Below are 82,821 nucleotides of genomic sequence, written 5' to 3'. Positions count from 1 at the left end.
AGGATCCACCTGTTCCCATCTCGAACACAGTAGTTAAGCTCATAAACGCCGAAAGTACTTGGCTGGAGACGGCCTGGGAGGATAGGAAGCCGCTGATTGCTTAAAGGCACACCTGAGGGTGTGTCTTTTTTTATGTATGGCTTTCTATCCTCCCAGGAGACCTGGTGAGTAGGGCAAGTTAAAGGGAAAAAGAATAAAACGATGACAGATTCACTGCATCACTTAGTTCATTATTTTTTAATTATATTATCAGTTAATTGATAATAAGTAATTAATGAAGGTCTAATTATAAATTTTAATAATTACTATTTATTACATATTCTATTCATGCATAGAATTATCACTTTTTTATATAGATCTCTATCTAGCCTAGTAAATACGTGGTTTATAGCTATCTTTCTGATATTTAATAATATACCAAAATGTACCAAAAATTACTCGTTTTGATTATATTTCATATCACTTTCACTATGTTTTCACGAACTATCTATATACTAGCTATAGTTGATTGAGATCAACTAAGGAAATGGAGGTCTACCACTAATAACTTTTACCTGTCCCTTTTACAAATAATACAAACAACACAAAACAATACAACACATAAAACAACACTTAAATACACAACAATACTCTCCCTGTGTATAAACAAAACAATACATATACAAAACTCTCTAATTATATATACCATCTCCCGTATATATAAAGGTAAAAGTTAGGTAGACAAAAGAGCCCTTGAAAGAGGGCTCTTTTCCTTTAATATTTCCTATTATTTTATTGATTAATAAGCCTATATTTCTTGACATAGTATGTAATATTTGTTAAACTAATCAAGTATTAAGCAAAGCTTGATGAACATAGGGGTATAGCTCAATTGGTAGAGTAGCGGTCTCCAAAACCGTTGGTTGTGGGTTCAAGTCCTACTGCCCCTGCCAAAATTTGGATTGCGGTCTTTGGACCGCATGTCCATAAAATTACTCGAAAAATATTAAAAAATGCTTGCGTAGCCGCAATCATTATGTTAATATAAGTGAGTACCTTGTACATGACTCAGTAGCTCAGCTGGATAGAGCGTTTGACTACGAATCAAAAGGCCAGGGGTTCGAATCCCTTCTGGGTCACCAAATTAAAGCATCACAGTAATGTGGTGCTTTTTTTTTGCTTTTTATATGTATATAAAGGACCCTACATATTTATGTAGGGTCCTTTTATGAGTTAATAATCTTTATTTAATAAACTAAGTTTTATTATTTCGCATGTGGCTGATCTGATTCAGCTACTACGTTAACGACAATTTCTTGATCTGCAGAAATAAGATTCATAATGATGGGGATTGGCTGTTCGATGGCTTCAGCTATAGCCTTAATTTGTCGCATTGCAACAGGATGAGGTGTTGTTCCATCGCTTTGAAATAATTCTTCCAATTGAGTGATTTCTGCTTGACTTAGATTCGATTTGTTTGCGAATTCTTCGATCGTCATATTATGTTGCTCGCGATAGCTTTTAATGATTTCACCGATATACATACTCGCCTCCACTTGAATTATATTAATACATTTTTATTTTATGTGAAAGTTCGATAAAACTCAAGTTAGATTGAAATGATACTTCATATTATTGATACATAATGGTTTTATATTATAAGATAAACATACAATGATACTGATATATATGGAAATGAAAAGAGGTTTGCTATGAAGACGAATAGAAAACAACTTTTAATTGTTTATATATGTTTAGCATTAGGGGCTTGGAGTGCTAGCGCTGGCATCAGTTTTAGTCAATCAAATAGAGATACGAATCAAACGCGTCGAGATAATACGATAATACAGCATAAGTCTGAAAAAACTGTTGACGATTCTGACCAAGGCAGTCCTGTTATTGCATCGTATTACAAAGATGGCAAAAAAAAGAAGAAAAAGAGTACTGCTGCTGATGAGACTAAGCTTTCAGAGAAACAAAAAGCAACTAAAGAATTGAATGAACATTCTTGGGTAGAAGAAGCGGGAAAACATCCCTTACCGTATGCGGTTGTGGAAGGGAACGCGGTCAGTGAAGAAGAGTTAGCCCACTGGTGGAAGGTTTTTAATGATCCCGTATTGGATCAATTAATTGATTTGACCCTCAAAAATAATCGGCAGTTAGAGGTAGCTCGCTCTCGAGTTAGACAAGGGCGGTTACAGTTGGGTATTGCTGAAGCACAGCGATTACCTTGGCTAGATGCTTCCGGTTCATGGTCGGCTAATAGAGGTCAGGGTGAGTGGGATTCAGACCGAGAAGCGATAAAGAATTTACCTATATCTGATAAGATGACGAGAAATGTAGAAACCGGTAAATTGGGAATTGATGCGCGATGGGAAATTGATATATTCGGAAGACAAAAAGCAAAATCACGTGCTGCATCGAATTTGTTACAAGCATCACAGGCGGATTTATATTCCACCTGGGTATCTTTGAGCGCGGAAACCGCATTACAGTATATGTCGTTAAGAACTTTACAGGAGCAATTGCGCATAACAGAAGATGATGTGAAGCGTCAACAGGAAGCGTTGGAACTGATTAAGATAAATTATCAGTCTGGTATTATTAATGAATTACCTGTGCAACAGGCTACATATGCATTATCTCAGACTCAAGCGGAGATTCCTTCATTAAAGAAAAATATAGCTTCCACAATGGCTGCTCTTTCTATATTGACGGGAACAGTTCCAGGCGAGATTGACGGGTTATTGATGGAAAATATTTCATTACCTACGGTGGATCCACACCTGTTTATCGGCATACCGGCGGAAGCTTTACGACAACGGCCTGATATTCAGGCGGCAGAACGACGTATTGCGGCGCAACAACAGAAAACCAAGGCTGCAAAGGCTGACCTTAAGCCTAGATTTTCACTAAATGGCAGTATAGGCTTGGAGTCGTTTTCATCGGGAGGTTTTATTTCGGCTATCGGTAAAATGATAGGAATAGGACCATCTATCACTATGCCTATTTTCAATGCCGGTGCTATTCGTAAGAATATAAAGGTACAAACAGAAAAGGAACAGGAATACTTGGCACTTTACGAAGAGATTGTTTTGAAAGCTGTAGGGGAGGTCCGAAATGCGGTAACGGATGCATCTCAGGATCATATTAAGTCTGAGGAATTGAAATCTGCTGTAGAATCTGCACAGCAAGCGGAATCTTTGGCCCAAACCAATTTTGACTCTGGTCTTAGCGATTACTTAAGTGTTCTTGATGCACGAAGAAATGTATTGTCTGCAAGGCGGCAATATATCATGAGTCGGGGGCAAGAGTTTGCTGATACCGTTCGTTTATTCAAATCCTTAGGCGGTGGTTGGGAAGCCATGGACATGGATCAGGAGGCAGAGGCGGACTCGCATGCTAAGATATAGTGTGAGAAACGGGGAATGATTATGAAAGAGAAACTTGATGTCCTTAAACGGTGGATGGCGAATAATAGAAAAAAGTGCGCAGGTATAATGATTGCCTTTCTAATAATTTTGGGTGGAGTAAGTTATTATGCTTATAATCAATACGAAGCGTACATGGCTTCTCATCACATCGTGTTGCAAGGCAATGTGAATCTGCGTGAAGTTAATGTTGCATTTCGGGGAAGTGACCGGATTGCCAGCCTTTTGGTGGATGAAGGTGCGGTGGTGAGCCAAGGGCAGATTTTGGGGTATTTACATTCTGATGAATTGAATCTTGCTGTACAGCAGGCTAAGGCTACCATTGCAGCACAGGAAGCTATAGTGGCTAAGTTGCAAGCTGGCAGTAGACCAGAAGAAATCGCTCAAGCATCGGCACGAGTTACATCTGCAGAAGCTGCGTTAGCTCAATCGAAACAGGAAGCAGAGAAGTTACAAAAATCCTATAATGCTTCAAATGGTAAGGCCGTTAGTCGACAGTCTTTAGATGATATACAGGCGAAGGTGAAAGTATCGGAAGCCAAATTAAACGAGGCTCAGCAAGCATACAATTTAGCTGTCGCAGGGCCAAGACAGGAAGATATAGCACAGGCCCAAGCCCAATTGGATGCGATGAAAAGCGAACTGGCCCGTCAGGAGTTCTTGTTGAACCAATCTGTATTAACGTCCCCGATAGACGGTGTTATAACGGCCCGATTATTACAGGTCGGTGATATGGCTTCACCGAATACACCTGTATTTAAATTGGCTGAGAATACTAAAAAATGGGTTCGTGTATATGTGAACGAACGGGATTTAGGAAAGATTTATAACGGTATGGATGCGAATGTGACAACGGATACATATAAGAACAAACCGATTCACGGAACAATCGGTTATATTTCTTCTGTAGCGGAATTTACCCCTAAATCGGTAGAAACGGAAGATGTGCGTACTACACTTGTGTATGAAGTGCGGGTATATGTGGATGACCCTGATAATCGCCTTCGTTTAGGAATGCCTGCCACTGTTTCCATTGATATATAGAGGTGTGCGGTGAATGATGTATATGCAATCGAAGCGTCACAATTATATAAAGAATTTTCCCTTGTCGGAGCTGATCCTATAATAGCATTGGACCATTTGGATTTTAAAATCCGGAAAGGCTGTTTAACTGCGTTGGTTGGTCCAGATGGGGCGGGAAAAACGACTTTGATTCGTTTGATAGCTGGTTTATTGGATGCCACGGCTGGTTCTTTAGAGGTCCTCGGAATGGATGTGAAAGCACATTCACAGGCAGTTCAAGATAGACTCAGTTATATGCCTCAGAAATTTGGGCTTTATGAGGAATTATCTGTCAGTGAAAACATGAATCTCTATGCAGATTTACACGGTATTCCTTTGCATGTGAGAACGAAGCGGTTTGAAAAATTACTGCATATGACGGGGCTAGCCAAATTTACTAAGCGTCAAGCCGGTAAATTGTCAGGCGGTATGAAGCAAAAGCTTAGCCTAGCTTGTACATTGGTGCGTTCTCCGGAGCTTTTATTGCTCGATGAGCCTACCGTAGGGGTCGATCCATTTTCAAGGCGGGAGTTATGGGAAATCTTAGAGTCGCTGGTATGTACAGATGGAATCAGCGTACTTGTTAGCACTGCATACTTAGATGAGGCGGAGCGTTGTAAAGATGTTTTCGTCCTCAATAAGGGGCACTTTTTAGCAACCGGGACACCGCATGAGTTGACTCAAATGTCTGAGAAACGATGCTTTCAGGTAAAGATTCCGAAGTCGTTGAGCATGCGAAATGTACAGGCCGCATTGATGGATGACAGGAAATGCGTGGCGGATGCAGTTCCGGAGGCCGGTGCCGTGAGGTATATAAAAACAAAAGAAATGCTTTCGATTCCATGGCTTAATGAGTACGGTATGGAGGAAGAACCAGTTCAGAGCCGTTTGGAAGATACCTTTATGATGCTGTTAAAAGAGGATGAAATTGCCTCAAAACAAGGGGCTAAGCCTTTAGATAGTATCGATATGGATTTGGATGAAAGTGCGATAGAGAAAGAACGAAAGCATTTGTTGTCCCCCAATGAAATGGTTGAGCGTCCAGTAGAAATTTCCGTATCTCATTTGGTGAGAACATTCGGTGATTTTATGGCGGTGGCTAATACATCATTTACGGTGCAGCGCGGAGAAGTATTCGGGTTACTCGGACCAAACGGAGCAGGGAAGACGACGACATTTCGTATGTTGTGTGGATTATTACCTGTAACGAGCGGTGATTTAAGCGTAGCTGACGTTGATGTCGTTAAATCTCGTACGGCAGCAAGAAGCAATTTCGGATATGTAGCGCAAAAGTTTTCTTTGTATGGCAATTTGTCCGTTATGGAAAATCTAGAATTTTTTGCTGGTGTGTACGGTTTGTACGGTCAAAAAAAGGATGATCGAATAGAAGCTGTTATCAAAGAGTTTCGTTTAAATGATGTGCGAGATATGATAGCCGGTGATTTGCCTGGTGGTTATAAACAGCGCTTGTCCATGGCGGCTGCCTTAATGCATGAGCCTAAAATTCTTTTCTTGGATGAGCCCACAAGTGGTATTGATCCTCTTACACGGCGTAATTTCTGGCGACAGATTACTTCTTTATCAAAGCGAGGAACAACGATTATTATTACGACTCATTTTATGGATGAATCGGAATATTGTGACCGTATTATGATTCAGGATGCAGGGAAACTCGTTGTACTGGGAACACCTGATGAAGTTAGACGGATTGCCGGCGATGAGAATTGTACTATGGATGAAGCGTTTATCTCCGTCATACTAAAAAAACGGGAACAGGAGGATGACGTATGAACGGATTTATAAGACGGTTTTCCTCATTGGTATACAAGGAGACCTTACAAGTATTGCGCGACCCTAGCACTATTTTGTTGGGTGTTGTGCTACCTATACTACTTATTATCCTCATCGGCTCAGGGGTTACTTTGGATGTTAAACACGTGCCGATAGCAGTGGTTATGGAACGGCAAGATTCTATGACCCAGAGTGTGTATGACTCCTTATACGGCTCTGAGTACTTTCAACCTATAGCGGTTCGCGATAGAAAAACGGCGGAACTATTGATGGAAAAACGAAAGGTAGATGCCATATTGGTGATTCCACAGGACTTTTCTGATCAAATTATGCGTGGACAAGGGAAAGTGCAGGGGATTTACTATGGTGTCGATACTTCGGTAGCGATGAGTATAGAAAGTTATGTAAACTCAGCTATTAACTTATGGGCCGTTAAGAATATTCCGTTTATGCTACGTGGTGGATATATAACAATGAACCCTCGCATGTGGTTTAATGAAGCAAATACAAGTACCTGGTTTTTGATTCCTGGGCTCATCATGATTATCATGACGATTGTATCCGTCTTTCTTACGGCGGTTGTTATGGCTAGAGAATGGGAACGTGGTACTTTTGAGGCTTTATTCGTTACACCAGTTAAGCCTATTGAAATTATTTTGGCTAAGGTAGTGCCTTATTATGTATTGGCCATGTTGGGGCTGTTGTTTTGCCTCGGTGTTTCGTATTTCTTTTATGAAGTACCTATGCGTGGTTCCTTATGGATCATCTGCATCGTGTCCACATTGTATTTGATTGTTTCCTTAAATATGGGACTACTTATATCTGCGTTTACGAAGAAACAGTTCTTAGCTTGTCAAATGGCGTTACTTACCAGTTTTTTACCGGCGTTGATATTGACGGGGTTTTTATTTGATCCACATTCACAACCTGTGGTGATTCAATATATTTCACGGCTTTTACCTCCTACATATTTTTTAGAATTACTGAAATCATTGTTCCTAGGTGGAAATAACTGGTATTTGATTATTAAAAATAGTGCCGTATTATCGGGTTTTGCTATTTGCTTTACAATATTGACAATTTATATTACGCGGAAGAAGGTGGAATAATGAATTGGCGCCTGTATTGGAATCAAATTGTCTCCATCATATGGAAAGAGCTATTAGCCACCTTCAAAGATCCGAAAACTCGTATAATCTTACTGTTACCGGTTCTTATTCAAGGATTCCTCTTCGGCTATGCCGCAACCTATAATCTCAATAAAGTTCCCTATGTATTGATTGATGAAAGTCATACGCAGACAGCGGCTGCCTTAGAATCAACTATTAATTCATCCGGTGTTTTTGAATTGTATCAATCTGCGAACTCTCCGGATATAATCACACCACTAATAGACTCCAACAAGGTTATTATGGCGGTTATCATACCTCAGGATTTTGAAGAAAAATTAAAGCATAAACAACCTGCATCTATTACTGTTATTGCAAATGGGACGAATACAATGACTTCAGGTCTTGCCGCAGCCTATATGGGGCAAATCATTTCTCAATTCAATCAGACTTGGTTAGGTGTTGAGCATAAGGGAATCACGATTGAATCTCGTACCTGGTACAATGAAAATCAGCAGTCTTCTTGGACTTTCTTGACAGGTCTCGTTATATTGATCAGTATGACACAAGTTATCATGTTGGGGGGCCTATCTGTGGCACGAGAACGAGAACAGGGAACCTTTGATCAATTATTGGTAACGCCCGTATCATCTATGCAAATTTTGGTTGCAAAATCTATACCACCTATGTTAATAGGACTGTTTCAAAGTACTGTATTGTTATTAATAGCCATGTTTTGGTTTAAAGTTCCATTTCGGGGCAATATATTTCTTGTGTATGCCGTGTTGTTTACGTTTATAAGTAGTAGCATTGGATTGGGATTATCTATTTCGGCTATTGCAAAAAATATGCAGCAAGTTCTCGTATATGTTTTTGTCTTTCTTTTTCCACTAGCCTTATTGTCCGGATTAATCACACCTGTACATAATATGCCGAAAATATTGCAATATCTTACATATGGAAATCCTATGCGGTTTTCTGTTGATGCAATGCGCAGGATTTATCTAGAAGGTGCAGGATTGACGGATATTTGGTTTAACTTTATTCCTATGATTATATTAACTATTGTTACTATGTCAATGGCGGGGTGGTTGTTTAGAAATCGTGTGGGATAAGTTTGTTTTCTAGCTAGTTGAATTATTAATTTCTGTTATAACAATACGGCAGAACTATATAGCTTTTTTTTATTAATAAATATGCTTTTGCCGTATTGACGAAATGAATTTAGACTGTTAGAATAAAAGCATAGAAAACATCATATTTGGGAATAGGTGCTGAAAAGCATAATAGAGAAGCTGGTTAAATGCCAGCACGGTCCCGCCACTGTATGGTCGAGCGAGTCTAAATTAAGTCACTGGGAAACTGGGAAGGCTAGATGAGCGATGAAGCCGAGTCAGGAGAACTGCCTATTCAACATTCACCATTTGACCTACGAGAGATAGGGAGGAGAAGTTAATAGCTCCTTTTTACGTACCCGTAAAAAGGATTTTTTAGTTCTATTGGATCTGAATTGTATTATATTTGATTTAGATTTTAGTTCTATACGACCTAAATGTCGTGCTATGGTCATGGTGGATTTACCTTCTTGGTATTACCAGCATGACGTATGTTATGACTGTTAATATATTTTATGGTAAATGTAGGGCATGCATTTATTCATCATCATCCTAAAAAAGAGGCTGACCCAGGGTTCTAGTAGTTCGGATTCTGGGTCAGTCTCTTTTTATTTTGCAAATATTAATTATCAGTAAGAACTTTTAGATTGAGACCTGTAGCGTTAAGGTTTAGATGAGGCGTTAAGTGTTAATATATATACAATTGTAGAGTTAAGAGTTTTTAGATTTAGAATTTGTTTTAGGTTTACGTAAATTGTAAGGTTTAGATAATTATTTTCCTTGGAATATATTTTTCGATGTATGAATTTTATGTCATTTATAAAAAAATGATTGACGATGAATTCCATACATGATATTATTATTTCAGTTGAAACGCGGGAGTGGCGGAATTGGCAGACGCACCAGACTTAGGATCTGGCGCCTTACGGCGTGGGGGTTCAAGTCCCTTCTCCCGCACCAACTTTATTGCACCTTTAGAGGTGTATTTTTTTTGCCTAAATTAAGTATTAACTTGGATATTTATATCGATAAACACATATATTTTGATAGGAAGATAGGTACAGATTTAACTACTACGTTATTATGTTATAATAAATGAGTTAGAACTATTTAAATAATACAATCATAGTAATACTATATGGTGCAGTATGGATAATACATTAACAAAACTGCTTTCACAGAACCCATCCTTTGTGGATGGGCTAAACGCATTTCAGCGAAAGGGGAAGTCAGTCATATATGGTCTTAGCGGATCTCAAAAGAGTTTCCTCTTAAGTCAATCTTTTTCTGCAGGTCTTACAAAACCTGTAGTCATCGTAGTCCATGATAAGGACCATAAGGAGATGTGGGAACGGGACTTAGCTTTTTTCATGCCTAATGTACCAGTCTTATCATTTCCTACAACAGATCATGTAGACTTTACGACTGTGGCTCGCAGTCTTGAAGACCAAGGTGCGCAGATGCGAGCATTAGCACTGTTGGCGTGGCAAGAGCCGGCAGTAGTCATTGCCAATGCTGAAGAGGTTACACAGTATGTTGTATCTCCTCATTACTTAAAGGGACAATCGTTGCATTTTGCTTTAAATGATGCAATTGAACGTGATGTAGCCCTTGAACAGCTCGTAACAATTGGATATGAACGCGTAGACCAGGTGGAACAACGTGGTCATTTTGCCGTGCGGGGGGATATCTTAGATATATATCCTGTTAATAGTGAGCATCCGATTCGCATTGAGTTTTTTGGTGATGAAATCGACACATTGCGTTTCTTCTCCGTTGAGAATCAACGCTCTATTGAGCAAATCGAATCCTATACGGTAACTCCTTTCTTTCTTGGTAAAAGTGATGCGGAAAGTACTTTATTATCTTATGTGAAAGAGGGCACTCTAATTTATGACGAGCCAGGTCGTATTCAAGAAGCATTAAAGAAATTCCTTAAGGAAGATCCTACACATCGGAAAAATCATTGTGATTGGAATGAACTACAACGCACTGTAGATTCTATGAATCAAGTGGCTTTCACATTTATGCAACAACGCTCTATCGGACTTGCAGGATTTAATCCTATTGGTATTCAAGGGAAGACGATGACGAGCTTTGAGCGTCAAATTCCCCTATTAACAGATGAAATAAAGCAATGGCATCGTTTAAATCACCAAGTAGTACTAGTATTAAATAATCAGCAACGACGAGAAGGTATTGAGCGTGCCCTTGAAGGGGAAAATATTGCATTTACTCATAGTGATACATGGATAGCAAAGCCGAACACTGTCGTTATTTTAAAAGGATTATTAACAGATGGTTTTGAATTGCCAAATAGTCATTTAGTAGTAGTCGTAGAAGGCAATATTTACGGACAACAAAAGCGCAAGCTTCGCACCAAACCTAAAAAGGGCCAAGAGATCAATTATTTCACGGATTTAACCCCTGGTGACTATGTTGTACATAGTATGCACGGTATCGGTAAGTATATTGGTCTTAAAACGATAGAAACGGAAGGCATCCATCGGGACTATATTGAAATCGCTTATGCTGGAATGGATAAATTGTTCTTACCTGCAAATAATTTAGATCAGTTACAAAAATACATCGGCAATGAAGGTGATGTGCCTCGTATTCATAAGATGGGTGGCCGTGACTGGGCTAAAGTTGTTACAAAGGCAAAAAAATCCATTGATGATTTGGCAGATAAGCTCGTTGAGATATATGCACAACGAGAAATCACAGAAGGCTTTGCATTCTTACCGGATCAACCATGGCAGCAAGAGTTTGAAGATGCGTTCCCCTATGAGGAGACGGAAGACCAGTTACAGGCTACAGCGGAAATTAAAGAATCTATGGAACGACCTGTTCCAATGGATCGCTTGCTCGCTGGTGATGTAGGCTTTGGTAAAACAGAAGTGGCTATGCGCGCCATTTTTAAGGCCGTTATGAGCGGTAAACAAGTAGCGGTACTTGTACCGACCACGGTATTAGCACAGCAACATTTCCAAACCTTTTTAAATCGATTTGCTCCATTCGGGGTTAAAGTAGATGTACTCAATCGATTCCGTACTACATCAGAGAAAAAGCAAGTTCTTAAAGGTGTAGAGGATGGTTCCATAGATGTCCTTATTGGGACCCATTCATTGCTCAACAAAAAGGTTGTCTTTAAGGATTTAGGGATGCTCGTAGTAGATGAGGAGCAACGCTTTGGGGTAGCACAAAAAGAAAAGTGGAAAGAGTGGGCTAGCAATATCGATGTACTCACCTTGAGTGCTACACCGATTCCGCGGACTTTACATATGTCCCTCGTTGGTGTTCGAGAAATGTCTGTTATCAATACTCCGCCAGAGGAGCGCTTGCCTGTTCAAACCTATGTGGTGGAATACGATATGAATCTCATCGCAGATGCTATCAAGCGAGAATTGGCGAGGGGCGGACAGGTTTACTTTGTATATAACCGTGTTGCATCCATTAATCATATGGGAGAACTATTAGAATCTGCATTGCCTGGCTTGCGTTATGCTGTTGCTCATGGACAGATGACAGGCCGTCAAATTGAGGAGATTATGACCGATTTCTATGAAGGTCATTATGATGTGCTCTTGTCCACGAGTATCATTGAAACCGGCTTAGATATTCCTAACGCCAATACTATCATCATTTATGATGCGGATCGTTTAGGTTTATCTCAGCTATACCAAATGCGAGGGCGTGTAGGCCGTTCTCGTAGACGTGCTTATGCATACTTTATGTATCGGCCAGATAAAATACTTTCAGAGGCAGCTGAAAAGCGTTTGAAAGCCATAGAGGAGTTCACTGAGCTCGGCGCAGGATTTAAGTTAGCCATGCGAGATTTAGAGATTCGCGGTGCCGGTAATCTATTAGGTTCACAGCAACATGGTAATATCGCATCTGTCGGCTTTGGCATGTACGTGAGTATGTTAGAAGAGGCGATTGCAAAGGCTCAAAATAAAGAAGTTGAGCGAGATGTATCCATTGATCCAGCTATCGACTTAGAGGTAGATGCGTTTATTGACGATGCGTATATCAAAGATAGTGCTCGTAAGATTTCTGTATACCAACGATTGTTACATATTAAATCTAAAGAGCAACTCGACGATATGACGGATGAGCTCATTGATCGCTTCGGTACACCAACCGATCCAGTAGACCGTTTGTTGCGCATTGCTCAAATTAAGGAGCAAGCACGTCTACTGGGCATTAAGAGTATCGTCCGTAGAGATAAGCAACTCACTATCCATTGGCATGACGATTCTAAAATGGCCGATTGGGATATGGGGGCTGTACCAGAAGATTTATGGAAAAAAATGAAGTTTATGGATACCAAACCAGCCACATTATATGTGAGCCTTAATGGTATGAAAGGTTCTATTTTGACCATTACGGAAGCGGTGATAAAGGCTCTTAGCCACAAGTCACCGACTAAGGAGGGCCTATGAATCGATTTTTAAAGGGTGCCATGATTTTGACCTTAGCCGGTATTATCGTGAAGGTCATCGGTGCGTTTAGTAAGGTTCTTATCGCACGAATCTTAGGTGGTGAAGGAATTGGCCTATATATGATGGCCTATCCAATCTATCAAATTATCGTTAGTATTTCTGCGGCAGGTATTCCTGTAGCCATATCTATTATGATTGCAGAGAAACTTGCTAATGATGATATGCGAGGCGTACAACAAGTATTTTCCGTATCTTTGAGGGTACTCGCTATATTAGGGCTGGTATTCAGTTTGGCCTTATATGGAAGTGCGCAATGGCTCGTAGATAATCAAATCATCAGCGATCCACGTGCTTTAATTGCTATTCAGCTATTATCTCCAGCCATTTTTGTAGTGACCATCCTGAGCTGTTTTAGAGGGTATTTCCAAGGTTTCCAATATATGGTGCCTACTGGTACGAGTCAAGTATTTGAACAGATTTTTCGTGTGTCATCTATGGTAGGTTTGGCATACTACTTCATTGATCGTGGACTCCATTTAGCGGCAGGTGGTGCGACCTTTGCTACATTCCCAGGCGTATTGGCGGGGTTACTTGTATTAATTTATTTTTACTACCGACAACGCAATATTCGAGAGAAGATGCTTTCACAACAGAATCCTAATGCTATTTGTGAAAGTAATGGCACCGTAGTTAAACGCTTGTTTAGCCTTGCTATACCTGTTTCTATGGCGAATATTATGCTTCCTATGGTATCACTCATTGATACATTTATCGTCCCAAAACGATTGATGGATATTGGATACTATCTCAATGAAGCAACCACACAATTTGGCTATTTAACGGGTATGGCAACATCGCTGATTGGGTTGCCAATTATTCTAACTACGTCCTTAGCCGCTAGTCTTGTACCAGCCGTATCTGAGGCACATACTCAAGGTGATGTACATCGCATCGTGAAACGGGCGGAAACGGCGATTAAAATTGCTAATATGTTTACGATTCCAGCCTGTATTGGTCTCTGTGTACTAGCTACGCCAATATCGCAATTAATATATGCAACACCCCACGCAGGGCCTGTTATTGCTGTTATTAGCTTGAGTATTGTGTTCCTCGGTTGGCAGCAGGTTACTGCAGGTGTTTTACAAGGGTTAGGAAGGACAGTAATTCCTATGGTGTCGATTTTTATCGGCTTATTAGTGAAGACATTCTTAGATTATGAGTTGACAGGCAGTGTTGAGTTGGGCATTAATGGTGCAGCTTGGGCGACGAATTTAAACTTTGCTATTGCAGCGCTTATTAACTATATTTTTGTAAAAAGATATGTAGGTTCGGTACTGAACACATTAGAGTTATTAAAAATAATAGTATCTGCCATGGCCATGGGCGGTGCTACACAAGTCATCTATGTGAGCACTGTTGATTTATTAGGCAATGGTGGCGCTGTGGCTGCAGCAATTGTAGTGGCTATTTTTGTATATGGTTTATCGTTATGGCTTACTAAAGCTGTCGTAAAAGATGATATTTACCATTTCCCAATCATAGGCAAGCGCTTACAAGCTCGACGCAATAGGGAGGAAGCAAAGCTATATGAAGAACAATATTGATATTCAACCTTTAGTCGATGTAGTGAAAACTTTGCGTGCACCAAATGGCTGTCCTTGGGATCAAAAGCAAACGCATGAATCTTTACGCCGCTATTTTATAGAAGAGACTTACGAGGTGGTAGATGCCATTGATAATAAAGATATGCCAAATCTTCGTGAAGAGTTAGGTGATGTATTATTGCAAGTTGTCTTTCACAGTCAATTGGCAGAGGAGGCTGGTCATTTTACACTTCAAGACGTAATTAATGATGTCGCTGAAAAAATGATTCGTCGTCATCCTCGTGTTTTTAGCCCAGGAAATGATGAAAAATCATACACTTGGGATGAATTAAAGGCACAAGAAAAGAAAAATATTCAAAATTCTGTATTGGATGGTGTATCGAAAAGTTTACCTGCTTTAATGGCGGCTTATAAGCTCCAAGAAAAGGCTGCAAAGCTAGGATTTGACTGGGATGAGCTTGATCCTGTTTGGGCTAAAGTTTCCGAAGAAATGGGGGAATTTAAGGAGGCTATTGACCAAAATAATAGAGAAAATATGGAAAAAGAAGCAGGAGATGTGCTTTTTTCCTTGATTAATCTATTCAGATGGTATAAAATAAGCGGTGAAAATGCACTAAATCGCACAAACACAAAGTTCCGACAGCGTTTTTTACATGTAGAAGCTTGTGTTAACCAAAGCGATCGCTCATGGGAAGACTTTTCATTAGCTGAGCTCGATGCTTTTTGGGAGGAGGCTAAAGTGCAGGAAAAGTAACCTAGAGGTTTATACACTTCTAAGGTATTGTAATTTTAAGGAGGTTCTGTCATGAACAAAACAGAATTAATCGCAAGTGTTGCACAAAAAACTGAATTAACTAAAAAAGATGCTGAAAAAGCAGTAAAAGCTGTATTTGACACAGTAGCTCAAGAATTAGCAGCTGGTGGCAAAGTACAAGTTATCGGCTTCGGTACTTTCGAAGTTCGTGAACGCGCAGCTCGTGAAGGCCGTAACCCACAAAACGGTAAAACTATCACAATTGCAGCTTCCAAATCTCCTGCATTCAAAGCTGGTAAAGGTTTGAAAGAACAAGTTAACGCTGCAAAAGCTAAAAAACGCAAAAAATAATCCATATTGGATGTGAAAGAGACCTTTCGAGGTCTCTTTTTTTTATCTATTTATGGTATAATGCACAGAGAAAGGGTGCATTATGAATAACGAAACATCAAGGAAGGTTCTCATCGTGTCCGCCTCAATCGGCACTGGACATATGCAAGCCGCAAGAGCCATAGAAGAATATTGGAAAGAAAAAGAGCCACAAGCATCAATTACTCATGTTGATTTTCTTGATACAGAAACTATGTCTGTAGAGCATTTAATTAAGGGTACCTATATAAAGATGATTGACGTATTCCCCATGCTCTATGATATGATTTATCGCGTATCGAAAGGGGAAAAACGAGGTACCATTTTGCAAACCGCATTGTCGTACCTACTTAAAAGCCGCATGCTTAAACTAGTACAACAAGAAGAGCCAGATGTAATGGTTTTTACACATCCATTTCCTTGTGGGGCGGCATCGATTTTAAAGCGTCAAGGTCATATAGATGTACCACTAGTAGCTATTATGACAGATTTTAGTAGTCATCAGTTTTGGCTCTATCCACAGATTGATGTTTATTATGTTGCAACAGAATCTATGGTACCTGAAATGGTGGCTTCAGGTATCGATGAATCTCGTATTCATGTATCTGGCATTCCAGTGCGTCGATCTTTTTTCCGTGATGCTATTGAAGAGTATACCTTAGAGGAACCTGTGAAAGTACTTGTTATGGGTGGTGGCTTGGGTTTAGGCTCTCTTGAGACGGCTTTAAAACATCTAGATGAAGTAAATGGTATTGGTGAAATTACCGTTGTAGCTGGACAAAATACGTCTCTTTATGAATCGTTAGTTATCCTTAGTGAATCTATGAAGACGAAGACCACCGTATATGGTTATACTACTAATATTTCTGAGCTCATGAAATCATCGTCTTTGCTCGTCACAAAACCTGGTGCATTGACCTGTATGGAGGCTGTTACAATCGGATTGCCAATGGTATTCTTTAATGCTATCCCAGGGCAGGAAGAGGCAAATGCAGAATTATTAGAGCAACGAGGTTGTGCCCGCTGGGCTCGTGATATTCACAACTTAGAAGATGTGGTAACTGCACTGTTAATTAATTCTCCGCGACTACAACAAATGTCTGAGCGTGCTCGCGAATGGCATGTGGATGGGGCTGCTGATATCGTAAATAGTCTCATTGAAATCTTAGATGCTAGTACACAAGATGAACTCGTAAAAGCTGAAGAGGCTCTTAGCTAATCAGCGTAAAAAAAGCGATGACCTAAAAGGCCATCGCTTTTTTCTATTGATACTGTTCAATATGTTCTTGTCGAAGTTTTTGTAAAGTAGCCAAAAAAGCATCTGTACTTTCGGCACCATCCAATAAATCTTTTAATTGGTAGGAGTCATCAAGGGTAACACTCCATTGGAAGGAGTCATTATCGTCGTATACGTTGAATACGATTGGTGTCTCTAAGTCCTCTAGCATATAGCCGTCATCATCGGACACAGTTGCATACGTGCCATCCTCTAAGAGCTCAGTAAATAATGTGTCATACCCATCAATGTCGATAAGTTCAAAGTTGATACTTTCATAAAAGTCTAAAACCATATCCGTCGCCATGTGGACCTCCTCATGAATATATATGTTACGTTTATTCTACTGAGGGCGCCTGTTACTGTCAATGGTAATGTGTAGTATAATAAATAACAGAATTACAAAATAGGAGCGGAATATGAACGTTATTAGTTTACAGAACATAGAGAAATCATATGGCACAAGGCTACTGTTTAAAGAGGTGAGTATGACTTTTACCACGGAAAAACGATTAGGTCTTGTGGGCATCAACGGAACGGGTAAGTCTACATTTTTAAAAATATTAGCAGGCCGAATGGAAGCTGATAAAGGCACCATTGAGCGTAATGGTAAGGCCAGCATCCATTACTTAGCGCAGACACCTGATTTTGATGCGGAATCTACTTTATTAGAAGCAGTTCTTGATGGAGATCATCCTCGCTTACAGATGGTAAAAGCCTTTGAACGTATTAGCCGTGAGTATCGCCAAATGCAAGAGTCTGGCAAAGACGATGCTAAAATATCTCGCAACTATATGAATGCATTGGAGCAAATGGATCAGCAAGATGGGTGGCAGGTAGAGCAAGAGGCGCGCATTATTTTATCTAAATTGGGCTTTCCTGATGTGGAGCAAAAGGTAGCTATGTTATCAGGAGGGCAAAAGCGTCGTCTTGCATTGGGGCAAGCATTGCTATATCCATGTGATCTTTTATTACTAGATGAGCCGACTAATCATTTGGATGAAGATAGTATTGATTGGCTAGAGTCGTATTTGAGTGCACGTCAAGGAGGATTATTAATCAGTACCCATGATAGATATTTCCTCGATTCCGTATGTAATGGTATTTTAGAGCTATCAAATCGTCATATGTATCAATACGATGGCAATTATGAAGAATTTATTGCCTTGAAAGCTGATCGAGAGGCTCGTGAAGCTGCTACGGAAGAAAAACGACGTCAATTTTTAAAACGAGAAATCGAATGGGTACGTCGTGGTGCTCTGGCTAGAACTACAAAACAAAAGGCTCGTCTTGACCGTTACGAAAAATTAAAGAGTATGGAGAAAACCCGTCGTCCGGATCAAATGGATCCTATTGCGCTGAAGACACGTTTAGGAAAAACCATCTTTGATATTGAGCATTTAGAGTTTTATTTTGATGAACGTCCTATGATTAAGGACTTTACCTATCACGTGGTACGCCATGATCGTATCGGTATAGTAGGACCCAATGGTGTTGGTAAGTCTACCTTTATGAATATCCTTGATGGCACCTACGAAGCGACGAGAGGCACTATCGGTAAAGGTGAGACCGTTCGCATTGCTCATTTTAAACAAGAGCTACCTGAATTTGATGAAGATATGCGCGTTCTCGATTATATTCGTGAGGACCACTCTTATATGGTACTCGGTGATGGATCTACATTGAGCGCAGGACAAATCCTTGAGCGATTCCTTTTTACCCCAGAATTACATGGTGTACCGATTCGAAAACTCTCTGGCGGGGAACGTCGTCGTTTATACCTCTTAAAATTGTTGATGAGCGCCCCTAACGTATTATTGCTGGACGAACCGACGAATGATCTTGATATTCCAACATTAGAGGTATTAGAGGATTTCCTTGACTCCTTTAGTGGCGTCATCATTACAGTTTGTCACGATCGGTACTTCCTAGACCGCGTAGTAGATAAATTATTTGTCTTTACCGGCGATGGGCATATTGAAATCGTTCATGGCTCCTATTCTGACTACAAGGATGCTCTTGATGAAAGTAGTGGCAGCAAGCGCCCATTCTATATGCCAAATGATAATATACCGGCTAATTCCAAAGTGGTACAAGCTGTAGAAGGTGGAGAGGCTGATACCGATGACTCTGTTGATAATCAATCAAATACGTCAGATATCTTTGAAAATGACAATGTAGTAGCTGTTGGTGAAACAGATACTTTCAAAGCAATACTAAAGAAGGGCCTCAATAAAGCAGAGGAAGCGGAGTATGCCAAAATTATGGATGAATTGCCAAAGCTAGAACATTTAGTAAAAGGCCTCGATGTTATGATAAGCCAAGTGGCTACTGATTATGAAAAAATGCAGTCACTGATGGAGGAACGAGAAGAAACACAGGCCCAAATAGATGCGCTCACTGAACGGTGGATGGAATTAGAGGAACGCCTATAATTCCTTTTATCATGCCATTTTTTAATATCTGCTATGCAAAGGAATTACGTGTAAGTTTATTGATAAAACTCACAATGTATAGTATAATTTCTACGATTAACGATAACAACGTTACCTAAGTAGGAGGAACTCATGAGTAAGTACCAATTTTTAGACCGTCGCGTACCAATTGAAGACGGAAATATTGCATTAGTACAAGATTTAACTAAATGTAAAAACTGCTCCTTATGTCGTAAAGCTTGTGCTGTAGACATGGGTGTATTTGATTATTATGATTTAACAACTAATGGAGATCATCCAATTTGTATTCATTGTGGTCAATGTGCATCTATTTGCCCGTTCGATTCCATTAATGAACGCTCTGAAATTGATGAAGTAAAAGCAGCTATTGCTGACCCTAATAAAATCGTCATTTTCCAAACTGCGCCTGCCGTGCGTGTTGGTTTGGGCGAGGAATTCGGCCTTGAGGCTGGTACATTTGTAGAAGGTAAAATGGTAGCCGCTCTTCGTAAATTGGGTGGCGACTATATCCTTGATACAAACTTTGGTGCGGACATGACTATCATGGAAGAAGCATCTGAGTTATTAGAACGTGTTATTAATAGTGATGCAGTATTGCCTCAATTCACATCTTGTTGTCCTGCTTGGGTTAAGTTTGCGGAAACATTCTATCCAGAATTCTTGCCAAACCTATCTACGGCTAAGAGCCCAATTGCTATGCAAGCGCCTACACAAAAAACATACTTTGCTGAAAAAATGGGCCTTGATGCAAAACAAATCGTGGCTGTTGCAGTAACACCATGTACAGCTAAGAAATTTGAAATTCGTCGCGATGAAATGAATTCCTCCGCGGAATACTGGAATACACCAGAAATGCGCGATACAGACTACTGTATTACTACACGGGAACTTGCAAAATGGTTGCGCGCAGAAGAAATCAACTTCGATGATCTTGAAGATTCTGCTTTTGACCCATTGATGGGCGAAGCCTCTGGTGGTGGTATCATCTTCGGTAACACTGGTGGCGTTATGGAAGCGGCTATGCGTGCGGCTTACAAAATGGCGACAGGTGAAGATGCACCTCAAACATTGATTCCATTCGAAGCTATTCGCGGCATGGACGGTGCGCGTGAAGCGGACGTAGTGATTGGCGATAAAACATTACATGTAGCGGCAGTTCATGGTACTGGTAATTTGCGTAAGTTCATCGAACGCATGCGTGCAGAAAATATCCATTATGACTTCATCGAAGTAATGGCTTGTCGTGGTGGCTGTATCGGTGGTGGTGGACAACCACGCGTTAAATTGCCGATGGCTGACAAAGCTCGTGAAGCTCGTATTGCATCCTTGTATACTCGCGATGCAGAAGTAACTGTAAAAGCTGCTTGTGATAATCCAGATATCCAAAAATTGTATGCTGAGTTCTTTGATGGCAAACCTATGAGTCACAAAGCACATCACATGTTACATACTACCTTTGTGAACCGTTCTGAAGATTTAGGCCCTAATGGTGCTTGTACGCCTGCTACATGCCCTACATCCGTGCCTAATTTGAAAAAGGCGGCAGAGGCGGCTAAAGCGGCAGCGGAAGCTAATAGCTAAGAAATATATAGCAGATAGTTGATATGTTAGTCAGCTATCTGCTTTTTTATCTATTTTATATAGTGGAAATATGGTCAAAAAAAGCTTTCACAGATGTAGATTCTATATATGCCATATACGCATAGGGGTTAAAATATAGAGATTGGTAAATTGGTTTAGGAATTACCTGTAGTATGCTATAATTAAATTGTTATTATAGAAGCAATCAATACTGGTTCGGGAGGATCTTCATGGCTTTTAAATTAAAAGGAAAAGAAGAAAAATTTTTCAGTATTTTGGAAAAGCATGCTGCACTAACTTATGAAAGTGCGGAAATGATGGAACGCGTGTTTAAAGGGGATATCTCTAAGGAAGAGGCATTTCTTGAAATTGATACAAAGGAAAAAGCTGCCGATGAATTAGTAAATGAAACTGTAGAGCGTTTACGTAAAACATTTATCACTCCAATGGATCGTGAGGATATTCAGCTTTTGATTGACCAACTGGATACTACATTGGATAATATCAAAGAAATCATGGATAAAATGGTTATGTATCACGTTGGCAAACCAAGTGATGGTGCTATTCGCATGAGTGAAATTGTTGTTAAATGCGTTAAGCATATCAACAAATCCATTGGTTATATGGGTAGTCTTAAAAAGGATCATGTGAAGGTAGAGGGGCGTGTTCACCAAGTATTGAAACTTGAGTCTGAAGCGGATAATATTTATCATGAAGAAATGGCTAAGCTCTTTACAGAGTGTACAGATCCAATTGAAATTATCAAATGGAAGGAAATCCTTAGTGCTATGGAAGATGTAATCGATGGCTGCGAAGATTTGGTTGGTACATTCCGCCGGGTAGTATTGAAGTATGCTTGATGCTCATTATTTAGTATGGCTAGTTGTATTTTTAGCATTAGCCTTTGACTATATCAATGGCTTTCATGATACGGCGAATGCCATTGCCACATCCGTTTCTACACGAGCTATTGAGCCTAAAAAGGCAATTATGATGACCGCTGCTCTCAATTTTTTGGGTGCAATGGTTAGTACAGGTGTTGCAAAGACTATCGGTGGTGATATAGTAATGTCGCCATCCCTTATCGATAGTGGTATTATTTCTGCAGCCCTTATCGGTGCCATTACATGGAATCTTTTAACTTGGTATTGGGGAATCCCGAGTTCCTCATCCCATGCTTTGATTGGTGGTATCATCGGTGCTGTGGGCTGGTCTGTAGGATTTGACGCGTTGAATGAGGCGGGGATTTTAAAAATCTTTTTGTCTCTTATTTTATCTCCAATTGTAGCCATGATTGGTGGCTATATTGTGATGAAAGTATTGTTGCTTATTTTCGGTAGATTTTCTCCGATTGCTTTAAATGATCGATTTAGATCCATGCAAATTGTATCAGCAATTATGATGGCATTTTCTCATGGCTCTAATGATGCACAAAAAGCGATGGGTATAATCACATTAACCTTACTTAGCGGTGGTTTCATTGATACATTAGATGTACCGATTTGGGTAAAACTTTGTTGTGCTACTGCAATGGCTATGGGGACTGCTGTAGGCGGTTGGAAAATTATCTCTACAATGGGAACCAAGATTTTCAAACTAGAAACTATTAATGGGTTTGCTGCTGATTTAAACTCTGCTATTACTATTTTTACAGCTACATTCTTACATTTGCCTGTCAGTACTACACACGTAGTAAGTGGTTCTTTACTAGGTGTAGGCTCTTCTAAACGTATTAAAGCGGTTAATTGGGGCGTAGCAAGATCTATGGTTATGGCTTGGTTTGTAACGATTCCATTATCTGGCATCGTTGCCGCTATTGCTTATGAAGTAGGTCACTTACTATTTGGCTAATTCATATACTTTTTATTACAGTAAAAAAGACTGCAAACGCAGTCTTTTTTGTTTGTCGAAATATTCTTCCTATATTGTCATATTTATAAATAATTTGCTTTTCTAATTTAAAATTCTATTTACTATATATGTACATGATAGTTTCTAAATAGTCTAAAAATATAGAAATAAACTGCTTTGTAAATACTATATTCTATAAAAGAGATTTATCTATATTTGGCAACATTAATGTTACAATTCAAGTTGAATAGGGGAAAATACTTATAAATATGTGTTTTGTTGATTATGCATTTTACTAATAAATGAAGTTTATTACCTGTTTATAGGTTGTTAAGAGGCTGTTTAAAGTGAATGACTATTGCATACTTATGTATCGGAGGTTATACTATCGGTAGAAGGAGTTTTTCAAGTGAAAAGTGAGGTATGTATATGGCATGGGGTGGATCTAGACGCGGTGCCGGGCGCCCACGTAATCCTATTAAACGTATTGGTAGAACCTTTCGACTCAGTGATGAAGAGTTTCTTTCGCTAAAGCCATTGATCATGGCTATTAAGGCAAATAATGATAAACGATATAGGCAACAATATAGCCGAGAAGTATAAATAATCAGGCATTGTCACAGCATATACAATTTAATACATTTTAAATCTATTTTACAATAATTCATTATTTCTAAATCTTTCAACTACAACACATCTTTACTCTCTAAACAATATGCTGTGTGCAATACAAGTAGTACGAAAAGGTCCCAATTCATTTGAATTGGGACCTTCTTCGTTATATATAATATACAAAACATATTACATATATTACTCTATATCTTGTTATATTAAATTAGTCTACTTTGATGCCGTGAATTTCTTCAGCTAAACGTTTTAAAGCATCGACAGTACGTACACCAGGTGTGATTTCAGAAAGTTTTACACGAATGAAGTGACCTTCTTTAACGGCTGTAATGTCTTGAAGTTGAGGGTTAGCCTTGATTTTTTCAATTTTTTGTTGGAAATCATCGTCGTTGCGGATAGAATTGCCATAGTCAGCGATAATAATATAATCAGGGTTTTGCGCAATTACTGTTTCCCAAGAACCTTTAGCCCATGTTTTATCAACGCCTAAGCCGCTCATTACATTATCAGCACCGATAAGTTTTAAGATGTTAGTAGTATAACCTTCGAATGCTGTGAATGGTTGACCGTCTTCAGAGTCATAAATGAAAACGCGTTTACGAGGTAAGTCTTTTAGTTTATCCTGGATAGCTGTCAATGTTTTACGTTGACCTGCAACCCATTCTTCAGCTTTAGGTTTTACGCCGAAAATCTCACCCAATTTAATCATGTCGCTAAAGTTGGTTTCTAGGTCAGCTTTAGTAGATAACATGGATTCAGGAATCCAAATATTAACCTTTTGGGAAATCATTTTATCTGCAGGTATAGCTCGTTTGCTGAAAGAATCAGGCCATCCCGTAGCGAAGTCAGGCTTTACGGACATGAATACTTCATAGGAAGGCCATTTTTCAGATAATACTTTTACTTTGTCGTAAGCTGCTTGTAAAGGTGGGTAGATTTCTTCTTCTTTGAAAGCGGTCCCAGCCATTTTGTCCTCAAGGCCTAATTGTAACATCATTTCCGTTGTTGCTTGGGACATGGACACTGCATGAGTAGGGGCAGATTTTACGGCAAAGTCTGTTTTTGTACCGTCAAATGTTTCACTCCATGTTACAGAGGTTCCATTATCCGCTGTAGTTTTTGTAGTATCAGAACTACAACCAGCAATAGCAAATGTAGCACATGTCATAGCGATTAATAATAATTTTTTTGACTTTCTTAAATTCTGAAACATAGTAAGTCCTTTCTTTACTAATTAATAATATAAATGATAGCGCCCTTCATCCCAAGAGGTTTTAAAAGGAACTTCAAAAATTGGTTCAAGAATTTCAGGTGTGAGCACCTCGGTAGGGGAACCTTCTTTTAGGATAGTTCCGCTGTTCATGATGACAATATGATCGCAATATTGAGCCGCTAGATTTAAGTCGTGAAGGACTACAATTGTAGTGCCTTTAAAAGCACGCAATTGCTTCATAAGTGCTATTTTATACTTCATATCTAAATGATTAGTAGGTTCATCTAAAAGAAGTATTTGAGGTTTCTGGGTTAAGGCTTTAGCAATGAATACGCGTTGCTTCTCACCACCTGATAAATGATGAATTTCTTCATTTGCTAAATGGGTGATGCCTACTTCATTCATATAATGCTCTGCAATTTTAACATCCTCAGAATTATAGGTGCCAAAGTGTTGTTTGTACGGATACCGTCCCATGAGAACGATATCTTTTACGAGAAAATCATCAATCATAGCGTCTCTAGATTGTGTTAAGACTGCTACCAATTGAGCAAATTCGCGACCTTTATAAGACTCTAAAGGTTTTCCGTTTAATGTGATTTTGTTTTTTGTTGGATGAAGTCGATATAGATGGCTAAGTAGGGTAGACTTACCACATCCATTCGGTCCAATTATGGCTGTTATTTTATTGGTAGGAAATGTTACAGAAATATTCTTTAACACTTCTTTTGTTTCATAAGAAAAAGACAGCTGATTAATTTGATACATAGTATCTCCTATAGATATGATATACACTAACCATTGTGTTTATAACGATTCATGATAATCCAAATGAAGAGAGGCGCCCCCAATAAAGATGTAAGCACACCAATAGGGATTTCTTCTGGACTGTAGAGTGCTCTCGATAATACGTCTGACCAAATCATAACGATGCTACCGATGAGTGCACTGAATAGTAATGTGTATTTATGCTTAGGTCCGCCTACAATCCGAGCAAGGTGAGGGATGATAAGGCCGATAAAGCCAACTACACCAACCTTTGATACTAGTGTAGCGATCACAATAGAGGATATGATAACGATGCTTAATTGTAACTGCTTAACGGAAAGCCCCATTTGTGCTGCTTCATGATTACCGAGTAGCAACACATCAAGGTCTTGATTGAACATATAGATATATAGCATAAACAAGGTTACAATAATTGCTGTTAATGGTAAATCGCCCCATTGTATGCCTGCAAAGCTGCCAAGTAGCCAGAACATGGCACTTCGTACTTGTGCTTCGTGTTTGGCTCCGTAAATGATCATCATCGTTAAGGCTGAAAATACACCGGTCATGCCCATGCCTATGAGGATAAGCTTTACTGGACTGTTACTTTTACCAACACATAGTAGTACTAATATAATTGAAAGTGCTGCGCCTAGGGCCGCAAAAATAGGCGTATTGTAATGACCTAAGAATGGAAGCCCACCCATGATAATAGCGAAAACCGCACCTGTGCTTGCACCAGAAGAAACACCTAATACATAGGGATCTGCGAGGGCATTGCGCGTGACCGTTTGCATTAATAGACCCACAAGTGATAGGCCTATACCTGTTAGAACAGAGTAAATAAGTCGTGGTAAGCGGATATCTGTAATAATCGTATCAGTCATAGATGCTGTAGCATTTACATCAATCATAGACATAAGTGCTGAAATAATTTGGTCTAGTGGTACAAATTTAGATCCAAACTGTAACGCTGTTACCAATGAAATACAGAGGATTAGACAGAGTATAAATACTTTTACCGAAGTCTGCATAAAATCTCCTTATTCTATTTTTATTTAGGTAGTCTAAGTCTTATCTAAGTATAGAGAATTTTCAATATATATACAATATTAATACCTGTATAGGTATTATAAGTATGAGGATTCATTAAATTATAAATAGCAAAATCTTATGTTAGCTTTATTCATTTTTATAAGTTCATTGTTATTTTGATATATGAAAAATTTATTAGAATGGCTATAATAGAATTATATGTACAATAGAATGTTTAGGAGGTGTTAGTTTGATACAAGATTTATTATCTGAGGATAATGTATCCTTTCATTATCCCGCCGAAACGTGGGAAGATGTAATTCGTCATGGTGGTCAACTGATGGTTGATGCGGGCTTTACGGATCCATCTTATACAGAGGCTATGGTTGAAGTAGTTCGTGAAATGGGTCCATATATCGTATTGGCTCCCGGTCTTGCTATGCCACATGCGCGCCCAGAACATGGTGCTAAGCGTGTAGGGACAGCTTTAGTGACATTGGAAAAACCATTGAATTTTGGCAGCCCTGATAATGACCCAGTATCTGTCGCATTATTCTTATGTGCTCCCAATAAAGATGAGCATATTCAATTGTTAACAGATATTGCTACTTTATTTGAGGATGAAGAGTTCTTAGATGCGGCCGTTGACTTTGAAAGTATTGACGACGTACAAGCATTCTTGGCAGAGCATTTAGACGAGCAATAAACATTTAGAAGGAGGCAAGTATGATTTCTGTATTAACTGTATGTGGTAATGGTATTGGTTCTAGCTTGATGTTAAAAATGAAAATTGAAGAAATTTGTGCTGAAAATGGTATCGATGCACAAGTTGAATCTATCGATTTTAACGCGGCTCAAGGTCGTAAGGCTGACCTTATCGTAACTGTAAAAGAATTGGCTGAACAATTTGACGATAAAAATGTTGCTATTGTTCGTAGCTATATTAATAAAAAGAAGATTACAGAAGATGTTCTTGAAGCATTAAAACAAGCCGCTCAATAATATGTAACAATTATATATAGGAGGTAGTGCCATGGAAATGGTATTAGAGTTCTTGCGTGATGTGCTGTCTCAACCGGCACTTTTGATTGGTATTATGTCATGTATAGGCTTGATCGCCTTGAAACGTCCGTTTCATAAAATAATGACGGGCACATTAAAACCTATTCTTGGGTATTTAATGTTAGCTGCAGGTGCGGGTGTTATCGTTAGCAATCTTGACCCATTGGGGAAAATGATTGAACATGGATTCCATATTACTGGTGTAGTGCCAAATAATGAAGCTATCGTAGCTGTTGCACAAAAGGTACTTGGCGTTGAAACGATGTCTATTCTCGTAGTAGGCTTATTGATGAACTTATGTATTGCTCGTTTCACCAAGTTCAAATATGTGTTCTTAACTGGTCATCACAGCTTATTTATGGCATGTCTTATGTCTGCCGTGCTTGGTACTGCAGGATTATCTGGCATGGAACTAATTCTTGTAGGTGGTTTCTTAATGGGGGCTTGGTCTGCCATTTCTCCAGCTATTGGTCAAAGTTATACATCCAAAGTGACAGATGGTGATGAAATTGCCATTGGTCATTTCGGTAGTTTAGGCTACTATTTATCGGCTTGGGTTGCTAAATATGTTGGGAAAGCTGAAGATAGCACAGAAGATATTGAAATACCAGAAAAATGGGGGTTCTTACGAGACTCAACATTATCTACAGCATTAACTATGATCGTATTTTACCTAATTGCGGCATTTGCAGCAGGTTCCGAATTTGTCGCTACTTTATCAGGTGATATGAGCCCATATTTATACGCTGTTATGAGTGCTATGAATTTTGCTGTTGGTGTAACAATCGTATACTCAGGTGTGCGTATGATCTTAGGTGATTTGATTCCTGCATTCCAAGGGATTGCTACAAAAATTATTCCTAATGCAATTCCAGCTGTAGACTGTGCCGTATTCTTCACCTATGCTCCAACTGCGGTTGTATTAGGCTTCCTTAGTTCCTTCATCGGTGGTATCATCGGTATGCTTATCCTTGGGGCTGTAGGTGGCGTATTAATCATTCCTGGTCTTGTGCCACACTTCTTCTGTGGTGCTACAGCAGGTATTTATGGCAATGCTACTGGTGGTCGTCGTGGCGCAGCGGTAGGTGCTTTCCTAAATGGTTTGGCTATTACATTCTTGCCAGCTTTGGCGTTGCCAGTTCTTGGTCAATTAGGCTTCCAAAATACAACCTTTGGTGATGCGGACTTTGCAGTGATGGGTCTCGTATTAGGTAATGCTTATGAATGGGTAGGTATGGCTGGTATTTATGGCATTGTAGCTATTGCCGCTTTAGTACTTATTATTCCTAACTTTATTAAAACAAAAGGTAAAGTTATTAATTATGTAGAAGAGGATTAATGAAAAAAACTGAGCAACACAGTAATGTTGTAGTACGATATGTATTCCTGACTATTGGAGCAATAAGTTTTGGACTTGGTACAGCAGGTATCGTATTACCACTATTGCCAACAGTTCCTTTTTATATGCTAACTTTATTTTGTTTAGCTCGAGGGTCTGAACGATTCCATAAAATGTTTTTGGAATCTAGTTTATATCAAAAGACTGTTGCTGCTTATGAACGCGATAAAGCGTTGACCTTGCGGGCAAAGTTGTCCATTCTCGTATCCGTTAGTGCCATAATGGCGGTTGGTGCCTATTTTAGTCAAGATATGCCTATTGCTCTAATGGTTATGGGCATTATATGGGTAGCGCATGTCATAGCATTAGCTTTTATTATTAAAACAAAAAAATAGGAACTTATATCCTTAGTTTTGAATATAGCCTCATGAATTAAATTGTTGTAGTTTAATTCATGAGGCTTATTTTATAGTACACTAGAATAACTCTCAACGAAGATCTTAATTGTTTTATATTACTAAAACGAACTAGCTTGTGTTTTTAAATCTAAAATGAACTATTACTAATTAGAAGTTGACAATGACTATCAATAAGTATACTATAATATAATATTATTAATTTATGTTTATAGTATTTGTGTATATGGTGATAGTATGAATCCACATAATCATGCGGCCTCACATGCTGGAACATCTATGTCAAGACATACGATATTTGACGGTATCGATTTGATGTTCTTAGATGTGAAGCAAGAGACGATTCAATTTTATGCTAAATCACATACCAAGACGTTTGCTATAAATCACTGTGAAGAAGGGCGCATTGAGTGCAAGTTCACATCTGGTGAGTATTTATATATGGGTCCAGGGGATATGTCGTTAGGGTGGCATACACGCTCCGCTTACCAACATGAAAATTACTTTCCTACAAAATTATTTAAAGGAATTGTATTATTAGTAGATGTTGAAAAGGCACAACCCGTATTAGATGCACTTGTTAGTGATTCTCGAATTGATTTGACTGAGCTGGCCAATCGGTTTTGTGAGCATTCTGATTTTGGTATGATGATGGAAGAAACGGAAACAGTTCGTCACATTTTTTCCAGTTTATATAATGTGCCAGATCAAATAAAGGAGCACTATTTTAAATTAAAAGTAATTGAAATTTTTTTATTATTATCTGTTATCTCTACAGCTAATCCTGAAAAGAGAAGTACCTATAGAAAGCAACAGGTAGATATTGTAAAAGCTGTAAGTGAATATGTATCGACACAGTTTATGAAGCGTATTACTATTGACTCCTTGTCTGAACAGTTTGATATTCCTACATCCACCCTGAAGCGTTGCTTTAAAGGTGTATATGGTACAACCATACATCAATATCTAAAAGAATGTCGTATTAATGCGGCGAAGAGATTGCTTCAAGACTCAGATCAGTCTATTTTAGAAATCGCTAATGCGGTAGGGTATGAGAATGGTAGTAAGTTTACGGGTGCATTTAAAGAGGCTACTGGTGTAACGCCAAGTGCTTATCGTAAGGTTTAAATAATTTGGATCTTATATTATTCTAGATAGAAATTTTGTGCTTTAGGCTAGGTTTGATAGTCTATGAAAATTAAATATTGTCCGAAACGTATGTTTTTGGTCTATTCGGAGTAGATATGTATAATACACTTTGCTACTATTAAACCTGTAAATGATTTTCAATGTCATTTGGTTGTAGTGGTAAAGTGTATTTTTATATGCATAGTTAAATATATGTGTGGAGGAAATTTAATGAATAGGAGTTGGGTGCGGGCAAGGAGATATGTCATACTATCCTGTGCAGTAGCGTGCTGGTTGCAAATGCCGGTGGTTATGGCGGACAATGCGACTGTAACAACCGATGTGGTTCATGTTCGCGGTACATGGGCTGAAGAGCAGGCAAAACAAGAGTCTCAGCAGACGACGATTATCACGAAGAAGGATATTGTCAAAAAGCAGGCAAAATCCGTAGAAGATATTGTATTTTCCGAAACTGGCGTATCTAGAACTGTCGATTCGATGGGGCGCGTCGGCGTATCTATCCGTGGAGCGGATCCTCGTCATACCTTGATTCTTGTGGATGGACAGCCTGTGATGGGCGACCTTGCCAAATATCAAGGTGCTGGTGATGAATTACAACGTCTCGGTACAGAAAATGTGGAACGTATAGAAATTATCCAAGGTGCAGCCAGTGCTAAATACGGATCCGATGCCATCGGTGGTGTTATCAATGTTATTACCAATAAACCGCGTAAAACCGCTGGCCTTCAGTTTAATGCGGAAGGTCGTAGAACTAAAGGCGACGGTGATATCGTACCGTTTTCCAATTTCTTTATGCGCGCTGATTCTGGCTCATTAGGTAAGTTAAAAGTTAATATTCACGGTAGTAAACGTGACATTATGCCTATTTATGCCAGCGAGCAGCGTCGTATCAGCGCTATGATCAATGATGAAGACCATGGTTTTTTAAAGAATTCCCTACGGTATTACGGTACAAATTCCAATATAGGTTTGGCCGCTACGTATGATATTAATGATAAACAGTCTTTGGGAATCCGTATCGATCGGTATAATGAAGACTTGGAACGATATGTAAAGCGCAGTACTTCTTATTTGGAACCTCAGGTTCATTATAAACGGGATTTAGACAGGAATAATCTTAATTTGACGTATACTGGTCAGGATAATAAGAGTTCGTGGAAAGCGGAACTGAATTATACGCGGACCAAAGAAGATGATGTAACATTAACCAGTGACTATGGGAACAGTACCTATGAAGGGAAAAATACATTAAACTATGTGGATAATGTAGATCATCGTCAATGGAGCGTAACACTCGGGGCAGACACGCAAGTCAATAAGAAACATCTCTTGTCTTATGGTATTGGGTTTATACGGGAGACAGGCGAAGGTAGCAGACTTAAAAATGCGCCTCATACCTATAAACGGCATATCGATCCCTGGGATTACGATAAAAGTCTAGCTGTAAAAAACGGTGTTCCTTCATCCACAATTTATGACCATTCTTTCAGAAAAAACGACGCTGGTGTAGAGCAGTGGAATAAGGAGAAAGAATGGTATAACGGGGATAAAAGTAAGCCAAATACATTGCCAGAATTTACTTACGAAGAATATCTTCAATATTTGGATCCTCAGGCGGGAATTGATTCGGCGGCCGTAATGGGGCTTGTGGATGGCCCTGTGACGGAGCGTACGCTGAAAAAACGGAATCCTGAAGCTTATGCGCGATATCAGCAGTTTGCTAAACGTTTGTTAGCGGAGAATAAAGAATTTATTGAAGACTATCATTTTAATAAGGAAGGCCGAAAAGATGAGAACGGTAAGTATTATCCTGCACTTTATGATGCCTATTTACCGAGCTTTTACTATGGCGCCGTACCGGATTTTGATTCTACGAAGTTGAAATTAAACGGAGCTTATTTTAAAGAAGAGTATTTAAAACGCGTTAATCAACAGACCGCAGGACGTGCGGAGATCAAGAAACAGAATTTCTTTATTCAGGATACGTGGCAGGTTAATAAAAATACTACTTTATCACCAATTATAAGACTGGATCATAGTGATTTATTCGGCTCTAACTGGTCTTTTAATTTCGGCATGACTCACAATGTACATGGAAATGTACACCGCAGATTAAAGGCTAATGTGGGTACCAGCTATACGGAACCCGGTATGGGCGAGCTGTATTATAACTGGGAAATGTATGGCCCGAATATTACAAATGCCACAATCGGTGGCGGTGAAGCCCGATTAGGTTGGTATTGGGTTGGAAATCCGAACCTTAAACCAGAGAAATCCATGAATTTCGATCTTTCTTTGGAAGGGGAAAATAAAAATACCTATGGTAAAGTAACCGTATTCCACAATAATATTCGGAATTATATGTCGATTTACAATACGGGATATTTGATGGATTTTTATCCTCAATATGATGAATCTACCACATATGGAGCGGCGAAATTTGCGCATGCGCCGGATATGATTTACAGTTTCCGTAATATCGGCAAGGCCCAAATCACAGGTCTTCAATTTGAAGTGAAACAGACTTTGAATAAGCACTGGAAAGCTCGTTTGGGATATACGTATTTACGAGCGCTTAATAAGAGCGATAAAGATATGCCTCGTGAATTACTGGATAAACCTCGTCATAAAGTGGATATCGGTGTAGATTTTGAGGATAAGTCTAGCGGATGGAGCGGTAGCCTGTGGGGAGATTATTATATTCATATGCTGGATAGTAACTCCTTGTCTGGTGGCGGTAATTATATGGTATCTTATATTGATCCTAATAATTCCGATCGTTCCGTTATCAGATATAATTTGAATAATAGAAAAACCGCCGATATGTATGAACATAAAACTTATGGCATATGGAATTTGATGATTCAAAAGAAGATTGATAAGGATTCACGAATCTATTTCGGTATTGATAATCTCTTTAATCATCGTGATGATGATCGGGCTTTATCGGCTCGAGTATATCGTATCGGATTAAATATGAAATTCGGTTTCGGTTCAGGTGAAAGTAAAACGAAACTTACGAAGGAGCAGTTTGAATCGTTACCTCCGGTTATGCTGCAGGATTTTATTACGCGTCCTTTCGATACAGACAGAAAACGAGGTATGGAACTTGTAGGTGATTATCGTGTACGTAATGACAGTCATCTTGGATCTGATCGTCCTGCTACGCGGGTGACGACTACTAGTTACGTATCCGACGAGGCGGCAAAGAATCTGGCGGATCGGAAGGAACACGGCTTGAATCAACGTATACGTGTCGGTGTCGATGCTCGCATTAACGATAATACGAATATACGTGTTGTAGGCAGTGCTTCTGGCCAAGCTGGTGTAGATAGCAGTCATGAAACAGAAGGCTCTAAAGGCTTTAATCATCAACGTCTCGAAGAAGTAGATGTAACACATCACGGTTCTAAATGGGATCATAGTGTTGGTCGTATTACTGAATCTATGGGGGTTACAGGTTATTGGTTTAATAAAGAATATGACGGTCTTCGTAGTGTTTGGACGAATAAGAATACTCAAGTCCGTATCGGTGTGGGAACCTTTAAACATAGTACGGGAATTAGCGATAGTGCTTATACTCATGCTATTTATACGCATTTTAAACGGGTTCCAACGGTAGAGGAATTCTTAGGTGTTACTATGGATTCGGACGGTGCCAATAAGGAACTCATCGTACCAAATGCAGGGAATACTATTAATTTCTATCAGCAATTAAAAGCCTTGCGCGATAAGGAAGGCACCTTAGATGCGGAGGTAGGTACATTAAAGAAGAAAATCGATGATATGACTTCCGATATCTGGTCTAAAGAATTTATTGACGGCATGTCCGCGGATCAACTGGCTCCATTAAAAGCGGAGCTGGCAAAGTTGGAAGCATCTTTGCCGGATGTGGAAGCTCGTGTGGCGAAAGAACGGGAACCGTTGCGAGCTGCGCAGTTTGATGTGTTGCGCCGGATGCAGGAAATCGCGGTGAAAGCTTATGGTGCGGATGCGGCTAAACAGACTGTATCGATTAAGATGCCGGATGTGTCAGTAACGTATTCTTATAAATCGCGATACTATGATGAAGATGATGAACAATGGTATGAAGATGAACGTACTTTCACTCAGAAAATCGCACCGGGAACGATTGGGCTTGATAAGAAAAACCCATTGTTTGAAATGAAGTTGAGTGATACCTCTGTTCTTGCTAAGGGCGGAAAACCGTTTATTTCAAATTGGTACAATCAGAATAAGTCGGCTATCGTAGAGGCGTATCGTGCCAAGGCGAAAGATATAGCAACCTATAGTTTCGGTAATAATCCATATACGATGAAATTTGAAGATAATGCCTTTGACGGGCTAGACGAGTCTATTTATAAGGCAAATGTCGTTGATATTAACGACTCTGGCACGTCCGGTCTTATTAACGTAAAAGGAAGTGCCTATTATCCTTCTATGATAGCTTCGTACTTTAATAGCTTGGCTCGAATGCTTGAAAAAGCGGACGGCAACAGTCGTTTGCCGAGAGAAGCGTTAGGAAAATATACAGGTGCTGTTATTCCTTCAATAGGTGTCGTATTGGAGCGGGATACAATTCCACCAATTGAAAAGGCTGCCTATGTTCAAGTTAAACATATGGTAACACCTCGACTTGGCTTAGCTGCATGGTACTTGCGCTCCTTTGGCGGTAGTGACTATCGCTTCTATACGGCGAATGGTAATGCTACAGAAGCGCATGAATTCAACAATATGGCTAATATTTTCGGTCTTGGAGCTAAGTATCAATTAAATCATAATGTAAGTATTTCCTTCGACTATGGACAAAACCGTAGTGACTTTGGTCGCTTCATGAATGGCAATACTCATTATGAACATAAGGCTGGATCTGCTCAATTCGATATCAAGGGTCGTGATATAGGTGGTGTACCTCATTTCTGGGCATTGCGCTTTGATGTTGGTCGTGCCGATATGAATAAACCTGGCTCTTGGAATGCCTATGTGGACTATAAATACTTTGCTCATGGCTCCTTCTTCGGCGGCAATGGCACAGAGGCTGTGCCTGACCGTTACTTGGATGGTATTAAGAGCTTTACCTTTGGTGGTGGCTATGTGCCAACTAAAGATCTTCTTTTACAAGCATTCTATACATTTGATGCTAAAGGGATTAATAAACGAGATACCTTATATGGATCTGAAAACTTCAAACTTGGGAATTATACTCGTTTCCAAATGACGTATAAATTCTAAAAATTATGTCCGATTTGTCCGAAACGTATATTTTTGGTCTATTCGGAGTAGATATGCAAGATACACTTTGCTAACATTAAAATGTGAATGATATTCAATGTCATTATATGTTAGTGAAGTGTATCTTTTTATATTTGTGTGTAAGATACAAGATATATGTTTAGTTATAAGTTTAGGAGGGCACAATGAACCGGTGGGGACATACAAAGCGTACCATAATCCTGTCTAGTGCAGTTGCCTTGTGGCTTAGCGCGCCTCTAGTGGTTTGGGCAGATAATGCGACTGTCACTACAGATGTTGTTCATGTGAAAGGCACATGGGCAGAAGAAGAAGCAAAATTGAACTCACAGCAAGTGCAAATCATTACCAAGAAAGAGATTGAAAAGAAACAGGCGAAGTCCGTCGAAGATATTATTTTTACACAAACAGGTGTATCTAGAACAGTTGATGCTATGGGACGTGTTGGCGTGTCCATTCGCGGTGCAGAAGCGCGTCACACTCTCATCCTCGTAGATGGTCAACCAGTGCTAGGTGATTTTGATAAGTACTCTGGTGCGGCAGATGAAGTACAACGTTTGGGCACAGAGAACGTAGAGAGAATTGAAGTTATTCAAGGTGCGGCTAGTGCTAAATACGGATCCGATGCAGTAGGTGGTGTAGTTAATATCATCACTAAAAAAGCACAAAAGAAACCATCCGTACAATTTAATGCTGAAGGCATGCGTCGTAAGAGCGATGGCGATGTGTTTCCGTTCCAAAACTTCTTCATTCGTGCCGATTCTGGTCAAATGGGCAAATTAAAGGTTGGTTTATCAGGTAGTAAACGAGATCTTATGCCTGTTCTAGCATCTGTTAAACGTCGTGCCTCTGGGATGGCCTTTGATTATGCAAAACATAACTTCAAGCCAAATGTACTTCGTTACTATGGTGATGCGGCAGATATCGGTCTTGTAGCGACCTACGAGGCAAATGATAAAAACAAGGTGGAATTGCGACTTAATCGGTACACAGAAGATCTTGTGCGCGATGTTAAGCATTCCGACTCCGACTTAGAGCCACAACAACACTTCAAACGTACCGCAGATCGTAATACAGCTAACCTGCAATGGTCCTCTAGAGCTGGAAAGAGCGACTGGACGGTAGAAACTAATTACTCTCGTATTAAAGAAAATGACGTAGCCCTCATTAACTATACAGGTCGTTCCGCTTATGAAGGCTCTAATGAGTTGCGTTATATCGATAACATCGATCATCGTCAATTAGATATTCGAGTCAATGCAAATACGCAAGTCAATAAAAATCATCTGCTAAGCTATGGTGTTAGCTATGCTCGTGAAGAAGGCTCTGGTAGTCGCTTAAAGAGCTCTCCTAATACAAGTACGATGTACATCGATCCTTGGGATTACGATAAAAGCTTGTTAGTAGACCGCCTTGATCGTCTCGTGCGACGTAAAGGCGATAACAGTATTAAAGTTTACTCTCACATCCATGATTATAAATTCATTAATTCCGGTGGCGGCATGCCGCAATGGGATATGGATTATGAATATTATGGTGCAGCGAATGATGCGCAAAAACCGGGGATTACATATGATGATTATGTGAATTATGGTTTATCTGAAAGCAGACTCAGTGAATGGTCAAGCACATCGCCGAATAATCAGCCAGTAACGGATGAATTCAAGAAGCGATATTATGCTTTGGAAAATCGGTTGAAATCGGAAAATCCTGAAATGGCGGCGCATCGTGCAAATATCGTAGGCGACTATTTTAAATATGGTGAGTCTAACGATCCAGAAATGCGTAAGAAAGCGCCTAAGCTAAATGGTAAGGCTTTCTTGGAAGAGTACCGTAATCGCGACCAACGCTTGACTACTGGTAGTGGTACGATTCGTAAAATAAACGCTTATATTTCTGATACATGGCAAGTCAATAAGAATTTAACATTGTCTCCAATTGTGCGTTTTGATAATAGTAGCTTGTTTGGTTCTAACGTATCTGCATCCTTGGGGATGACATATAACGTTAAGGGTAATACACATCGCAGATTTAAAGCCAATGTAGGTACTGGTTATACAGAACCTGGTATGGGCGAATTGTGGTATAACTGGGAAATGTATGCTTCTAACCCTGTAGGGATTGGGGTAGCAAAACTCGGTTGGTATTGGGCTGGCAATCCTAATTTGAAACCAGAAAAATCAGTCAATTTCGACATGAGCTTGGAAGGTGAAAATAAAAATACATATGCACGCGTAGGTGTATTCCATAACCGTATTAAGAACTATATGTCTGTATACTTCACTGGTGATTTTATGGACTTCGCACCATATCTCAAAGGTGATGCGAAATACCAACGTGCACCGGATATGATTTATAGCTTTAAAAATATTGGTAAAGCTGAAATTACAGGGTTGCAAGCGGAAGTACAACAAAAATTCGGCAAATATTGGTCTGGTAAATTAGGTTATACATATTTACACGCCATCAACAAAAGCGATCCATCCATGCCACGTCAATTATTGGATAAACCAATGCACAAAGTTGATATTGGCATTACTTATGATAACCCTAAATCCGGTTGGAATGGCTCCATCTGGGGTGATTACTATATCAATATGCTTGATAGTAATACTCTTAATAATGGTGGTAACTACTGGCCAGATATCTTGTCTGGTGATGCAGGCGTTTATAAGAAACAAATGTATGAAAAGAAAACATTTGGCATTTGGAATGTAATGATTCAAAAACGTTTCAATAAAAATGCCATGATGTATTTCGGTATCAACAATATCTTTAACCATCGCGATGATGATCGTGCCACACAAGAACGCGTATACCGCATGGGTGTTAACCTTAAATTTGGTGGTGGCGATGGTAGTAAAACTACGGCCATCGGCAAAACTAAGAATGGTGCAAACGTTAATGCTACAGGTGCTAATATAGCTAATGGTGAAGTGGTAAATTCTGAATCTGGTGTACAAAATGTAGCTGATGTAGTTCGTTTAACTGACTTTATTCGTTCTGATTTTGATACTACTAAAGAACGTGGTATTACAATGGTTGGCGACTATAGAGCGCGTTGGATGGCACATGATGGTTCTAATAGACCGCAATCTCCATTTAGAGCAAACTCTGCCATCGGTTCTGCAAAAGCCAATATGTACGATGCTAATCGTCATAGTTTTGAACAACGCTTACGCCTTGGCTTTGATGCTCGACTCAATGAGTTCACTAACCTCAAAGTTATCGGTAGCATGAGTGGCATGAGTGGAGTAGATACAAGCTGGACAAAATCTGATTCCAAAGGTCTCAACCATCAACGACTCGATACAGTTGATCTTACAAGACGCGTTAAGAAATGGGACGTATCCGTAGGGCGTTTAACTGAGCCTATGGGCGTTAGTGGCTACTGGTTTGGTCAATCATATGATGGCGTTCGTGCTGTTTGGAATGGCCATGATTCTCAAGTTCGTATTGGTGTTGGTACTTTCAAACATAGTACAGGTATCACTGATTCTGCATATACACATGCAGTGCATAAAGTTATCTTTAGACCACCAACAGCAGCTGAATTGATTGGTATCAATCGCGATGATTATCCATACGATATTGAGAGTGCTACTAAAACCGGTTCTGATGGTGAGAAGAAGACCTCAACAGATCCGGCAGCTCCAGATAGTCCAACTGGTATTTATAACTCCACTTACAAAGGTAAGACAGATAGCCTCTATTTCTATCAACAGCTCAAAGACTTGCAAGCTGAATACGAAGCTTATAAAGAAAGCTTAGACTTAAGATGGAGTAATCCGAACCGTGATCAAGAAATTGAAAAGGCTAATGCTAAATTAGCTGAAACTCAGAAAAAACAAGCTCAAATTATGGGTCGATTACAAGATATTCTTACAAAAGCATATCCTACAGATATGGCAGGGACTAAATTCTCCCTTGATATCCCATCTGGTGGATATACAATGTACGAAATTACTAATAAGAAAACAGGGGAAAAACTCTATAAGACTGGTGATCTTATGTATAACGTGAACTCTCCGTTATACCCTGAATATCTAAAAGATAAGGCTAAAGGTCTTATCGTACCTACTGATAATAAAGAAGCCTTGTTGAATCCAAAGGGTTATGTTGATAAACATGGTGATGCGATTAACCAATCCATCTCTGAAATTGCTAAATATAATGCAAAAGATAATTGGAGTAATTATAACAATAGTGAGCTTGACGAAGTTTGGGTGAAACAAGCTGATGGTACATTTAAGAGATCTTATGATTACTATGGTCAACCGTCAAGTGATTATGAATTCACTGGCTTCTTAGGTGCAAAGACTTACAAATACGATAGTGGTAAATACGTATTTAGTGATTATGATGCTAAAGATGCCATTTACAAAAAGAACTTCACCATGTCCTCTGGTGATTATGGCGAAGGTGGTTCTTACTATGGTTGGGGTATGCCTAATGCATTGTTTAACTATATGTATAATCTTGAAAAAGTTGTACATGACGCAGAGTCTGAAAATAAATTACCACGCGAAGCAATCGGTAAGGTCATTGGCAACTTGATCAGAACAGAAGGTGTAGTTCTTGAAAAAGATACTGTACCAGCCATCGATAAGGCCGCATTTATTCAATACAAGAAACAAATTGGTGCTCGTCTTGGTTTACAAGCTTGGTACTTACGTTCCTTTGGCGGTAAAACACATACATATTTAAATGCTAATGGAAACAGTAATGATGAATACAGCTTCTCCAATGTAGCTCATGTATTTGGTATCGGTGCTAAGTATCAACTTGGTGCTAATGCAGCTGTTACGGTTGATTACGGTCAAAATCGTTCTAACTTAGGACGTTACCTCAATGGTAATACCGTATATCAACATGAACGTGGCACAGCAGACTTTACTCTAAAAGGTCATCAAATGGGCGGCACACCACACTTCTGGATGGCTCGTCTAGATATTGGGCGTGCTGATTTAGATGTTCCGAAATCTTGGAATGCGTTCATCGATTACAAATACTTTGAACATGGCTCCTTCTTCGGTGGTAATGGTACGGGTGCAGTACCTGATCGTTACTTAGATGGTGTTCGTAGCTTTACATTTGGTGCCGGCTATGTACCGCGCAAGGATTTGCTCCTTGAAGCATTCTATACATTTGATGCGAAGGGCACTAATAAACGAGATACTTTATATGGTAGTGAAAGCTTTAAGTTAGGCGATTATACAAGAATTCAAGGGACCTACAGGTTCTAATGCTCAGTCTGTAAACAGGCAGAAAGGTTACAAATATGGAAAATTTAAATTATGTCATTCACTTATTTCATAGTGGCGGATATGTAATGTATCCATTGTTACTCTTGTCTTTCATGGTTATCGCTATAGCTGCAGAACGTGCTTTCTTCTATCGTAAGTATGCAGGTAAAACATTTGTTGTAACTCATGCCGTAAATGAATTCGCAAAATTACAACGTTGGGATGAAATTGATAAAGTAATTAAAGAGAACCCTTCTATTGCAAGTCGTATTGCGGAAGCAGGTTTAAAAAATGATTCTAGCGAAGAAGCAATGAAGACCGCTTTTGCTGATCAAATGGGGGTTGATGCAGTTGGTTTCCGAAAATATATGGACTACTTAAGTGCAACAGTTACAATTTCTCCATTATTGGGCTTGCTTGGTACAGTAACAGGTATGATTGGCTCTTTCAGTATCCTTGACTCCGGTGCGGGTGCATCTGCCATTACTGGTGGTGTAGGTGAGGCTCTTATCGCGACAGCATCTGGCTTATGTGTGGCCATAATGGCATTTATCGTTTACACAATTTTTAGTCATCGTTTGGACTCCATTATTAACCAAATTGAAAATATGTGTGTAAATATAGTTACAGCTAAACGAGAAGGGTGGAAATAGTTATGAACTTGCAAAGCTTTCGTATGAAAACTAAGCCGGAATTCATGATCATTCCAATGATTGATATCATTTTCTTCTTGTTGGTATTCTTCATGATGAACAGCTTGCAAACAGTGGCTCAAAAAGCCTTGTCTGTACAATTACCACAGGCTACTAGTGCTTCTGCACCAGCTCAATTACCAGTGGTTTTAACATTAGATGCGGAGGGTCATATTACGATTGATAACAAGCCAATGAGCATTGACGATGCTGAGGCAATGGTAAAACAACGTATCCAAGAAAACCCTAATGCTAGTGTTATCTTACAAGCCGATAAACGAGCGGCTCATGGTCAAGTAGTAGCGATTATGGACATGTTAAAACAATCTGGCGTTAAACGCTTAGCTATTGCAGCTGAACAGAAAGGATAACTATGGGACTAGGCATATCATGGAAAAAAGCAGCCATTATATCCGCCGTAGTTCATCTTATTGCTCTCTTTATTGCTGTAATCTTTTTTGTAGTGGTTCCAGCCATTCAAGAAATGGATACCTATGAAATCGACCTCACACAAAGTGTGCTCGATGATGGTGGCAGTGGACATGCTGGTGGTGGCGGAGGTAACAGAGCAGATCTGTTCCCAAAACCATTGTCAGCAGATGAAGTAGCGGCAAGAACAAAGGCTGTTGTAGCAAATGTTGAACCATCTACAGCAACAGATATCCCTGATGCAGTAGATGTGGCAGCTAAAGCAAGTGAAAATAAAGGCAATACATCCGGTGATAATTCCGCTGTTGGTGGCACAGGCCCTGGATCAGGTGGTGGTTCTGGCGGTGGTCATGGTACTGGTGAAGGCACTGGAATTGGTGATGGTAGAGGCCATGGTACTGGTACAGGTGATGGTACCGGTGAAGGTGATGGTCACGGTACAGGTAAAGCCGCGTTCAATGTAGAGGGCTTTTATGCAGCCGTAGATAGCCAAAAACAAATTCCTTATGCGGCTATTAAACGTAAAATGAACGTAGATGTTACAATTAATGTAATGGCTAAATTAGATACTAATGGTAATTTAATAGACGTATATCCAACTAGTGGTGGCGATGAGATATTTGTAGAAGCGGCTCTTGATGCAGTGCGACGAGCGACTCCGTATCCAAACGAAACAGGGGATATACAACCAGTAGAAGTTCCTGTACACTTTGTAGTACAGGCCGATGGAGAAGATGAAGAAGAATAAATATATCTAAGTAATAAAGGAGATAAATATGAAATCTATTATTTTATATTCTTCCCTTACGGGAAATACTAAAAGTGTAGCGGAAGCAATGGCTTCCGTTATGCCTGAAGGTACACCTTGCGTTCCTGTAAAAGATGCACCTGAAAATTTAGCTGATTATGATACAGTATTCGTAGGTTTCTGGGTGGATCGAGGTACAGCGAATAAAGAAGCGGCAAAATTGATTGAAACTTTAAAGAATCCTAATGTGGTATTCTTTGCCACACTAGGGATGTATGCTGATTCTGATCATGCTCGTGAAAGTATCGAAAAAGCATCTGAATTATTGCCTAACAAAGAAGCTCTTGTAGACGGCTTCGTATGCCAAGGTAAAATCGATCCTAAAGTAATCGAAATGATGTATAAAATGTTCCCCCCTGGATCAGCACATGGGCAAAGCCCAGAACGCGATGCATTACATAAAGCGGCGGAAACTCATCCAGATGAACAAGACTTTGCAAATGCAAAAGAATTTACAAAATCTGTACTTGCAAAGTTGCAAGCCTAATTTCTGAAAGGGGATTGGAGTATGAGTTTAGCAAGTTTCTTTGAATCCATTCCGGAGAAGCAGCGAAACCTACAACTAGGTTTAGAATGCGATAATCCGATGAGTGGTGCATTTCCTCATAAACGTGTTGTACATGCAGGTCTCAATGGTACGCTCGTTTCTCCAAAAGAAACACAAGCCGTTTGGGATTCGTTAATGAATGGCACTCCTAAAAAGGGCGAAATGCAATGCGCTTACATTCATATTCCGTTTTGTAAGACAAAATGCACATATTGTGGTTTCTTCCAAAACGGTACGAGTCAAAGTGTTGAAGACCAATATATTGATGGTCTTATCAGTGAATTAAAGCTCGCTAGTGAGCGTTCGAGATTAAAAGATGGTTTGATCCATGCCGTATTTATCGGCGGTGGCACACCAACATCTCTATCACCTACAAATTCTGAAAGATTGCTTAAAGCGATTAAAGCGTACTTGCCATTGGCAAATGATTACGAGCTTACCTTAGAAGGTCGTATTCACGATTTGATCCCTGAAAATCTTGAAGTTTGGATGGCAAACGGCGTCAACCGTATGTCCATCGGCGTACAATCTTTTAACACAGAAGTGCGTCAAATGGTAGGCCGTTTAGATACGAAAGAAACCGTATTAGAACGACTAGCTGCTTTGAAAGCTTATGGTCAATGCTCTGTCGTTATTGACTTAATCTATGGCTTGCCTGGTCAAACTATGGAGGTGTGGGAACAAGATTTAGCTGATTTAGTAAGCTCTGGTGTTGATGGTGCAGACCTATATCAATTAAATGTATTTGATGGTAGTGATCTCAATAAAGACATTACAAACGGCAAAGTTCCAGCTGCAGCCACAACAGCGATGCAAGGGGATATGTTTGAATTTGGTCGTAAATACCTTGATGAACGTTCCTATCGTCGATTGAGTGCCGCTCACTGGAGTGCTAATAATCGTGAACGTAGCTTGTATAACACTTTAGCTAAATCGGGCGTTCCAATGTTCCCATTTGGTAGTGGTGCAGGTGGTAACGTCGACGGTTATGGGATGATGTTACATCGTGCATTAAAACCATACGAAGATATGGTTACCCGCGGTGAAAAACCATTTATGGCCCTTATGAAACAAAGTGATTTACAACCTATCGTAAACCGAGTAGTAAGTCAATTAGAACAAGGATTCCTCAATATTATGAGCTTAGTAAAAATGGATTCCAGATTAGATGAATTGAACTGGCTCTATAAATTATGGGAAAAACGAGGTCTTGTTGCCTATAATGGATTGCTTTATAAATTGACTGATGCAGGCGAATTCTGGACTGTAAATCTTACGCAAAGTACATTAGAAGCTGTTGAATATATCATGACTGGTAAGAATTCCTTCGCTATAGAAGCAGTAGCAGCACAAGATACAAAAACAATTTCTAAAGAAAATCCTAACCAAGAGGTACGTGGCATTGGCCAAGGTAAAGCCAATATCTCTGTACCAACTGACGAAGATTCCGAAGCACAACGTAAAGATGCTCTCATTGCTAAGGCTAAAGCTGAAATTGCTAAGAGCGGTGCTTCTGGCGAAGCAGCAGAACGAATGGTACAAGCTATGTACAATTTAAGTGCTGATGAGATTGAATATATGATGGAACGTATGATGTCTTAAACTGTTATGTTACACCTTAATTCTAACAACCTCTCCGAATAACCAACATATAATATACAAGACATATTACGTGACATATACGTGCTCTCTGTAGTACAAAGTAGCCCCAGACTGTAGTCTGGGGTTTACTTTTTATAGAGCGAAAGGTATTCTGTAGGTATAAGACTTAAATGACTTTAAAAAGTATAGCAATAGATGTATAGGAATAGATGTATAAGTCTATAAGGACAATAAAAATCTAATTGCTGTTAAAATCATAAAACAATAAGTGAGATAGTAAATCTAAAAGATGTGAAGTGATATTGCTTGTATAGCTGATAAAAGGCTTAGGAGGTTAGTATGAGTACATGTCCTCAAAAAGAAATAGATATATTAGGTATTGGGGCTAGCACATTAGACCGCTTCATCGTTGTGGATCATTACCCAACGGGACGTGAGGTACAACAAGTTGTATCTTCTACCACCGATGGTGGAGGACCTGTAGCTACAGCATTAGCCGTTGCAGGTAAATATGGTACACGTACGGCCATGATTGACAGTATCGGTGACGATATGGTGGGGCGTCATATTTTAGATGATTTCAAAAAATATAATGTTAATACTGATGCTATCCACATTGAAAAGGGGGAAAAGAGTGGCGTTGCTACAATCCTAGTAAAGCATAGCACTGGCGAGCGTGCCGTATTTTTTGAACGCTCTACTGCGCCAGAGCCAGTATTTTTAGATACTCATAAGCAATTAATTAAAGAAGCTTTCATTTTACATGTTAACGGACGGCATCGACAATTCATGTGTTCTGCCATGGCGTTAGCACAAAAGGCAGGTACTATTATCTCTCTCGATGGAGGTGCACAGCGCTACGATGAAGAGATGAAATCTATTACAGAGTCAAGTCATATTACTATTGTTGCTCGTGATTATGCTGAAAAATATACGGGCACTACTAATTTAGAAGAAGCTTGTCGTATCATTCATGACCGTGGTGCTCTTATTGCGGGGGTTACGGATGGCGCTAATGGTAGTTATTTTGTATGGCCTGATGGAACTTTCTATCGTTGTCAGGCATTCCCTCAAGAATATGTAGTTGATACAACGGGGGCCGGAGATAGTTTTCATGGTGCATTTCTTTCAAAGCTTGTTACATTATTAAGAGAGTTAGCCCCAGTAGAAGGGTTAGAGACCTCTACATATGCTATAGATTTATTACAACATTGTGGACATTCTGATTTAGAAAAAGCTGCTATCTTTGCGTCCGCTGTAGCAGCTTTAAATACGCAAGGGATTGGTGGTCGTAGCGCTTTACCAAGTTTACAAGTTGTACATAAGTTAATGGGATTGGAGTAAATCAGTATGTGGCACGATATTTCCCATTCTCATGTACAACGGTACATGCAACAAAATCCCTATCGATTATTAGCGTTTAGCTTTCTAGGCGTCATGATTATAGGTACAATATTGCTTATGTTACCGATGGCGAGTGCTCAGGGGCAAACGACGGCTCTTGTAGATGCCGCTTTTACCGCCGTATCTTGTGTTTCGGTAACAGGGCTGACCACTGTAGATACTTATTATCATTGGTCTTTATTTGGCAAGATTGTAATGGTTATCCTTATTCAGTTAGGTGGGTTAGGAATTGTATCTTTCACGACCATAATTGCTTTGCTTCTAGGTAAACGAGTAGGCCTTAAAAATCGTATGCTTTTGTCCGAGGATGTCGGACAGGAGGGTATGACTGGTTTATTACATATTACGAAAAAGTTAACGCTTTATACCTTTGCTATTGAAATTGTGGGAGGCATAATCTATACGATTCAGCTATATCCCTATATTGGACAGGCTGCATTGTATACCGGTATCATGCAAGCTGTTTCCACCTTTTGTAACGCTGGATTTGTATTTTTTGATAATGATCTACCTTATGCCATGGTAGGGGACATATTATTTAATATCAATACAGCAGTACTAATTGTTATCGGTGGTTTTGGCTATTTAGCGGCCTTTGACATATGGTCACACCGTAAGGTGCGACGATTTGTTGACTTAAAACTTCACACTAAGATTATGTTAGTAGGCACAGCGATTCTTATCCTATTAGGAACTATCATTTTTTTAGGTGTGGAATGGTCAAATCCAAAAACCTTTGGGTCATTACCGATTTGGAATAAAATAATGGCCTCTTTATTTCAAGCGATTACGCCGCGTACAGCTGGGATTGCAACGGTTGATTATAATGCATTACATCCAATTACCTTGTTTGTTACCATTATTCTCATGTTTATTGGTGCGGGTCCGAACTCTACCGGTGGAGGCGTTAAAATTAGTACCGTAGCAGTAACCATACTTGCATCGCGTACCTTGTTTAATAACCGTCCAGATACAGAGATTTTTGAACGTCGTATTTCATTAGTAACAGTGCTTAAAGCCAACGGGATTATATTTTTATCGCTTCTTCTTATTTTGATAGCCACCTGTTATCTGGCCTGGGATGAGCCTTATGATTTTATTCGATTGTTATTTGAGGTTACGTCCGCCTTTGGGACTGTAGGCCTTACGACGGGAATTACGTCTGATTTATCTGAAAGCAGTAAATGGGTGCTGATGCTTGTTATGTTTACAGGTCGTGTCGGTGTTATGACCGTTATTGGTACATGGGCTCTTAGGACTTCACCAACGAAGCCAATTGGGTATGCAGAAGAGAATGTATTGATGTAATTGAGTAGAATAGTTAGTCTATCAGGAGATATAGCATGAAATATAAAACAATTGCCGTCATTGGTCTTGGTCAATTTGGTACGACTATAGCCAAGATGTTAGCCTCTATGAATCATGAGGTTTTAGGTGTAGATATTAATCCAGAAATTGTACAAAAGGTTTCCCCCTATGTAACACATGCTATTGTAGCAGATACTACTGATGAAGAGGCTATTAAAGCCTTAGCTTTGAGCCAATTTGATATAGTTATTGTTGCCATTGGTGATAATATCCAGGCTAATCTCATGACTTCGATGTTGTTGAAAGAAATGAATATGCCTCATGTGGTTTCGAAAGCTGAAAATGCACTCCAAGGTAAGATGCTCAAGAAGATGGGGGTAGATATGGTCATCTATCCAGAATATGATGTGGCACAACGGTTAGCTCAATCGTTGACACGAGAACATGTAATGGATTACTTACAACTATCTAAAAGCATTAGCCTTATTGAAGTAGATATGCCTAAATTTTTGGTAGGCACCTGCTTAAAAGATTCTAATCTGCGTGAGAAATATAATCTTAATGCTGTAGGCATCAGGCGTGGGGAGGATTTAGAAGTCCCTCCTAATCCGTTTACGATTCTTTCGGCGGAGGATAAACTATTAATCATAGGAAATAATTCTGATTTAGATGCATTAACAGTGTAGTAAGTATACGAAAGAGATATAAATATATCGAAAAAATATGATATAATGAGATAGAATTCAGTATAGGCCATACGTATTCGTATGGCCTTTTAATATAGAAATGAAGGTTATTATGACAGAGGAACAATATATAACGGCGCTGATGAATAACCCACATGGGATTCGAAATATTCCAAATCCTACAGAAGCTATGCAACTTACATGTGTGGGGCAAAACGGCATGCTGTTACAATATATTAAAGAACCTACTCAAAAGGTTATTGAAACGGCGCTTTTACAAGCACCACGAGCTATACAATTCGTTGAAAATCCTACAGAAGAATTGTTAAAAACCTTAGTGGAAAAAGATTGGGCAGTTTTAGAATACATCAGCGATCCGTCTGATACATTAATTCAAAGTGCGTTAGCTCAATCAGGCTGGGCTATTCGCTATATTGCAAACCCATCTGAAGAATTGCAATTAGAAGCGGTGAAGGCGAATTATGATGCCTTACAATATATCAATGCTCCAAGCGAGGTTGTGCAGTTACAAGCCGTGCAAGAGAGTTACTTAGCCTTGCGCTACATTGATGAGCCTAGCGTAGCTGTACTAGAAGCAGCAGTAAAGCAAGATCCACAGGCAATGCGGCAGATTACAACCCTCACTAAGGACTTGGCCTTGCATCTATTTAAAGTAAGTGCGGCTATTGTCGGTTATATACCTAATACATTGGGTGTTACAGTAGACGAAATCAAAGCTATAATTGTAGATGCTATTTCCGGCGATACAGTTGATGAAGACTATATACGCGAGTTAATCAACAATAAAGCTATCGGTGGACGTCAATCAAAATGGCCTATTGATATATTGTCACTTATTGATATGTATGGTACTAGAACTGTTAAGAAAATCGCAGTAGGCGAATATTTGAAATATTAGAACGGAGATGTAATGAACTTTATAGATACAATGGCAAGCGTTGAATTAGTGCTTGCCGCTAATCAGGTGCCCTTGCTCGTTGGTGAGACGGGCATTGGTAAAACCTCTCTCGCAGCGCACGTTGCAGAGGTACATAATTGGGAATTAGTAACTATTGACGGAAACCTCTTAAAAGAAGGTGAAATTGGTGGCTTGCCTACAGTAGAAACGGTGACTCATACGGATGGTCATGGCAATAGACGGGATGTGAAAACTACAGTATACGCTGTGCATCATACATTGGAACATGTGGCACAAGCCGTAGATAAAGGGCGCCAAGTATTGCTGTTTATCGACGAAATTAACCGCGCAGAACATGCAGTTCAACAAGAGTTGATGAACCTTATTCTAAACCGTGAAATTAATGGCTTTTCTTTAAGTGATCAAGTGCGCATCATCGCCGCTATGAACCCTGAAGATTCCTTTGATTACCAAACCATCGATATGGATCCGGCACAACAAAACCGATTCGTATGGCTTTATATGAATGCTGATTATATGCAATGGATTGACTGGGCTATCGGTGCAGGTATTGAAGAAAAGGTTATTGAATTTATTTCTTCCTATCCAGAATATTTAAATCAACGTCACGAAGACGATATCGATGCCACACCTCGTTCCTTTGAACGCGTGTCCGGTCTATATAGAATTTATAAGAATCAAGAGGGCACAAGCTATAGTCGGGATGTATTTATGAATGTTATCCGCGGTAACGTAGGTAAACTCATTGCGGAGGCTTTTGTAAACTTTATCGAGTCCGATCAAGAACCTCTTATTACCCTTGATGATGTATTAACAGCGGTTCAAAAACCAGGTGCTATTATGTCTATGGCTGAGCAGGTTAAAGGTGAAAGCCCAACTCGCCTTTATGTAGCAGCAAAAAATATGTTGCATCGTTTAAATCGCAATAGCAATGCGCAGGAAGTACATCACTTTGTGGAGTTTTTAACCTTGTATCCAGGGGATTTGCGCGTAGCGGTTATGAAAGATCTTCGTAACACTTATGAGCGCGTTTACGCTTATGCTATTGAAGATGATCTCTTTGTAGACACTTTTTTTGAAGCTCAAAAATAATTCTATGTGTGTAGTTAACCAAATCAAAGCTATATATAGATAACCAATCTTAGTAAATTATTAGTTATGAGACTAATTGATATATGGAATATGATATAAACTAAATTTGTTTTTTAAGAAAAGGAGGTGGAATTATGCAACGAAACTTAGATAAGGATGATATACGTGATGCGTCGGATTTGCTAACTCATATTGATGGCTGGGAAAAGAATGGTTCTTATGATGCGGAGGCTATCGAGACGCTCGATCGATGGCATGCGAAACGAGAGCGTATTCATCGTGAAGCAGAGGCTTTGTATACGCAAATATACGCATCTTATGAGGCCTATGTAGATAGTTATGAAGAACAACATCATAGCATGGCGCCTGAACGTATAGCGGCTGATCTTATGAACCATAATATGTCGGATAGCCATATAGGTACTATCGGTCGTGCTCTTGAAGACGTACAAGTGGAGGGGACAGACCTCTCCGTTATGCAGCAAGCCGTAATGACACCAGCCTATGAGCAACGGTTGTGGAATATATTGCATGATGTAAACAGTTTGCTCCTTGAAGAGGACCAATTCTTTGGTTACTTTTACTTACAAATGACTCATCGCATTCGCTTTGATATGGCCAGTGCTTTTGGTATTAATCTTAAACAGGGCGGATATGTATTATATGTAAATCCCTTTATCTTGTTACGCCAATCGCCTGATGTGATGAAGGATGGTATTAAGCGTGAAGTTCTTCATATCATTTCTGCTCATTTGATGCGGGTAAAAGCGCTGAGCCAAGGCTTTCACAAAACAGCAGTCCATATGGCTATGGATATGGTCGTAAACGATTACCTTGAACATGTAGACCGTGATGCGGTAACGGTAGCCAATGTAAATGCGCGCTTTGGTTTGTTATTAAAGCGTTTCCGTACCATTGAATACTATGCGAAGGCTATTGATAAGGTCATGAAAGAAAAACCAGACCTCTTTGTGCCTATTGATAACGCAGATACGGCGGTTGCTATGGAGTTTGACCCTCAAACCAGCCATGATATTTGGGATGAATCCGATTCTATTGATACAGATACGATGGACCAAATCACGGAGCGCTATATCAACGAAGCCTCAAAGGGGGATATGGAAGGCTATGTGAAAAGCCTTATCGATACATTCCAAAAGACACGTCGTGCCTTGCCTTGGTATTTCTACCTTAAAAAGTTAATGGGCAAGGTAGCGAGTGGATACAAAAAAACGACGATGCGTCGTAATCGTCGTCAACCTGAGCGTTTGGAGTTGTCTGGCACATTACGTCAACATAAGGCAAATGTATGGGTAGCTCTCGACATGAGTGGTAGTATAACTGATGTGGAGTTTACAAATGCTTTAGAGCAAGTGCTACAAATCGTGCATGCTTATAACCATCGTATTACTGTTGTAGAATGTGATAATGAAGTACGCCGCACCTATACGATGGAATCCGTGAAGGATGTGAAGCCGCGCCTCGATGTGCGTGGTGCTACAGCCTTTACTCCTGTATTCTCTCTGGCTAATCAAAACCGTGTAGATTTACTTGTATACTTTACAGATGGCAAAGGGGAAGAGCGACTACGAGAGACGCCAAGAGGCTATAAGGTGCTGTGGGTATTGACCGGTGAGAATCCACAATTATCTTTGCATAATCCGTACGGCATGGTTCGTGAACTCGGTTATGTGGGGATTGATGAAACTCAGGATATTGATGAGTTTGTACGTATGGTTAATCGCGGTGGCTTTTCTATGGCTAATCAAGAGATTTAGTATATTAGGTCGCATGTTTTTTTATAGGTTTAATCTTGAACCAAAATGGTATACAAAAATGACGCAATCCAGCGGATTGCGTCATTTTTAGGTCTGTGGATCTTTTATTAGTTGTTAAGCTCAATAGAGGAGCCTGGATCGATAATGAGTGCTGTTTGGTTATATTTGCCTTCTACAAGACTTGTAAATACACCTGGTTCACGGTCGATAACAGGCCATGTTTTGTAGTGAATTGGAATGGAAATACGCGCTTTTACATAAGAGGCAGCAAGGGCTGCATCTTCAACTCCCATTGTGTAATTATCACCGATAGGAAGAAGGGCGTAATCGATTTCACCAAAGCGATTTAATAATTTCATATCGCTAAAGAGTGCTGTATCACCAGCGAAGTATAGGATATCTCCATAGAAATCTACGATACAACCTGCAGCGTGACCGCCAGGGATGCCAGAGCCGTGGAAGGCAGGAACCATTCGAACAGAACCGAATTCAAAGTCGAACTTACCACCTAAATGCATGGCGTGTGTACGGCAACCGGCAGCAGCTGCTTTACCCGCTACCTCAGCAGTAGAGATAACGAGGGCGTCATTTGCTTTGGCAATAAAATCTGTGTCTCCATAGTGATCATCATGTCCATGACTGACAAAGATATATTGGCATTTAATATCTTCTTTTTTAGCGATATCCCATGTATTACCGGTCAAGAATGGGTCGAAAATCATGGATACATCGCCACGTGTGAGCATAAAGCAAGCGTGACCAAAATAAGTTAGTTTTGTTTTCATAGGAACACTTCCTTCCTTGTACATACAATTCTTAATTCTATTGTATAATATAATAAATGAAAATAAAACTATTGGTGATAATTTATACATAATTAGTAAGGATATATTATGGATTTAACACATTTTGATCAAGATGGAAATGCTTGGATGGTAGATGTATCAGATAAGGATATTACAACTCGTACTGCTGTGGCAGAAGGCTTTATTACTATTAATGATGCAATTTATGAACGCATTGCGGCGGGAACAATAAAAAAAGGGGATGTTCTTAGTGTGGCTCAATTGGCAGCTATTATGGGGACGAAACAGACGAGTAATCTCATTCCCCTTTGTCATCCGTTAGCATTAACTAAGGTTGAGGTGCATTGTACTCTTGTTGATGGTGAAAGTCCAGCCTGTACGGATGCTACACATAATAGAGCTGTTAAAGTTCATGCTACCGTAAAAACGACAGGAAAGACAGGTGTTGAAATGGAGGCACTTACGGCGGTTCAAGTAGGACTTTTAACAGTCTACGATATGTGTAAAGCTATTGATAAGGGGATGATTATAGGCCCTACATATCTTGTAGAAAAAGAAGGCGGGAAAAGTGGACATTTTGTCCGTTCCTTTGTAGAATAATATAGATATAAAGAATAGGGGATTGAAAATGGAAATAGTACTTTATGAGCCTGAAATTCCAGGCAATACAGGAAATATAGCACGCTTATGCGCCGCCAATCATATGACCTTACATCTCATCAAACCCCTTGGCTTTTCTATTGATGACAAGCATGTAAAACGGGCTGGCCTTGATTACTGGCACTTGGTAGATGTACAGGTACATGAAAATATTCAAGAATTATATGAGAAATATCCTAATCGTAGATATTTCTATGCCACTACCAAAGCAAAGCATACTCATTCCGAGGTGAAATATGAAATTGGTGATATGCTCGTTTTTGGGCCTGAAACAAGAGGGTTGCCTGAAAGTTTATTAGATGGTAAAGAGGATACATGCATTCGTATACCCATGGTAGATGAAGCACGTTCTCTGAACTTATCTAATGCGGTGGCAATTATAGCTTATGAAGGTATGCGTCAACTTGATTATCCAGATCTTAAGGCTGAAGGCAATTGGATTCAATCTAAATAAATAGACTTTCATAATTGAGAAATATATTATACGTATGTGTTAGAAGATCTACCAAATCTATATGACAGGTAGCGATTTTAACGGTGTTGTTTGGAGGAGGATATTATGAACTACGATAAAGCTCATGATTTAGCTCACGCAATGCGTGAATCTGAAGAGTACAAAGAGTTAATGGCTGCTCAGGAAGCAGTGAAAGCAGATGCAGTAGCAACGGGTTTGGTTCGCACATTTATGGCTCAACAAATGCAATGGGAATATGCTAAGTTGTCCGGTGCTCCAGAAGCGGATGAGTTGCAAAAGAAACAAGAGGAATTGATGCCTCAAATTCAAGAAAATGCTGCAGCGTCTGCTTATTTGCAAGCGCAAATGCGTTGGAGCCAGATTTCTAATGATATTTATAAAATCATTAGCGAACCAATCACTGAGGGGATGAAAGTGTTAGATCATGGCGAACAACAACCAAAACATTAAGGTATTACAAACAGCTTTATTAGAAAAATTACCAAGTACACGTGTACGAGAGCAGGAGCTTCTTTGTCATCATACGACATTCAAAATTGGAGGACCTGCGGACTTATTTATTGAACCTACTACGATGGCAGAACTTAGTTTTACACTTCGTACCATTCACGAATTAGATGTGCCTGTAACTATTATTGGTTGTGGATCTAATATTTTAGTGAAAGACGGAGGTATCCGTGGTGCTGTCGTATCAGTTCGACATATGACCCAAATCATGGATTGTAACGAAAACACATTGTGCATTGGTTCCGGGTATATGTTAAAGGATGCTTCTGAATTTGCTTGGGAGAATAGTTTATCTGGTCTTGAATTTGCCATTGGTATTCCAGGCACACTTGGTGGTGCCGTATTTATGAATGCAGGTGCTTATGATGGGGAAATGAGCCATGTAGTTACTGCAGTGAGAGCCGTAGATTTCCAAGGAAATATTAAAGAGTATGATGCATCTCACTTGGACTTTGCTTATCGTCATAGTGTATTCCACGATAATCATGAAGTTATTGGGGAAGTCATTATGACACTCAAACCAGGCGACAAGGATGCCATCAAGGCACGTATGGATGAGTTAACAGAAAAACGTGAATCAAAGCAACCTTTGGAATATGCCAGTGCAGGTTCAACCTTTAAGCGCCCACCAGGGTACTTTGCAGGTACATTGATTGAACAAACAGGCCTAAAAGGTTTGTCTGTAGGTGATGCGCAAGTATCTCATAAGCATGCTGGCTTCGTAATTAATATAGGTAGTGCAAGTGCGAAGGATGTACTTGACCTGATTAGTGAGGTACAACGTCGTGTGTATGATCAACATGGTGTACATCTCGAACCAGAAGTACGCATGATTGGTGAAGATTAATACAAATTAAATACTAATATAAGATTTCTTATGTAATGTTACTCTTTTAAGGATGGCGGATTCATAAGAAATCTTTTTTTATAGTTTTTAAAAGAGTATGATAGGTTCATAGTTAGTTCATATTTTGGAGGCGATGATATGAATACTTTGTTGGCCCAGGAGATTTATGATAAAGCGCTAGCGTGTGGATATGACAGTTGTGGTATAGTACCTCTTGATGCACTTGATTTTTATAAAGAACGGTTGATAAAGCGTTTAGAAGATGTACCTGAAAGTAAAGAGGTATATGCGCATAGTAAAGATTTTTTAGCATTAAAAGAAAAGTATCCTTGGGCACAATCCATAGTGGTTTGTACTGAATATTTTGGTGATTATAAGTTTCCTGTATCTCTTCGAAAGCGATATGCAAAAGGGTTGTTGTTATCTTTGTCAAATATTCCTCACAGTGATGAGTTTAAACGAAGGCAATCTTTTGAAGCCTGGCTTGGTGAAAATGGAATACGATATATTGGCGGTGAAACGGCGAAACCTGCCGGAATTATTCCTTTACGGCCCGCTTCGGTAGCAGCTGGTTTAGGCATTTATCGAAAAAATAATTTTTTTTATGGACCTAAAGGTTCTAGCTATGAACTGGTGGGCTATTTAATTGATGCGTCCTGTAAGTATATTCAACAGTTAGAGATACCACCATGTCCGGATTCTTGTAATTTATGTCAGCAAGGGTGTAGGACAAAATCCTTATCTGCACCGTTTACTATGAATCCGTTAACATGTGTATCTTTTATTAATACATTCGGTGATGGTAAGTTACCGGATGGTGTCACAGACGATATGCTGGAGGCGTGGATATTAGGTTGTGATAACTGCCAGGATGCATGCCCTTTTAATGCAGACCATGACTGGAGCATAGGGCTGGATTATCCTGGACTTGATGAATTAGAGCCGTTGCTACAGCCAGAATATATTTTGAAAGCTTCTGATGAGGAGATTATAAAAAAGCTGATTCCTAAATTCTGTTTCCATTTAACAGATAAACAAATTCAGTTGTTGCGTAAATCTGCTAAGCGGGCGATAGCGCGTAAATAGGCTTTTGTCCTAAGATGAGTCAAAAGTATAATCGAATGTTGAAATTGCCATGATTAGAATAGGTGTACTATTTTGACTTTTTTCTATAGACTGCGTTATAATTAACTGTTGCCATTTTTGGAAAATATACCTACATAGCTACTTTCACAGAGGCTATGTGATATAGAATATACTGAAAGAATTAAAGGGAGGATCTTATGATTCGCGAAAATCTTCGTAATGTAGCGATTATCGCCCACGTTGACCATGGTAAAACTACTTTGGTGGACGCATTATTAAAACAAAGCCATGTGTTCCGTGAGAATGAAAAGGTAGCAGAACGCGTAATGGACTCCAACGATTTGGAACGTGAACGCGGTATTACTATTTTGTCTAAAAACACTGCTGTTATGCATGATGGCATCAAAATCAACATCGTTGATACTCCAGGCCATGCTGACTTCGGCGGCGAAGTGGAACGCGTACTTAACATGGTTGATGGCGTATTGCTTCTCGTAGATGCTTACGAAGGTCCAATGCCTCAAACTAAATATGTTTTGCGTAAAGCATTAGAGCAAAAATTGAAACCAATCGTAGTTATCAATAAAATCGACCGTCCTGACCAACGTGTTAAAGAGGTTGAGGATGAAGTCCTTGAATTGTTTATGGAACTTGAAGCTGACGATGATCAACTCGATTTCCCTGTAGTTTACGCATCTGCCCGTTCCGGTGTTTCCAAAACCAACTGGGATGATGAAGCTGTAAACATGGAACCGTTGTTCAAAACATTGATTGATGAAATTCCGGCACCACAAGGTGATATGGAAGGCCCTCTTCAATTCATGGTAACTACACTTGATTATGATAACTTCATCGGTAAAATCGCTGTAGGTCGTATCGTTCGCGGTAAAATGAAAACTAACCAACAAGTGGCAATCATGAACGGTGAAAGCACTCGTAAAGCGAAAATCGGTCGTGTGTACACATACAATGGTTTGAATCGCGTTGAAACTGACGAAGCTGAAATGGGTGATATCATTGCCTTTGCAGGTATCGACGATATTAACATCGGCGAAACAGTAGCGGATGCTGAAAATCCTGAAGCATTGCCATCCATCTCCATCGACGAACCAACATTGTCTATGGTGTTTTCCGTAAATAACTCTCCATTCGCAGGCCGCGAAGGTGAATTCGTTACATCCCGTCACTTGCGTGATCGTTTGTTCCGTGAAGTAGAAACTAACGTTTCTATGAAAGTAGAAGAAACTGATTCTGCAGATGCGTTCAAAGTATCTGGTCGTGGTGAATTGCATTTGGCAGTATTGATTGAAACTATGCGTCGTGAAGGCTACGAATTACAAGTAGGTAAACCTCGTGTAATTTTCAGAACTATTAACGACCAATTGTGTGAACCGCTCGAAGCATTGACCATCGACGTACCTCAGGAATTTATGGGTACTGTAATGGAAAATCTCGGTCAACGTAAAGCTGAGTTGACTAACATGGTTGAATTGGCCGGTTATCTTCGTATGGAATTCGTAGTTCCGGCTCGTGGCTTGATCGGTTTCCGTGCACAATTCTTAACAGCTACAAAAGGTAATGGTATCATGAACCATGTATTCCATGGTTATGCACCATATAAAGGTGAAATTCCTTCCCGTACACGTGGTGCTTTGGTAGCATTCGAAAATGGCGAAACTACTCCATATGGTTTAAACTCCGTTCAAGATCGTGGTACATTGTTCGTTGGCCCTAACCAAGACGTGTATGCAGGCCAAGTTATCGGTGAAAATACACGTGAACTTGATATGGATGTTAACCCATGTAAGAAAAAACATGTTACCAACATGCGTTCCAGTTCCTCTGATGAAGCGGTACGCTTGACTCCACCTCGTATCTTCTCTTTGGAAGAAGCTCTTGAGTGGATCAACGATGATGAACTTGTTGAAGTAACACCTGAAAGCATTCGTATGCGTAAAACAATTCTTGATCGTAACGCACGTGCGAAAGCAGCGAAGAATAAAAAATAATATCTCATGCGGATATAATGGCGCTCCTTAAGGAGCGCCTTTTTTATCTAATCTATAAGTATTTATCTAACATATTCTTACAAGTCATATATTCATGAAAATAGGTGATAATTTTATCATTTATGATTATTGGGTATAAAAATAAGTTAATATACTAAATACGCATAATAACTTGCTGATAGGGGTATTGGTATATACGAAATATTTGTAACGCTGTATAATAATAACAAGTTTATTGAAAAAGTTATTGATTATGGAGGTTCTTATGAATAAGAAAATCTTAGCTTCTTTATTTGCAGTAGGTTTAGCTGCAGGTTGTGTGTGCTCTTCCGTTGATGCGCATGGCGTATTCTTTGCTAACCGCTTAGATGAAAAAGCGCTAGTACTTGGCGAAGGCCCTGTTGATGATGCGTATAGCCCAGAAATGGTAAAAAGCATCATTGGCTTAGATAACAATGGCATGGTAATTCCTGTACAAGTTATTAAACATGAAAAAAATGTAGTAGTTGTACCAAATGATAAATTGGGTATTACAGTAACTGACTTTGACTATGGTTATTGGACAAAAGACAAAGATGGCAAAACTGTTCATAAACCAATCTCTGAAGTACCAGGTGCTCAAAAAAGTACACATGCCATTAAATATGACGTTCACTACTGGAATGCAGAAGCAAAACCTTTCAATAATAAAGATGCTTTCATTCAAATCATTCCATCTGTTAATCCATTAACTCTTAGAAAAGGTGATACATATGAAATCCAAGTCTTGAAAGACGGTAAACCATATGCAAATGCACCTCTTATTAAAGACGTAATTAATGATCTTACTAATGAAAGTCAAGCAGATGCTAATGGTAAAGCAACTGTTACTGTAAGTGCTAACGGCCTTAACGTAGTAGGCGTTGAAGTGGGCTTCCCAACTCAAACTAAAGGTGAGCAAAATAAATACTTCAGTGCATTGTCCTTCATCATCAATCCTGAATAATATAGGATATACTATTTACTAAGTGTGTGAAATAAACAAGACCTCCTAAGTTGGACTTAGGGGGTCTTTTTATATTTTTAGGGTGTACGTATAAATGCGTTCTGTGAGAGCCTCGTATTAAGCGGGGTAAGAAAGAGAGATTTTTATGAAATTACAACGAAATGTATCGGCTGTGATGGCTGCGTTGGTATTAACTGGAATGACCTGCTCTGCATTTGCTACAGAAATTAATGCCACAAGTGATAAAGCGGAGGAATTGCTTGGATTAACAATGGGGTCACCTGTACAAACACAACCAGAAGTTAAGCATATTGAGGACACCTTAACTGTAAATGTACATGGTAAAAGCTTAACGGAGTCTGGTAAAAGTAAGAATGTAACGGGTATCTATAATGGTTTTGGTTCACAATTGACTGTGGATAAGGATTTAATTGTACGGTTAAAGAATGATGCACCAGCCTCAAAAAGGGAACTCGGCCATTACTATATGAGCGCTGTGTATGCTGGTTACGGCGGTAAAGTGCCAAGACTCAGCAAGGACAATCCTGATAGAGATTATGGAGATACTAATATTCACGTCAAAGGCAATGTAGATATTGATGCTATCGGTGTCGGTTTACAAGCTAATCAACGTGGTCATATCATTGTTGATGGTGGTGGACGTATCATCACGCATCCTTTAGAAACCTCTGATACTTACTCTGTGGTGGCAGAAGAGGGTGATGTATACGTTAATACTGGCTCTGATGGTAAACATCCAGGGTCTAAAGAATTAGTCGCTGTTGGTAATGTAGGGTTAATTAATAAGGATTATGGTCGTGATCCAAATCATAACGAAGTGCCAACGAATATAGCATTAGCTTTTACAACACCTAATTCTAAACTTACGGGTGCTGTACTAAATGAATATGCTGAAAGCAATAAGAACCCTCATAATTCTGGTGCTGACATTTACTTACAAAATGGAGGGACTTGGAATAATGAATGGATTGGTATGGAGCGTCCTACCCCTAAAAGAGAACGTCCATCTGGGGATAATGCAGCATATCTATATAAGGGCAGTAAGGTTCGCAATCTCGTAGGCGGTGCAAATCCAACGGCAGCCGGTATCCTTCATCCTATCGATGCACGGCCTATTACAATTCAAAATTATAGCGGCTATGTGAATGCTGTTTATAAGGCCGGTGTTCCAGCTAGTGAAAAAGGAAAGGGGAATATTGTTGTTGAACATGCTGCAGATAATAGCCATATTACCTTGCAAGGCGATGGAGCTAATTTGACTAATGATGATAGCTACCGAAAGGAAATACAAGCCTTAGCTGATAAATTACAATATACTGGCAATGATAAAAAACTGAGCACAACAGTTCAAATCAATGAAGGGATTACTCGTCCAGGTGCTGTTGCAGAACTAGGTGCAGATCATTTTGACTCGCAGGGGCGTCTTGTTGTAAATGATACAACAAAGATTAATCGTGCTAATGAATCATCCTTAGTGAGTGGTTCAAAATCTGCTCTTACATCGACTGCTATGGCATGGAAGAGTAATACTAATGATTTACAACGCCGTTTAGGAGATCTTCGTTTAGCTAATACAAACCAAGGTGTATGGGCGAAATATATAGGCGGTAAATCTAAAATTACAGACGGTGCTGATGCACATATGACGTATAATGGTGTACAAGTCGGCTACGATCATAAGGCTTCTAATGGTTGGATTTTGGGAGGTGCCATTGATTATAGTACATCCAGTAATTCTTATACTAATGGCAGTGGTGATGGTAAACTTGGTGGCATTGCCTTGTACGGCACAAAACAACATGACGATGGTAGTTATTTAGATATTATCGCTCGTGGTAATCGTTTATCCAATAATTACAACCTTTATACTGTAGGTGGACAGCGGGTAAATGGCAATTATCATATGTATGGTACATCATTGAGTGCTGAATACGGTAAACGCATCAAGAAACAAAATGGTTTCTATATCGATCCTAGTGTAGAATTTATTGTAGGCCGTTTGAATGGTGTATCCTATGATGCCTCTGTTGTCGGTGGTGGTTCTATGCATGTGAAAGCTGATGCTGTGAACTCTGCTGTAGGTAGACTCGGTATTGGCATTGGGAAGGAAACAGAAAAATCCAATATCTTTGCTAAATTAGCGTTGGCTCACGAATTCTCTGGTAAGGTGAATACAACGTATTCTGCCCCGGGAAATTCAACAGTACAAACGGAAGTCGATTTGAAAGATACATGGCTTGATGCTGAGATTGGCGGATCTTGGAATATTCGACCTAGTACATATCTATATGGTACATTCACTAAAAACTTTGGTGCTGCTATAGAAAATACATGGCGCATTGATGCTGGGATACGGCATAATTTTTAATTAAATATTGCTTTAATGGTCCTTATAGCGTATGCTGTAAGGACCATTAGTATGTAAGGAGTTAATTATGACTAAGATTTTATTCATCTGCCACGGCAATATTTGCCGCTCTACGATGGCAGAGTTCTATATGAAGCATATCGTTAATAAGGCAGGTTTAAATGATTCTATTTATATCGAGTCTGCTGGTACATCTCGTGAGGAGATAGGCAACGATACTCATTATGGGACTAAGCAAAAGCTAGATGAAATGGGTATTCTTTATACGCGTCGTAAGGCTCGTCAAGTAACGGTTGATGACTATCATAATTTTGACTATCTTATTATCATGGATGAAAATAATGGGCGGAATTTAAAACGTATCATTGGCAATGATATAGACTCTAAAGTGTATAAGGCCATGTCGTTCGTTGGTGAAAACCGTGATGTAAAGGATCCTTGGTATACGGGGAACTTTGATGAAACCTATGATGATGTAAGTCGCAGCTGTGATGCTCTATTAGAGTTGATTAAAGAAAAAATATAAATATATAGACCTTACTATTAGACGGTGTAGCAGTAGTGATTGAGTTTAACTATAGTTATTTCGAAACTGAATTGGCTTAATAGTAAGGTCTTTTCTATATACACAGCCTATCTCGCTTTATACTTTATACTACCGAAGCATAGCGTAATATGGTATAATTTTTAGGTATTCATGCGCCTATAGCTCAGGGGATAGAGCGCCGGTCTCCGGAACCGGGTGCGCAGGTTCGATTCCTGCTAGGCGCACCAAATAAAAGGCTTCTCGATTTCGAGAAGCCTTTTTACATGCCTTTATTCTTTATGTTGATGTATAGTTCAGGAAATTATATTTTAGCATCTATATTTAGTACAACGAATTCCTCGTGATTGAAATTCATTTATCAGTAAGTCTATAGATTTATCAATGATTTCTTCATTAGTTATATATACCATCTTTTTGTAATAGACCGTACCATCAAATTCTATCCAACGGCTTGTCTTACCATTTAGTTTGCAAATTTGCATTCTGCCGGCCCAGCTGCCCATGCTACGGAATTTTTTGCCTTTAGAAAAACGTACTTCTCGAATATCGCTTAATTTAAATGTTCTTCTTACTAAGCCAATGCCTATAGAGACTTGATCATCCTTAAAGTAAAGAAGTTTATAACGCTCTTCAGGAGGCATCGATCTAATTATAGATAAGTTATAAGTAGCAAAAACTACAGCAATAGCTACTAATGTAAACATTAGGATTATCATATATTTTCCCATACTATTAAGTCCTCCTTATCGCCATTATAATAAATATAAGTAATGTATGGAATCATTTTTATAATCAAATTGCTAATAAATAGTAGAAGGACAAGATTATTTTGAAGGATAAGAATATGTAGAAACAGTAGATAGAATGCCAGTATATCGAGTAATGATTGAAGATTAATAGGATTATGTTGCTTCATGATTGAAATTTCACACTCCTTATATAGTTGGTATGATATAATGTCCTCAAAATTTGCATTGTTATTTGATGTAGATATGGAGGTGTATTTATGCTTTCAACACTTTTATTTTTATTAATTGTATTCTTAATTTACCTATTCATTAAACAATATAACTTGTTGCAAAACTTGTCTGGAGAAATCAGAGAGACTCGTACTAATATTATGGTTTTCTATGAGAAAAAGGTATCTATCATAAATGGATTTATTAACCTTGTAAATGAGCTAGATGGTTATGAAAAATTAACTCCCTTAAAATTGTCCAATACCTTTGTAGAGATGGCTCGTGAAACATCCAAAGCGGTAGAAAATATTACTGCCTTAGTAAATCAATTTCCGGATTTGAAGGCCCATACTCAATATGCTGAATTCCAAGAATCTCTTAGAGAAAATGACATACTAATTTTAAATAAGCGTGAAGTTTATAACTATCAAGTGAAACAATACAACAGTACTTTGGCACAAATTCCAATGGTATTTGCTGCATCATTATTGGGCTTTAAAGAAGCGCCGTTTTTTGAGCCAAATAGAGAAGGTACGTTTTCTGAGTTCAGTGGTGCTGATTCTAAAGCTATTAAAGACCTAGCTAAAAAAGGTTGCGATAAATTAAAGAAAACTACTGAAAAAGTTAGTGAGACCTTACAAAAGAAAGAACAAGAGGCACAAGCTAAGCGAGAAGAACGGATCAAACAAGAGCGTGAAGCTGCTTCTAATAATGAAAATGTAACGCCTGAAGAAAGCACTGATCAAGAAATAGCAAAAGCTGAGGATACTTCTGAACCAGAAGCATCAAAAAATGGTGATAGTTCTACATCAGTAGAGAAGCAAGAAGAGAAATAGTTAAATAAAATAGATGTATACAATCAGGTAGAATTTAATTCTGTTAGCAATAAAATATGAGAAATAAAAAACTCCACTTTTTTGAGTGGAGTTTTTTCGTATATTAAGTATGAACGTATTTTTGATATTGAGTTAATTTTAGATATGGATAATTCATTTATTGATGTGAAATTATATATTCAATAATATCGAAATAGCATAATAAATGTGACTTGAGTAACACATTTTATTTTGAGAATGATGTACAATAAGGATAGCTATATGAAAATCTGAACATCCTAGCCGGAACACTAGGACATATAGGGGAGAGTTAAATTACATAGTGAATTTAACTAAATGAAAATTACTTATATATATATCTATAGCTCATTCGTTTGGGGATGTAGCTATTTAGAGGGGATAATATGACAAACAAAATACAAGAGCTTACCGTCAATGAAACTTGGCGTGATGAGCAAGACGCATGGAACCATCGTTCCGAGTACTTTGTAGAAATGCACAATCGCGAGGATCGTAAGGCACAGGTCACTGATTTTTTAGCCTTCTTAAAGGATGAAAATTTATTACCTTCAGCGAATGGTCGTACACTTGATGTAGGTTGTGGTGTTTGTGACTATGCACTTGGGTTAGCTCGGGAAGGTTATAAAGCGACTGGTATCGATTTATCTGATGGTATGATTCGCGGTGCTAAACAATTGGCAGAGTCAGAAGGTTTAGATCTTAGTTTATATATCGGACCTTGGTCTGATGAAACTCGTCGAGAGCTAGGTTGGGATAAAAGCTTTGACTTGGCATACAGTATCTTCTGCCCAATTATGTTTGATGTAGAAAATATTCGCGCCATGCACGATGCAAGCAATGATAAATGCTTGTGGATTGCTTTCAGTGAACGGAGTGACGAAATGGTAGATATGTTATCTGAACATTTCTTTGGACGTGATTCTTTCCCATGGGATGGCAAGATGAATGAGTGTTTAGATGTAATTCATGAGATGGGGCGTAATGTGAAAGTGACTTATAAAACGGTTCCTGAAACAGAGGTTATGTCTCTTGAAAAGGCAGTTAATTATTTTACCATGCGACTTCATAATAATGGATGGGGAGACATGGAAGACATGAAAGAAGAGATTAGAAATCTCATTGAGCCACTAGCTATTGATGGAGAAATCCATAATAAGACTGTTGATAAGGTGGCTTGGGTTTCATGGTCTGTGAAATAGGAGAGAAACATGACAGTTGATGAGAAACGTAAGTTAGAACTAAAAACTATGTACCAGATTATTGGCATCTATTGTCATAATAAGCACCACACTCCTAAAGGACAACTCTGTGAGGAGTGTCAAAAAGTTTGGCAATATGCTGAACATCGTATAGATGTATGTCCTCATATGGAAAGCAAGACCTTCTGCAGCGTATGTAAAACGCATTGCTATGCGCCTACGTATCGTGAAAAAATACGTGAAATCATGCGCTATGGTGGACCTAGAATGTTATTTATATCACCAATTCAAGTTATTCGCCATATGTATTTAGAGTGGAAGGATAGAAAAAGGAGTCGTACTTCTTATGAAAACTGATATGATTGTAAAGACAGGAATGTTTGTAGCATTGACGGTTTTACTATCTTATATATTTGCTATTCATACTACATTTATACATATTACCTTTGGATTTTTATCAACCGCTATATTTGGTATTCTTTATGGGCCTATGGCAGCAGGTATAATGGCTGCTATTGCCTGTTTTATAGGTATGTCTTTATTTGGACAAGGGGTATTCTTTCCCGGCTTTATCATATCTGAATTTCTTGTAGGCTATGTGTATGGGTATTTTTTACACGGACGTAATGTTACATTTAAACAATTACTTTTACCGGAGACGATTGTTACTGTATGTATACATCTGATATTAAATACAATATGGCTCACAATATTTTATAACAAAGCAGTATCTGCTATATTTATTGGACGTCTTATTAAAAATATCATTTGTTTCCCTTTAGAAATTGCATTGATTTTAATTGTGTATAAGGCAGTCAGTAAGTTTATGGTACAAAAAAAGCCATAATCTTACAGTATACTAAAATGCACCCCTAACATTAGATTATATGTTAGGGGTGCATTATTATTTGTAAATATAGCGTTTTACGCGAGTGCTTTGTCCAATACAGTTTTGATTAAAGATTTTGTTTGGGCATAGCTTTCACCAGGTTGCGCCTCGTATTGTTTGTCGAGGTCGAACCATAAGTTCGGATAGTATTCATATGGATGAGTTTTGAAGAGCTCGTGAGCATCTTGATCTTCAACCCAGTTAATATGAATATCTGCGTATGCAGGGTTTTCTGCAACGAGTTCATCGATAGCGCGGAATGCGTTTTCGCAGTAAGGGCAACCGATTAAGTGGAAACCTAAGATTTCTTTCATGTTACACAGTCCTTTCCAGATAGAATCAACATATACTTACATAATTTGAGATTTTATACATACTCATGCACCACAATATATGGTACACTACTGAGTATATCACATCTATATAAGATATTCAATTTTTTTAGATATATCTAATGAGAATATTGAGAATGTAATATGCATGTATTACATAGATAAGGAGACACCTATGATTTCAGGCGCGCAGTATTTGGTAAAAGCCCTTCAAGAGGAGCAGGTAGAAATCTTATTTAACTATCCTGGGGCTGCTACTATTGATATTATGGATGAATTATATAAACAAGATCAGGTAAAGGTTATTTTGCCTCGTCACGAGCAAGCGTTAGCTCATGCTGCTGACGGGTATGCTCGTAGCACGGGTAAGGTGGGAGTTTGTATGGTAACCTCTGGACCAGGTGCTACCAATCTTGTAACAGGTATTGCTACTGCTTATGCAGATAGTGTGCCTCTCGTTTGTATTACAGGCCAAGTAGACTTAGGTCTTATGGGCAATGATGCCTTCCAAGAGGTGGATACAGTTGGTATCGTCCGTAATATTTGTAAATATGCTGTCACTGTCCGTGATCGTAAAGACTTAGGGCGCATTTTGAAAGAAGCTTTCTACATTGCTCGTACCGGTCGTCCAGGTCCTGTAGTTGTAGATATTCCTAAAAATATTCAAAAGGCGATGGGGTCTGATGAATATCCTACAGAGGTTAATATTCGCGGTTATAAACCGAATATGGCTGTTCACGTAGGGCAAGTTAAAAAGGCTTGCTCCATCATTTCTAAGGCTAAGCGACCACTGTTCCTATTAGGTGGTGGCGTCAGCATTAGTGGTGCCAACCAGCTTATGATGGATTTAATTGAAAAAACAGGCATTCCAGTTGTAACGACCTTGATGGGGAAAGGGGCCGTAGATACACGTCATCCTCTATACCTCGGTAATGTAGGGATTCACGGTGGCTATGCACCAAATGTGGCACTCACAGATTGTGATGTAATGATTTCTATTGGCACTCGCTTCAATGACCGCATTACGGGTAAATTAAGTACCTTTGCACAAAATTGTAAGATTATTCATATCGATGTAGATGCAGCATCTATCTCAAAAAATATTAAAGTAGATATTCCAATCGTAGCCGATGCTAAATTGGCTATTGAAAAACTTTTAGAGTATATTGAGCCTCATGATCTTGGTGATTGGCCTGAACAACTGCAACAGCTTAAAGCAGAACGTCCTGTAACGCAAGCTGATGAAGAAGGTTTAACACCTCAAACAGTCATTGACTACATCAATAATCACTATGATCGCCCAATTGTTACTACTGACGTAGGTCAAAACCAACTATGGACTACTCAGTTCTTAGAGGTACAAGGACAACACCAAATGCTGACTTCTGGCGGTCTTGGTACTATGGGCTATGGCTTCCCTGCAGCACTAGGTGCTCAAATGGGAAATCCAGATAAGCGCGTATTTGCCATCTGTGGTGATGGTGGGGTGCAAATGAACATCCAAGAGTTTGCTACCGCTATGCACTATCGTTTACCTGTGACGCTAATTGTTTTAAACAATGGTTTCCTCGGTAATGTACGTCAATGGCAACAATTGTTCTACGATAAACGTTACGCTTGTACGAATTTGATGATGGATGAAAGCTCCATTGTTACACGAGATATCATTGATAATAATGAGTTTGAATATGTGCCAGACTTCGTGAAATTGGCAGAGGCTTATGGTGCTAAGGCAATGCGCATTACTAAAGTTGAGGATATTGAAAAAGGGTTCCAATTGGCGGATACTTTCAAAAATGGCCCAACCTTACTTGAGTTCATCATTCCTACAGAGCTCAATGTATTGCCAATGGTACCTGCAGGTAAATCTTTAAGTGATATGTTATTAAAGGATAAAAAATAGGAGGGGCTATGGAAGTACATATGAAAAAGCGCTGCATTTCAGCGTATGTAGAAAACCAAATCGGTGTATTGGCTAAAATTTCAGGTCTCTTTGCTGGTAAAAACTATAATTTAGATACATTGACGGTAGGGGAAACAGAAGATCCTACTATGTCGCGTATGACGATTGACCTTACTTGTGATGATTTGACGTATGAACAAATTATTAAACAATTGAACCGCAGCGTAGAGGTAATTAAGGTTATCGACTTTACGGATATGCCGATTACGAAAAAAGAGTTATTATTTATCAAAGTTAATAGCTGTAAGGAAGCGGATAAACAAGAAATCTTCCGTATTGCTCAAACCTTTGATCTCTTAGTGGTGGACTATAACCGTAAGTCTGTACTGATACAATGTGTAAAGACCGTATCTAAAAATAATGACATGATTGCCTTATTTAAAGATATGTTCGTGAATCGCATTGAAGTTGTACGCGGTGGTAGCGTGGCAATCGAGGCATTATCTACACCTGATAAATAAGAGCTGTTTTAAATCTAACTTAAGTCCATTTATAATGTAAGTGTATTACAGACATGGTAATCGTTTAGAGTGTGTAGAACTGCATATGATATAATATTTATATCGACCATTATTGATATAAAGACCTTGGTTGCTTGCTAAGGTCTTTTTATATAGGAGGTACTATGAGCTTATTAGATGATATTTTAGCCCATAATCGAGAATATGTAGAAGATCAAAATACAGGTTATGTAGATACAGATACAAAGTGTAGTAAAATGCCTAGTCGTGAAATGGCAATTGTTACATGTATGGATACACGTCTTGTTAACTTCTTAGAAGATTCCATGGATATTGGGCGCGGTGAAGCGAAAATCGTAAAGACTGCAGGTAACTGTATTACAGGTCCCTTTGATGGCGTTGTGCGTAGTTTACTTGTTTGTATTTATGAGCTAGGTGTTAACGAAATCTTTATCATTGGTCATCACGAATGTGGTATGGCAAAAACTACGGCAAAAGATCTAACAGAAAAAATGTTGGCTCGTGGTATTGCACCAGAAGCGATTCATATGGTCCGTAAAGAAATGGAACGCTGGGCTGATGGCTTTACACATCCTGCTGAAAATGTAGAGGATACAGTAGACGAATTGCGTATGAATCCTTTGATTCCTAAAGATGTGCCTATTCACGGACTTATCTTCCATCCTAGAACGGGTGAAATCGAAGTCATTGTTAATGGCTATACACAAATGAAACAATATTACGAAAAGAATTAGAATTATATGAACAAAAAAAGATTAATTATATCCGTACTGACCATTATTGCCTTGATCTGTGCTGTTGTAGGTGGATATGTCTATAAGGATGCCATACAGAGTCGCATAGCTAGAACGGCTGCCGTTGTAAGTGGACAAGATATTAAGCCACTCCTAGATTCTGAAGGCCGTTATATTCGACAAATCGTAGCTCAAGATAACAGCACGAGTCGTACTATTATGTGGCAATCAGATAGCAGCGAAGCTGATGCGGTAATAGAGTATCGCCTAGCAGGTTCTGAAAATACTCAAACGATAAGGGCAACGGATAAAGCTTTTACCGATGACGGTAGCACTACCTATATCCATGAGGCTACATTGACAGGTCTAACACCTAATACAAAATATGAATATCGCGTTGGTTATAGTAATGATCGTCGAAGTGATTGGTATTTGTTGGAAACTGCTGGCTCCAGTGTGTATGATGTTCTTATCTATCCAGACTCTCAGTCGGGGGATTATTCTCAGTGGGAAGAGATTGTAAAGGACTCAGCACATCGTAACCCTAGGACAGCCTTGTATATTAGCATGGGTGACCTTGTAGATAATGGAGAGCATGCCTATCAATGGCGCACTTGGTTAAATTCCATTAGACCGTTGAGTGCTAATGTGCCGTTAGCAACGACATTAGGCAATCACGAGATGTATACATTAGATTGGAAAATGCGCGAGCCTTATGCGTATTTGAATTACTTCGCAGTACCGCCTAATGGGAATGAAATTTTTAATCGTCGTTATTATTCCTATGACTTCGGTGATGTGCATTACGTTGTATTAGATACAATGTTATATGAAAGCAATCATGAGGATAATCATGATACTCATCATCCTGATTTGTACGATGTAGAGGTTCAGTGGCTACGTCAAGATTTAGCTGCTAATACTAAAAAGTGGACTGTAGTCCTCATGCATCGTGATCCATTCCAATATGCCTTTGACAGACCAGGCGCAAGTCGAGATGTAGGTTTCGATGATGAGGGCGTATTATTTATGCCTATCTTCGATGAGTTTAACGTGGACTTAGTATTATCTGCTCATTTACATACATATCGCAACCGCGGTCATGTACGAAACTTTGATCGAAATCCAACTGGTCCACTATATATCCTTACAGGGATAGCTGGTGATGCACGACGTCCTAAGTGGAAGCAACATCCCTTAGATGTATATGTAGCACCTCAGCCTGAAACGAATAATTATATGTCTATGACCGTAACACCAAATAAGCTGATTATAAAATCATTTTTACCTGATGGTACTCAGCTTGACGAATCAGTCATTGAAAAATAAGAAAAAGACACCTTCTTTGGAAGGTGTCTTTTTTTCTCTAATCAAAGGTAGCAAGAATCTATGAGTAAAATTGATTTACAATATAACAAATAAAAATACGGAAGATTTGTATAAATACTTGCTAATTATGGTAGGTAGTATTATAATACGTGTATAGATTATAAAAATGCACAAAATATGTATAAAATATACATACAGTGTATAAAGGAGATAGAGTAATGAATGCATTACAAGATTTAATAAAAACTTATGCCTCCCAATATAAAGAACAAGTTGTGGAATGGCGCCGACATATTCATAGCCATCCAGAGTTATCTGGTGAAGAGAAACATACATCTTTATTTATTCAAAAGGTGCTTGGTGAACTAGGAATTCCCTTTGTAAACGATATTTCTGATTATGCTGTTATCGGTAAGATAGAAGGTGCTCATACAGGCCCTGTTATTGCATTGCGTGCCGATATGGATGCGTTACCCATACATGAAATAACAGGCTTGCCCTTTGCTTCACAAAATGAAGGTGTTATGCATGCCTGTGGTCATGATAGCCACATGGCAATTTTACTTGGTGCAGCGGCGATTCTACAATCTATTAAAGATCAATTACATGGGACCGTGAAACTCGTATTTCAACCTTCAGAAGAAGAAGCTTTATTTCCAGGGGCTCAAGGTATTGTCGATAGCGGCATCCTCGACGATGTGGATGAGATATATGGACTTCATGTGTGGCCTCAATTGCCAGTGGGAACTGTAGGTCTTAAAAAAGGTAATCTCATGGCTGCATCCGATCACTTCCTCGTACACATTAAAGGGAAAGCTACTCATGGTGCAGAACCTCATAATGGGGTAGACGCAATTGTAGCAGCCGCAAACTGGATTGTAAATGTGGAATCCATGGTGGCTCGCGAAACGAATCCCATGGAAAATCTCGTGTGTACAATTGGAGTGATTAATGGTGGTGATCGATACAATGTGGGCTGTGGTGATGTGTATTTTGAAGGCACTTGTCGTACCTATGAACCAGAAAAACGTGATTATATTGAACGACGATTAGGTGAAAGTTTACAGGCCCTCGATGTGTTGTTTAAAACGGAAAGTACTTTGGATTATAAAAGGGGACATGGTGCAACTATCAATAATCCAGAGGCCATTGATTATGCCACATCCATTGTAGAGAAATATCTTGGTAAAGACGCAGTGGTACATCCTGAGTTCCCATCTATGGCAGCAGAAGACTTCTCCGCCTATCTTCATAAAATCAAAGGTGCGTTCCTTTGGTTAGGCACTGGCTTTGAAGGCAATCCGGCTTTGCATAATGCAGCTTTCACCATCGATGAAAGTATCCTTGAACCAGGTATCACAATGATGGCAGCGTTGGCCGCCGAATATTTACAAGAAAAGTAGTTAAACACATAGTTTGAAATAAGAGGTTATCATGAAAAGTTTACAACATACATCATTTAAAACAATGCTTCAATATACACCAGAGGAAATTAAATACTTCTTGGAGTTAGCAAAAAAATTAAAAGCCGATAAAAAAGTGGGCAAAGAAATCAAAACATTAGTAGGTAAAAACTTTGCATTAATTTTTGAAAAGGATTCCACACGGACACGTTGTGCCTTTGAAGTCGGGGCTGCTGATCAAGGGGCTTTTACAACATATCTTGGTCCTACAGGTTCTCAAATGAATAAGAAAGAATCCTTAAAGGATACGGCTCGTGTTCTTGGCTCCATGTACGATGCCATCGAGTTTAGAGGCTTTGACCAAGAGGATGTAGATACATTGGCGGAATACTCTGGTGTACCAGTTTGGAATGGACTTACCGATATGGATCATCCGACACAAACATTAGCTAATTTCTTAACACTTCAAGAAAATATCGACAAACCGTTGAATGAAATTTCCTTTGCCTATGTTGGACATGGTCAATCAAATATGTGCAATGCTTTGATGAGTGGTGCCGTTAAAATGGGCATGGATTTCAGACTCATTGGTCCTAAACAATACTGGCCAGCTGGTCCGTTCTACGAAGAGTGCTTAAAAGTGGCCAAAGAAACGGGTGCTACTATTACTTGCACAGATGATGTAGCTGAAGGCGTTAAAGGCTTAGATGTTATTTACACTGGTGTGTGGGTAACGATGGGCGATACATATGATATGTGGGAGGAACGTATCAATACCTTTAAACCATTCCAAGTAAATGCAGAAATGATGGCATTAACTGGCAATCCAAATACTAAGTTCTGCCATTGTTTACCTGCGTTCCACAACACAGAAACACAAGTAGGTAAAGATATTTATGAACGGTTTGGCATGAATGGCATTGAGGTAACCGAAGAGGTATTCGAAGGGTCAAACTCTTTAGCGTTCCAAGAAGCAGAAAATCGTCTTCATACTATTAAGGCGGTTATGGTTGCCACATTTAGTGACTATCCATTGAAGTAAGTTCATCTCCCTAGAAGGTGATGTATGGTATAGTTGGTTTTCTATTTATACTGGTTCAAGGGATGTATAAATAGGTGTGAGTCACCAATAGGTGAGAATTGAGGTTTATTATGACACCCCACAGAGTATTTATTGTTGGTCATGAAGGCACAACGGGTCTTAGAATTCATGAACGATTATCCGATCGAAAAGATATAGAACTCTTAGCGACTGCTGATGAGGATCGCAAAAATGTAGAGGCCATTAAAGTGGTTGCAAAAAAGGCAGACATCGTATTTCTTTGTTTACCTGATGCGGTATCTAAAGATATTATGGCGGTTATCGGTGACTTGCCGTGCAAGGTAATTGATACATCTACCGCTTTTAGAACTGATTCTGATTGGGCCTATGGTTTTCCAGAACTTGGTATTAATTATAAGACAGCTATTGCTACTAAAAAACATATTGCAAATCCTGGCTGTCATGCGAGTGGTATGATAGCTTGTATAGCGCCTCTTGTAAAAGCAGGGCTCGTGCCAGTGGATTATCCTTTCACCATTACATCCTTAACAGGCTATAGCGGTGGTGGTAAGAAGATGATTGGTCAATATGAAAGTAGTCCTAAGGACTATTTCCTTTATGCTCCACGTCAATATGGGCTTGGCCAAGAACATAAACATTTACCCGAAGTACAACATGTATGCGGCCTTAGTGAAGCTCCAATTTTTATGCCAATTGTTGATGATTACTACTCTGGAATGGAGGTTACTGTAGGTATTCATAGTCGTTTATGTCATAAACCTGTTTGCATTGATAAGGTACAACAAACGTTAGAAGACTTTTACAAAGATAGTACAATCGTTACGGTTGCACCATTTACTGAAAATAGCAATAGCGGTATGTTAAACGCTAACCAATTGAGCAATACGGACAGTATGAAAATCTATGTCACTGGTAACGATGAACGCATCATGGTTCACGCCATTTTCGATAATTTAGGTAAAGGTGCATCGGGTGCCGCCGTTCAATGTATGAATATTGCATTGGGTTTACCAGAGGATACTGGTTTAGTATTAGGTTAGAGAGGAATCTATGAAGAATGTAACAAATGCAATGCGGGCGCATATCTTAACGGCGGCCGTTCCATATATAAAACAATACACAGATCAGTACGTTGTCGTTAAATATGGCGGCAATGCCATGATTGATGAAGAATTAAAAAAATCCGTTATGAAGGACTTACTATTACTCCAATTAGTGGGTGTAAAAGTAGTCCTCGTTCATGGTGGTGGTCCAGCTATTAATAGTACCTTAGAGGCGATGCAAATTGAATCACATTTTGCTAATGGATTACGCGTTACCGATGAAGCAACGATGGATGTTGTACAAATGGTGCTAGCCGGCAAGGTGAATAAAGGGCTCGTGGCGGATTTAACGGATCTTGGTGGCAAAGCTGTTGGCCTTTGTGGCGTAGATGGCAACATGATTCAAGTTCATAAACAAAACGAAGAACTTGGTTACGTAGGTTATATTGATACCATTGATACCAGCATTATCCATGACGTAATTAGCCGTGGCTATATTCCGGTTATTTCTTCTATCGGCATGGGAGCCGATGGCAAGACCTACAATATTAATGCGGATACGGTAGCTGCGAAAATTGCAGGTGCCCTCAAGGCGGAAACCATGGTAGCTATGACCAATATTGATGGTGTATTGCGAGATGTGCATGATCCAGATTCTTTAATTTCTAAAATTACGATGGCTGAGGCAGTTCAGTTAAAAGCGGATGGTGTCATTGCAGGCGGTATGATTCCAAAGGTAGATTGCTGCTTAGAGGCCATAGAAGCAGGGGCACAAAAGGTATTCATCATCAATGGTGAAATTCCACATGCCATTCTTATCGAGTTATTAACCGATGAAGGCCTTGGTACAATGTTTGTTGCTTAATATAGTAAACATAATACTGGTAATCATCTATTGGGTATCTTTTACATAGATAGACGACGGCATGACCGTACATTTGGAGGATATAATGAGTAATGCAATCGATTTTGAACAACAAGATAAAGAATATATAGCCAATACGTATGGTCGGTTCAACGTATGCTTTGAAAAAGGAAAAGGTTCTCTTTTGTGGGACGTAGATGGTAAAGAGTACATCGACCTCGGCTCTGGTATTGGCGTAACCGCCTTTGGTGTTGACGATGATGAGTGGACTGAGGCTGTTACTAAGCAGTCTCATGCGTTGAATCATATTTCTAATTTATACTATTCCTTGCCACAAATTGAGCTAGCGAAACAGCTCTGTGCGAAAACGGGGATGAAAAAGGTGTTTTTTTCTAACTCTGGTGCGGAGTCTAACGAATGTGCTATTAAGGCAGCGCGTAAATATAGCCATGACAAATATGGCGAAGGACGTCATATAATTGTTACCTTAGTCAATAGTTTCCACGGTCGTACTATTACCACCTTGTCTGCGACAGGACAAGATGTATTCCATCAACATTTCTTCCCATTTACGGAAGGCTTTATTCATACCCCAGCCAATGATATTGATGCGGCTTTGAAAGCCCTTGCTAATCCATCTGTTTGTGCCATCATGATGGAACCTATTCAAGGTGAAGGTGGTGTTATGCCATTAGATAAGGAGTTTGTCCAAAGCGTAACAAAATATGCTCATGAACACGATCAACTGGTACTCATCGATGAGGTACAAACTGGTAATGGTCGGACTGGTAGCTTATATGCATACCAACAATTTGGTATCGAACCAGATGTGGTATCTACTGCAAAAGGTTTGGCCGGAGGGCTACCCATGGGTGCCACCTTATTCAATGAAAAGATGCAATATGTATTAAATGCTGGTGCTCATGCTACTACTTTTGGAGGTAATCCAATCTGCGCAGCTGCAGGTAATACCATTATTAGCCGGTTAACTCCTGAACTCCTTGACTCTGTAAAAGCAAAAGGGGAATACGTAAAGGCTACCTTAACTGGTAAACCTGGCGTTCTTGGTGTTAGCGGTATGGGCCTCATGCTTGGCATTGAAACTACGGTTGATGCTAAAGCTGTTATAGCTAAATGTCTTGAAAAAGGCGTAGTATGCTTATCTGCTAAAAATAAAGTGCGCCTTTTACCAGCTCTTAATATCCCGCAAGAACAGTTAGAAAAAGCTATTGCTATTTTAGCTGATGTGATTGAAGAATTAGCAGCACAGTAAGAAGTAAGATTTTGTTTAACTTTCATAAATATTGTTTACTATAGTTATGTAACATTGAACTATGGAAATAAACCGATGATTATATAGACTTTACTCCGTATTCGTGTTACTCTAAAAGAAACAGTCTATATTGGAGGAGTAAATATGAATACAGAATCCTTACGTAATGAAGTATTGGTTCCAGCGGTAGCAAAAACGTTGGACATTGCAGCTAAAGCAAAACCTACAAAAGAAGAAATTATCACAACGGCGAAAATCACCGCTGCTGTGACAGTTGCAACAGCTGTTGTATCCTTAGCGGTACAAGCAGTATTGCGCAACCGATAAGAAACTGAGAAAACGACATGGCGCGCTGCCTGTCGTTTTCTTTTACTTTTACCATGTTATTCCCCTAAATAAGGGGTTTTTCTTGGTGCATGTAGGTTTTGTATTTATAAATTCGGAGACTGTTTAATCGTTATATATTAGCGATGCATATTGATATTAGAGGAGGCGATACGATGCATAGTCGCGATTTAATAGAGCAATATAAAGGCTACGTGCAAAATTGGCGTAGATATTTTCATAAACATCCAGAGCTCAGCAATGAAGAGTTTGAGACGACAAAGACACTCGCTAAAGAACTAGAATCAATGGGCGTAGAGGTTCATGTAGACACAGAACGTGGTATCGGCTTAATCGGCATTATCCATGGTGCTAAACATGGAAAGGCTATCGCGTTGCGTGCTGACATCGATGCACTGCCTGTTCATGAACATAATGCAGTGGACTATAAATCAGAAGTAGAAGGCAAAATGCACGCTTGCGGTCATGATGGACATATGGCTATTTTATTAGGTGCGGCTAAGATGCTAATGTCTATGAAAGACCGTATTGAAGGCGATGTGTATTTAGCATTCCAACCTGCGGAAGAAACTGGAGCAGGGGCTCCGGATTTCATTAAATTTGGCGATTGGTATGATAAGGTAGATGCTATCTTTGGAGGGCATGTGTGGATCGATTTGTCAGCGGGACTCATGTCTGTAGAAGAGGGTCCTCGTATGGCTGCGAGTAGCCAGATTACTATTAATGTAAAAGGCAAACAAGGTCATGGTGCACAGCCTCATCAAGCGATTGATGCTATCGTGGTGGCTAGTGCCATCGTTATGAATTTACAAACCGTGGTTTCTCGCGATGTAAGTGCCCTTGATTCCGTCGTTGTTACGATTGGCAATATTCATTCTGGCTCAGAATGGAATGTCATCCCTGGGGAAGCTTCCCTAGGCGGTACAGTTCGTTTCTTTGATCCAAACCAAGAACAATATATTGTCGATACTATTCGCCGCATTGTAGAACACACTGCAGAGGCCTATGGAGCGACTGCTACATTAGAATATGTAAAAAAAGTACCCCCTACTATTAATGATCCTGAATCCAGTGAACTTGCAGAACGTGTTGTTATTGATACATTAGGTAAAGACAAACTTTCTAAGATGCGTAAAGTAATGCCGGGGGAAGATTTTGCATGGTATTTACAAGATAAACCAGGATGCTTTGCCTTTATTGGTATTCAAAACCCTGATGTAGAAGCTACCTTCGATCACCATAATAATAGATTTAATATGGATGACTCCGTACTATCTGCGGCATCAGCGGTGTATGCGGAATATGCCATTGCTTGGTTACAAGAAAATAAATAAATTTTAATCTGATAAACCCCTTTACATTTTTCGTAAAGGGGTTTATTATATTCCAATATTAAATCATATGTAATTAAAATGGTTTCCTGTTAAAGTACAAGTTTTAGTGCTTTGCGGATAAAAAGGGCCTTTCTTCGCCGGACGGTTCTAGAAGCCAGAAAGGATGTAATGAACGATCAAGTTTCTATTTCAACAGCAAATATTCGTGGTGCTTTTGGGGCATTTTTTATCCCCGGCATGTACACAGCTTTATGGGCTGGTTTTGTGCCATATTTAAAAGCAAAGCTTAGTATTGGTGAAGATGTATTAGGTTCCATGATTTTGTTGCTCGGTGTAGGTTCTTGTTTATCCATGGCTATAGCAGGTAAGCTTGTAGAAAGCTTTGGGTGTAAGAGAGTCGTTTTGTTAGCTAGCTTTATTGGTATGGTATCTCTTGCCATCGTTACTATGTGTCCTACTATTGCTACAACAACAGTAGCCCTGTTCTTTTTTGGTATTGGTGTAGGCCTTAGTGGTGCTTCTGCTAATTTACAAGCTATCCTAACAGAAAAGGTGAGCAAAAAACATTTAATGGGCGCCTATCACGGTGGCTGGAGCTTAGGTGGTTTTGCTGGTGCCGGTGTTTTGCTCGTGCTTTTAAAAATCTTATCGCTGCCTGTTAATCAAAGTATTTGGGGGCTTCTCATCGTACTATTTATTGCGATGGTTGTAGTTAGCCAATTTATGTTGACCTTTGGTAGTGATCCAAATGCAAAGGTTACTAAAAAATCTAAAAGCCCATTGTCCTTTCATCCAATCGCTCTTATTTTTGGTTTATTGTCCTTTGTTTCTTACTTGGTAGAAGGTGCTGTAGGGGATTGGAGTGCATTATATTTATTTGAAGATAAAGGGATTGTTATCGAAGAGGCTGTCATGGGTGTAATGCTCTTTAATGGTACTATGTGTATAGGCCGTTTGCTTGGTAATAGATTAGGTAAACACTTAACATCAAAGCAAGTTGTTGTTGGTGGCTACTTACTTGGCTCTATTGCGATGGGGCTTATCGTGTTCTTGCCAGGTCATGCATCCATGTATACTTACTTATTATTGGGTATTTCATTAGCTATGATAGTACCAAACCTATTCTCTGCAATGGGGGAACAAAATGTCATTCCTATGACACAAGCGGTCGCAACATCCACAATGCTCGGTTATATGGGTATTTTGATGGGACCTGCCTTAATTGGTTTCATTGCGCACGGTACAAGTCTTACAGTAGCATTTATCGTATTGACTACATTGCTTGTTGTAAGTGCAGGTATTGGTAAATACGCATACCATTTAATGAGTAAAGACTGTGGTCTTAGTGAAGAACAAATTTAATAGCCTATAATTAAGGAGCTACGATTTTCGTATCGTAGCTCCTTTTTCATATTTTTATATTTTATGTATTTCACGCATTAAAAAGCCACAGGTCTAGAACCTGTGGCTTTTAGAACTATCATTATATATTGATTAGATTAGCGATCGCCATTGAAGATGGAGTTTTTAACAAGTACATAGTCTACTTTGCGGATAGCTTGTAGAGTCGTTCCGCCAGCGTAAGAAATAGCGGATTGTAAATCTTGTTCCATTTCAGTTAATGTATCGAAGATAGAACCTTTGGAATCGATGAAAATCTTTTTGCCTTCTACGTTTTTGCGTTCCCCTTTTTGGAACTCAGAAGCAGAACCAAAGTATTCTTTTACAGCTTTGCCGTCAACAATCTTTTCTTCCCCTGGAGATTCTTCATGACCAGCAAATAGGGAGCCAATCATAACCATGGTAGCACCAAAGCGAATGGATTTTGCGATGTCGCCATGGTCACGAATACCGCCGTCAGCGATGATAGGTTTAGTAGCTGCTTTTGCGCACCAGCGAACAGCAGCTAATTGCCAGCCACCAGTACCGAAGCCAGTTTTTAACTTAGTGATACATACCTTACCAGGACCGATGCCTACTTTAGTCGCATCAGCACCAGCGTTTTCTAGTTCACGAACTGCTTCTGGAGTACCAACATTACCAGCGATAATGAAAGTCTCAGGCAAGTTCTTTTTAATGTATTGAATCATTTCGATGACTGCATTGGAATGACCATGTGCAATATCAATAGTGATATATTCTGGGGTTAAGTTTTCTTTCTTGAATTCATCAACTAAAGCAAATTCTTCAGCTTTTACGCCGATAGAAATAGAAGAATATAAGTTAAGGTCGTGCATACGTTTTACAAAGTCCATACGACGTTCTGGTTGGAAACGATGCATGATATAGAAATACCCTTCACGAGCTAATTTTTCAGCCAACTCTTCGTCGATAATAGTTTGCATATTAGCAGGTACTACTGGCAAGCGGAATGTGCGTTTACCTAATTTTACATGTGTATCACATTCGCTACGACTGGAGACAATACATTTGTTAGGAATCAATTGCACGTCTTCATAATCAAAGATGTTAGTTGTATTAATCATAGTTTCTATATCTCCTTCGAGTATTACATATTGAACCTGTACCATTATACAAGAGACTCATAAAATTTTCAATACGTTCCGAATATTTTGTTTGGTGTAAGGGATAAACTGTAGTACAATACAAGTAGATTGTATAAATAATATATTCATTTATAGATATATGGTAAAAGGAGGTTGATTAATGTGGAACAGTCTAAAACCCGTATGCTTGCTGAAGCTGGCGTAGCAATTGCCATTGCTCAAGTGTTGTCATTTATTACGATTTTTCATATGCCACAGGGGGGCTCTATTAAGGCGGCAGCTTTGGTACCACTCATGATTTACGCATATCGTTGGGGCGGAACACGAGGTATCTTCGTAGGTGTTGTATATGGTATATTACACTTTATTTTAGGTTTTAAATCATCTGTTCATTATTTAAGTATTGTATTAGACTACTTGGTTGCTTACGGTGCTATTGGCGTTTGTGGTTACTTTAAAGATTCTCTTTCTGGACTTATCACTGGATCCATCGTAGGTATTGTATTGCGTTGGGGGGCATCTGTTACGAGCGGTGCTGTGGTCTTTGCTAGCTATGCTCCGCAAGGGCAGAATCCTTGGGTTTATTCTATGATTTATAATGCATCCTATATGGTGCCAGATGGCCTTTTAAATATTGCAGTTTTACTATTCATTTACCAAGGTGTTAAACGAGGTTTACAACGTCGTGGATAAATTAGGTTTAATTATTTTGGCTGGAGGACTCAGCACTAGAATGGGGCAACCTAAAGCTTTGTTGCCTTGGATTAATGGTGAAAGTCTTATATCTCATGCCCTTCGTAAGGGCTTAGATGCAGATATTCAAGATATTCTTATCTCCATCGGTGATGACGAGCAATTAGGACTTGCTATACAGACTCATATTATAGATACATTATCGAACGATGAGAAAAATAAGGTTTCTATTGTTCGGGATTCTGTTGGGCGATGCGGACCTTTAGGGGGGCTGTATAGCACTCTAGCGGTTGGTACTAGTTCTGCTTATGCAGTAATGGCAGTAGATATGCCATTCATGGAAATGGATTTGTATTATGATTGGCTCTATCAAGTAGAGCATAATGATTGGAATGTCATCGTCCCATATAGTGAAAGTGGTAAGTCTGAGCCGATGGCCGGTATTTATAGGCCATATATTGCGTCCTTAATTCAATCTATTCTTGTTGGCGAAAATGTATCGTTGCATCATGCCCTCGATGTTATTGGTCATGTAGAATCTATTGATGCTACTGATTTTAGTTGGGAGCTAAGCAATATTAATCGATTTGAAGACTATCAATGGGCGCGAGCTTTAGCGGAAAATGAATTCCGCCGTGTACCTTTAATTAGTGTGGTCGCATCGAAACGTAAAACAGGTAAGACTACTGTTGTAACGCGCCTTGTGTGTGAGTTACAAAAAATCGGTTTATCCGTTGGTGTTGTCAAAAGCGATAAACATGGCTTTCAGATGGATCATGAGGGAACAGATACAGATCTTGTTTATAAAGCTGGGGCTGATGCGGTTGCTATTGCAGGCCCTACTGAAACAGCGATTCGCATACGTACAAAAGAACAATCAAACCTGTATGAAATATCACAGTTTATGCCTGTAGATATAGTTATACTAGAATCACGGTCTCAAGGGATTGCCCCTATTATAGAGGTTACCCAAGAGGGACATACGGAAGAGTTGATCTCGGATCCGATGGACCGAGTGGCGACGAT

Annotated in this window: 69 protein-coding genes, 4 tRNA genes, 1 rRNA gene, 1 pseudogene and 1 riboswitch (1 of these 76 running past the window's edge); of the genes and pseudogenes, 66 read left to right on the top strand and 9 right to left on the bottom strand. The window is 39.3% G+C overall.

Annotation, left to right across the window (positions count from 1 at the left end):
* The 3 genes from rrf to E7B10_RS05600 form a co-directional block, all read left to right on the top strand.
* Window positions 1-98 (top strand): 5S ribosomal RNA (rrf, locus tag E7B10_RS05610); the annotation flags it as partial.
* A 758-nt stretch (window positions 99-856) separates the two neighbouring features.
* Window positions 857-932: transfer RNA gene (locus E7B10_RS05605), tRNA-Trp, on the top strand.
* Window positions 933-1,044: 112 nt separating this feature from the next.
* Window positions 1,045-1,121 (top strand) — tRNA-Arg (locus E7B10_RS05600).
* Window positions 1,122-1,244: 123 nt separating this feature from the next.
* On the opposite strand, the gene E7B10_RS05595 is transcribed toward E7B10_RS05600, so the two are convergent.
* The gene (locus E7B10_RS05595) at window positions 1,245-1,523 is read right to left on the bottom strand and encodes a helix-turn-helix domain-containing protein (protein ID WP_038125512.1); all 279 of its coding nucleotides are present in this window, start codon (window positions 1,521-1,523) and stop codon (window positions 1,245-1,247) included.
* Window positions 1,524-1,691: 168 nt separating this feature from the next.
* On the opposite strand from E7B10_RS05595, the gene E7B10_RS05590 reads away from it, so the two are divergent.
* The 12 genes and pseudogenes from E7B10_RS05590 to E7B10_RS05540 all read left to right on the top strand — a co-directional run bounded on the left by E7B10_RS05590 (window position 1,692) and on the right by E7B10_RS05540 (window position 16,878).
* Complete coding sequence (locus E7B10_RS05590; RefSeq protein WP_287511434.1) at window positions 1,692-3,392, top strand: TolC family protein; 1,701 nt, start codon at window positions 1,692-1,694, stop codon at window positions 3,390-3,392.
* A 108-nt stretch (window positions 3,393-3,500) separates the two neighbouring features.
* Window positions 3,501-4,454: an efflux RND transporter periplasmic adaptor subunit gene (locus E7B10_RS05585; RefSeq protein WP_316055529.1), complete on the top strand. Its 954-nt coding sequence runs from the start codon at window positions 3,501-3,503 to the stop codon at window positions 4,452-4,454.
* 111 nt (window positions 4,455-4,565) lie between these two features.
* A pseudogene (locus tag E7B10_RS09575) lies at window positions 4,566-4,913 on the top strand (ATP-binding cassette domain-containing protein); the annotation flags it as partial.
* The gene (locus tag E7B10_RS05580) at window positions 4,902-6,263 is read left to right on the top strand and encodes an ATP-binding cassette domain-containing protein (protein WP_399427759.1); all 1,362 of its coding nucleotides are present in this window, start codon (window positions 4,902-4,904) and stop codon (window positions 6,261-6,263) included. The pseudogene E7B10_RS09575 and the gene E7B10_RS05580, both read left to right, overlap by 12 nt.
* Window positions 6,260-7,372, top strand: a complete 1,113-nt coding sequence (locus tag E7B10_RS05575; protein ID WP_195213056.1) for an ABC transporter permease — start codon at window positions 6,260-6,262, stop codon at window positions 7,370-7,372. Before E7B10_RS05580 ends, E7B10_RS05575 begins: the two co-directional genes overlap by 4 nt.
* Window positions 7,372-8,487, top strand: a complete 1,116-nt coding sequence (locus E7B10_RS05570) for an ABC transporter permease (protein WP_195394600.1) — start codon at window positions 7,372-7,374, stop codon at window positions 8,485-8,487. Before E7B10_RS05575 ends, E7B10_RS05570 begins: the two co-directional genes overlap by 1 nt.
* A gap of 137 nt (window positions 8,488-8,624) precedes the next feature.
* A riboswitch (cobalamin riboswitch) is annotated at window positions 8,625-8,797 on the top strand.
* Between the two features lie 565 nt (window positions 8,798-9,362).
* Window positions 9,363-9,447 (top strand) — tRNA-Leu (locus E7B10_RS05565).
* Between the two features lie 188 nt (window positions 9,448-9,635).
* Window positions 9,636-12,932: a transcription-repair coupling factor gene (gene mfd / locus E7B10_RS05560; RefSeq protein ID WP_287511030.1), complete on the top strand. Its 3,297-nt coding sequence runs from the start codon at window positions 9,636-9,638 to the stop codon at window positions 12,930-12,932.
* Window positions 12,929-14,536 carry a polysaccharide biosynthesis protein gene (locus E7B10_RS05555; protein WP_287511028.1) on the top strand — a complete coding sequence of 536 codons (1,608 nt, stop codon included), beginning with the start codon at window positions 12,929-12,931 and terminating at the stop codon, window positions 14,534-14,536. Before mfd ends, E7B10_RS05555 begins: the two co-directional genes overlap by 4 nt.
* Complete coding sequence (mazG, locus tag E7B10_RS05550) at window positions 14,520-15,290, top strand: nucleoside triphosphate pyrophosphohydrolase (RefSeq protein WP_195213059.1); 771 nt, start codon at window positions 14,520-14,522, stop codon at window positions 15,288-15,290. The genes E7B10_RS05555 and mazG overlap by 17 nt, the downstream gene beginning before the upstream one ends.
* Before the next feature lie 51 nt (window positions 15,291-15,341).
* Window positions 15,342-15,641 carry an HU family DNA-binding protein gene (locus E7B10_RS05545; RefSeq protein WP_004696710.1) on the top strand — a complete coding sequence of 100 codons (300 nt, stop codon included), beginning with the start codon at window positions 15,342-15,344 and terminating at the stop codon, window positions 15,639-15,641.
* 82 nt (window positions 15,642-15,723) lie between these two features.
* Complete coding sequence (locus E7B10_RS05540) at window positions 15,724-16,878, top strand: MGDG synthase family glycosyltransferase (RefSeq protein WP_004697560.1); 1,155 nt, start codon at window positions 15,724-15,726, stop codon at window positions 16,876-16,878.
* Between the two features lie 43 nt (window positions 16,879-16,921).
* Here E7B10_RS05540 and E7B10_RS05535 read toward each other — a convergent pair whose 3' ends face one another.
* A complete protein-coding gene (locus tag E7B10_RS05535; RefSeq protein ID WP_004697549.1) occupies window positions 16,922-17,242 on the bottom strand; it encodes a hypothetical protein in 321 nt (106 codons plus the stop codon).
* Window positions 17,243-17,354: 112 nt separating this feature from the next.
* On the opposite strand from E7B10_RS05535, the gene E7B10_RS05530 reads away from it, so the two are divergent.
* The 5 genes from E7B10_RS05530 (at window position 17,355) to E7B10_RS05510 (ending at window position 23,426) form a co-directional block, all read left to right on the top strand.
* The gene (locus E7B10_RS05530) at window positions 17,355-19,370 is read left to right on the top strand and encodes an ABC-F family ATP-binding cassette domain-containing protein (RefSeq protein ID WP_278606802.1); all 2,016 of its coding nucleotides are present in this window, start codon (window positions 17,355-17,357) and stop codon (window positions 19,368-19,370) included.
* 132 nt (window positions 19,371-19,502) lie between these two features.
* Window positions 19,503-20,972 carry a [FeFe] hydrogenase, group A gene (locus E7B10_RS05525; RefSeq protein WP_012864680.1) on the top strand — a complete coding sequence of 490 codons (1,470 nt, stop codon included), beginning with the start codon at window positions 19,503-19,505 and terminating at the stop codon, window positions 20,970-20,972.
* Between the two features lie 230 nt (window positions 20,973-21,202).
* Window positions 21,203-21,832, top strand: a complete 630-nt coding sequence (locus E7B10_RS05520) for a DUF47 domain-containing protein (RefSeq protein ID WP_004697557.1) — start codon at window positions 21,203-21,205, stop codon at window positions 21,830-21,832.
* Entirely contained in the window at window positions 21,825-22,823 is a 999-nt protein-coding gene (locus E7B10_RS05515) for an inorganic phosphate transporter (RefSeq protein WP_008601598.1), read from the top strand. Before E7B10_RS05520 ends, E7B10_RS05515 begins: the two co-directional genes overlap by 8 nt.
* A 429-nt stretch (window positions 22,824-23,252) precedes the next feature.
* Window positions 23,253-23,426, top strand: coding sequence for a hypothetical protein (locus E7B10_RS05510; RefSeq protein ID WP_004697552.1), 174 nt, complete (start codon window positions 23,253-23,255; stop codon window positions 23,424-23,426).
* Between the two features lie 232 nt (window positions 23,427-23,658).
* Here E7B10_RS05510 and E7B10_RS05505 read toward each other — a convergent pair whose 3' ends face one another.
* From E7B10_RS05505 to E7B10_RS05495, 3 genes are read right to left on the bottom strand one after another with little or no spacing between them, the layout of a single operon-like run.
* Window positions 23,659-24,663: an ABC transporter substrate-binding protein gene (locus tag E7B10_RS05505; RefSeq protein ID WP_287511027.1), complete on the bottom strand. Its 1,005-nt coding sequence runs from the start codon at window positions 24,661-24,663 to the stop codon at window positions 23,659-23,661.
* Between the two features lie 21 nt (window positions 24,664-24,684).
* Window positions 24,685-25,431 carry an ABC transporter ATP-binding protein gene (locus E7B10_RS05500; RefSeq protein WP_287511026.1) on the bottom strand — a complete coding sequence of 249 codons (747 nt, stop codon included), beginning with the start codon at window positions 25,429-25,431 and terminating at the stop codon, window positions 24,685-24,687.
* 26 nt (window positions 25,432-25,457) lie between these two features.
* The gene (locus tag E7B10_RS05495; RefSeq protein ID WP_120055522.1) at window positions 25,458-26,465 is read right to left on the bottom strand and encodes an iron ABC transporter permease; all 1,008 of its coding nucleotides are present in this window, start codon (window positions 26,463-26,465) and stop codon (window positions 25,458-25,460) included.
* Window positions 26,466-26,716: 251 nt separating this feature from the next.
* Between E7B10_RS05495 and E7B10_RS05490 the strand changes: the two genes are divergently transcribed.
* The 18 genes from E7B10_RS05490 to E7B10_RS05405 all read left to right on the top strand — a co-directional run bounded on the left by E7B10_RS05490 (window position 26,717) and on the right by E7B10_RS05405 (window position 52,214).
* Complete coding sequence (locus tag E7B10_RS05490) at window positions 26,717-27,172, top strand: PTS sugar transporter subunit IIA (RefSeq protein WP_004696688.1); 456 nt, start codon at window positions 26,717-26,719, stop codon at window positions 27,170-27,172.
* Window positions 27,173-27,192: 20 nt separating this feature from the next.
* The gene (locus E7B10_RS05485) at window positions 27,193-27,468 is read left to right on the top strand and encodes a PTS sugar transporter subunit IIB (protein WP_004696686.1); all 276 of its coding nucleotides are present in this window, start codon (window positions 27,193-27,195) and stop codon (window positions 27,466-27,468) included.
* Between the two features lie 31 nt (window positions 27,469-27,499).
* On the top strand, window positions 27,500-28,867 hold the full coding sequence (locus E7B10_RS05480) for a PTS ascorbate transporter subunit IIC (RefSeq protein WP_004698733.1): 1,368 nt from the start codon (window positions 27,500-27,502) through the stop codon (window positions 28,865-28,867).
* Complete coding sequence (locus tag E7B10_RS05475) at window positions 28,867-29,262, top strand: YbaN family protein (RefSeq protein WP_004698716.1); 396 nt, start codon at window positions 28,867-28,869, stop codon at window positions 29,260-29,262. Before E7B10_RS05480 ends, E7B10_RS05475 begins: the two co-directional genes overlap by 1 nt.
* A 258-nt stretch (window positions 29,263-29,520) precedes the next feature.
* On the top strand, window positions 29,521-30,411 hold the full coding sequence (locus tag E7B10_RS05470) for an AraC family transcriptional regulator (protein WP_287511023.1): 891 nt from the start codon (window positions 29,521-29,523) through the stop codon (window positions 30,409-30,411).
* A 231-nt stretch (window positions 30,412-30,642) separates the two neighbouring features.
* Window positions 30,643-35,664 carry a TonB-dependent siderophore receptor gene (locus E7B10_RS05465; protein WP_182321336.1) on the top strand — a complete coding sequence of 1,674 codons (5,022 nt, stop codon included), beginning with the start codon at window positions 30,643-30,645 and terminating at the stop codon, window positions 35,662-35,664.
* Window positions 35,665-35,849: 185 nt separating this feature from the next.
* Window positions 35,850-40,928, top strand: a complete 5,079-nt coding sequence (locus tag E7B10_RS05460) for a TonB-dependent siderophore receptor (RefSeq protein WP_287511020.1) — start codon at window positions 35,850-35,852, stop codon at window positions 40,926-40,928.
* A 35-nt stretch (window positions 40,929-40,963) separates the two neighbouring features.
* Entirely contained in the window at window positions 40,964-41,581 is a 618-nt protein-coding gene (locus E7B10_RS05455) for a MotA/TolQ/ExbB proton channel family protein (RefSeq protein WP_004696674.1), read from the top strand.
* A 2-nt stretch (window positions 41,582-41,583) separates the two neighbouring features.
* Window positions 41,584-41,991, top strand: a complete 408-nt coding sequence (locus tag E7B10_RS05450; RefSeq protein WP_004698605.1) for a biopolymer transporter ExbD — start codon at window positions 41,584-41,586, stop codon at window positions 41,989-41,991.
* 2 nt (window positions 41,992-41,993) lie between these two features.
* On the top strand, window positions 41,994-42,797 hold the full coding sequence (locus E7B10_RS05445) for an energy transducer TonB (RefSeq protein ID WP_012864670.1): 804 nt from the start codon (window positions 41,994-41,996) through the stop codon (window positions 42,795-42,797).
* 28 nt (window positions 42,798-42,825) lie between these two features.
* Window positions 42,826-43,344 carry a flavodoxin family protein gene (locus E7B10_RS05440; protein ID WP_008601576.1) on the top strand — a complete coding sequence of 173 codons (519 nt, stop codon included), beginning with the start codon at window positions 42,826-42,828 and terminating at the stop codon, window positions 43,342-43,344.
* Window positions 43,345-43,365: 21 nt separating this feature from the next.
* Window positions 43,366-45,006 (top strand): heme anaerobic degradation radical SAM methyltransferase ChuW/HutW, encoded by a 1,641-nt coding sequence (gene hutW, locus E7B10_RS05435; RefSeq protein ID WP_287511018.1) that lies wholly within the window; start codon window positions 43,366-43,368, stop codon window positions 45,004-45,006.
* A 339-nt stretch (window positions 45,007-45,345) separates the two neighbouring features.
* Window positions 45,346-46,350 (top strand): carbohydrate kinase family protein, encoded by a 1,005-nt coding sequence (locus E7B10_RS05430; RefSeq protein ID WP_287501793.1) that lies wholly within the window; start codon window positions 45,346-45,348, stop codon window positions 46,348-46,350.
* A 6-nt stretch (window positions 46,351-46,356) separates the two neighbouring features.
* On the top strand, window positions 46,357-47,718 hold the full coding sequence (locus tag E7B10_RS05425; protein ID WP_287511016.1) for a TrkH family potassium uptake protein: 1,362 nt from the start codon (window positions 46,357-46,359) through the stop codon (window positions 47,716-47,718).
* 35 nt (window positions 47,719-47,753) lie between these two features.
* Complete coding sequence (locus E7B10_RS05420) at window positions 47,754-48,404, top strand: TrkA family potassium uptake protein (protein ID WP_004698681.1); 651 nt, start codon at window positions 47,754-47,756, stop codon at window positions 48,402-48,404.
* A 112-nt stretch (window positions 48,405-48,516) separates the two neighbouring features.
* Entirely contained in the window at window positions 48,517-49,323 is an 807-nt protein-coding gene (locus tag E7B10_RS05415) for a hypothetical protein (protein WP_287511013.1), read from the top strand.
* 12 nt (window positions 49,324-49,335) lie between these two features.
* On the top strand, window positions 49,336-50,436 hold the full coding sequence (locus E7B10_RS05410) for an AAA family ATPase (RefSeq protein ID WP_287511010.1): 1,101 nt from the start codon (window positions 49,336-49,338) through the stop codon (window positions 50,434-50,436).
* Window positions 50,437-50,570: 134 nt separating this feature from the next.
* Entirely contained in the window at window positions 50,571-52,214 is a 1,644-nt protein-coding gene (locus tag E7B10_RS05405) for a VWA-like domain-containing protein (RefSeq protein ID WP_281782878.1), read from the top strand.
* A 107-nt stretch (window positions 52,215-52,321) separates the two neighbouring features.
* Here the strand turns inward: E7B10_RS05405 and E7B10_RS05400 are convergent, their stop codons facing one another.
* Entirely contained in the window at window positions 52,322-52,999 is a 678-nt protein-coding gene (locus E7B10_RS05400; RefSeq protein ID WP_279007482.1) for a metal-dependent hydrolase, read from the bottom strand.
* A gap of 108 nt (window positions 53,000-53,107) precedes the next feature.
* Between E7B10_RS05400 and moaC the strand changes: the two genes are divergently transcribed.
* From moaC to E7B10_RS05350, 10 genes are all read left to right on the top strand, one after another.
* The gene (gene moaC, locus E7B10_RS05395; RefSeq protein ID WP_287511007.1) at window positions 53,108-53,620 is read left to right on the top strand and encodes a cyclic pyranopterin monophosphate synthase MoaC; all 513 of its coding nucleotides are present in this window, start codon (window positions 53,108-53,110) and stop codon (window positions 53,618-53,620) included.
* Window positions 53,621-53,648: 28 nt separating this feature from the next.
* Window positions 53,649-54,134, top strand: a complete 486-nt coding sequence (gene trmL / locus E7B10_RS05390) for a tRNA (uridine(34)/cytosine(34)/5-carboxymethylaminomethyluridine(34)-2'-O)-methyltransferase TrmL (RefSeq protein WP_155086004.1) — start codon at window positions 53,649-53,651, stop codon at window positions 54,132-54,134.
* 105 nt (window positions 54,135-54,239) lie between these two features.
* The gene (locus E7B10_RS05385) at window positions 54,240-54,605 is read left to right on the top strand and encodes a YlbF family regulator (RefSeq protein WP_227037132.1); all 366 of its coding nucleotides are present in this window, start codon (window positions 54,240-54,242) and stop codon (window positions 54,603-54,605) included.
* Entirely contained in the window at window positions 54,580-55,509 is a 930-nt protein-coding gene (gene murB, locus E7B10_RS05380; protein ID WP_287511004.1) for a UDP-N-acetylmuramate dehydrogenase, read from the top strand. The genes E7B10_RS05385 and murB overlap by 26 nt, the downstream gene beginning before the upstream one ends.
* Window positions 55,510-55,647: 138 nt before the next feature.
* A complete protein-coding gene (locus E7B10_RS05375; RefSeq protein WP_316055527.1) occupies window positions 55,648-56,595 on the top strand; it encodes a 4Fe-4S double cluster binding domain-containing protein in 948 nt (315 codons plus the stop codon).
* Between the two features lie 197 nt (window positions 56,596-56,792).
* The gene (gene typA / locus E7B10_RS05370; RefSeq protein ID WP_316055526.1) at window positions 56,793-58,604 is read left to right on the top strand and encodes a translational GTPase TypA; all 1,812 of its coding nucleotides are present in this window, start codon (window positions 56,793-56,795) and stop codon (window positions 58,602-58,604) included.
* Between the two features lie 265 nt (window positions 58,605-58,869).
* The gene (locus E7B10_RS05365; protein ID WP_004696641.1) at window positions 58,870-59,589 is read left to right on the top strand and encodes a DUF4198 domain-containing protein; all 720 of its coding nucleotides are present in this window, start codon (window positions 58,870-58,872) and stop codon (window positions 59,587-59,589) included.
* Window positions 59,590-59,734: 145 nt separating this feature from the next.
* Window positions 59,735-61,978 (top strand): autotransporter outer membrane beta-barrel domain-containing protein, encoded by a 2,244-nt coding sequence (locus E7B10_RS05360; RefSeq protein WP_287511000.1) that lies wholly within the window; start codon window positions 59,735-59,737, stop codon window positions 61,976-61,978.
* 67 nt (window positions 61,979-62,045) lie between these two features.
* On the top strand, window positions 62,046-62,504 hold the full coding sequence (locus tag E7B10_RS05355) for a low molecular weight protein-tyrosine-phosphatase (protein WP_287510999.1): 459 nt from the start codon (window positions 62,046-62,048) through the stop codon (window positions 62,502-62,504).
* Window positions 62,505-62,677: 173 nt separating this feature from the next.
* Window positions 62,678-62,752: transfer RNA gene (locus E7B10_RS05350), tRNA-Arg, on the top strand.
* Window positions 62,753-62,833: 81 nt separating this feature from the next.
* Here the strand turns inward: E7B10_RS05350 and E7B10_RS05345 are convergent.
* A complete protein-coding gene (locus E7B10_RS05345; RefSeq protein WP_287510996.1) occupies window positions 62,834-63,253 on the bottom strand; it encodes a hypothetical protein in 420 nt (139 codons plus the stop codon).
* A gap of 278 nt (window positions 63,254-63,531) precedes the next feature.
* Here E7B10_RS05345 and E7B10_RS05340 point away from each other — a divergent pair, with 278 nt between their 5' ends.
* The 4 genes from E7B10_RS05340 to E7B10_RS05325 all read left to right on the top strand — a co-directional run bounded on the left by E7B10_RS05340 (window position 63,532) and on the right by E7B10_RS05325 (window position 66,387).
* Window positions 63,532-64,320, top strand: coding sequence for a LemA family protein (locus tag E7B10_RS05340; protein ID WP_287510993.1), 789 nt, complete (start codon window positions 63,532-63,534; stop codon window positions 64,318-64,320).
* A 404-nt stretch (window positions 64,321-64,724) separates the two neighbouring features.
* Complete coding sequence (locus E7B10_RS05335) at window positions 64,725-65,540, top strand: class I SAM-dependent methyltransferase (protein WP_287510990.1); 816 nt, start codon at window positions 64,725-64,727, stop codon at window positions 65,538-65,540.
* 9 nt (window positions 65,541-65,549) lie between these two features.
* A complete protein-coding gene (locus E7B10_RS05330) occupies window positions 65,550-65,897 on the top strand; it encodes a nitrous oxide-stimulated promoter family protein (protein WP_004696632.1) in 348 nt (115 codons plus the stop codon).
* Entirely contained in the window at window positions 65,887-66,387 is a 501-nt protein-coding gene (locus E7B10_RS05325; protein WP_004696629.1) for a folate family ECF transporter S component, read from the top strand. The genes E7B10_RS05330 and E7B10_RS05325 overlap by 11 nt, the downstream gene beginning before the upstream one ends.
* 77 nt (window positions 66,388-66,464) lie before the next feature.
* On the opposite strand, the gene E7B10_RS05320 is transcribed toward E7B10_RS05325, so the two are convergent.
* The gene (locus tag E7B10_RS05320) at window positions 66,465-66,743 is read right to left on the bottom strand and encodes a glutaredoxin (protein ID WP_287510986.1); all 279 of its coding nucleotides are present in this window, start codon (window positions 66,741-66,743) and stop codon (window positions 66,465-66,467) included.
* Between the two features lie 193 nt (window positions 66,744-66,936).
* On the opposite strand from E7B10_RS05320, the gene ilvB reads away from it, so the two are divergent.
* From ilvB to E7B10_RS05260, 12 genes are all read left to right on the top strand, one after another.
* On the top strand, window positions 66,937-68,664 hold the full coding sequence (ilvB, locus tag E7B10_RS05315) for a biosynthetic-type acetolactate synthase large subunit (RefSeq protein WP_295792853.1): 1,728 nt from the start codon (window positions 66,937-66,939) through the stop codon (window positions 68,662-68,664).
* Window positions 68,665-68,672: 8 nt separating this feature from the next.
* Window positions 68,673-69,185 (top strand): acetolactate synthase small subunit, encoded by a 513-nt coding sequence (ilvN, locus tag E7B10_RS05310; protein ID WP_105098491.1) that lies wholly within the window; start codon window positions 68,673-68,675, stop codon window positions 69,183-69,185.
* 164 nt (window positions 69,186-69,349) lie between these two features.
* On the top strand, window positions 69,350-69,940 hold the full coding sequence (locus E7B10_RS05305; protein ID WP_012864653.1) for a carbonic anhydrase: 591 nt from the start codon (window positions 69,350-69,352) through the stop codon (window positions 69,938-69,940).
* A gap of 6 nt (window positions 69,941-69,946) precedes the next feature.
* On the top strand, window positions 69,947-71,269 hold the full coding sequence (locus tag E7B10_RS05300; protein WP_287511418.1) for a metallophosphoesterase family protein: 1,323 nt from the start codon (window positions 69,947-69,949) through the stop codon (window positions 71,267-71,269).
* 218 nt (window positions 71,270-71,487) lie between these two features.
* On the top strand, window positions 71,488-72,672 hold the full coding sequence (locus tag E7B10_RS05295) for a M20 family metallopeptidase (RefSeq protein WP_287511416.1): 1,185 nt from the start codon (window positions 71,488-71,490) through the stop codon (window positions 72,670-72,672).
* 31 nt (window positions 72,673-72,703) lie between these two features.
* Window positions 72,704-73,714, top strand: coding sequence for an ornithine carbamoyltransferase (argF, locus tag E7B10_RS05290; protein WP_353799197.1), 1,011 nt, complete (start codon window positions 72,704-72,706; stop codon window positions 73,712-73,714).
* Between the two features lie 110 nt (window positions 73,715-73,824).
* The gene (gene argC / locus E7B10_RS05285) at window positions 73,825-74,775 is read left to right on the top strand and encodes an N-acetyl-gamma-glutamyl-phosphate reductase (protein WP_287501441.1); all 951 of its coding nucleotides are present in this window, start codon (window positions 73,825-73,827) and stop codon (window positions 74,773-74,775) included.
* Window positions 74,776-74,785: 10 nt separating this feature from the next.
* A complete protein-coding gene (gene argB, locus E7B10_RS05280) occupies window positions 74,786-75,643 on the top strand; it encodes an acetylglutamate kinase (protein WP_195394625.1) in 858 nt (285 codons plus the stop codon).
* 85 nt (window positions 75,644-75,728) lie between these two features.
* The gene (locus tag E7B10_RS05275; protein ID WP_287511413.1) at window positions 75,729-76,916 is read left to right on the top strand and encodes an aspartate aminotransferase family protein; all 1,188 of its coding nucleotides are present in this window, start codon (window positions 75,729-75,731) and stop codon (window positions 76,914-76,916) included.
* Window positions 76,917-77,060: 144 nt separating this feature from the next.
* A complete protein-coding gene (locus E7B10_RS05270; protein ID WP_004696604.1) occupies window positions 77,061-77,243 on the top strand; it encodes a hypothetical protein in 183 nt (60 codons plus the stop codon).
* A 173-nt stretch (window positions 77,244-77,416) separates the two neighbouring features.
* Window positions 77,417-78,595 carry an amidohydrolase gene (locus tag E7B10_RS05265; protein ID WP_287511411.1) on the top strand — a complete coding sequence of 393 codons (1,179 nt, stop codon included), beginning with the start codon at window positions 77,417-77,419 and terminating at the stop codon, window positions 78,593-78,595.
* 168 nt (window positions 78,596-78,763) lie between these two features.
* Window positions 78,764-79,957 carry an MFS transporter gene (locus tag E7B10_RS05260; RefSeq protein ID WP_227037118.1) on the top strand — a complete coding sequence of 398 codons (1,194 nt, stop codon included), beginning with the start codon at window positions 78,764-78,766 and terminating at the stop codon, window positions 79,955-79,957.
* Window positions 79,958-80,094: 137 nt separating this feature from the next.
* Here the strand turns inward: E7B10_RS05260 and E7B10_RS05255 are convergent, their stop codons facing one another.
* Window positions 80,095-81,081, bottom strand: coding sequence for a GMP reductase (locus E7B10_RS05255; protein ID WP_021148399.1), 987 nt, complete (start codon window positions 81,079-81,081; stop codon window positions 80,095-80,097).
* 183 nt (window positions 81,082-81,264) lie between these two features.
* Here E7B10_RS05255 and thiT point away from each other — a divergent pair, with 183 nt between their 5' ends.
* Both thiT and mobB read left to right on the top strand, forming a co-directional pair.
* Window positions 81,265-81,795, top strand: coding sequence for an energy-coupled thiamine transporter ThiT (gene thiT / locus E7B10_RS05250; RefSeq protein WP_105086691.1), 531 nt, complete (start codon window positions 81,265-81,267; stop codon window positions 81,793-81,795).
* On the top strand, window positions 81,788-82,821 hold the 5' portion of the coding sequence (mobB, locus tag E7B10_RS05245; RefSeq protein ID WP_287511410.1) for a molybdopterin-guanine dinucleotide biosynthesis protein B. The gene runs 91 nt beyond the window's last position; only the first 1,034 of its 1,125 coding nucleotides appear in the window; it begins with the start codon at window positions 81,788-81,790; its stop codon lies off the right edge, out of view. Before thiT ends, mobB begins: the two co-directional genes overlap by 8 nt.

It is taken from the genome of Veillonella sp. (genome assembly GCF_032470285.1).
Lineage (GTDB): Bacteria > Bacillota > Negativicutes > Veillonellales > Veillonellaceae > Veillonella.
Note: the sequence above shows the minus strand (reverse complement) of the source record. Positions and strands in the feature narration are given on the sequence as shown.

Excerpts from the sequence above, each read along its gene's own strand:
- E7B10_RS05465 (WP_182321336.1), top strand. The coding sequence starts at position 30,643 with ATGAATAGGAGTTGGGTGCGGGCAAGGAGATATGTCATACTATCCTGT.
- E7B10_RS05575 (WP_195213056.1), top strand. The coding sequence starts at position 6,260 with ATGAACGGATTTATAAGACGGTTTTCCTCATTGGTATACAAGGAGACC.
- E7B10_RS05530 (WP_278606802.1), top strand. The coding sequence starts at position 17,355 with ATGAACGTTATTAGTTTACAGAACATAGAGAAATCATATGGCACAAGG.
- E7B10_RS05535 (WP_004697549.1), bottom strand. The coding sequence starts at position 17,242 with ATGGCGACGGATATGGTTTTAGACTTTTATGAAAGTATCAACTTTGAA.
- E7B10_RS05440 (WP_008601576.1), top strand. The coding sequence starts at position 42,826 with ATGAAATCTATTATTTTATATTCTTCCCTTACGGGAAATACTAAAAGT.
- E7B10_RS05270 (WP_004696604.1), top strand. The coding sequence starts at position 77,061 with ATGAATACAGAATCCTTACGTAATGAAGTATTGGTTCCAGCGGTAGCA.
- E7B10_RS05260 (WP_227037118.1), top strand. The coding sequence starts at position 78,764 with ATGAACGATCAAGTTTCTATTTCAACAGCAAATATTCGTGGTGCTTTT.
- E7B10_RS05295 (WP_287511416.1), top strand. The coding sequence starts at position 71,488 with ATGAATGCATTACAAGATTTAATAAAAACTTATGCCTCCCAATATAAA.
- E7B10_RS05355 (WP_287510999.1), top strand. The coding sequence starts at position 62,046 with ATGACTAAGATTTTATTCATCTGCCACGGCAATATTTGCCGCTCTACG.
- E7B10_RS05485 (WP_004696686.1), top strand. The coding sequence starts at position 27,193 with ATGATTTCTGTATTAACTGTATGTGGTAATGGTATTGGTTCTAGCTTG.
- E7B10_RS05450 (WP_004698605.1), top strand. The coding sequence starts at position 41,584 with ATGAACTTGCAAAGCTTTCGTATGAAAACTAAGCCGGAATTCATGATC.
- typA (WP_316055526.1), top strand. The coding sequence starts at position 56,793 with ATGATTCGCGAAAATCTTCGTAATGTAGCGATTATCGCCCACGTTGAC.
- E7B10_RS05400 (WP_279007482.1), bottom strand. The coding sequence starts at position 52,999 with ATGAAAACAAAACTAACTTATTTTGGTCACGCTTGCTTTATGCTCACA.
- E7B10_RS05305 (WP_012864653.1), top strand. The coding sequence starts at position 69,350 with ATGAGCTTATTAGATGATATTTTAGCCCATAATCGAGAATATGTAGAA.
- E7B10_RS05520 (WP_004697557.1), top strand. The coding sequence starts at position 21,203 with ATGGCTTTTAAATTAAAAGGAAAAGAAGAAAAATTTTTCAGTATTTTG.
- E7B10_RS05500 (WP_287511026.1), bottom strand. The coding sequence starts at position 25,431 with ATGTATCAAATTAATCAGCTGTCTTTTTCTTATGAAACAAAAGAAGTG.
- E7B10_RS05320 (WP_287510986.1), bottom strand. The coding sequence starts at position 66,743 with ATGAAAGAAATCTTAGGTTTCCACTTAATCGGTTGCCCTTACTGCGAA.
- E7B10_RS05470 (WP_287511023.1), top strand. The coding sequence starts at position 29,521 with ATGAATCCACATAATCATGCGGCCTCACATGCTGGAACATCTATGTCA.
- E7B10_RS05475 (WP_004698716.1), top strand. The coding sequence starts at position 28,867 with ATGAAAAAAACTGAGCAACACAGTAATGTTGTAGTACGATATGTATTC.
- murB (WP_287511004.1), top strand. The coding sequence starts at position 54,580 with ATGGCGAACAACAACCAAAACATTAAGGTATTACAAACAGCTTTATTA.
- E7B10_RS05410 (WP_287511010.1), top strand. The coding sequence starts at position 49,336 with ATGAACTTTATAGATACAATGGCAAGCGTTGAATTAGTGCTTGCCGCT.
- E7B10_RS05365 (WP_004696641.1), top strand. The coding sequence starts at position 58,870 with ATGAATAAGAAAATCTTAGCTTCTTTATTTGCAGTAGGTTTAGCTGCA.
- E7B10_RS05505 (WP_287511027.1), bottom strand. The coding sequence starts at position 24,663 with ATGTTTCAGAATTTAAGAAAGTCAAAAAAATTATTATTAATCGCTATG.
- argB (WP_195394625.1), top strand. The coding sequence starts at position 74,786 with ATGAAGAATGTAACAAATGCAATGCGGGCGCATATCTTAACGGCGGCC.
- E7B10_RS05300 (WP_287511418.1), top strand. The coding sequence starts at position 69,947 with ATGAACAAAAAAAGATTAATTATATCCGTACTGACCATTATTGCCTTG.
- E7B10_RS05540 (WP_004697560.1), top strand. The coding sequence starts at position 15,724 with ATGAATAACGAAACATCAAGGAAGGTTCTCATCGTGTCCGCCTCAATC.
- ilvN (WP_105098491.1), top strand. The coding sequence starts at position 68,673 with ATGGAAGTACATATGAAAAAGCGCTGCATTTCAGCGTATGTAGAAAAC.
- E7B10_RS05525 (WP_012864680.1), top strand. The coding sequence starts at position 19,503 with ATGAGTAAGTACCAATTTTTAGACCGTCGCGTACCAATTGAAGACGGA.
- E7B10_RS05515 (WP_008601598.1), top strand. The coding sequence starts at position 21,825 with ATGCTTGATGCTCATTATTTAGTATGGCTAGTTGTATTTTTAGCATTA.
- E7B10_RS05325 (WP_004696629.1), top strand. The coding sequence starts at position 65,887 with ATGAAAACTGATATGATTGTAAAGACAGGAATGTTTGTAGCATTGACG.
- trmL (WP_155086004.1), top strand. The coding sequence starts at position 53,649 with ATGGAAATAGTACTTTATGAGCCTGAAATTCCAGGCAATACAGGAAAT.
- E7B10_RS05360 (WP_287511000.1), top strand. The coding sequence starts at position 59,735 with ATGAAATTACAACGAAATGTATCGGCTGTGATGGCTGCGTTGGTATTA.
- E7B10_RS05545 (WP_004696710.1), top strand. The coding sequence starts at position 15,342 with ATGAACAAAACAGAATTAATCGCAAGTGTTGCACAAAAAACTGAATTA.
- mazG (WP_195213059.1), top strand. The coding sequence starts at position 14,520 with ATGAAGAACAATATTGATATTCAACCTTTAGTCGATGTAGTGAAAACT.
- E7B10_RS05495 (WP_120055522.1), bottom strand. The coding sequence starts at position 26,465 with ATGCAGACTTCGGTAAAAGTATTTATACTCTGTCTAATCCTCTGTATT.
- E7B10_RS05340 (WP_287510993.1), top strand. The coding sequence starts at position 63,532 with ATGCTTTCAACACTTTTATTTTTATTAATTGTATTCTTAATTTACCTA.
- E7B10_RS05375 (WP_316055527.1), top strand. The coding sequence starts at position 55,648 with ATGAATACTTTGTTGGCCCAGGAGATTTATGATAAAGCGCTAGCGTGT.
- E7B10_RS05595 (WP_038125512.1), bottom strand. The coding sequence starts at position 1,523 with ATGTATATCGGTGAAATCATTAAAAGCTATCGCGAGCAACATAATATG.
- argF (WP_353799197.1), top strand. The coding sequence starts at position 72,704 with ATGAAAAGTTTACAACATACATCATTTAAAACAATGCTTCAATATACA.
- E7B10_RS05580 (WP_399427759.1), top strand. The coding sequence starts at position 4,902 with ATGAAGCAAAAGCTTAGCCTAGCTTGTACATTGGTGCGTTCTCCGGAG.
- moaC (WP_287511007.1), top strand. The coding sequence starts at position 53,108 with ATGGATTTAACACATTTTGATCAAGATGGAAATGCTTGGATGGTAGAT.
- E7B10_RS05330 (WP_004696632.1), top strand. The coding sequence starts at position 65,550 with ATGACAGTTGATGAGAAACGTAAGTTAGAACTAAAAACTATGTACCAG.
- E7B10_RS05415 (WP_287511013.1), top strand. The coding sequence starts at position 48,517 with ATGACAGAGGAACAATATATAACGGCGCTGATGAATAACCCACATGGG.
- E7B10_RS05425 (WP_287511016.1), top strand. The coding sequence starts at position 46,357 with ATGTGGCACGATATTTCCCATTCTCATGTACAACGGTACATGCAACAA.
- hutW (WP_287511018.1), top strand. The coding sequence starts at position 43,366 with ATGAGTTTAGCAAGTTTCTTTGAATCCATTCCGGAGAAGCAGCGAAAC.
- ilvB (WP_295792853.1), top strand. The coding sequence starts at position 66,937 with ATGATTTCAGGCGCGCAGTATTTGGTAAAAGCCCTTCAAGAGGAGCAG.
- E7B10_RS05385 (WP_227037132.1), top strand. The coding sequence starts at position 54,240 with ATGAACTACGATAAAGCTCATGATTTAGCTCACGCAATGCGTGAATCT.
- E7B10_RS05445 (WP_012864670.1), top strand. The coding sequence starts at position 41,994 with ATGGGACTAGGCATATCATGGAAAAAAGCAGCCATTATATCCGCCGTA.
- E7B10_RS05265 (WP_287511411.1), top strand. The coding sequence starts at position 77,417 with ATGCATAGTCGCGATTTAATAGAGCAATATAAAGGCTACGTGCAAAAT.
- E7B10_RS05570 (WP_195394600.1), top strand. The coding sequence starts at position 7,372 with ATGAATTGGCGCCTGTATTGGAATCAAATTGTCTCCATCATATGGAAA.
- mfd (WP_287511030.1), top strand. The coding sequence starts at position 9,636 with ATGGATAATACATTAACAAAACTGCTTTCACAGAACCCATCCTTTGTG.
- E7B10_RS05275 (WP_287511413.1), top strand. The coding sequence starts at position 75,729 with ATGAGTAATGCAATCGATTTTGAACAACAAGATAAAGAATATATAGCC.
- argC (WP_287501441.1), top strand. The coding sequence starts at position 73,825 with ATGACACCCCACAGAGTATTTATTGTTGGTCATGAAGGCACAACGGGT.
- E7B10_RS05405 (WP_281782878.1), top strand. The coding sequence starts at position 50,571 with ATGCAACGAAACTTAGATAAGGATGATATACGTGATGCGTCGGATTTG.
- E7B10_RS05590 (WP_287511434.1), top strand. The coding sequence starts at position 1,692 with ATGAAGACGAATAGAAAACAACTTTTAATTGTTTATATATGTTTAGCA.
- E7B10_RS05335 (WP_287510990.1), top strand. The coding sequence starts at position 64,725 with ATGACAAACAAAATACAAGAGCTTACCGTCAATGAAACTTGGCGTGAT.
- E7B10_RS05430 (WP_287501793.1), top strand. The coding sequence starts at position 45,346 with ATGAGTACATGTCCTCAAAAAGAAATAGATATATTAGGTATTGGGGCT.
- E7B10_RS05255 (WP_021148399.1), bottom strand. The coding sequence starts at position 81,081 with ATGATTAATACAACTAACATCTTTGATTATGAAGACGTGCAATTGATT.
- E7B10_RS05420 (WP_004698681.1), top strand. The coding sequence starts at position 47,754 with ATGAAATATAAAACAATTGCCGTCATTGGTCTTGGTCAATTTGGTACG.
- E7B10_RS05455 (WP_004696674.1), top strand. The coding sequence starts at position 40,964 with ATGGAAAATTTAAATTATGTCATTCACTTATTTCATAGTGGCGGATAT.
- E7B10_RS05480 (WP_004698733.1), top strand. The coding sequence starts at position 27,500 with ATGGAAATGGTATTAGAGTTCTTGCGTGATGTGCTGTCTCAACCGGCA.
- E7B10_RS05460 (WP_287511020.1), top strand. The coding sequence starts at position 35,850 with ATGAACCGGTGGGGACATACAAAGCGTACCATAATCCTGTCTAGTGCA.
- E7B10_RS05510 (WP_004697552.1), top strand. The coding sequence starts at position 23,253 with ATGGCATGGGGTGGATCTAGACGCGGTGCCGGGCGCCCACGTAATCCT.
- E7B10_RS05345 (WP_287510996.1), bottom strand. The coding sequence starts at position 63,253 with ATGGGAAAATATATGATAATCCTAATGTTTACATTAGTAGCTATTGCT.
- E7B10_RS05555 (WP_287511028.1), top strand. The coding sequence starts at position 12,929 with ATGAATCGATTTTTAAAGGGTGCCATGATTTTGACCTTAGCCGGTATT.